The organism is Streptomyces sp. NPDC030296 (assembly GCF_055572815.1).
On sequence record NZ_JBVICQ010000001.1, the window covers coordinates 10,215 to 92,367 of the forward strand.

Here is an 82,153-nt window from a genome sequence, read left to right on the forward strand (position 1 = left end):
GTCTTCGCGTTCGTTTGCGCGGTAGCCCTTCCGCAGGGGGTCGTGTGGCGCGGCCCCCCCCCCCCCCCCCCCCCCCCCCGCCGCCGTGGTCCCTCACCAGCCCAGGAGGGCGTCCTCTTCCCCGGCCCGGTCGTCGGACTCGGCGTCGTCGCCCAGGGCCTCGGCCACCGCGGCGACGACCCGCGGGTCGAGCATGGTGCGGGCGGCGGTGTCCCGGGTGCCGCCGAAGCCGGCGTCGCTGACCGCGACGCTGACGACGTAGCCGTCGTCGACGGAGAAGGTGCGGAACTGCCATTCGACACCGGTGCCCGGTGCGCCGTCGGGAGCCAGGACCCTGGCGGGCCGGCCGTCGCCGCTGAAACCGAAGTCGGTGAAGCGGAACCGCAGCCCCTGCCCGATCGCCTTGCTGTAGGCCTCCTTGAGGGTCCACATGCGGACGAGCGCGGCGCCCCGCCGCTGCGCCGGGAGCCGTTCCAGGACGGTCAGCTCGTGCGGCGTGCAGACGTGGCGGTGCAGCCCGCGCGTGTAGAGCGGGCGGTCGGCCCGCTCCGCGTCCACCCCGATCAGCCCTTTCGTGGTGAGCCCGATGAGCAGCAGGTCCTCGGTGTGGCTGAGGCTGATGTCCACGGCGTCGTAGCCGCGCAGATAGGGCCTGCCGGTGGGGCCGTACCCGAGTTCGACGGCCTGCGGGGGCACCCGCAGCGCCACCGAGGCGGCGAACTTCAGCAGCACCCGGGACGCGGCGAACCGGGTCCGCACGTCCGGGTGCGTCATCTCCAGGTAGCGGTCCCAGTCCCGGCCCAGCAGGGCACGCAGCCGCGGGGCGCCCGCCCGGTCCGGCCGCCAGTCGGCGAGCCGGGCGTGCAACACCGCGACCTCGTGCTCCTCCAGGTCGGCGCGCACCTGGTCCCAGGCTCCGTCACGGCCGGAGATCCGCACCGGCTCCCCGAGCGATGGGCTGGGTGCCGTCCTCCTCCGCGTCATCGAAGCCCTCCAATTCCTGCTTGAGATCCCCGAGTACGTCGGCGGCGGCCGCGCCGTCGACGACCCGGTGGTCGAAGGTGAGTCCGAGCCGCATCACCGGGGCGATGGCGAGCCGCCCGTCCTTGACGACGGGACGCTCGACGACGCGTCCCGCGCACAGGGTGATGGCGGTGCCCCCGCTGGAGTGGAATCCGTCGACGGGGCGGTGGCCCAGCGAGCTGACCGCGACGGTGCCGAGGACGGCCGGCCGTCTGGCCGGGTCGCGGGTCGCGGCGGCGAAGGCCAGCCGGCCGAGCGGCACCGGCAGCCGGCCGAGCATCCGGACCCCGCGGAACTCGGCCATCCGCTCGGTGCCGGGACCCCGGTAGCGGTCGACGCGTCCCTGGATCTCGTCGAGGTCGGCGCTCTCCAGGTCGGGCAGCAGCGCGGACAGCACGGTCCGTTCGCCGTCCACGGTGCGGTCCAGCGCCAGCTTGGCGGTGACCCCGCTGAACCGGACGGTGCGCGGTCCGCGCAGCCCGAACAGGCGGGCCGGGGCGAGGGCCGCGTTGGCCTCCGGGTGGCGGTGCAGCACCCGGCCGGTGGCGTGCAGCAGATAGGTGACGACGGAGTAGCGGCGGCCGGCCGCCCGCGCGGCCCCGCGGTGGGCCTCGATCCGGGTCATGTCGATGTCGGTGTCGAGGTGCACGGGCCGCTGCCGGGCGGCGTGCTCCAGGAAGTACAGGGTGTGCCGCCGCCGGCGCTCGGGGTGCGCCCGGGCGGGGGCCGGCGGGTTCCCGCCGGCCCCGGCAACGGTCATGTCCGGGCCGCCAGCTGGTAGATCTCGCCGAGGCTGCGGGCCTCCAGCAGTCGGCCCACGGGCAGGCTGCGGCCGGTGGCCTGCTCCAGCGCGGTGACCAGTTTCAGCAGGTACAGCGAGTCCCATTCGGGCAGCTGGTCCAGGTCGGCGGAGACCTGGTACTCCTCCAGCGGCATGCCGAGCTCGTCCCTGACGAGGCGGACGAAATCGTCGATGGTGTGCATTCTGTACGGCCCTCCCGGGGCGGCGGGTGTGTGCGGAGGTCAGATCTTCTCGAGCGCGAAACCGGACTTGATCCACTTGCTGGACTCGACGGCGACCGCCAGCGCGCGCTGCCCCTGGCCGATCTTGCCCAGCAGCCCCTCCAGTTGGAGGAAGGGCAGGGCGTTGCCGTTGTTGCCGGTGTCCGCGACGCAGGACACCTCGACGGCGTCGGGCAGCCCGAGTCCGTCGGTGATCCGCCGGGTCATCCGGCCGGACAGCTGCGGCGGCAGCAGGAAGTCCACGTCCTCGGGGGTCCAGTCGAGTTCCTCCAGGAGTTCCCAGAGGATCTCCACGGCCATGGTGGGGACGGACTCCTCGATGGCCTTGTAGTCCTCCCGGACGGCCTGCCGGTCCTCGTGGCGGTCGGCGAGCCCGAACCAGTCGATGACCTGGCCGGGTTCCCGGCCGAGGCCGGTGAACCGGTTGAGGACGGTCCGCAGGGCGAGGCGCTCCCCGCGCGGGGTCGAGGTGACCACGGCGGCCCCCGCCCCGTCGCCGAAGAGGACGTAGTTGACGAGGTCGCTGGGGGCGGCCGAGGACAGGTCCCGGTCGAGGTCGAGGTGCTTGCTGCAGACGTCGCCGCCGATGACCAGTCCCGCCTTGTGGCCGCCGCCGGTGACGAGGGTGTGGCCCAGTTGCAGGGCCTGGACGGCGCCGGCGCAGCCGGACTGGAGCTGGTAGGTGGGGATCTGGTCGAGGCCCAGCTGGTCGACGACGTGGTTGACGGTGGCGGGCATGAGGTGGTCCGGGGTCGCGGTGCCCATGACCACGAAGTCGATCTCGTGCGGGGCGAGTCCGGAGGCGGTGAGTGCCTGCTCGGCGGCGCGGGCGCACAGGTCGGCGAGCGACCAGCGGACCTCACCGGTCTCCAGGTCGCGGGCGAAGTGCCGGGTCCGGGTGCCGATGAACACGTCGATCCACTCTTCGTTGACGCCGAGTGTCCTCGCCAGCGCCGCGTTGTCGACCGGGTCGCCCGGCAGCGCGGTGCCGACCGAGGCGAGGTAGGAGACGGGGCCTGGCGGGGCGGAGCCGTGCTGGGGTGAGTGTTCCGACTGCATGCGAGCGGTCCTTCCTTGAAGTCCGTGACGGGAGCGGGGAGCGCCCGGCCGCGCGGGCGCCCTAGGCGACGGCCGAGCCGGCGCGGTCCTGGAGGTAGTCGACGAGGTCTCCGACCGAGGACAGCCGCGGGAGCAGGTCCTGCACGCTGATCGTCTCCAGCCCGTCGAGGCGTTCCTGGAGCCGGTCCTTCAACTCCATGATCATCACCGAGTCGAAGCCGAGGTCCTCGTAGAGCAGGGACAGCCGCGAGACCTCGTCGGTGGCGTAGCCGCCGACCTCCGCGACGGCCTCGATGACGGCGCGGGTCACCGGGTCCACCGCCGTGTCCTCCGCGGCGGAGGGCAGTACGGCGGTGAGGACGGCGCCGTGCCCGTGCGCGGCCGTCTCGTCCCGCGGGTGCGGCTGGGCGGTGTCCGCGTGGTCGGGGACGACGCTGAGGTCCGCCGGGGCGGCCCGTACGGTGGTGCGGGTCCAGAACCGGTGGGCGTCGGAGAAGGCGTACGGGGCGAGCCTCTGCGGCTGCCGCTCCTCCTGCGGGTAGACGGCGTCCCACCGGGGGTCGAGGCCGCTGCGGAAGAGTTCGGCCAGCGCCTCGGCGAAGGTGCTGCCGTCGGACTCCTCCCCGGACACGGGGGCCACGGTGTGCACGCCGGCTCCGGCGGCGGAGCGCAGGGCGCGCGCCATGCCGCCGAGGACCGGGCGGGGGCCGACCTCCACCAGGTGGGTGGGGCCCGCTTCCAGCAGCCGGTTCATCGCGTCGCCGAACAGGACGGGGGCGCTGATGTGCTCGGTCCAGTACTTGGCGTCCATCGGCTCGGCCTCCAGGAGCCGCCCGCGCACGGTGGAGTACACCGGGAGCTTGGGAACGCCGCCGCCCGTCTCGTCCGCGATCGCGGCGAACGCGTCGAGCATGGGTTCCATCAGCGGGGAGTGGAAGGCGTGCGAGACCTCCAGGCGGCGGGTCCTGACGCCCCGTCGTCCGAGTGTGTCGTCGATGCGTTCCAGTGCCGCCAGGTCCCCGGAGAGGACGGTGGCCCGGGGGCCGTTGACCGCGCCCACGCCGACCAGGGGCTCCGCGTCGACGAGTTCGGTCAGCTCCGAGAGCGGCGCCCGCACGGAGAGCATGCCGCCGCCCTCGGGCAGCCGCTCCATCAGGGCGCCGCGGGCGGCGATCAGCCGTGCGGCCTGCTCCAGTGGGAAGACCTCGGCGAGGACGGCGGCGGCGTACTCGCCGACGCTGTGGCCGAGCAGCAGCGCCGGCGGCACCCCGAGTTCGGTCAGGCTCGCCGCCAGGGCGTACTCGACGGCGAACAGGGCGGGCTGGGTCCAGCCGGTGCGGTGCACGGCCTCGTCGCCGGAGAGCAGCAGGTCGCGCACCGAGCCGCCGAGGTGCGGGGCGAGCGCCTCGTCGGCCTCGTTGAGGAACCGCCGGTACAACGGCGACTGGAGATACAGCCGTGCCGTCATGCCCGGGTACTGGGAGCCCTGCCCGGTGAACAGCAGTCCCACCTGGGGCTTGCCGGTGGCGTTGCCGACGAGCCGGGCCAGCAGGTCGTCGTCGCCGGCGGCCTCGCGCAGGGTCGCGGCGAGTTCGCCGGTGTCCTTGGCGGGCAGCGCGAAGCGGTAGCGGTGCCCGGTCTTGGTCCGGTTGCTGCTCCAGCACAGCGGGCCGGCCGGGACCCGGCGCCGTTCCAGGGCGTCGGCCTGGACGAGCAGGTTGCGCCGGAGCGCGGCCGTGGAGGGGGCGGTCAGGGTGAAGACGCCGGCGCCGAGGCCCGAGGCGCCGGTGGTCCGGCCGGTGCGCCCGGACTCCGGGTCCCGCTCCTCGGGGCGGGCGGCGTACGGCGGCGCGGACTCCAGGACGGCGTGGGCGTTGGTGCCGCCCATGCCGAAGCTGCTGAGGCCGCCGATCGCCGGCCCGGAGCGCAGCCGCAGCGGCGCCTTGAGGAGCCGTATGCCCTGCTTGGCGAGTTTCAGGGCGGGGTTCTCCTTGGCGGCGAACCGGCTGGCGGGGACCGTCTTGTGGTGCAGCGACAGGGCGACCTTGATGAGGCCGGCGATGCCCGCGGCCCCTTCGGTGTGCCCGATGTTGCCCTTGACGGAGCCGAGTGCCAGCGGGCGCCCGGAGCGGCCGGAGTGCAGATGGCCGAGCGCCTTGATCTCGATCATGTCGCCGAGGACGGTGCCGGTGCCGTGGGCCTCGGTGAAGGTGACGTCGGAGGGATCGACGCCGGCGCGGCGGTAGGCGGCGGCCAGCACCTCCTGCTGCGACCAGCGGTTGGGGGCGGTGATGCCGTTGCTGCGGCCGTCCTGGTTGACGGCGGTGCCGCGGATCACCGCGTACACCGGCTGGCCGTCGGCGATCGCGTCCTCCAGCCGGCGCAGCACCACCGCGCCGACGCCCTCGCCCCGGCCGATGCCGTCGGCGTCGGCGCTGAAGGGCTTGCACCGGCCGTCGGGCGCGGACAGTCCGGCCTGGGTGTAGAAGATGCCGAGCGCCGGAGTGAGCGCCACGTTGACCCCGGCGGCGATGGCGGTGTCGCACTCCCCCGCCAGGAGGGCGTTGCACGCCAGGTGGACGGCGACGAGGGAGGAGGAGCAGGCGGTGTCGACCGCGAGGCTGGGGCCCTTGAGGTCGAGGTGGTACGAGATCCGGTTGGCGGTCATGCAGTAGCCGTTGCCGGAGCCGAGCTGGGCGGTGACCTTGGCGTAGTCGGTCATGTGCAGGTGCGCCCACTCGTTGCCCATGATGCCGACGAAGACACCGGTGTCGGTGCCGGCCAGCTTGTGCGGGGCGACCCCGGCGTCCTCGACGGCACGCCAGGCGCACTGGAGCAGCAGCCGCTGCTGCGGGTCCATGGCGGCCGCCTCGCGCGGCGAGACGGTGAAGAACTCGTTGTCGAAGGCGTCCGGGTCGGAGATGAAGCCGCCCTCGGTGGTGTTGGAGTGTCCTTCGGCACCGGAGCGGGAGTGGAAGTCACGGGCGTCCCAGCGCTGCCGGGGCACCTTGTCCACCCCGTCCCCGGAGCGCATCAGCATGTCCCAGTAGGCGGCCGTGTCGGGCGCCCCCGGGAATCGGCAGTCGATGCCGACTATGGCGACGGGCCTCATCGATTCTCTCCCCCCATCTCCCCGAGCTCCTCCACCAGGTGCCCGGCCAGCGCCTCGACGGTCGGGTAGTCCCAGGCCACGGTGGGTTCGAGGACGAGGTCGAAGTCCTCCTCGATGTCACCGCACAGGCTCAGCGCGGCCACCGAGTCCAGCCCGTACTCGGCCAGCGGCACGGTCGGGGAGATCTCGGACGGCGTCCGCTTGAGGTACAGGGCGATCCGGTCGGCGAGCCAGCTGCTCAGCGACTCGACGGTGTGTGCGGTGTGCTCGTTGTTCGCGGTGCGGTCGGTCGCGGGAACAGACATGGTGTAACTCCTCGTGAAGGCGCGTCAGGTCCGGTCGGCCGGCGGTCAGCCGGCCAGCGGGGTGTCGTAGAGGTCGTAGCTGCGGCGTTCGTGGAAGCGCCGGAGCACTTCTTCGTGCACCCGGGCCTCGCAGCCGGGCGGCAGGTCGGCCGGGCGCTGCCCGAGCCGTCGTGCCAGCCGGTGCAGTGCGGCGGCCACCCAGGCCGGGTCGGCCAGGAAGGGGTCGTCGCCGCCCTGTGCCCCGCGCCAGACGCCCAGGACGGACGCCGCCGCCAGGAACACCGCGTAGCGGTCGGCGAGCGCGAAGCTGGCGGGGCTGGCGAGGGCGGTGCGGTCCTGCGGGGACAGGTTCAGGCTGTCCTCCTGGATCTGGCGCAGCTGGTCGATGAGCCGCATGACGAGGGCCTGGACGGCGAGTTCCTCGGGGGAGCCGCTGGGCAGGTCGTCGGCGGCGGCGACGAGGGAGGCGCTGAGGCTGTCCCGGCCGCTGGCGAGGGCGAGCCGGTCGAAGGGGATGCCGGGCAGTGACTCGCGGGGGCGGAACAGGCTCTGCGGGGCCTCGTCCCCGGAGAACCAGGCGCGCCGGGCCAGCCGGGACAGCTGCGGGATGATCGTGGCCTGGCAGGCCGCCGAGCCTGCGTGGCCGAGGCTGAGCACCGGAAGGTCGCGGACATGCTTCTGGAAGAGGCCGAACTCGCCCTCCCGGACGTAGAACCGCGCCCCGAGCACGATCGACAGGTCGTACATGGTGTCGGTGAGCATCTTGGGCACCAGGTACTTCACCGCGGCCGCGTACACGCTGGTCTCGTCGGGCAGCAGATGCACCGCCCGGGTGCCGACCGTGGCCATGCTGTCGCAGATCAGCAGGTCGAGGAAGGCGCCGGTGAGGGTGGCGGAGGCGTGCGGTATCTCCATCACCGAACGCCGGTACAGCTGGCGTCCGAGGGCGAACCGCACGACCGTGCGCAGACTGGTGTCGAGGGCGCCGACGGCCATGCTGGGGACGGCGCTGCGGGTGATCTGGAAGGAGCGCAGCGCCAGTTCCACGCCCTGGCCGCGGGCGCCGACGAGGGTGCTGTCGGGCACCGGGCAGTCGGTGAAGTCCAGCCCGGACAGGCGGCAGCCGCGCACACCGACCGCGTGGTAGCGGGGCAGGACGGAGAAGCGCTCCGCGTCGAGCTGGTCCCGTTCGACGAGCAGCACCGAGTGGCTGCGGCTGCCGGGGCTGTCGTCGGTGCGGCTGAACAGGGCGTAGGCGTCGGCCCGGTCGGCGTTGTTGATGACCTCCTTGCGGCCGTTGAGGCGGAACCCGCCGGGCACGGGGTCGGCGCGGAACTCGTTGCGCACGAAGTCGTTGCCGTGCGGCAGCTCGTGGTAGGCGACCGAGACCTTGGAGCCGCCGAGCAGCAGCTCCGCCGTCCGGCGGCGCTGTTCCTCGTTGCCGGCGGTCCACACGTTGACGGCGGCCATGAACGACGTGATGCCGTAGCCGAGGCCGAGCGCCACGTCGCGGCGGAAGACCTGACGCATCACACGGACGAGCGTGTCGAGGCGGTCGAGGCGCCCACCGAGGTCGGTGGGCACGAACTCGGCGTTGAGGACCAGGTCGTCGAGGAGCCGCTCACCGGCGGCGGGCAGTTCCCCGGCCTCGTCGGCGGCCAGCAGTCCGGCGGCGCCCAGCGGGTTGGCGGGGTCCTGGGGGTCCCCGAAGCGGCTCTCCAGGTCGGCGATCCGGGCCCGGACCTCGTTCTCCCGTTCCTGGTGCGCGGCCGGGTCGGTAAGGGCGGTGCCGTTCGGGGCTGCCGTGCCGTGCAGCCCCTGGACCGCGGGATCACTCAGCATGACGTCCCCTCGGATGTCCGGGTGCCGCCGACGGCGACCCGGGTGTCGGTGTGTGCGTGCGCCGCGGCGGCCGGCGGGCCGCCGGGTGCGCCGGATGCGTGGGTGAGCGGGGCGGCGTCGCCGGGTGCCCCGGCAGGCCGGTCGGCGGGCCCGTGCAGCGCGAACGGGAACAGGGAGAACAGCTCGCCCGCCTCCCGTACGGCGCGCAGCCGCTCCAGCAGCGGGGGGTAGGCGTCGGGGTCGCCCGCGTCGGGCTCGCCCAGCCGTGCCAGCAGCCGGTCGAGGACGGGCCACAGCCACACCCCGTCCCGCCACAGCGGCCCGGTGCTGCCGGACTGCGCCGCCCGGTGGTTGTGCGTCCACAGGCCGAGGCAGGCGGCGCCGGCCAGGCACAGGCTGTACTGGCGGGCCACGTCGAAGGCGGCGGGCGGCACGTCGGAGACCACGGCGCGATGGGCGTCCATCTCCTCGTGGACCCGGCCGGTCACCGCGAGCAGCCGCTCCGCGGCGCCGAGCGCGCCCTTGAGTTCGGGCCGGCAGCCGGCCTCGGCGCGCAGCGCCGCCACCGACGCGGGCAGGGTGGCCATGATGCCGCTGCCGCGCCGGGCCACCAGGGACAGCCGCTCCGGGGCGAGCGGGGGCAGCGGCTCCGCCAGGTCGAAGGCGCGGGCGGCGCCGGCCGTGTCACCGGTGCCGCGCACCCAGCCGCGGGACAGCGAACGGAACTGGTTGACCAGGGAGTTGAGGTTGACCAGGGTGTTGCCGTCGAAGAGGCCGACGATGCGGTGGTCGCGGTCGACCTTCTGGAACATGCCGAGGGCGTGGACGTCCTTGAGGAAGGCCCGCGCCCCGAGCAGCCGGGTCAGCTCGGCGATGACGCCCTCGGTGCCGGTGGGCACCAGGTACTTGGTGACGGCGGCGGCCACGCTCAGCTCGTCGGGCACGGTGTGCACGGAGCGGGCGGCGACCGTGGCCAGCGCCTCCCCGGCGAGGACGTCCGCGGCGGCCGAGGCGAGCACGTGCCGTGCCTGCGGCAGGTCGACGAGGCGCCGCCCGAACAGTTCGCGCCGCTCGGCGAAGTCCAGGGCGATGTTCAGCGCGTGGTCGGCCGAGCCCAGTGACAGGGAGGCGCACATGGTGCGGGTGAGCTGGAGCGCCTTGAGCACGGTCTCGACGCCGCCGCCCTCCCCGCCGACCGCCGCGTCCGCCGGCACCGGGGCGCCGTCGAAGGCGATGCCGCTGATGTCGGCGCCCCGGATGCCATGGGTGTGGATCTTGTCGACGCAACGGTAGTGCTCTCCCTGCGTCATCGGCCGCTTGTCGACGAGCAGCACGGTGAAGCCGCGCGGCCCGCCGTCCTCGGAGGTGCGGGTGAGCACTGAGAGCAGGCTGCCGCGGGTGGCGTTGTTGATCAGCCATTTCTCGCCGCTGATCCGCCAGCCGCCCGCTTCGTCGGGCTCGCCCCGCACGTCCCCGGCGAGCAGGTCGCTGCCGTGGGCGCGCTCGGTGAGGGCCAGCGAGACGGGGACGCCCGCCCGGATGTCCTCGGCGAGCGCGCGAGCCTGCTCGGGGGTGCCGGAGATCCAGACGCAGACCCCGCCCAGGTACGTCTTGCCGTGGCCGACGGCGACGGTCAGATCGCGGCGGGCCACGACCCGCATGACCTGCATGACGGTCTCGTAGTCGGTGAGCCTGCCGCCGTGCTCGGCCGGGATGTAGAACTCCTGGAGACCCCAGCCCTCCAGGACCCGGCAGATGTCGGAAGGGAACTCCTCGTTCTCGTCCAGTTCCAGGCAGCGGGCGTGGGAGAAGGGCGTGGCGGGGTCGTCGGGGTCGCCGAGCAGCGACTCCAGTTCCTGTGCGACGCGGTAGGGAGGATGGTCCATGGTTCAGCCCACCGGTGCCATGGCCGGGTCGGCGGCCGGGGTGCCCGCCGCGCCCGCGGCGGCCTCGACGAGGGTGCGCACCGAGGGGTCGAGCACGGAGTGCAGCGCGGTGACGGCTCCCTGGAGGAACAGCTTGCGCATCAGGGTCCGCTGGATCTTGCCGCTGGTGGTCCTGCGGACGGTGCCGGGGCGGACCAGCAGCACGTTGCCGGCCGGTACGGCGAACTCCATGCCGATGTGCCGCTGGATGTCGGTGGCGATGCTCTTGAGGTCGTCGCCCGCGGCGGCGGCCCGGATCTCGTGGATCACCACGAGGTGCTCCTGGCCGCCGGTGTCGACGGCGAAGACGGCCCCGGCACCGATCGCCGGGTTGAGGCCGCGGACCGCGCTCTCCACGTCGTACGGGTAGATGTTGCGGCCGTTGATGAGGACCATCTCCTTCAGCCGGCCCGTCACGAACAGCTCACCGCCGCCGCCCATGACGCCCATGTCGCCGGTGCGCAGCCAGGTGCCCAGCTCCTCCTGGCCGGCGATCCGGGCGCCGAAGATCTCCGCGTTGACCTCCGGCCGCTCCCAGTAGCCGGAGGCCACGCTGGCGCCGCGCACCCAGATCTCCCCGACCCGGCCCTCGGGCTGCTCGACGAGCGTCTCGGGGTCGACGATCCGCACCTCGAAGTCCTCGGCCAGCGCGACCCCGCTGCTGACCAGGGTGCGGCGCGGAGCGCCCAGGAACGGTCCGGCGAGGGTGCCCTGCTCCAGGCCGGCCGCGTCGACCTCGCGCAGCAGCGCGCCCCGTGTCTTGGGAGTGCCGGTCACCAGCAGGGTCGTCTCGGCCATGCCGTAGCAGGGGAACATGGTCTCCGCGCGGAAGCCGTACGGCCCGAAGCGCTCGGTGAACGCCTGGAGGGTCTCGGCGCGGACGGGTTCGGCGCCGTTGCAGGCGGTGCGCCACGTCGACAGGTCCAGGCCCTCCAGCTGCGCGTCGGTGACCCGGCGGACGCACAGGTCGTACGCGAAGTTGGGGCCGCCGCTCGCGTTGACGCCGTACTCGCTGACCAGTTCGAGCCAGCGGGCGGGCTTGCGCAGGAACGACACCGGGGGGATGAGCACGCTGGTGGTGCCCAGCCACAGCGGCTGGAGGATGTGCCCGATCAGGCCCATGTCGTGGTAGAAGGGCAGCCAGCCGCCGATCATCGTGTCGGGGGTGTTGCCCGTGGAGCGGGCGATGGCAGCCTCGTTGGCGAGCAGGTTGCCGTGCGAGACCATCACGCCCTTGGGGGCGCTGGTGGAGCCCGAGGTGTACTGCAGGAAGGCCAGGTGCTCGGGGCTCAGCCGCGGGTCGCGCCAGGCGTCCGCGTCACCGACCGTGCCCTGGTCGGTGGGCAGGCACACCACGTCGGAGAAGCCCTCGGCCGCCAGCCACGCCTCCACCTCCGGGGCGTGCTCGGCGAGGGTCAGCACGGCGCCGACGCGGGCGTCGCGGACGATCCCCGAGACCCGGCGGAAGTGCTGGCCCTGCTCGGAGGGCAGGGGCGCCGGCACCGCGACGGCGCCGGCGTAGAGGCAGCCCACGAACGCCTTCACGAAGTCCAGGCCCGAGGGGTACAGCAGCAGGACCTGTCGTCCCGCAAGGCCCCGTTCCTGCAGCCAGGACGCGATGTCCTTGGCCGCGCGGTCCAGGTTCCGGTACGGCAGTCGCTCGGGCTCCTTGCCCCGTACGCCGTCCGCGAGGAAGAGGAACGCGTCCTTGTCTCCCTGTTCGTCCGACCGCGTCAGCACGAGCTCCGCGAATGAACCGAATTCCGCCACCGTCTTTCCCCTCGCCTCGAAGCGACTCGTATCGCGTTGAAACCGGCTGAACCGGCCGGGCCGGCCGCACCGGGTGGACCGGGCGGCCGGCCGGACCCCCTGGTCCGCCCGACCTGTCGTGCCGATCGTCGGGTCCGTCTCTAAAGCCCCTCTTGCGGCCGACGTCACTCCCGTCGGCCGGGGCCGTCCTCCACCCGGCCGTGCCCCTCCAGCTGCGCCCACAACTCCCGTTCACGCGGGGAGAGCGGCACGTCGGCGACCAGGCGCTCGGGATGGGCGGGCGGCGGCTCGTCGAGCGGCGGCGCACCGCCCCGCGCCCCGGGGTCCGGGTCGCCGAGCCACCACTGCTTGGCCTGCTCGACGGAGGCCGGCGGCACCATGCCGAAGATGACGGCGAGCGCGCCGAAACCGTCCACGAAGAACGTGACGACGCCCCGCCAGACGCGGCGCGGAGACCACCACATGCCGGGCGGGGCAGCCATGTCACCCCGCCTCAGGACGATCGCCGGGCGATGTCCGCGCTGAGGCGGACGTGCGCCGGCGGCGTCGGCAGGTTCTCCTCGGACAGGTCGTGCCGGAACGACACGGTGCCGTCGGCGTCCTCACCCGTCTCGGCGAAGCCCATCGACGGGTACAGGTCGCGCACCCGGTGGTTCTTGGCCGTCGGACGGTAGCGGGCGTGCACGGCGCCCGCGCCTCGGGCGCGGGCCTCGTGCAGCAGGGCGGCCAGGCAGGCCTGCTCGATGCCGCGGGCGAACACCCGGCAGCTCAGCAGCATGTTGTCGATGTGCCACTCGCCCGCCGGTTCGGCGCCGCTCACCAGGACCGCGCCGACGAGGCCGTTGTCCCCGAACCGGTCCGCGGAGCGGATGGCCAGCACCAGCCCGTCGGCGGACTCGTGCCGGGCCCGTACGTCGGCCTGCTGGAGCCGCTCGGTGGTGAGGTTGAACTGGTTGGTGCGCAGCGTCACCTGGGAGACCCGGGCGATCTCGTGGTCCCGTACGGGCGAGAAGGAGACCTCGACCCCCAGTTCGGCGAGGTACTCCTCCATGGAGTCGGCGCTCTCCAGGAGGTCCTGGCGGGCCACCTCGGTGCGGTACTGGTTCGCCCGGGCGCGGTCCTCGGCGGTCAGCTCCCGCACGTCGAACCAGCCGTCGGCGAGCAGCCGTTCTATGTGCAGGGCGGGCTCCTCGTCGAGCCGGACCACGGCGACACCGGGCAGGCTGCGGGCCACCAGCCCGCACTCGAAGGGGGAGTCGTCGGCGAAGACGAAGCTGTCCACGCCGAGGTTGAGCCGCTGGGCGATCTCCAGCAGGTTCCGGTCCTTGGGCTCCCAGTTGGCGGTGACCTGGACGAAGTCGCTCTCCCGCAGGGCCATGTCGGGGTGGTCGCGCAGCACACCGCGGACGGGCTCGATGTCGTTCTTGCTGCACACCGCGAGCAGTACGCCCTGGGCGCCGATCTGTCCGACGGCCTTCTGGAACCGGCCGAACGCCTCGCCCCGGTAGGTGGTGGCGGCGGCGATGCCGTCCGGGCCGTCGTCGCCGAGGATGCCGTCCCACAGGGTGTTGTCCAGGTCGACGACCAGCACCTTCTTGGTGCGGCCGCGCAGCACCCGGGCCAGGTGGCCGACCTCGCGGGCGTAGCCGGCGAGGAGTTCCTCGCCGAACTGCACCTTGGCGTAGGCGGCGAGCCGGGGCTCGTTGACGGGGCCGCCGGCGGCGATCAGCGGGTCGAGGTCCACGACGTGGACGCGGTCGTGCACGGCGGCGAGCCGGAGCAGCCCCGCGTTGAACTCCCGCCAGACCACGCCGAGCCGGGCCCTGGAGCGGGCGTCGACCAGGCGCCGCAGCTGGGTGCGGAGCAGGGGCACGGTGTTGAGCACCAGGGTGCCGGCGCCGCGTGTGACGTAGCGTTCCGCGAGCGAGCCGATCAGGGAGAGCTTCCCGGACAGGACGCGCTGGACGTCCTCCACCGACCAGGGGTGCGGCAGTTCCGCGAAGACGATCTCGGCGTCCAGGACGCACAGGGCGAGGTCGGCGGCGTACACGTCGCTGGAGGTGTCGTGGAGGTCGCGCCGCCACGCGCCGTAGTCGCCCTCGGTCAGCCTGCCCAGCAGGCCGTGCCGGGCGAGTTCGGCGGTCAGCGGGGCGGTGAGCCCGCTCAGCGTGGAGCCGCCGGTGACGGCGACGGTGATCGTCTCGGTGCCGGGGTGCTCGCGCAGCACCTCCTCCCGGTCCAGCCGGGAGAGCAACTGCCCGGCCCGCGCCAGGTCCGGGGCGGGCGGTCCGGCGGGGTCCCCCGTCGCGGCCAGCTCGGACAGCAGACCGGGCACCTCGTCGTACGCGTCGGCGAGGCGTCCTTCGGCGTGGAGGGCGCGCAGCCGGTCCAGCGGTCCGGTCCGCTCGCCCACGGCGGTGCTCACAACCGTGGCCATGGTGTCTCCATTCACTGAATCGCCCGTCGCACGGCGCTCGCGGTGGTACGAGATCGCCGCTACGGACCCGCGCCCCGTCCCGGAACCGGGCCCACCACCACTGCCGGTGGCCGGACCGAGCCTGCCGAGCGGTTCTTAAGCGGGCCTTGAGCGCGGGGCCTCGGGGGCCCGGCCCGGCGGCGCGGGAGAGGGTGACGCGGGGTGACGGGGCCGCTCCATGTGCGCGGCATTCGAGTGAGGCGCAGACTGGCCGCAGGGGTCGACGATCTGGAGGCGCCATGCGGCTGAGCAAGGAGATCGACTGCACGGTCAGACTGGGGCTGCACGACATCAGTGATCAGGACGTGGCGACCCTCGTCAGCGGTGTCCGGAGCAGGGAGCACGAGGTCGCCATGCTCTGGGAGCCGGGCGCCGACTGCGCGCTGACCGTGGACTTCGGCGACGACCTGGAGGGCGCGCGGGCCCTCGTCGAGGCGGCGCAGGAGCTGGAGAAGAGTTCCGGCGACCAGGGCTGAGCCCCCGTGATCGCCTTCGCCCCGGCCCGTGACCCGCGGAAACACCTTCGCGAGCGGGGGCCTCCGCTCGTGTCCGGGGCGGCCCGGGTGACTCGCGTCCGGGGGCGGCCCGGGTGAGCCGTCAGCCCTGCGCCGCGGCCTTCTTGATCGCCTCGCGGATCCTGCAGTACGTGCCGCAGCGGCAGACGTTCTCGATGCGGTCGATGTCCTCGTCCGTCGGGTGGGACGTCTTCTTCAGCAGCGCCACCGCGGCCATGATCTGACCCGGCTGGCAGAAGCCGCACTGCGCGACGTCGCGGTCGAGCCATGCCTGCTGCACCGGGTGCAGCTCCTCACCGTCGGCCAGCCCCTCGATCGTGGTGACCTCACGGCCCGCGCAGTCCGCGACCGGGACGACACAGGGCTGGATGTCCGCGCCGTCCAGGTGGCTCGTGCAGGCGCGGCAGACGCCGACGCCACAGCCGTACTTGGGGCCGGTGACGTCCAGCATGTCCCGCAGGACCCACAGCAGCGGCATGTCGGCCGGGGCCTCGACGGTGACCGGTTTCCCGTTGAGGACGAAGGAGTAGGAGGGCATCGGCACCTTCTCGGAGTCGGGTCAGAAGTTGAGGGGGAAACGACGGGGCCGGGTGCCGGTCGCCCGCGCGTAGGCGTTGGCGACAGCGCCGGCCGCGGCGGGAACGCCGAGTTCGCCCGCCCCGCCCGGTTCCCGCCGCGAGGGCATGATGTGGGCCTCGAACCGCAGCGGGGCGTGCCGCTGGCGGGCGTACGCGAAGTCGGCGTAGCTGCTCTCGCGGACGGCGCCCCGGTCGATGTGCAGGCCGGCCCGCAGGACGGTGGAGACGCCGTCGATCGCCGCGCCCATGAGCTGCGCCTCGAGTCCGCGCGGGTTGACGGCCGTTCCGACGTCGGCCGCCATCACCACCTTGGTGACCCGGGGCTTCTTCGGGTCGGCGGCGTCGATCTCGACGAGGCACGCCACGCGGGAGCCGTACTCCTCGTGGACGGCGACGCCCTGCGCGTGGCCGTCCGGCAGGGTCCGGCCCCAGTCACCGGCGTCCGCGACCTTGTCGAGCACGGCTTTGACGGCCTTGTTCCTGAGGGTGGTGCGCCGGAAGGCTACCGGGTCCTTGCCCAGGCTCCTCGCGACCTCGTCGACGACGATCTCCTCCGCGGTGCGCATCGTCCCGGAGTCCACCGACCGCCAGGCACCGAGGGGCATCGCCAGTTCGACCGAGCCCGAATCCCCGGAGACGCGGCCGAAGTTGTACAGCCCGCTGTCGCTGGGCAGCGGGCCGGCGGCGCGGGCGGCGGCCGGGATCACCCGGCCCTGTGCGGACGGCCCCTGCGCCTCGAACGCCTCGGTCACCGAGGCCATCGCGTGGGTGAACGCCACCACGCGGCCCCGTGCGTGGCTGGCACGGATCCGGTGGTGGCTGGCCGGGCGCATCCTGCCGTGCTGGAGGTCGTCGGCGCGGCTCCACATCAGCTTGACCGGTCGGCGGGCCGCCTTCGAGATGAGGGCCGCCTCGATCGCGGCGTCGTGGTTCAGTCTCCGGCCGAAGGAGCCGCCACCGCGTACGACATGGACCTTGACCTTCGACTCGGGCAGCCCGACCGCCGAGGCGATGCTGTCCCGCGCGTACATCGGCGTCTGGGAGGAGAACCAGATCTCGGCACGGGTGGCGCGGACGTCCGCCACCGCGGTCAGCACCTCCATCGGGGCGTGGCTGACGAAGGCGAACTCGAACTCGGCCTCCGTCTGGATGGAGCCGCGCGGCGGGGTGCCGAGCCGGGGGACGGCGGCCCGCAGCCGTGAGCGGATCTCGGTGTCGGAGAGCGGCGCGAGCGGGCCCGGGGCCCAGGTGATCCGCAAGGCGTCCCGCGCCTTGAAGGCGTGGTGGAAGGAGTCCGCGACCACGGCGACCCCTCCGGCGATCTCGACGACCGCGTGGACGCCGGGCATCGCCCGCGCGGCCCGGGAGTCGACCGAGACGGCCTTCCCGCCGAGGGTCGGCGGCCGGGCCACGACGGTCGGCTTCGCCCCGGCCACCGTCAGGTCACCGGTGTACACGGCCTTGCCGGTGACGATGTCGCGGGCGTCGATCCGGGTCGTCGCCTTCCCGATCACCCGGTGCCGGGAGGCCGGCTTGGGTCTGCTCGACACGGCCGGCCGGGTGATCCGGGCGGCGCTCGCGGTCAGCGACCCGAAGGTGGCCGAGCGGCCGTCCGGCGCGATCACCTTCGTGTTGCGGGTCTTCAAGCTCCGCGCGGGAACCCTCCAGCGTCTGGCCGCCGCGGTCACCAGCTTGGCGCGCGCCAGGGCGGCCAGCTCGCGGGCCGGGCCGTAGAGCGAACTCACCGAGCTGGAACCGCCGGTGAACTGGTTGCCCTTGGTGCGGGCGTCGGCGAGGGGGATGTCGACATCGGCGAGCCGGGCGTCGAGTTCCTCGGCGATCATCATGGCGACGGCGGTCGTGACGCCCTGGCCGACCTCGACGCGCGGCAGCCGGACCACGACCTTGTTGGCCTTGGTGACCTCCAGGACGAGCATCTCCTCGTCGGTACCGGTCGCCAGGACGTCGGACGGCCGACGGGGGGCGGAATCGGCGGCCTCGGCGGCCTCGGCGCCTTCCGCCGTCTTCGCGTCGCAGCCGAGCGGGGCGGCGACGGTCAGCGTGGACGCCGCGAGCGAGTACACGACGAACCTGCGGCGCGACAACTGACGAGCCATCGGACGCTCCTCTGCGAATATCCCGGCGCTTCGACAGGTAGGAGGGCGCGACGCCCTCCGGGGTTGCCTGACGATCACCGGGAGGGAATGACATGCGAGGGGAAGGTGAAGTCAGGGGGCAACTGTGGTGACTGACACGGCAGTTGGCGGTGGCGGGGCTCCGCGCGAGGGCGAAGACGATGCCGGGGAGGACCGAGACGCCGCCGCCCTGGAGCAGCCCCAGCACACCGCCGACAAGGCTCACCGCCTCGACGACGACCGTGACCCGGAGCGCGTTCGTGTCATGCACGCAAGGAAACGGTACGGCTGTCAGGGACACGTCGGTAGGAGTACGTATTCCACGTACGTACCTGCCGTCGCCGTTGTCTCGCCCTCGCCGCCGCCGTCACCGTCGCTCCGGGTCCTCACCCCGCTCGGGGTCAGCGGGCGTGGCCGAGTTGGGTGAGGGCCACGTCGAGCATGTCGGCGAAGAAGTCGGCCGCGGTGGTGTCGAGGCACAGCGGTGGCTTGATCTTGAGGATGTTGAGGTGGTCCCCGGTGGGCTGGACGATCACGCCGAGGTCGAGCATGCGGTCGCAGAGTTCGGCGGTCTCCTCCGTGGCGGGTTCCAGACGCTCACGGTCCCGGACCAGTTCGAGGCCGAGGTAGAGGCCCGAGCCGTGGACGGCGCCGATGATGTCGTGGCGGTCGGCCAGCGCCTCCAGCCGGTTCTTCAGATGCCCGCCGACCCGGACGGCGTTGCCCTGGAGGTCCTCGTCGCGCAGGGTGTCGAGGACGGTGAGGCCCACGACGCTGGAGACGGGGCTGCCGCCGGTGGAGGAGAAGAAGTAGCCCTGGTCGCGGTACCGGTCCGCGACCGCCTTGGACGTGATCACGGCGCCGAGGGGGTGCCCGTTGCCCATGGCCTTGGCGACGCAGACGATGTCGGGGACGACCCGCTGCTGCTCGAAGCCCCAGAACCAGTGCCCCAGGCGGCCGTATCCGACCTGGACCTCGTCGGCGACGGCGAGACCGCCGTGGCGCCGTACCGCCGCGTACACCTGGGCGAGATAGCCGTCGGGAAGGGCGACTCCCCCGGCGTTGCCGTAGAAGGTCTCGCCGATGAACGCACCCGCCGGGCGGCCCGCGGCGGCCAGTTCGTCGAGCAGCGCCACGGCCTCGGGTGCGTAGCGCACGGCGTCCGGCCCGCGGTGGCGGCCGCGGTAGGAGTTCGGCGAGTCCACGGTGTGCACCCAACTCGGCCGGCTCGCCAGGGCGTTCGGGTTGTCCTGGAGGGAGGTGGACACCGCGTCGGAGGCGTACGTCCAGCCGTGGTACGCCTCGCGCAACGCGACGACGTCGTGCCGTCCGGAGGCCCCGATCGCCAGCCGAAGGCCCAGATCCACGGCTTCCGAGCCGGAGTTGACCAGGAACACCGTGTCCAGCGGGTCGGGCAGGAGCGCGGCGAGGCGCTCGGTGAACTCCACCACGGAGGCGTAGTGGAAGCGCGAGTTGGTGTTGAGCCGCCGCGCCTGCCGGGACACCGCCCGCTCGACGCGGGGGTGGGCGTGGCCCAGCGGGGTGACGTTGTTGACGATGTCGAGGTACGAGCGGCCGTCGGTGGACAGCAGATGGTGGCGCCAGCCCCGTTCGATACGGGGAGGGTTGGCGTAGTAGTGCTCCTGCACGGTGGCGAACACGGCGTCACGCCGGTCGAGCAGGTCCCCCTCGTCCGTTCGGCCGGGGCCGGCCGGGAGGCCGAGGAGAGGGGCCGGGTCGGCGGTGAGCGCGAGCCAGCCGGCGGCGTACTCGGGGCGGACCAGGCGCGGGGCGGCGGGGCCGTCGGCGTCGCGCAGCGCGATGTGCACCGGGGTGCCGGGGCCGAGGTGGGCGATGTCCTCGCCCGCCCGCACGGTCGCACCGGCGGTGACGACGGGCCGGTCCGCGTGGGGGAAGGACAGCGACAGCACCTGTGTGCCGTAGGTGAGTTCGACGTGACCCGGCGCAGCGGTGCGGACCGTCCCCGCGGCGGGCGCCTGTACGACGGTGTCCCGGCCGAGCCGGAGGTCCATCCCGGTGGGCACCGTCGCCGGGGACTGCGCCGACAGCGCCGGTGTCCGGGTGAGGCGCGGACGGGCGTACGGGATGGCGACGGCGGCCGCTCCGTCCGCGAGGGCGGCGGTCGTCAGCCGGTCCTCGGTGCCGGCGTCCGTCCAGGCCCCGTGGTCCATGGAATCGGCGTCGGTGGACAGGTCGAGGAGGGTGATGTCGTCGGCGGCCAGGTCCCGCAGGAGAGGGCGTACGGGTGTGTCGGCGCGCGCGGTCCGGGCGGGTGTGTCGGCGAGTCCGGCCGCGTCCCTGACGAGGCGGCTCATCACCGGCAGGGGCAGGCTGGTGGCCTGTTCGAAGATGCGCCATTCATGGTCGAGCGCGTCCTTGGCGTAGGCGTTGTTCTCGTCGACGACGGCCTGGTGCCGTCCGCTGACCACCAGGACGGCGGCGCGCAGCACCACGATCGGCCACACCGCGTCGGCCTCCTCGGCGGAGAGCGGCCGGACGGCGTGGAAGGCCCGGACGGCCGGCAGCACATGGTGGGGCTCGATGCCGTCGTGGTGGAGCATCGAGGACAGGGACACGGCGAGTTCGCCGACCGCCCAGCTCGTGGTCACGTCACCGAAGTCGATGACCCCGTCGGGCAGGGGCGGGCGGCTGTCGGGACGGCGGATCAGATTGTCGTCGGTGAGGTCCATGTGCACGGCCTGTGACGGCAGCGCGTCGGCGAGCTTCTGGACGTGGGCCCAGGCCTCCTCGGTCGCGGCCCGGACGGCGGTGCGCCGGTCGGGTTCCGCGATGTGCCCGGCGAGCCTGGCGACGACGCGATCGGCGTGCCGCGGGTCCCACTGCAGCACGCGGTCGAGGCCCGGGTGCCGGAAGTCGCGCAGGGCGGTGCTGACCTTCCCGGCGAGCGCGCCCATGCCGGCGACGGTGGCGGGAGACAGGTGCCGGGGCCCTGAGAGCGTGCCGCCGGGCAGGTGGCGCAGCAGGCGCGCGACGGCCGGACCGCTGTCGGTGTGCACCGTCGTGCGGCGCGGGGAGCCGTCGGGGCGGCGCAGGACCGTGGCGATCCGCAGGTCCGGGCAGGCCGAGGCGATCAGGTCGGCGGCCGCGTCGGCGGCGTCGACCTCCACCGCGCCGAACGCGGGATTGGCGATCTTCAGGATCGCCAGGGGCGTCCCGTCGCCGGTGTGCATCAGGAAGTTGGCGTCCTGCTGGCTCCCCAGCGCCCGCGCGCGGGCGGTGAGGCCGAGGCGCGCGGCGGCGATGTGCTCGGCCTCGGCCGGCGCCAGGCGGGGCACGGGGAGGGCGTCCTCGGCGAAGAAGTCGATCGTGCGGTGCTCGTCGGGCAGCATGCGGGGTCCTCGGTTGGTGCGGGCGGGACGGGGCTCGGACGCTCGGGTGCCTCGGTCGGCGGAGCCTTCACTCGACGTGCCACAGGAAGCGGTGGGTGTGGATCGCGAAGTAGGGGAAGCTGTCCACGGCCGCGACACCCTCGACGGGCCGTACGACGTCGTTGATGAAGTCCAGGAGGTCACGGGGCCCGGGGCACACCACCTCGGCGAACAGGTCGAAGCCGCCGGACGTGAGGACCGTGTACACGACCTCGTCGTGCCGGGACAGTTCGTCGGCGACCGCGCGGGGATCGCCGTCGACGCGCAGGCCCAGCAGTGCCATCGCCTGCTGGCCCATGGTCATCGGGTCGGTCACCCCGACGACCTGGACCGCCTTGGCGTCGATGAGCCGTTGGAGCCGGAGCCTCGCGGCCGAGGGCGACAGCCCCACCTTGGGGCCCAGATCGGCGTACGGGATCCGGCCGTCGACCTGCAACTCCCGCAGGATGGCCCGGTCGATGTCGTCCATGCGGACCTCTCCCCTGTACGAATCCGGCAAGCACAATGCTCGTTTCAAGCACCATGCCGGATTCACATGCGTGATTCAAGCGTGTGGACGACAGAATCGAGCGAGTAAAGAGGTCCGGCCCGCCGACGGGGAGGGGTCGGCGGGCCGGGAGCGGGACCGCGTCCGGTCGGTTCAGACGGTCGGTTCAGACGGTCGGTTCAGACGGTCGGTTCAGACCGCGGCCGGCTCGTCGTCGAGGCGGAACCTCGGGTCGCCCGGGACGGACGCGAGGAGCCGGGCGGTGTACGGGTGGTCCGGCTCGGCGAAGGTGGCCGCGGTGGGGCCGAACTCCACGAGGTCCCCGTGCAACAGGACCGCGACCGTGTCGCTCACATGCCGGACGACGGCCAGGTCGTGCGAGATGAACAGCATCGTCAGCGAGAGTCTGCGGCGCAGATCCGCCAGCAGGTTGAGGATCTCGGCCTGGGTCGTCAGGTCGAGGGCCGAGGTGATCTCGTCGGCGATGACGAATCGGGGACCCGGCGCGAGGGCCCGCGCGATGGCCAGCCGCTGCCGCTGGCCGCCCGAGAACTCGTGCGGGTAGCGGTCCATGCTGTCCGGGTCGAGGCTCACCTGGCCGAGCAGTTCGGCGATCCGGGGCCGGACCGGTCCGACCCTGGCGCGGATCGGATCGAGCGCCTCGGCGAGCGACTGCGCGACGGTGCGCCGCGGGTCGAACGACGAGTACGGGTCCTGCGGGATCATCTGGACCGTCGCGGCTCCCTCCCGTCCGCGGGCGGCGCGCAGCGGGGCGCCGTCCACGAGGATCCGGCCCCCCGACGGCCTGTGGACACCGACGAGTGTCCGCGCGAGGGTCGTCTTGCCCGACCCGGACTCCCCCACGAGTGCGAGGGTGCTGCCCCGGGGGATGTCGAACGAGACCCCCTTGAGCACCCTGCGGGCCGCGGCGCCGTGGCCGAGCTCGACGGTGAGGTCCTCGACGCGCAGCAGCGGGTCGGCCGTCCCCGCGTCCGGTGCGGTGGCTGTGGCGGACATCAGCGGCTCCCTTCCGCGGCCGGCGGGCGGTCCGCGGCTGTGTCGGAAAGGTCGTCCGGCGGCGTCCCGTGCGCCGGTATCCCGTCCAGCGGCGCCCTGTCCGGCTGCTTCCCGTCCAGCGGCGCCCTGTCCGGCTGCATCCCGTCCAGCGGCTTATCGTCGGACGGCGTCCCGTCCAGCGGCGTACCGTCGGACGGCGTCCCGTCCGGCTGGGCCTGGGCCGTGTCGGCCGTCCACCGGACCGCGCTGAGGGTCGCGCCGGCCTCGACCGCGGCGGGCGTCGCGGCGAGCAGCGCGCGGGTGTACGGGTGGGTGACCGTCCCCCGGCGCAGGTCGCGGCCCGTCGTACGGTCGACGACCCGGCCGCCGTGGAGCACCAGGACGGTGTCGCAGAGCACGCCGACCACGCCGATGTCGTGCGAGATGAACAGCATCGCCGTGCCGTGCTCACGGTTGATGCGGCGGAACTGCCGCAGCACCTCCGCCTGGACGGTGACGTCGAGTGCCGTCGTCGGTTCGTCGGCGATGAGGAGCCGCGGGTTCGTCGTCATCGCGGAGGCGATCGAGGCACGCTGGAGCATGCCGCCGCTCAGCTCGTGCGGGTGCTGGCGCAGCCGCCGCTCGGGCTCGGTGACGTGGATGTCGGCGAGGGCGCGGGCCATGTCCCGCCGGGCCTGACGCCGGGACGTCCCCAGATGCGTCCGGGCCACCTCGGTGAGCTGGGCGCCGAGCCGCAGCGCGGGGTTGAACGTGCCGATCGGGTCCTGGTAGACGATGCCGATCTCGGTGGCGAGGCGCCGGCCCGGCGGTGTTCCCAGCAGGTCGAGGTCGCCGAGGGCGAGGCGCGACGCGTTCGCCCGGACACCCTCGGGGAGCAGGCCCGCGACCGCCATGGCGATGGTGGACTTGCCCGAGCCGGACTCCCCGACGAGGCCGACGATCCGGCCGGCCCCGATGGTGAACGACACGTCGTCGACGAGTGTCCGGTCACCGGCCCGCACGGTCAGCCCGTCGACGGTCAGCAGACCGTCCGGCTCCGTGCCGGCCGTGGCCCCCGCACCGCCCGGCGCCTGGGGCGCGCGAGACTCCTTCGCCGGGGTGGCCGGTCCCGCCGCGTCCGCCGCCCGGGGCGCCGCGGGCGCCGTGCCGCGGGTGCGCGGGTCGACGAGCGAGGCCACGCCGTCCCCGAGGAGCATGGCGCCCACACCGGTGACGATGAGCATGATCGACGGGGCGAGGACGACCGACGGCTGGGCGAAGATCGACGGCAGCGCCTCGTTGAGCAGCCGGCCCCAGTCGTACTGCGGGCTCTGCACGCCGAGGCCGACGAAGGACAGGCTGCTGATGTCGAGCAGGGACAGGGTGAAGCTGGAGCTGAGGAGCACCAGCAGCGGCCCGCTGATGTTCGGCAGGACGTGCCGGGTCAGGATGCGCGGGCCGGGAACGCCGAGCAGCCGCGCGGTGAGCACATAGTCCTTGTCCGCGACGGTCGCGGCGAGGTTCGCCGTCAGCCGGGCGAACCCGGGGACGCCGGCGACGGCGATCGCGACGATCGCGGACCCCGTGCCCGGTCCGAGCACCGCCGCGATGACGAGGGCGAGCACGAGCGACGGGAAGGCCACCGCCGAGTCGATGAGCCGCAGACAGGTCTCGCGCAGCCACCTGGGGGCCAGGTGGACGAGCGCGCCGATCGCGACGCCGACGACGAACGAGGCGGCGGTGGCGGCGGCGGCCATGAGCAGGGTGAGGCGGGTCGCGACGAGGGCCCGGGCGAGGACGTCACGGCCGAAGGCGTCGGTGCCGAGGAGGTGTTCGGCTCCGGGTCCCAGCCGGGCGTCGTCGGTGAGGGTCTCCGCGGAACCGCTCAGCAGCGGCGGGGCCACGAGGGCCACGACGACGAGCAGTCCGAGGATCACGGCGCCGGCCGACAGCGACGGGTTGCGGCGCCGGCGGCGCACGGTCGTGTCAGTGGCCACGCCGACCTCCGTCGAGAGTGCGGGGGTCGACGATCCCGAGGACCACGTCGACGAGGAGGTTGACGAGCAGGGCGAGCATGCCGACGACGAGGATGATGCCCTGGATCACCGGATAGTCCTTGTAGATGATCGCCTGGACGACCTCGGTGCCGAGCCCCGGATAGGTGAAGACGTTCTCCAGGATGATCGTGCCGCCGAGCAGCGACGTGAGGACGAGCCCGCTCAGGGTGAGGACGCTCGTCACCAGGTTGGGCAGCGCGTGGCGCAGATGGAGGCGCACCGATCCGAGGCGGTGGCCGCGGGCGGTCCTCATGTAGTCCTGGGCGAGGACGGAGGCCGTCTCCTGCCGGACGACCCGGGCGATGGCGAAGGCCGGGCCGACGCACAGCGCGGTGATCGGCAGGACGAGCGCGCTCGGTGTGGTGGCGCCACCGGACGGCAGCAGGCCGAGGCTGATCGAGAACAGCACGATGAGGAGGGTCGCGACGACGTAGACCGGCGCCGAGGCGAGGAGTCCGGCGACGGTGCCGAAGACGACGCCGAGCCGGCGGCGGCGTCCGTCGCGGGTGAGGACGCCGACGGCCATGCCCAGCGGGACGGCGATGAGCAGGGAGAGCAGCACGGCCGGGATGACGAGCTGGACGGTGTACGGCAGCCGGGTCGAGACGATGTCCGTGACGGGGGTGTCGAACCGGAACGAGGTGCCGAGGCGCCCGGACGCGATGTCGCCGAGGTAGTGGAGGAACCGCGTCGTCATCGGCTCGTCGAGGCCCAGTCGTTCGCGTATCGCCGCGAGCGTGGCCGGGGACGAGTTGGTGCCGGCGATGGCGCGGGCCGGGTCTCCCGGCAGCAGGGGCACGATGAGGAACGTCACGACGACGAGCAGGAGCATCGACATCAGCAGCCCGCCGGCCCGGCGGACGGCGAACCCGGCCCATCCGCCGCCCAGTCGCAGCCCGGAAGCGCGTCGGACGGCCGCGGCGGGCAGCGGCGCGGCCGGGACCGCGGGCCCGGCACTCACAACGCCCCCGCGAGCGCCGCGTCGTCCGGGCGCCGCTCGTGCCAGCGGAACCGCGGTTCGAGCTGGGCGGACAGCCGCAGCAGCGTCGCCTCGTCGAAGGGCGCGCCGATGAGCTGGGCACCGACGGGGAGGCCGTCGGCGGTCGTGTGGACGGGCAGCGAGATGGCGGGCAGCCCGGCGATGTTGACGAACGCGGTGAACGAGACCATCCGGGTCTCGGTGGCCCGCGGACCGTCCGGGTCGGAGTTCGCCTCGTCGTACACGGGGCCGACCGGCGGCGCCACGACCGCCGTGGTCGGGGTGAGGAGGACGTCGAAGTCCCGGCCCCACTGGGCGACCACGTCGCGTGACTCGGCCTGCAGGCGTGCCGCCGTCCGGGCGTAGTCGCCGGCGGTGACCTCCAGGGCGGTCTCCCGGCGGCGCCGGATGTAGGGGTCCACCGCGTCGGGGTCGTCGACGTCGATGGCGTAGGTGGAGGCGCTGATGATCGTCCAGGTGAAGCCCATGATCGCCTCGTAGGAGAACATCTTCGGGCGGGCCTCGACGACGTCGTGCCCGAGGTCGCGCAGGGCCTGCGCGGCCGTCAGCGCCGCCGTGCGGCACTCCTCGTCGACGGGCAGCCCGGTCGGCGCGTCGAGGAGCAGGCCGATCCTCAGCCGCCCGGGGTCGGCGCCGACCTCGTCGAGGTAGGGGCGCACCGGTTCGGGCGCGCTGTACCAGGAGAGCCGGTCGGAGCGGCCCATGACGTCGAGCAGGAGGGCCGTGTCGCCCACGGTGCGGGTGATGGCGCCCTCGGTCGTCGAGTGTTCCCAGGCCCGGACGAGCGCGGGCACGCGGCCCCGGCTGGGCTTGAGGCCGATGAGGCCGGTGACGGACGCCGGGACCCGGATCGATCCGCCGCCGTCACCGGCGTGCGCCACCGGGGCGAGCCCGGCCGCGACGGCCGCCGACGCGCCGCCGCTCGAACCGCCGGAGGTGTGCGCCGGGTTCCACGGGTTGCGGGTCTTGCCGTGCCGGGCGTTCTCGGAGACGGTCAGGGCGCCGAACTCCGGCGAGTTGGTCCGGCCGAGGGGGATCGCGCCCGCGTCGAGGAGGAGTTGGACGTCGGGGTCCGTGACCGTCTGCGGGGTGTCCCGGATCGCCAGCGAGGACATGGTGTTGGGCTGTCCGGCGACGGAGCTGAGGTCCTTGATGGGGACGGGGACGCCGTGCAGCGGGCCGAGCGGCTCGCCGCGCAGCACCGCCCGCTCGGCCCGGACGGCCGCCGCGCGGACGGCGTCGGCGTCGAGCCAGACGACGGCGTTGACGGCGGGGTTGATCCGCTCGATGCGGTCGAGATAGGTCTCGGCCACCTCCACCGGACTGACCTCCTTGGTGCGGATGAGGTCGGCGATCTGCTGGGCGGTGCTGTAAGGGTCGATCACCAGGGGGCTCCTGTGTCGGGAACGGTGCGAGGGGAGTGCGGAGGGCCGGTCGGTCAGCCGGTGATGCGCGGGAGAACGGAGGGCCGGTCGGTCAGCCGGTGATGCGCGGGAGAACGGAGGGCCGGTCGGTCAGCCGGTGATGCGCAGGATCGGGTCGTCGAGCGAGCCGCCGAGCATCCGTGCGCTGAAGCCCTCGCGCAGTGCGTAGATGAACGGGTCGTTGACCAGCGGCACCGCGTCCACGTTCGAGATCAGGGCCTTGGCGGCCTTCTGGTAGGCGGCGCAGCGGGCCCCTTCATTGGTCGCTTCGGCGCCCTGGGCGAAGGCCTTGTTCAGGGCGGGGTTCTTCACCGCGCCGAGGTTGCCGCCGCCCTCGGGCACGGTCGGGCCGACGAAGTGGCCGAGCGGGTTGGCGAGGGTGCCGAGGAAGTTGAGGTCGGCGAAGACCGTGAGGTCCCAGGCGTCGGGCTTGCCGAACACGGTGCCGACCCAGGCGCCGACGTCGACGTTGGCGAGGGTGACGTCCGCGCCCGCGGCCCGCAGCGCCTCCTGGACGTACTGGTTCCCGGCGCCGGCGGGCCCGACGACCTGGGGGCCGACGAGGCGGATCTTCTTGCCCTTGAGCACGGCCGCCGCCGCGGCCTTGTCCTTCGGCACGAGGGACGAGGAGTCGGGGTCGTTGCAGGGGATGGCCTTCTGCACGAACATCGTCGACGGCTCACCCGTGTCCTTGGAGACGACCTTGGTGAAGGCGACGCGGTCGACGGCCTGGGCGACGGCCCGGCGGGTGGCGACATCCGCGAAGACGGTGCCGGGGCGCTCGTTGAACAGCAGGTAGAAGTCGGAGAACCGGCTGATGCTGACGCTGTGGCCGTTCACGCCGTCGAAGCGCGGGATGCCCGAGGCGTCGATCTTGCCGATGTCGAGCTGTCCGCTGGTCACGAGGTTGCCGGTCGCGGTCGGGTCGGGCGAGACCAGGTACTCCATGGTCGTGGCGACCTTGCCGGGGATCTTCGTGCGCCAGGCCGGCCACGCCTTGTACTCGGGGCGCAGCGTGTAGGTGTACGAGACGCCGGACTGGGACTTCTGAAGGAGGTACGGGCCGGACTGCGAGCCCTTGGCCTTTCCGGCGGCGAGGGCCTTGAGGTCCTTGAGTCCCGCCGGGCAGACGATGCCCGTGCTCGCGACCGACAGGCCAGTGACCATGTCGCCCCACGGCCTGGCGAGCGCGATCTCCACCTTGTTCGCCGCGTCGTTCGCGGTCACCTTCACCTTGTTGCCGGGGCCGAAGACCGTGGGAAGGTCGGGCGCCGCCGTCCTGGGGTCGGCGAAGCGGTCGAGGGAGGCCTTGACGATCTTGGGCGTGATGGGCGTCCCGTCGGCGCAGGTGGCGTCGGTGCGCAGGGTGAACGTCGCCGAGGTCGGCGTGGCCTTCCAGTCGGTGGCCAGACCGCCGACGAGCCCGCCGTCGTCCTTGCGCACCAGGGTGTCGTAACTGTTCCGGGCCAGCACGTAGTCGGGCAGGGACAGCGCCTTGACCGGGTCGAAGCTGGCCGGCACGTCGATCGTCGTCCGGATCTTCGTCGCGCCGGCGGCGTCGCCGCCGGCCGGGTCTCCGGACGTCGCGCCTGTGGTGGTGCAGCCGGCGAGGACGGCCGTCATGGCTACGGCCGCGGTCACGGGGACCGCGCGGGTACGGGTGTGGCGCATGGGTGCTCCTGGGGAGGGGTGTCGCGCTCTGCGCGGGTCGCACGGGATCGGCGGGACGAGCGCGAGCAAGTTCGGGGCGGAGGCGGTGCGCGTGGCGCTCGGCGGACGCTGCGTGGGAGCAGTCCGTGGAGCTCTCGGTGGGGAGAGGATGCCGCGTAGTTAACGGCGTAGTCAATAGCGTTAACTATCTTTGGCCACGGAGTGGCGGACCCCTGCCGGTCGGTTTGCGGTGAAGTCCTGCGGGTGGCGCGTGTCAGTCGCGCGGGAGCGTCGCCGCCTCCGCCTCGAGGGCGGTGAGGAGGATGTCCATCTGCCGGTGGAAGACGTCCGTCATGTCGAGGCTGCGCAGGTGTTCCTTGGCCGCCTCGGCGTAGGGGTACGCGGCGGGGTCGGCCGGCTGGTACTCCTGCACCCAGTTGACCTCGGCGCCGAACCGCTGGTTGACGAGCCGCCAGGCGTTGTTGCTCGCCATGGAGAGGGCGAAGTTCGAGAACGCCTGGTAGTGCAGGACGGCCGCCCGGCCACGCCAGCCGCCGCGGTGGAACGCCTCCAGGACGGCGTCGACGGCACGCAGCTCGTGAAGGCCGCGGGTGACCCGCCCCATGCAGAGCGCGGCGGCCGCCGGGTGCTCCATGGCGGTGTTCCAGGCACGGATCGCCAGGTCCCGCAGCGACTCGGTCCATGACTCGTGGGGCTCGTACCCCTCCAGACAGAGCCTGTCGATCTCCTCCGCCACGGCGACCATGATGTGGTCGCGACTCGCGAAGTGCCGGTAGACCGCGGTCGCGGAGGAGGACAGTTCCTTGCCGAGCCGCTGGAAGGTCAGCGCGTCCGGCCCGTCCTCGTCGAGGATCCGCAGCGCGGTCGCCACGATGAGCCCCTGGGAGAGAGTCCCCCGCTGGAGTCGCTTCGTCGACCGGCCCCCAACCGCTGCCACTCGAACGCCTCCCTAGGACGGACGGCGGACTCACGCCACCGCGGCCTGCGCCTCTTCACCGGCGAAACCGGCCCCAGCCTATGCGACCCCTTTCGAGCGGGTCACCCTGGACCGCGCGCCCTGATCGGGCAGCGCGTCGACGGCCGACGGGACGGTGCCGCCTTCGGCGACATACACCGATCGCTTACTTCGCGAGGATGACACCGTACGGGCCTCCTCCCCTCGCGGTACCGGAAACGGCCCCGGCGGCCGACGTGCCCGGACCCGCTCCCCGCCTAGCGTCCAAGGGACCGGAATCGGCGACCCAGGGGAAGACGACCATGAACACGTCACTGACCGCACCGCCCGCGGTGACCCGCGACGACGGGACCGGAACGCCGGGCGGCCTGCCGTCGGCACCCCGCAACCGCATGCTGCGCCGCGGCCTCGCCGCCCTCGCCGGGCTCCTCGTCATGGGCACGAGCGTGCCCGCCTCCGCCACGCACACGGCCACATCCATGTCCACGGCCGCCACGGCCGCGCCCCCCGCATCCCCCGCCGTATCCAGCGACGCGCCGCGGCTGCCCCGACCCACCGGCCCGCACCCGATCGGCAGAGCCGCCCTGCATCTGAAGGACGCCTCCCGCCCCGACCCGTGGGTCCCCTCCGTGGACGCGAGGGAACTCATGGTCTCGGTCTGGTACCCGGCGCGCCCCTCGGGCGCGGGCGGGCGACGGGCCCCGTACATGACGCCGAAGGAGTCGGAACTGCTCCTCGCGGACGGCGGCATCACCACGGTGCCGCCCGACGTGTTGAGCACGACCCGCACCCACGCGATCGACGACGCCGAACCGGCCGGACGCCGGCACGGTCTGCCCCTGATCGTGCTCTCGCCCGGCTTCACCACACCCCGCGCCACGCTCACCTCGCTGGCCGAGGACCTGGCGAGCCGCGGCTACGTGGTGGCCGGAATCGACCACACCTACGAGAACGTCGCCACCACCTTCCCCGACGGGCGGGTCGCCACCTGCGCCGCCTGCGAGGTCGACCACGACCGGACGTTCTGGGAGAAGTTGGAGACGGGCCGGGCAGCCGACGTCTCCTTCGTGCTCGACGAACTGACCAGACCCCGGCCTGCGTGGAAGGGCGCCCGGCTGATCGACCCGCACCGGATCGCGATGGCCGGCCACTCCGTCGGAGGCGCGAGCACCAGCGTCGCCATGCGCGCCGACCCCCGGATCCGCGCCGGGATCGACATCGACGGCACCACCGACGTTCCGATCCCCGACAGCGGTCTGGCGCGGCCGTTCCTGTTCCTGGGCAGGCAGTCCATGTACACCCCGGGAGGTGGAGGGGAGGCCGGCACGTGGGAGCGCGACTGGAGGAACCTGACCGGGTGGAAGCGGTGGCTCGTGGTCGCCGGAGCCCAGCACGCCTCCTTCACCGACGTCGGCCTCCTCGCGGAACAACTCGGCCTCGACTTCGGCGCCACCCTGCCCGCCGCCCGCACCTCACAGATCACCCGCCGCTACACGGGCGCGTTCTTCGACCTGCACCTCCACCACAGGCCCCAGCCCCTGCTCGACCGGCCCTCACCCCAGTACCGCGAAGTGGGATTCTGCTCCCCGGCCACGCCGAGCCGTTGTACGCGCGCTATGTGAGGCTCCTGTCGTCTGTCCGTACGGAAGCTGTCCCTGTGCCGTGAGTCCAGCCATGTGACTTGTTTTGTCACTGACGCAGACCACGTTGAACGTTGAAACTATTGGAGCCGCCACCGCACTTCGGTGTTGCCGCTCTGCACCTCCGCACGATGCTCGACGTTTCCACATGATCGAGGCACGTCAGCGTTCAGTAGCCCGAGGCATCTTCTCCCCACACAGCCAGGAGGTCTGTGAGGCATGCCCCTGAGCCATCTGTCCCCCCGAGACAGGGCCCTGTTCCGGCAGTTCGGCCAAGGCCCTGAAGTCCTCGTCCCCGACCCCCTCGTCCACCAGGCCGTCGAACGGCGGGCCACCGCCGCGCCGCACGCGGTCGCCGCCGAGCACCAGGGCACGACGATCACGTACGGCGAGCTGAACCGCCGTGCCGACCGGCTCGCGGCCGAACTCGTACGGGAGGGCGTACGGCCCGGCGACCACGTCGGCCTCTTCGTACGCCGCTCCCTCCCGATGCTCGTCGGACTGCTCGGCATACTGAAGGCCGGCGCCGCGTACGTCCCGCAGGACATCGGACTCACCCCCGCCGCCCAGCTGCGGCACGTCATCCGCACCGCCGGGATCCGGGTCGTCCTCACTCAGTCGGAGCACACGCTGCGGGTGCCTCCGGCTGAGGCGGGACAGCGCCTGATCACCCTCGACGACGACGATCTCACCGATCTCTCCACGGAAGGCCCGGTCCGCCTCGAACGGCCCGTACGCCCGGACGACGGGTGCTACGTCCTGTTCACCTCCGGCACGACCGGCAAGCCCAACGGCGTGAAGGTCACCCACCGCAACGTCGCGAACATCCTCCTCACCGCCCCCGGCGACCTGGGCATCCGCCCCGGTGACCGGGTCGCTCAACTCCTCAACATCGCCTTCGACATGGCCGCCTGGGAGATCCTCGGCTGTCTCGCCCACGGCGGCACGCTCGTCGTCCGCGGCAAGGACGTCGCCGCCGCGGCCCGTACGGCGGACGTGCTGATCGCGACGCCGACGGTGCTGTCCGGCATCGACCCGGCGGACTGCCCCCGTGTGCGGACGGTGGCCGTCGCGGGCGAGCCGTGCCCTCGGCCGCTCGCGGACGCCTGGGCCCGGCGGTCCGCCTTCCACAACTCCTGCGGGCCCACGGAGACGACGATCGTCAACACGATGCGCCGCCACCGTGTGGACGACGCCCTGCTCACGATCGGCCGCCCCACCCCCAACAACACGGTGTACGTCCTCGACGAGCACCGGCGTGCGCTGCCCATCGGGGAGGTCGGCGAGATGTGGGCCGGAGGCGACTGCGTCTCGGCGGGCTACCTGAACAACGAGGCGCTGAACGCCCAGCGGTACGCCCCCGACCCCTTCCTCGGCGGCGGACGCCGCATGTTCCGCACCCGCGACCTCGGCCGCTGGACACCGGACGGCGAACTGGAACATCTGGGCCGCACCGACGACCAGGTCAAGGTCCGCGGGTTCCGCGTGGAACTCGACTCCGTCTCCTCGGTGCTGGAGTCGGTGGCTGGCTGCGCCCGCGCCGTCACCCTCAAGCGGGACGCCCGCAGCCTGATCTCCTTCGTCTGCCCGGCCGACGTCGACCCGGACACGGCCCGGCGCGCGGTGGCCGACGCACTGCCGTACTACTGCGTGCCGGCCACGGTCCTCCCGGTGGCCGCGCTGCCGCAGACGGACCGGGGCAAGGTCGACCGGGGCGCACTGCTGCGGCTGGCGGCGGAACGGGAGGAGGCCGCGCGGGCGGTGACGGTTCCCGGCGAGGGAGCACCCCTGCTGCCGGTGGCGCCGGCACGAGAGGGGGCGGCCCGATGACGTCGTCCATCGAGACCACGTCCGCCGAGACGGGAGGCACGCGGCAGGCATCGCCTCCCGCACCTCCCTCACCCCCCGCCGCTCTCGCCGAACTCCCCCCGCTCACATCCGCGCCCCGCCGCCTCCTCAAGCACCCCCTCCTGATGCACTACAACCGCCTGGCAGCCCTGGTGATACTGGCCAACGTCGGAGTGGCGACGGCGAGTTGGGCACCGGACGCCGAGACCATGGGCTACGCGGCCCTCGGCAACCTCGCGCTCGCCGTGCTCGTACGGCAGCAGTACGTCATCAACCTCTTCTTCCGGCTGGCGACCTGCGCTCCGACGAGCTGGCCGCTGAAGGCGCGGTGGACACTCGGAAAGGTGTACCACTTCGGTGGACTGCACGTGGGCGGGGCACTGGCCGGGGCGGTGTGGTTCCTCACCGGGACGGTCGCGTCGACCGCCGACGGCACCGACCGGCCGCTCGTCACGGTGGGTTGGGCACTGGTCGCCCTGCTCGCCGTCATCGTCGCCACCGCCGTGCCGCCCTTCCGCTCCCGCTTCCACGACCACTTCGAGAAGATCCACCGCTTCGGCGGCTGGAGCGCCCTCGCACTGTTCTGGACGCATACGCTGCTGGGCGGGCAGGGGCCGGTCGCCCTCGGGGTGCTGGCCGTGGTCACCTTCAGCGTCGCCCTGCCCTGGCTGCGGCTGCGCAAGGTGGACGTACGGATCGAAAGGCCCTCCGCGCACGTCGCGCTGGCCCGATTCGACCATGGCGTGACCCCCTTCGCGGGGTCCTCCACCGCCATCAGCCGCAGTCCGCTCACCGAGTGGCACTCCTTCGCCAACGTGCCCTCACCCGGTGAACCCGGCTTCCGGCTGACCATCTCCCGTGCGGGCGACTGGACGGGCTCGTTCATCGACGACGCGCCCTCGAAGGTCTGGGTCAAGGGCATCACCACGGCCGGGGTCGCCAATATCGAGACGCTGTTCAGCAAGGTGGTCTACGTGGCCACCGGGAGCGGTATCGGCCCCTGCCTGCCGCATCTGCTGGCCGCCGAGGTGCCCTCACGGCTCGTGTGGGCGACCCGCGATCCCCGCAGGACCTACGGGGACGACCTGGTCGACGAGATCCTCGCCGTCCAGCCGAACGCGCTGGTCTGGGACACCTCGCGGCACGGCAAACCGGACATGGTGCGGCTCGCGTACACCGCGTACCGCGACTTCGGCGCCGAAGCCGTCATCTGCATCTCCAACAAGAAGCTGACCTGGCAGGTCGTCCACGGCCTGGAGCGGCGCGGGATACCGGCGTACGGCGCGATCTGGGACTCGTGACGAAATGACGGGCCGTCAGGATCAAGGGAAACGGAGAGGGGAAGTCGATGAACACCCTCAAGATCGAACGTCATGACCGCGTCGTCACCGTACGGCTCCACCGGCCGCACGCCCTGAACGCCCTCAGCAGTGCACTGCTGGCCGAACTCCTCGACGTGCTCCGCCCGTTGGACCGCGACCCGGAAGTCGGCTGCCTCGTGGTCACCGGTTCGGAGAAGGTCTTCGCGGCGGGAGCGGACATCAAGGAGATGGCCGGGAAGTCGGCCGTGGACATGGCCGCGGAGGACTACTTCGCGGGCTGGGAGGAGTTCGCCGGGTTACGCACGCCGAAGATCGCGGCGGTCAACGGCTACGCGCTGGGCGGCGGCTGCGAACTCGCGATGATGTGCGACCTGATCATCGCGGGCGAGTCGGCGGTCTTCGGCCAGCCGGAGATCAAGCTCGGCGTGATCCCCGGCATCGGCGGCACCCAGCGGCTCACCCGCCTGGTGGGCCGCGCCAAGGCCATGGACCTGATCCTCACGGGCCGCACGATGAACGCCCGCGAGGCGGAGGCGGCGGGACTGGTGTCACGGGTGGTCCCGGACGACCGCGTCCTCACCGAGGCCACGGAAGCCGCCACGACCATCGCCTCCTACGGCCGCCCGGCCGTCACGGCGGCCCGCGAGTCGGTCGACCGCGCCCTGGAGACCGGCCTGCGCGACGGACTCCTCTTCGAACGCCGCGTGTTCCACGCGCTGTTCGCGACAGAGGACCAGAAGGAGGGCATGAGCGCGTTCAAGGAGAAGAGGGCGCCCGTCTTCAAGGGCCGCTGACGGGCTGACCCGACCCGGTGAGCGGGGCGGCGGGCCGGCATCCCGGCCCGCCGCCTACGCCGGTTCGGTGAACTGGTCGAACACCGTCACGGCGGCGCGGGTGGCGAGGGACCAGCGCTCCTCTCCCTCCGGGTCCTCCAGGTTCGGGTGTCCGGCGATCCATCGCATGTGGAAGCCGTCGAGCAGGGCGGCGATGGTGGTGGCGAGGTGTTCGACCGTGTAGGGCGCGCGCATGCGCAGCCCATAGGCGTCCAGCAGCGCCTGGTACGCCTCGCAGGCGACCTCGGTGAACGACTCCCCGTAGTGCCCCAGCGCTTCGCGGACGCGCGGGTTGGCGGCACTGGCGTAGAAGCCGAGCAGTACACGGTAGATCGGGTCCACACGGTGGTTCTCGTGGTTGTCCGTCAGGACGTCGTTGAGAGCCTCCTGCCAGGTCGTGCCGCTGTCGATCGCCTCCTTGAAACGGCGGACGCTCTCCGGCAGCCCCGGGACCAGTTCGGCCTGCCGGCTGGTGAGGTGGAAGAGGAGATCCGCCTGGAAGTCGGCCTGGGCGGGCCAGATCTGGTAGATGGAGCCGGTAGTGATCGCCGGCGCCGTGTCGTCGCCCAGCCGCTCCCGCATGATGCGGGTGGCTTCCTCGGTGACCCGCTTGACGCGGATGTGAGCAAGGGCCGCGGAGACAGCCTCCTCGCTCGTGTCGGAGGCGCCGGCGCACACGAGCTTGGTGGCCGCTTCCAGCATGAGGGCCCGGGTCTCTTCGGGTGAGCGCCGAGGGAGTCTGCGTCTCGCGACAGGCTCCGTCATGTCCTTCGCCTCCCTTTGCGTGATCGTTAATTCGGTGTGAACCAGGGCGTTGACAGGGCGCCAGCGTACACCTAGATTCCCGATCCGTAAGAAAGTTACGGAACTCGGAAGCGCCGGTCACCTGGCCTTTCGAAGGTCCTCGGGCTGGTCCGAGGCACCGGTCACCCCGGTGCGCCCTCCTGCCTTGCTCCGCTCCGCCTTCCGCGCTCTCCCCGCTCTCCCTGCTCTTCCTGCCTTCCGTGCTCTCCCCGCCTGCCCTGCTCTCCCCGTCTTCCGTGCTCTCCCGCATGCCGTGCCGGGCACCGCCCTGCCGTTTTCCGATCCTGGAGGATCCGCATGCCCTCGAACTCACGCCCCCTGAGACTCGGTCTCCTCTCCGCCGCCATGGCGCCCCTGCTGGGGGTCGCCGCATGCAGCGGATCGGGCACCACCACGTCGTCGTCCGGCGCCCCCGGCGGCGGTTCCTCCGCGACCGCGGACTCCCGCCCGGCGAGCGACGTCGTGACCGACTACCTCGGCTACGTCGGCGGAAAGGCGGGCAAGGCCGACGCCGGCCTCGCCCCGGTCACCCTGGGCTGGGTGAACGTCGAAGGCGGCCCCGGCGGCAACCCCGAAGCCACCCTGGGTGCCCGGGCCGCAGTGAAGTACGTCAACGACGAACTGGGCGGCATCGGCGGGCACCCACTGAAGCTGAACGTCTGCACGGTGGTGTCCGCCGAGGAGGAGGGACAGAAGTGCGGCCAGCAACTGCTCGGCGCCAAAGAGGTCTCCGCCATCGGTGTGGGCAACCTCTACCTCGGAGACGCCTCCTTCAACTCCGTGATCGCGGGGAAGAAGCCCGTGCTGGTCGGAGTGGCGACGGGCCCGACCATGCCCACCGCGAAGAACACCTTCAGCACGTTCGGCGACCTGCCGCACATCTTCGGCACGTGGGGCTCATACGCCCGTGACGTGCTGAAGGCGAAGACCGCGGCGGTGATCCACACGAACACACCCGGCGACAAGATCGCCTCCGGGGCGGCGGTGAAGGGCCTGAAAGCCGCCGGGCTGAAGGTGAAGTCCGTCGGATTCGACGCGCAGTCCACCGACCTGATCGGCCCGGTCACCGCGGCCGGGGCGAACACCGCGGACGTCGTGGTGCCCATCTCCGTCGGTGGCGGATGCGTCGGGATCGGCAAGGCGCTGAAGCAGCTCAATGTCACCAAGCCCGTGGTCTCCACACCGCTGTGCATGTCCCCCGATGTCGCCCAGGGCCTCGGAGGGGACCTGCCCACCTGGACGTACGGCGTCGCCCAGACGCTGCCGATGGACTCCTCGGCCGCCGACTCCAAGGCGTTCCTGAAGGCGTCGGCGCAGGTGGGACTGGGCAAGGAGGACCAGTCCAAGGTCTTCGCGCCGCTGGGCTGGAGCACGATCCTGACGTACGCGAAGGTGCTCGACGCCATCGGCCCGGACAAGATCACCCCCGCGTCCGTGACCGAACAGCTCAAGAAGTTCCCCGGCCCAGTCATCATGGGCGCCGCCGAGGTCGAGTGCGGCAAGTACCCGGACGCCCCCGCCGTCTGCAACGACCAGGCCAGGTTCTACCAGTACGAGGGCAAGGGCCGCTTCAAGCCCCTGACCGACTGGATCCGCCCGCCCCAGTGAGCCCCGCCCGCCCCGCCGCCGCTGAGGTCGCAGCCCTCGCGCCCTCGCAGGACGCGGCCTCGGCAGCGCGGATCCGCGACGCGCGGACTCATGACAGGAGTCATGCATTGGAACAGATCCTGCTCTTCGCCGTGCTCGGCCTCGGCCAGGGCGCACTGATCGCCGGCATCGCGCTCGGCGTGGTGGTCACCTACCGGGGCTCGGGCATCATCAACCTGTCCACCGGCGCGGTCGCCATGGCCTCGGCCTATGCCTTCTGGGCCCTGACCACCGGATTCTTCGGGCTCACGCTGCCCGTCGGGCCCGCTCTCGCCGGTGCCCTCGCCGTCGCGCTCGCCGTGGGAGTGCTGACGGAGGTGGCGGTCTTCAAGCCGCTGCGCACCGTCTCGCCCCTGGCCAAGCTCGCGGCCTCCCTCGGCGTCCTGCTCACCCTTCAGGCCACCGTCCTCCTGGTCTTCGGGGTCCAGCCGCAGCAGGCACCGAGCATCCTCCCGGCCGGCACCGTCACCATGCTGGGCGTCACCACACCCTCCGACCGCTTCGTCCTGGCCGGCCTGGTCGTCGTGATCGCGCTGACCCTCGGGGCCCTGTACCGGTGGAGCCGCTTCGGCCTGGCCACCCGCGCGGCCTCGGAGAACGAACAGGCCGCCCTTCTGGCGGGCCTGTCCCCCAACAGCGTCTCGATGGCCAACACACTCCTGGCCGCCCTGGTCGCCGGGCTCCTCGGTGTCCTGGCCGCGCCCATCGTCCAGGTCGACTCCATGACGCTGCCCCTTCAGGTGGTCCCGGCCCTGGCCGCCGCCCTCTTCGCCGGGTTCACCTCGCTGTGGATCGCCTGCACCGCCGGCATCCTCATCGGAGTGCTCCAGTCGGTCGTGTACTACCTGTCCACGCAGAGCTGGTTCCCGACCGACAACGGCAACGCCATGCCCGGCCTCCAGCAGCTCCTCGTCTTCGCCCTGATGGTCGTCGCCCTGTACGTGCGGGGCGCCGGTCTGCCGCGCCGCGGTGAACTCGTCGAACAGCGACTGCCCGCGGTGCCCCTGCCCGAACGGCTGCTACGTCCCGCCCTGATGGCCACCGCGGTCGGCGCCGCCGCACTGATCGTTCTCCCGTTCGACTTCCGCCAGGCACTCACGAACTCGTTGATCGGCATGATCATCGTCCTGTCCTATGTCGTCATCACGGGCTATGTGGGACAGATCTCCGTGATGCAGCTCGCGCTCTCCGGAACCGCGGGCTTCGTCCTCTCCCACCTCTCGGTCCGGCTGGGGATCCCGTTCCCGTTCTCCGCGCTCGGCGCGATGGTGCTGGCCACCCTGCTGGGAGTGGCCGCTGGCGTCTCCGCCCTGCGGGTGCGGGGAGTGAGCCTGGCCGTCGTCACCCTGGCCGCGGCCCTGGCCATGGAACAGGCGCTGTTCAACAACACCTCGTTCGGCGGAACGGCCGGGGTGTCCGTACCCCCGCCGCGCCTGTTCGGGATCGACCTCGGACCGAAAGCGGACTTCCGCGGCCTGGACGGCAACGAACCCAGCCCCATGTTCGGCTTCCTCGTCCTGGCCGTCACCGTCGCCCTCGGACTGTACGTCGCCCACCTGCGGCGCACCGGACTCGGCCGGCGGATGCTCGCCGTCCGCTCCAACGAGCGCGCCGCCGCGGCGGCCGGTGTCGACGTGCGGGCCGTGAAGATCGCCGCGTTCACGATCAGCTCCTTCATCGCGAGCGCCGCCGGCACCCTCTACGGCTACAACTTCGGCTCGGTCAGCGCCGCCCGGTTCACCGCCCTGGCCGCCCTCGGCCTGATCGGTTTCGCCTACATCGGCGGCATCACCATGGTGTCCGGAGCCGTGATCGCGGGGCTGATGTCCACCGAGGCGCTGCTGCCGCACGCGTTGGACAAGTGGTTCGGGATCAAGGGAACTTGGGCCCTGCTCTTCGGCGGCGTCTCCCTGATCGTGACGCTGATCGCCAACCCCGACGGCATCGCGGGCGCCGCCCACCGCCGGAGGACGGCGAAGAGGGCGAGTCGCGCGGCGGCCACGACGGGACCACCGACGGTCGGCACGTCCCCCACCGGTTCCCCGGGGATCCACCTCGGCCGTACCACCGCCGACGCCAAGGAGGTCGCACCGTGAACGTGCTCTCGGTCCAGCAGTTGGGCGTCAGCTACGGCGGTGTCCACGCGCTCAGCGATGTCTCCCTGGAGGTCGGCGAGGGCCAACTCGTCGGGCTCATCGGCCCCAACGGGGCCGGCAAGACCACCTTCGTGGACGCGGTCACCGGCCTCGTCGCCGCCCGGGGACGGGTGGAGCTCGACGGCAAGGACCTGACCGGACGGCCGCCCCATGTACGGGCCCGCCGAGGACTCGCCCGCACCTTCCAGAGCAGCGAACTCTTCGATGACCTCACGGTCGCGGAGAACCTCCAGGTCACGGCGGACCCTTCGACGTGGTGGACCGCGCTGGGCGAGACCTTCGGACGCCGCCCGGCCTCGAACCCCGCTGTCCCCGAGGCCCTCGCGGCCCTGGGGCTCGAGGACCTGGCCGACGCCTCGGCACACGAACTGTCCCAGGGCAGACGCAAACTCGTCGGTGTGGCACGGGCCCTGGCAGCCCGGCCCCGCGTCATCTGTCTCGACGAACCCGCGGCCGGCCTGGACACGACGGAGAGCGCCGAACTGGGACGCAGACTGCGCGGCGTCGCCGAAGCCGGCACCGCGCTGCTCCTCATCGACCACGACATGAGCCTCGTGATGGGCATCTGCGACCACGTCGTCGTCCTGGAGTTCGGCAAGGTGATCGCCTCCGGGACACCCGCACAGGTCCGCACCGACCCCGCCGTCGTCACCGCCTACCTCGGGGCATCCGCCGCCCAGCCCGCCACCGCGTCCGGCGCGTCGGCCGGTGGCTCCGCCAAGGCCCTGACCAGTACACCGGAGACACCATGAGCACCCCAGTCCTGAAGCTGGCCGGACTCACCGCCGGATACGACGGAGCCGCCGTCATCCGCGGGATCGACCTCGAGGTGGGCGCGGGAGAGGTCGTCGCCCTCCTCGGGGCCAACGGCGCGGGCAAGACCACCACGCTCAAGACAGTCTCCGCACTGCTGCGCCCCCTGTCCGGCACGATCACCTTCAACGGAACGGACCTCGCCAGGGTCCCGGCAGCGACCCGCGCCCGCCTCGGCATCGCCCACGTTCCGGAAGGACGAGGCATCTTCTCCGGCCTCACGGTGGCGGAACACCTCAACCTGGGTCACCGGGGCGAGCGCCTCGACCGGGCCGCCGCCCACCGGTACTTCCCCGCCCTGTCCCGCCTCCAGGACCGCAAGGCAGGACTGCTCTCCGGCGGCGAGCAGCAGATGCTCGCCCTGGGGCGAGCCCTGGCCCGGGGCCCCAAGCTGCTCCTGCTCGACGAGCTGAGCCTCGGTCTGGCGCCCGTCATCGTCGAGGAGTTGCTGCCCATCGTCAGGCGTTACGCCGACGACACCGGCTGCGGGGTGCTGCTCGTCGAACAGCACGTCGGCCTCGCCCTCGACATCGCCGACCGCGGCTACGTCCTCTCCCACGGCGAGATCACCGCGCACGCCACGGCCCGGGAACTCAGGGCCGACCAGTCGCGGATCGTCGCCGGCTACCTCGGCGAGCAGCTGGCCTGACCCGGCCGTACCCAAGAGGTCGTACCCAAGAGAAGGAGTCCGATGTTCACCTTCGACAGCGAAGACGGCGTCCAGATCCACGTCCACGAATGGAAGCCGGACACACCCCCGCGAGCCGTCGTGCAGATCGCCCACGGCATGGGCGAGCACGCCGGCCGCTACGCCCCCCTCGCGGCAGCGCTGACCGCCCAGGGCTACGCCGTCTACGCCAACGATCACCGCGGACACGGGCTGAGCAGGCACGCCGAGCCCGGTCATCTCGGGGACGACGGTTGGAACCGGCTCGTGGGCGACATGGTCACCCTGTCAGGGGCCGTCCGCGCGCGGCACCCCGGCCTGCCGCTGGTGCTGCTCGGACACAGCCTGGGTTCCTTCGCCTCGCAGCAGTACGTCCTCGACCACGCCCACCTGATCGACGCGCTCGCCCTGGCCGGCACCACCGCGGTCGACGCCATGCTCGCGGCCCAGGCGCGGACGGCCGCGGCGGGAGGAGACCCGCTGATCGCGCTCAACGAGGCGTTCGAGCCCAGCCGTACGCCGTTCGACTGGCTCAGCCGGGACGAGGCGGCCGTCGACGCCTACCTCGCCGACCCGATGTGCGGCTTCAGCCTCGACGCCCAGGGCATGGCCGACATCACCCTCGCCTCGGCGTTCCTCGCCCGGCCCCGGGGCATCCCGGCGGATCTGCCGGTCTGCGTCCTGGTCGGGGATGACGACCCGCTGAACGCCGACCTCTCCCTCAGCAACCTGCTGGTCGAACGCTACGACGAGGCCGGCCTCACCGAGGTGACCTATCTCGTCTATCCCGCGGCCCGCCACGAGCTGTTCCACGAGACCAACCGGCACGAGATCGTCAGCGACCTCCTGGCCTGGCTGCAGCGCGCCCTCGCCGCTTCGGCCTCGCGCACCGCGGCAGGGCTGGGCGAGCACAGCTGCTGAGTGTCAGCTCCAGGGCTCCACGAGGACGAAGGAGCGGCTGGCCCGGTACGCGGCCGTGTCCTTGGAAGGGTCGAGCCACAGCTGGAGGTCGTCCCGGTGGCGGAGGTAGCGGCCGGGGTAGTTGTAGGACTCCAGGGAGACCGAACCGGCCGTGGAACCCGCACGGGGGCAGAAGGTCGCGTCCTTCCGGAAGATGGCGGATCCGTCGTCGGTGTCCAGCCTGATGCGGAAGGCGTAGTGCCGCAGATACCTGCCCGTGGCGTCCCTGAGTGAGGAGCAGCGGGGGTCGGCCAGGCCGGGCACGAAGGTGAACGTGGCCGCCTGCCGGGTGGCCGCGGAGCTGGTGGCGCCGACCGGGCCCAGGATGCCGAGTCGGCCGGACTGGCTCACGTAGGCACCGGGGTTGTCGACCGACCGCAGGGCATGCGGTCCCGCGAACCGCGTCTCAACCGTCGTCGCGGGGGCCGATGTCGGTGTCGATGACGGTGGCGGTGTCGACGGGGATGTCGATGTCGGTGTCCGTGAGGCGGACGTTCTCGGGGACGGCGGCGCGGACGAGGCGGCGGGCGAAACCGGGGCCGCGACGGCGGGCCGCGGGGCCGGCTCGTGCGGTCCCGCGGCCGTGTACCAGGCCACTCCGGCGGCCGCGAGCGTGACGGCACCCGCGGCTGCCGCCGCCACGGGCTTGGCGGCGAGTCGGCCGATCGTCCGCGCCGTACGGCTCGCACCGCTCACCGTATGCGTGCCCGCGCCGACGGTCGCCTCGGCCGAACCCGCCCCCACCACCCTGGCCAGCACCAGACCGGCCAGTCCGACCGGCACCGGGACCAGCGCGAGGCCGGCCAGCAGCCCCTCCGCCGGTATCAGGTCGGACGAGTTCGACAGGCACCGCGGACAGTCGCGGACATGGCGTGCCAGCCGCTTGCGCCACAGCCCGGACGGCCGCCCGTCCCACGAGGCGAGCACGGCGGCCAGATCCGGACAGCGCGGCGAGGCCGTCACGGCTCGTACGACGGTGCGCGCCGTCTCCAGCCGTTCCTTGACCCGCTGGACGCGGACCGCGGCATGCTGCGGTGTGAGACCGCAGGCCTCCGACAGCTCACCGCGGGTCAGTTCGCCGACGCTCTCCATCCACCACAGCGCGAGTACCTCGCGTTCCTCCTCCTCCAGCCAGCGGGTCGCCTCCACCGCCTCACGCCGCTGGCCGGACAGCGCGAGCCGAAGAATCGCCAGGTCGGAGAAGTCGGCCCCCGGGTCCGACTCGTGGGCGTTCTCCTCCAGCGGTTCCGCGGTGAGCGGGGTACGCCCTCTGCGCCACCGGTCACGGATCTGCCGTACGGTGATGGCGACGAGCCAGGACCTGAACCGGTCCGGTTGCTTCAGTCCGGGCAATCCGTCCAGGACCCGCATCATCGTCTCCTGGACCACGTCGTCGACGTCGCTGTGCCCGTCCAGCGCCCGCCCGACGATGTTGTAGACCAACGGCAGACAGTCCCGTACCAGCTGTTCCGTGGCCTGCCCGTCGCCCGCCCGCGCCGCCGTGACGACGGCGACGTCCGGCCGCTCCTGCCTGTCCTGTGAGCGCACCGCGCCCCCACCTGTCCCGTCGCCCCACCGATGTGCCGAGGCGCCAGTGTGCCAGCAGTGAATCCGGAGGGTTTCGCGTGGGTCGCTTCTCCGATCGACAAGATCATCCCGACCGCCACGTCGATCAGCACTGACCACGGCTGACCGCCCCTGTCTTTCCGTTATGCGCGACGCGCCGGTGCGTCTCCTGTGTGTACGACTCCCGCGTACCACCGTTCCTGGCTTGTCTCTTGACACTCACTCTTACCCGCCTCTAACTTTTCGCCGAATTCACGAACAATGTCCGGCATTTCGAACCATAGGTGTACGCGCCGGATATCTTTCGCCTGTCCCGGCACCCGCAGAAAAGACGGGAAACGCACATGCGCACGCTTCTCTCGCGGCTGGCGGCGATACTGGTCGCCGCCTGCCTGCTCTTCACCTCTCAATCCCTGGCCGCACCCGAGCGTGCGGCCGCCGCCGACCCGGGCTACCTGATGACGCACTTCATCGGGGAGGGCTCGAACGGCCAGCAGATCTACTTCTCCTACAGCACGGACGGCCTGAACTGGACCGACCTCAACGGCGGCGGAATAGCCCTGCGTTCCACGATCGGCACGAAGGGGGTGCGCGACCCCGCACTGGTGCGGTCCCCCGACGGCAGCAAGTACTGGATCATCGCGACCGACCTGTGCATCAGCTGCGGGCAGAACTGGGAGGCCGCCGTGTTCAACGGCAGCCGCAACCTCGTGGTGTGGGAGTCGACGGACCTGATCAACTGGTCGGAGCCGTGGCTGCTCAACGTCGCCGGCGCGATCCCCGACGGACGCAACGCCTGGGCCCCCGAGGCGATCTGGGACCCCGAGACCAACGACTACATCCTGTACTGGGCGACGAACGTGCCCCTCAACGGCAAGGCGAAGCACCGCATCTACTACTCCCGCACCAGCGACTTCCGCACCATCACCGCCCCGCAGGTCTACATCGAGCGCCCCGGCACCGAGGAGATCATCGACAGCCAGATCGTCGAGTTGCCGGCCGGCGTCGGCAGTCACCGCTACGTGCGGGCGTCCCGCGACAGCCAGATCACCCTCGAAGGAAGCAACTCGATCCTGGGCACCTGGACCAGCCTCGGCAACCTCTCCGGCACCGGCCTCACCGGTGTCGAGGGTCCGATGTGGATGAAGTTCCGTGACCGCAACGAGTGGGCGCTCTACCTCGACCAGTACGCGACCGGACGCGGCTACATGCCGGTCACCACGACCGACCCCTCCGCCTCCGGCACGTACCGGCTCCCGGCGGCGGGAAGCTACAACATGGGCGTCACCAAGAAGCGCCACGGCTCGATCCTGAACCTCACGGCCGCCGAGGAGACCCGCGTCCTCGCCCGCTGGACCGACACCCCGGCCAAGCGGCTCCAGTCGTTCAACTTCCCGGACCGGTACGTGCGGCACGCCAACTTCGACGTGCGCATCGACCAGAACATCACCGGTCCGGACGCCCAGTTCCGGCTGCGGCCCGGCCTGGCCGGCACCGGAACCGTCTCCTTCGAGTCGGTGAACTACCGCGGCTACTTCCTGCGGCACGCCAACAACGACTTCCAGCTGGTCCGCAACGACGGCACCGCCCAGTTCGCCGCCGACGCCACCTTCCGTCAGGTAGCGGGCCTCGCCGACTCCACCTGGTCCTCCTTCCAGTCCTACAACCACCCGGACCGGTACATCCGTCACTACGCCTACTACCTGAAGCTCGACCCGATCACCACGGCGACGGGCCGCGCCGACGCCACCTTCCGCGTGACGAACTGACCCGACACCGACAGGGACGCCGGCGCCTCCAGGAGAGCGCCGGCGTCCCCTTCCTCCGCCTGGAAGGGAAGTACCGTGATCCTTCGCCGCCTCAGGTCGTGGTTGGCCGGCGCCGTGGCCCTGCTCACCGCGCTGGTCTGCGCACAGGGCCCCTCGTCAGCGGCTGACGGCCGCCCCTACACGAACCCGCTCAAGTCGGTGAAGGGCGCCGACCCCTGGCTGGAGTACTACGACGGCAACTACTACCTCGTCACGACGACGTTCACCGGTGTCCTGGGTATGCGCAAGTCGCCCACCCTCGCCGGCCTCGCGACCGCCCCCAGCGTGCAGATCTGGTCGGACACGACTCCCAGCCGCAACTCCAACATATGGGCCCCGGAGATCCACTTCTCCGACGGCCACTGGTACCTGTACTACTCCGCCGGGCAGAGCGGCACCCCGTGCTGCGGGGCGAACGGCACACAGCGCACGCATGTCCTGGAGAGCGCCGGTACGGACCCGATGGGCCCCTACACCTACAAGTCGATGATCACGGGTGCCAACCTCTACCCGACCAACTGGCTGATCGACGCAAGCGTCCTGCGGGTGAACGGTCAGAACTACCTGGTCGGCAGCGGCAGAACGAACAGCGGCACCCCGCCCAGCCTAGTCATCGCCCCGATGACGAACCCGTACACCGTCAGCGGCAACTGGACGGTCATCTCCACGCCGACCCTCAGCTGGGAGACCCGCAAGGCAGCCATCAACGAAGGCCCAGAGGCGCTGCAACGTGACGGCCGCACCTTCCTCATCTACGCGGCGAGCGCCTGCGACACCCCCGACTACCAGCTCGGCCAGCTGGAACTGACCGGCAGCGACCCGCTCGACCCCGCCGCGTGGACGAAGAAGCCCACACCGGTCTTCAGCCGCGATGACGCGGCGGGCGTCTACGGCCCCGGCCACAACGGCTTCTTCACCTCGCCCGACGGCACCGAGAACTGGATCGTCTACCACGCCAACGACTCCACCACCGACCGCTGCGGCAACGAACGCACCACCAGGGCCCAGAAGTTCACCTGGAACGCCGACGGCACACCGAACTTCGGCACCCCCGTCGCCCTCGGCACCACCCTGCCGGGCCCTTCCGGGGAGACGGCGGACACCCCCACCGCGTACACCCTCGTCAACCGCAACAGCGGCAAGTGCCTGGACGTCGCGGGCGCCCACACCGCCGACGGCACCAACATCCTCCAGTGGAACTGCAACGGAGGCGCCAACCAGAAGTGGCGGATCGAGGACCTGGGCAACGACACCAACCGGCTGGTCAACGTCGCCACCGGCAAGGCCATGGACACCGCGAGCTGCGGGACGGCCGACGGCACCGACATCCGACAGTGGTCCTGGCTGAACAACAACTGCCAGAAGTACCGCCTGGTGTACACGGCCACCGGCGACTTCGTCCGCATCGTCAACGAGAACAGCGGCAAGGTCGCCGACGTCGCCAACTGCGGCACCGCCAACGGCACCGACGTCCGCCAGTGGACCTGGCTGAACAACAACTGCCAGCAGTGGCGGCTGCTACCGACCACTTGACCGCCGTCGGCCGACCACTACCGGGGTCGACTCGGCGAAGTCCGGCTCTCCCTCTGTTGCCTGCGGGCGCGCGGGCGACAGGGACGCCCGCGGCAGCATCCGTGTTCCCGCGTGGGGTCACCCGGTGAGGCGCGCACCGGACGACCATACGTGGCGGGATACTTCCCCCATGAGCCCTTCCCCTGCCTCGCCGATGCCGGGACGCGGGGGCGCGCACTTTCGCGTGCTCGTCGTCTGCACGGGAAACCTGCACCGCTCCCCACTGGCTGAGCGCCTGCTGACGGCCCGGCTCGCCGCCTCTCCAGGAACATCGGAGCGTTTCCGGGTGAGCAGCGCCGGCACCGCAGCCGTGGCGGGAACCCCCATGGACCCGGCGGCCGCAACCCTCCTCGTCGAGTTGGGCGGGGATCCCCGCGGCGCGCTCGCCCGCCGGCTGACCGCACTACTGGTGGAGGACGCCGACCTGGTGCTGGGTGCTGCCACGGAGCACCGCGAGGCGGCCGTGCGGCTGTCTCCGCCGTGGGCCTTGCGGCGGGCTTTCACCTTGCGTGAGTTCGGCCGGTTGCTGAGGCCGGAGGACGCCGCCGGTGCGACGGACCCTGTCGAGCGAGCCTCAGCGCTGGTCAGGGGCGCCGCGGCCCGGCGTGGAACTGACGGCAACGGCGCGGACGACGATGACGTGGCTGACCCCTACGGTGCCCCCATGCGCGTGGCCCGGGAGACCGCGGCACGCATCGCCGAGCCGGTGGAGCGGATCGCCGCAGCTGTACTGGGCCTTCCCCATGGCAGTGAGCACCTCACGCTCGAATCCCGATCCTGAGGGATCCCCCGGGGCGGCAAGGCGACTGGGGGCCGCGAGCGAGGAACAAGCCGAGCGGTCAGTCACCACACGCCGGGTAGGGCCGCACCGTGGCCCGCAAGGGCCGCACCATCGGCTGACGCAGTAGCGACGGGGGACGGCTTGAGGGCCTCTCCAGCAGGCGCAACTCCAGGGAGCGGGTGGAACCTGCGGGCAGCTCCACGTCAAGGGTGTAGACGGGGTGACCGTGCTCGGCAGCTTGGTTCACCATGACCGGTCGGCCGTCCAGAGCCGCCTTGGCCAGCCTCGTCCCCTTACTCGCGTAGTACGAAACCAGCAGACGGTTGTCGCCGGGCCGTGTCCGGTAGGAAGGGGCGTCCACTCGCTGGGTGACATACAGGGGAAGTCCCGAGGCCGGTGCTCTGTTGGTGAGGTCCACGGTCACGGTGACCTCACGACCGGCCGCGACACACCGGCCAGGAGCCCACTCCAGACGCCGGTCCAGGTAGTAGTCCAGCTTGGTGCCGGCCGCGTTGTTGACGACCAGTCCGGCGAACGGGTCGGCGGTGTCGGGCAGGGTACCGCCGAACGGGCGTCGCCGGATTTCACGCTGCTCAGAAGGGTGGGCACTCCACATCTTGACCCGTCCCGACCTCAGCTGCCCGTTGAGGGCGGCGAACAACGCGGGCTGTCGCGGCGGATCGTTCGCGACCCCCAGCAGCCTCTCCGCGACGGCGCGAGCCACGTTGAGGAAGAAAGCCTTGCGCTCCCGGGTGTCCGGGTAGGCCGCGTAGCTGCTGCGCTCGGTGAGATCCACGACATTGGCAGCGGTGACCGCGGTGCCGTCGGGCAGACGGGCGGGGCCGGATGCGGTGAGCAGCCCTGCCAGGGCACTGGGATCGAGGGCGAAGGCTCCGTCCGCCTTCTGACCTGTGTGATCCTCCCATGCGGCCGTCCAGATGCGGGCGGCGTACGGGAAGTGCGGGCTGAGGTTGGAGTTGACCCAGGTACTAGTGGGGGCGTTGTGCCCGTGCGACGCGGCGTACTCGTCGCCCAGGTCGACCGCCGCGACGGCGTCCGCCATCTCGGTGTCGTTGCCGAAGTATTCGAACGCCAGACGGCCCCGGTCCGCGCGGAGGACCGCGAACGCTCCGGGCAGCCCGCCGGTGCCACGCGCCTCGGCCGTGTTCTCGAACACCACCACATACCGCCGTGGGCTCCGCTCTCCCAGCATGGACGGCAGCACACGCGTCGCCGCGGCGGCGTCGCCCGTGGCAGGGACGATCCGGTCGAGCTTCCGGGCAAGCTGGGCTCGGGCGCGGTCGACGGCGGGCAGCCAGGTATCGCTGGGCAACTCGTCGACCTCGCGACGCACGTCGGAGGCACTGCGCGAGGCCTGGTCGAGAGCCGGAGCGGCGCGGCGGAGCGCGGGGAGGCTCAGGTGACCACCGTCTTCTGCCGTGTCGGCGGTGAGTCCGGTGGCGATGTCCGCCAGCGGGGAGATCACATCGCGGGTCAACCGCTCAGCAGCCTCCGCGGCCCCGCGCACGGTGCGAACGGGACCCCCGAGTACAGGCACGTGCGCGGCCGAGTACCAGGCCGGCCCGGTGGTGAGACCGTGTGCTCGCGCAGCATGTGCGGCTGCCGCGCGTACGGCGGCGTCGGTCTTCTGCTTCACCGGTACGGCACTTCCCGTGGACCCGTCCGCGAGGGGACCTGCTGCGATCTGTTGCCGCAGCGAGTTCAAGGCCCGTTGGGAGGCCAGCAGCTCGTCATGAGCGAGCAGGCCGGTGACGGCGATCCACCCGGCGCCGGCCAGAGGCAGGGCCGTGACGACGGCCACGAGCAGCCTGGCACGACGGTGACGGACCCATCGGACCAGGCCGTCGGCATTGCACGGTTCGGTGGACTTCCTGAGGTGCGGCATTCGCATGCTGCAGGCCGGCTCAGCCCTGTTCGGTGCGAGTGTGACGGCGCCGTACGACCGTGACCGCCTTGACGGCGATGGCGGCCAGCCCGGCAGCCCCACCCACCAGCGCCCAGGTCGTACCCGACCCGGTATCCGCCGGCACCGTGCCGCCACTCACGTGACTGGTCGCGTCGTAGCCGACCAGAGCCTGCTGGCTCGTCGTCCCGACGGAGCCGGGCTGCTCCCCGGCGGCACCCGCTCTCAGGGCGAGGGTCTTTCCGTTGCCGGCGACCTTGACGGTGCCGGGCCGACCTTCGGAGTCGCCTTCCAGGGGGAGGCTCACCCTGTCCGCGCTGCCCGCCCGAGGGCCGGGCCGGTTCCCGGGCCCGTTCCCGGCCCCGTTCTTCGCCGTCACCGTCACGGGCGCGGAGACGCTTCCCGACTCCTCGCCGGTGAGCGTGAACAGGTAGGGTCCGGGAGGAGTCTTCTTGGGCACCTGGAAGCACCCGAACACCGTGCCCCTCGTGTTGGCCCGGTAGGTCGCGTCCCGCTTCTTGCACTTGTCCCCGCCGCCTTCACCGTCCCCGCTGCGGGTCGATCCGCTGAGCGTGGTCGAGAACTGCGGGACGAGCGCTGCGGTGACCAGCTCGCCGGGCTCGAACCCCTCTGCGACGAAGTAGATCACTCCACCCGCGGGCACCGTGGCAGTGCTCAGTTCGGGCGGGTAGGGCTGGTAGACACTCGTGGGCGCGTCGGCATACGCGGCCTGCGCGGTCGCCAGCGGTACGACGGCAACGAAAGTGGCGGCTGTGGCAGCCAGAGCGGCCCGCCACTGCGAGGACTTGATCATCATGCACCAATCTCCCAGCTGATCTGATGTCCGGATGGCGGCGCCGCCAACAAATACAAACATCCTTCTCTATGCCTACATACACACCTGAATTAGCACGCGACGCCTCAAGTTCCCCCCAATGGCGCACTCCCAAGATCCACGCGGCCCCACCGGCCGCGGGGGCGGCTCGGCGCCGACGGCGTCAGTACGCACCGTCGCCGCGCAGTACGACAGGCAGCGTCCTCGCAAGGATGACCAGGTCCTTCCGGATCGACCAGGTGTCGACGTATTCCAGGTCCAGGCGCAGGGCGTCCTCCCATGCGAGGTCGGACCGGCCGCTGATCTGCCACAAGCCGGTGAGCCCCGGCCGGACCAGCAGGCGGCGCCGGGCCTCCCCGGTGAACACCGAGTCCTCGACCGGCAACGGCCGAGGACCGACCAACGACATGTGCCCCATCAGCACGTTGAGCAGTTGCGGCAGCTCGTCCAGGGAGTAACGACGCAGCCAACGCCCCACAGGGGTGACACGGGGATCCTCGCGAATCTTGAACAGCCGCCCGTCGGCTTCGTTTCGGTCGGCCAGCGCCACCCGCAATCCCTCGGAGCCGACCTGCATGGTGCGCAGCTTGAGGAGCTTGAACTCCTTGCCGCACCAACCCGTGCGCCGCTGACGGAACAGTGCGGGCCCCGGAGTGTCTGCCCTCACGGCGACGACGGCCGCGAGGAGCACCGGCGCCGCCAGCACGAGCAGCGCTACGGCCCCCACCATGTCGATGGTCCGTTTGGCCGCCCGCCCCGCTCGCCGCCGCAGGCGGCACGCGTTTGACCAGCGGCGAGCCGTCTCCGCAGCGGGTGCCGACATTCCGCGCCCCTTCTCCTAGTGCGACAGACGAGTGAAAGGTGCTCCACCGTGAGGTGTTTCCACGCACTTGTCGCCACATTTAGCTCGCGCCTGGCCAATAAATAGAAACACGGCATATGCCTGATTTTCGACAACGACACTGCGGGTTGCCCCGTCCACCAGCTCGGGCAGGGCCTACCGAGAGGACCTCCATGCGAGCGGTAGTGACGGGTGGCGCCGGGTTCGTCGGCTCCCACCTGTGTGAGCGACTGCTCCACGCGGGCCACGACGTGGTCTGCGTGGACAACTTCATGACATCCAGCGCCGACAACATCGAACACCTCATGGGCGAGCGACACTTCCGGTTCTGCCGCTGGGACGTCACTCAGGGGCTGGACGTACCGGGGCCGGTGGACGCTGTCCTCCACCTGGCCTCACCCGCCTCACCCGCGGACTACCTGAGACTCCCCCTGGAGACACTCCGTGTGGGCTCGGCCGGAACCTGGCACGCCCTGGACCTTGCCGCCGCGAAGCATGCTCGATTCCTGCTGACCTCCACCTCCGAGTCGTACGGCGACCCCCTGATCCACCCTCAGCCAGAGGACTACTGGGGCCATGTCAACCCGGTCGGTCCGCGGTCGGTGTACGACGAGGCCAAGCGCTTCGGCGAGGCACTGACCATGGCGTACCGCAGGAGCCGCGGCGTCGACGCCAAGATCGTGCGCCTCTTCAACACCTTCGGCCCGCGGATGCGCCTGGACGACGGTCGGGCCGTCCCCACCTTCATTCGCCAGGCGCTGCGCGGTGAGCCGATCACCGTCACCGGCGACGGGAGTCAGACCCGATCCCTGTGTTATGTCGACGATGTGGTCGACGGGTTGATGCGGATGCTCGCCAGCAGCCACGGAGGGCCGGTCAACCTGGGCAATCCACACGAGGTCTCCATGCTCGAACTGGCCCAGTGGATCAGCAAACTCACCCGTTCCGGCTCCGAGGTCACGCTGGTCCCCCGCCCCGAGGACGATCCGGAAAAGCGGCGCCCGGACATCACCTTGGCCCGCGACCTCCTGGGATGGGAGCCCACGACCCCGGTGGAGCGCGGCCTGTGCGACACCATCACCGACTTCCGACGCCGTCTGCCCTTCTCCGAGTTCGCCGAGCGCGACAGCCGACCCGCCACACTCCCGCTGAACACCGAAGCCGCTTCCGCATGACCGCCCCACCACACTCACGAACGACAGGACCGACGCCGCCCGCTCCCGTGGTCGAGTGCTTGGGGGTGCCCATCACCGCGCACACCCGCGAGAGCGCGGCCCGCCACGTCGTGCGCCTCGCCCACCGGATCCACGCGGCACGCCAAGCGGACACCGGCGGACCGGACGCCCTCGGTGACCCTCTTGGCAGTGATGTCCATCTGTCCAACGCGTACACGCTCGCCCTCGCGGACCGGGACCCCGAGCTGCACGGCATCCTGCGCTCGGCCTCTCTCAACCTCCCCGACGGACAGCCGGTCGTATGGGCCAACCAACTGCTCCACCGTGGTGCCACCCTGCCGAGCACTCGCGTCTACGGCCCCGACCTCCTGCTGGACGTCTTCGCCCTCACCCAGCACACCGAACTGAACCACTACCTGCTGGGCTCCACGCCCCAGGTGCTGGACGCGCTGCACCGGGAACTGCGACAGCGTTGTCCGGGGACGCGGATCGTCGGCACCAGTTCCCCGCCCTTCCGGCCGTTGTCCCCCGGGGAACTGCGCCAACAGGTGGAGGACATTCGTGCCGTCGAAGCGGACATCGTCTGGGTGGGACTCGGCACCCCCAAGCAGGACCGCTGGGCCGCCGACCTGTGTGCCGCACTTCCCGTGGTGGCCGTGGCCGTGGGCGCCGCCTTCGACTTCATCGCCGGCGCCAAGCGGCAGGCACCGCCCTGGATGCAGCGCAACGGAATGGAATGGCTCTTCCGCCTGGGATGCGAGCCACGCCGGCTGTGGCGGCGGTACCTGTTCGGCAACGCGCGTTTCGTACGCGGCGTGGTACGCCAAGCGAGCCGCCCCCTGCGCACCGCCGACGGTGCGGTGCGCCCCGCGGCCGATGGCCTGAATTCGGGCCAACTCGTCGGCGAAGTCCAAGAGACTCCCCGTGAGATTCCTAGGGTACGGCCATGACGATCACTCCGGCGAAACCGTCGATGCGGGAGCGTGAGCACCGAATCGGGCTGCCGAGATGAGCGAACCGAGCGTCCGCTCTCTCCAGAGCCGATTCCGGCGCAATCCGAATGTCACCGTGCCGTGCGACAAGCACGGCACCTCGCTCCGCCGAGCCGGGCGCGTCGTCGCCGTCGCGCACGTTTCCGCCCTGCGCCACACCCCGGACCGCCTGGGCGCGTACCTCCACGGGCGGGGTTACGGCCGTGCCGCCCGCCTGCGCCGGCGACACCGCGGCTACGACGAGGCCGACGCGGTCGAGTACCACGTCGTCCGCGACGGCGCGGACGAGGAGACCCTGCGCGACCTGCTCGACCAGCCCTTCCGAGACGTGGAAGTCAAGCATCACCGGTCTCTCCGACCGGGACTGCTGCAGGCCGCCGGAGAACGGTTCTTCCCGACGTGGACCTTCGCACTCGCCGCCGGGAACCGCCGGTGACACGTTCATCACGCTTGTTCAACGACACGGATACCGAGGAGGGCCGAGTGGACGAGGCAGCTCACCTCCGGGCCGCGGGTCCGCCCGTGCGTCCCGCAACGTACCGAGTGGCGCTGGTCCACAGCTTCTACTCCTCGCTCCAGCCCAGCGGCGAGAACACCGTCGTGCTCGACCAGGCGGAGGCGCTGCGCGTCGCCGGGCACGAGGTGACCGTCGTCGCCGCGCACACCGACGCGTTGCAGGCTGAGCCGGGGTACACCCTGCGGGCTGCGATCCGAGTCACCACCGGCCATGGTCGGTCGCCCCTGGCGGAACTGGAGCGACTGGCCCCTGATGTCGTTCACGTTCACAACCTCTTCCCCAACTTCGGCACCAGCTGGCTGGAGCGCTGGCCCGGCGCCCTCGTCGCCACGGTGCACAACTACCGTCCGGCCTGCGCGGCCGGGACGCTCTTCCGTGACGGGAGGATGTGCACCGCATGTCCCGACGGAGAGCGGTGGGCGGGACTGCGGCACGGTTGCTACCGGAGCGCGCGCAGAGCGACGTTGCCCCTTGCGTGGGCCGGTAGAAGAGGTCCGGCAGCCCATCCCGTACTGCGTCGGGCCAACCGGCTGGTCGTGCTCTCCGAGTACAGCCGCGCCTTCTACCTTCGCTTCGGGCTGCCGGCGGAGAAATTCGCTCTGGTACCGAATTTCGTCGACGCCGCACGAGCCGTGCGCTCCGGGGACGCCTTGGATGAACCGGGAACGGGCAGCCGCTGGGTTTTCGCGGGCCGGTTGAGCGAGGAGAAGGGCATCATCCCGCTACTGGAACACTGGCCGGCGAGCGAACGGCTGGACGTGATCGGATCCGGACCGTTGGAATGGGCTTGCAGGGAAGCCCTGCCCAAAGGTGGTCGACTCCTTGGCGCGCTCCCGCGTGAGCAGCTCCTGGGCCGGCTGCCCCACTACACCGGACTGATCTTCCCAAGTGTCTGCCCCGAAATGGCACCTGTCATCTATCAGGAGGCCATGGCAGCGGGGTTGCCGGTGCTTGCCCTGAGCGGGTCAGCCGCGGCAGACAGTGTGCTTCGTGACGGTACGGGCGCGGTCTACCGGGGCGCCGACGATCTACCGCACGCGCTCACAGCGGCTCGCGACCTCTTCCCCGCACTGCGTGAGCACTGCCGGGAAGTACACGCCGAGCGGTACGCCGCAGCGTCGTGGACAGGCGCCATGGCCGCCGTCTACGAGAGCGCGGTGCAGCAGGCCGCGCATCGCCGGGCCCGAGGTGCCGGCACACCCTCGTCGCACTGACGCGGCGACCTGGGCCCCACTCCGGCTCCCTTGAGCGGCACTCGCCATCCGAGCCTGTCACAGCGTGTCAATATGCCGACGACAGGCTCGTCACGAATAGGGTGGGCGCGGGCTCATCTCCGGTTATCGAGCCGCTTTCCAAGCGGGCAAGGACAGGGAGAATCCCTTGACGATCGGACGACCCACGATCGACATTCTCACGCCGAGTATGAACTATCGCCAATACATCGAGGACGCGGTGGTCTCGGTCGCACGTCAGTGCCACCCCGGTCTCAGACACATCGTGCAGGACGGGGCATCCACTGACGGATCGGCGCAACTCCTGGAGGATCTTTCGCGACGGTACCCCCAATTGGATCACAGGAGCATTCCCGATCGCGGGCAATCCGACGCCATGAACCGGGCTGCGGCCCGTGCCACGTCGGACTGGCTCGGCTGGCTCAACGCCGACGAATTCTACCTCCCGGACGCCGTCGTGGCGGTAGCCGACGTGATCGCCGCCGAACCGGAAACCGACGTGGTCTTCGGGGACTGCGTATTCGTGGATGCGCATGGCCGGTACCTCAGGCTCCTTCCCGCGCACCGCTTCTCGCACTTCACCTTGAGCAAGTACGGTTGCTTCATTCCGTCCTGCGCCACTTTCGTGCGCCGTCGCCGCTTGACGCAGACGTCTTGGGACCCACGGCTGCGCAGGGTCATGGACTGGAACCTGTGGCTCTCGCTGGCGGCCGACGGAGCACGTTTTCGTTACCTCCCCCGCCCCTTGGCGGCATATCGGGTGCATGACGCTCAAGTCACGAAACAACCCGCCGAGAGGTATCAGGCCGAGTTCGATCTCATGTCGTCGGTACACGGCCTTCCCAGAACAGCGCTAGCGCGACGTACCTACCGTCTCGTGGGCATGTCGGTGCACGCCGCCCAGAAGGTGGCGAGCCATGGATACACCAGGCAGTTGCGGGCCAATCGGTTGGCCCGGAGCAAAGATCTTCGCTGGTGGTTGAACGAAAATGCCCTACGTTGCGCCAAACAGCTGGTGGACATTCGGGTCTCCTCTTGAGAGAAAACCGAGATTCCCCCCTGCGACCGAAAAGAAGAGGGTCCTGCATGACGCGTTCAGGCTGGAGCGGCTATGAGGCGAAGTTCACCGACGAGGAACGGGTGGAACGTTACAATCGCCAGTACGACGAGGGTAGCTACGACGACCATGTGTGGCGTCTTGAAAAGCCTGTCCTCCTGGACGTGCTTCGGAGTGAGCGGGCACGTCGCGGATGCCTCAGGGTTCTCGACTTCGCCTGTGGCACCGGCCGCATCCTGCGAGGACTGGAAGGTGTGGCGGACGAGCTGACGGGCGTGGACATCTCGGCGGAGATGGCCAAGCGCGCGGCCGAGGCCAGCCCCGAAGCACTCATCAGGACCGGCTGCGTACTCACCGAGAACCTGCTGGCAGGCCCGTACGATGCCGTCACTGTCTTTCGATTTCTCCTGAATGCGCCTGAAGAGGTCAGGGTGCCTGTTCTCCGCAAGATCAGGCAGCACATGGAGCCAGGTGCTCTCCTCGTCCTGAACAACCATGGGCACTGTCCCAGTTTGCGGTCCATCGCCGTACGCGTGCCCAAGAGCAGGCCGGAGCGCCCGAACGAGCTGCGGCACAGGGACATCATCGAACTTCTGCACGCATCCGGGTTCCGGGTCGAATCCCGCCGCGGCTTCTCGGCCTTCCCTCCCGTCCTGCACCGGAATCTGCCTGCTGGGGCTCTGAGAAGGGCCGATGTGGTCGCATGCAGGCCGCCTCTGCAGAGGATCACCGGAGGACTGATGGTCGAGCAGCTCTACGTGGCGAGGGCTGTGAGATGACGAAGGCGGACGTTTCGCAGTTCACCTGGCAGCGTGGGCTGTTGCGCGCCGGCCCACTGGGCCGGCGTATCGAGTTGCGGAGCACGGGCGGACGACACGGCACAGCAGCCGCGCGCACCATCGACCGGCCCTTGCGACCTGTCGGCCGTGCGGCCGCCCTCTTCGACCAGCTCATGATGCGCATGCGGATCGGGCCCGAGGTCGACAATCCGCTGGCCTTCGCGGACACCCTCCTCCGTGCGTTGCCCAAGGACGTCGACGGCATGGCCTTCATGCACTCGTCCACGCCGGGAAGATGCGTTGCCGCCCTCTCTGCTTCCGGCCGCCCTCGCTATGTGCTCAAGGTTGGCAACGGCGATGACCGGCGTCTTCAGAACGAAGGGGAAGTCCTGACAGAACTCCCGTCGATGGGGCTTCCGTTCAGGGTCCCCGAACTCCTCTTCGCGGATTTCGTAGGGGACCATTTCGTAGTGATGAGTCGGGCCTGGTCGAACTCCCGCCAGGCGGGACTGCTCTCCCGCGACGAGCTGCTGGACATCACCGCGGCACTCGGCAGGCCGGGCAGAGGCACGTGCTCGTTGAGGCACGGCGACTTGGCGCCCTGGAACATCCTCAGAACTCCCCAAGGGCTGGGCATCGTCGACTGGGAGTGCGCGTCACTGGCCCAGCGTCCCTTGCGGGACGTCATTCACTACCTCGTCCAGGCGGGTGGACACCTCCGATGGATCAAGGTGGGGGCTGTGGTTCGTGAACTGACCGAGCCGCAGGGGACCTTGGCGCAGCTTGCCACGCGTATCGGCTGCCCTCAGCCAGAGGTCGACCAAGCACTCCGGTCCTATTTCGCTTCGGCCCCCGCGGCGAGCATCCGACGGGTAGGCGGCTTCCGCGACCACGTCGCCTCGAAGCTGGGCCTCAAGGTCACCTGACTCCTCGTGCCTGCGGAACACCCGTGCGGACGCCCGAGGAAACCGTCAACGGCGCCGCCGAAGCATCGGGACGGCGTTCCGGTGCCAGCACTACGCTGCCCTGCCACGACCACTGAAGACCCTGCGATGACAGGGGACGGTCACACACAGAAAGTGGGCACCGGCGGAGGCGAGCACAGGTCCTGCAGGTCCCATGAAGTAGGCCAGCGGAATCGACACCGCCAGGTTGACGACGGCCATGAGGGATGCACGCACAGCCTGGAAGCGGAGACCTGCCGGATCCGAGAACCACATCGCCACGGGGTAGTTCACCGCGTGGGTGAGGAGCAAAGCGGAAAAGGCAGCCATCAGCCCCGGCCCGACGGCAGCCCGGTCGTGCAGCATCCAACTCGCCACAGTCGGGCCGGCGGTCACCAGCAGGACACTGATCGCTAGGCCGCCCGCGGTGAAACACGTCGTGAGCTGGAGGAGTTGGCGACGCGGTGCCTGCGGGGAGGTACGACGATGCCTACTGAACATTCGCCACAGCGGCAGCGCCGCCGCTGCAACGAGCGCGGAGGCAGGAGCGTAGAGCTGGGCTCCCGCCGAATAGACGGCCACGGCGACGGGGTGCGCGACACTGCTGAGAACGATGCGATCCGCACCATAGGCGACGGCGGAGGTCACCTTGATCACAGCCATAGGTCCTGCCAGTTGCATGATTCGGGTGCCTGGGGAGCGGCGAAGCGGAAAGAGCACGACACGGAGCAGGCGCAGGTTCAGCATGCGGCCGGCCAGCAACAGGCTGGCCGCTCCGGCGGCACACTGTCCGACGAGCACAGACGCGACGAAGACCGCCGGGGGCGCGTCATACGCGGCTCCGAGCAGTACGACGGTCAATGCGAGCAGCGTGCCGGCTCCTTGCAGCAGCACGGCGAAGTGATAGCGACCCAAGCCCGCCAGCACCGATCCGCCGAGGCTGAGAGGCAAGCTGCAGCCGAACAGCACGGCAACGACGGCGATGCAGGAGGCGACATCCGCTCCGGACGCGCTGTCGAGCAGCGAGTCGGTCGCTCCCGAGGCGGCCGTCAGGACTCCGCACACGGCAATGGCTGAGCCCGCGCACAGAAGTGTCCGGGCGCCCGCGGTGATGGTGCGGAGCATGTGTTCACGGTCACGGCTGGAGAAGGCGTCGATCACGGCGGCTCCGACACCGAGGTCGCAGACCGCGAGCAGCGTCGGCAACGTACTGACCAGGGCGACGAGCGCATAGCCGGCAATACCGAGAGTCTCGACCACACTGCGCGCCGACAGCAGTGTGGCGGCTCCCCCCAGAACCAGCACAACGGCCTTTGCGGCTAACGATCTCAGGACGACCTGTAGGGAGGCCCTGGATCCGACCGCGGACACGTCGGGGGCCTCGGTCTCCGAGCTTTCACGGGGCGATGCGCTCATCGATGTCACTTCCTGTGGCCGGTCACCGCTGATGAACAGCCCATGCAGTCGGCTCCGGGGGGAGGGAAGGAGCCGACTCGGCCATCGCTGCCAGGGATCCGGCGCGCTCCGGAGGGGCTTCGATGAGGCGCCGACCTCGGTATGGGACTGACGGTGCCACGTGAGGCGTTCTCGCCAAGGAGCGTCGCCGCCGATGGCGGCGAGCCAGGAGTACTCCCCCGGCCCAGAAGAAGGGCACTGCGCCGAACGGAGACTCCAACACAACGCCCAGCATCGCGATGACGAACAAGGACATCACCACGAGCACACACAGGAAGGTGAGTTCGTCCGGATGATGCCGTGCCGACAGCTCTCTGATCGCGGCGGCGAGGACTGTGGCAAGAAGCGCGGCGATCACCGTCAGTCCGAGGAGACCGAGCCGCGCAAAAGCGGTCAGGAGGTAGTTGTGCGGGGAACGTACTCCCTGGTAGGTCTGCGAACCCAGCGCCACATCGGCATCCGCGTCCTTCAGGAAGTCAGGTCCGAAGCCGACACCCATCATTACTCGGGCCGGTTCGGCGAGCGTGAATCTGATGACCCTTTCCCACGCCACCTTCCTTGCGTTCGAGGTCCCTTCGGCACTGACGGTGAGCGTCTGAGAGGCTGCTGTCCGGTCCACAGTCGCGATCAGGCGCTGAGCGGCCGGGCTGCTCGGAAGCAGCACGATCAGCAGGATCACCGCCGACACACCGAGAGCCACCGTGCGAACCGAAGCCCTGGCGTCCCTGTTCGTACCGCCGGCCATAGCGGCCACAACACAGATGCCGCAGGCAAGCAGACCTGCTCTGGAGTGCATGGTGAGAGCCAGAGCCACTGAGGCCCCGGCCAGCGATGCACTCATCCAGGTCCCCTCCTTGCGGCGGAACCGAAGGATCGACGCTCCCGCCAGGATGCCGAGCAACGCTGTGTCGAGATCCGATCTCACTTCCGGGATCGGACCGCTCCAGGACTCGCTGAGCGCCGACGGGAGGTCGGGCACCAGAACCACGCACGCCACCCAGCACAAGTGGATCACCAGTGCACCGTGGACAAGCCTGGCCGTCCGTCGCCGGTCGGGATCACTCGCAAGGAGATATCCCCTTGCCGAGAGGTAGGCGACGGCCACATAGACGAAAGGCGCCGCGTCGCGTGCGATCAGTAGCGCCTCCCCCTCGGACGGGATGACGCGAACGAGCGTGGCGAGAACCACCAGTCCGACCAGGACACCGGGCCCCTGGTTGCCACCCGAGTGGTGCTTGACCAGGAGGCGGGAACACACCGTGTGCAGAACGGCGGCAGCCAGCAGTACGTCGGTGATGTAGACGGGACCAATCGCGATGTGGGATACCCAGCGTCCCCCGGCCAAGAGCAAAATGACCGCCATGGTGCCTGCGATCGCGTGACATGTGCGGCGGGAAGCCGATGAGAATGGCCGACTCGCACGAAGGGTGTGGGCCGCTGAGGCATTCGCCTCCTCGGCGTCGACGGCAGCCGCCCTGACAGTCACGCTCGCTCCCTACCGGTTGCGGCTCTGTCGGGTGCTCTGCTCAGCCATGCGAGCCGGCACCGCAAGCCGGCATGACCGGTACACCTGGTGCCGTCGGCGGCCCGGTGTGCGGCGACTGCGCTCACCGGCTGCCCGCACGGCACAGTGGCACACCGTCTTCCGTGCTCCGTACCGCATCCAGCGCTGCCATCCTGTCGGCGAGGGTGGGAGCCGCCAGCAGTACGCAGCCGCGACGTGCGCCGGTTTCCTCGCCCGATGGACAGTTCGGCCAGAAGACCTTGTACTCCCCGACCGCATGGCCCAGGTACTCGACCGACAGCTGGGTCTCCGCGTATGTGTCGAACCCATAGCCGGGGTCATCGGGAACCTTGAAGTCGTCGATCAGGATCAGCGAGTCCGTCCAACTGTCGGTGATGAGCGCCACCTCTTCACGGAGGGGCAGATCATCCTCCCAGTGGGCGTCGAGATAGAAGAGAACCCGGGACTTCGGGAACGAGGAGTTCTCGCGAAGTCCCTTGAGCGCCTTCCTGGAGTCCGACTTGATCACTCTGATGTCCGAGACGTTCCGGAAGCGTCGTGCTGCCAGACGAGCGAAGGCAGGCTCTTTCTCCACCGTGTACACGGGACGGCCGGAAACGTGCCACAGGAATTGCGTGGTGGCACCGCGGTAGGTTCCGGATTCGAAGACGGCCTGTGGCTGGAGCTCCTGAAGCAGGGAGCGGAACATTTCCTGACGGAAGCGCTGCCCGTTCAGGGCCGGCCATGCCGGGTAGAGCCATGGGCGCATCCTGCGAATTCCCGCAATCGGCTCGCGGATGAATCCCAGCAGAGGGACGGTGGTCGTTCGGGTCGTCTGCTTGCTCTGGTGGATTGCCATGGGATGCACTACTCCCTCGCTCATTGTCTGCGTCAGGGGCTGCGGACCGATTGGTTTGGGGTGTGGGACTCGCCCGGGTTCGGAGAAGGGCTGACGTCGTCACTTCCTCGCGACCAGCGATTTGGGCAGCCCTGCGAAGCGTTCGATCCAGATGTGGGAGTCGGAGAAGTAGGACCGCATCTCGGTCACCGACAGGAGTTCGACTTCCTGAACGTCGCGGATGGCCTCGGCGCGCCCGGAGCTGGAGATGTGCCCGTGCGGCCAGTGCTGGGAGACTGCGACGCGAACCCGTAACGGGAGCCACTGGAGTCCTGGGAACAGCCAGTGGGGTTCCACAGGGAAGTACCGGTAGGGCGTCTGTACCCAGTGGTGGGTTCCGTGGGCGTGCACGGTGTCCGCGAACTGCTGCCGCCGGTAGTGGCCGCCGACGTGCTCAAGGACGGAGTTCGAGTAAACGAGGTCGAATCGCTCGGCCGACAAGGGGGTCGGCAGGAGAGGATCGCACGCGTCTCCCACGACCGGGATGACGCCGGGCTCTGCCTGCCGGGCGGTGTGCGGGTCGAGATTCACCGTCACGACACGCGCGGGCCGGACGGGTGCGCTGCGCCATGAAGCTGGGGTCCCGCCGAGATCGAGAACGCGCATCTCGCCCAGGTCGGGAAAGCAGCGCAGCAGTTCCTGCCAGCGTTTGTCGCGAGCCGAGTGGGCGAGGGATCCGGGTCTCGAGGGGTCGGCGATCCCCGTCCTGAGCATGCTGCTTCCTCGCTGGCCGCGTCCCCATGTGGCGGTGCCCCTCACACTGGGTTCCTCTCTCCGGCGGTACCGGGGACGGGCGCATCGTGGCAGAGCCGTTCCATCCGCAGCATCGGAGCGGGCGCGGGCAGGCCGTCCAGCGCGGAAGGCGCAGGTTCGTGCGCCGCGATTTCGGCATCGACCATGAGACGGGCCAGCTCAGGGGCGCGGACTGTCGGGCGCCATCCGAGGACCCGCTCGGCTTTCGTGGCATCACCGACCAGGTCGTCGACCTCGGTGGGCCTCAGATAACGCTCGTCGAACCGCACGTGGTCGCGCCAGTCGAGACCGACATGGGCGAAGCAGTGTTCGACGAAGTCGCGCACGCTGTGGCTGGCGCCGGTGGCGACCACATAGTCGTCCGGTTCCGCCTGTTGCAGCATCAGCCACATCGCCTCGACGTACTCGGCCGCGTACCCCCAGTCCCGTCGGGCGTCGAGGTTGCCGAGGTAGACGACGTCCTGCAGGCCCGCCTTGATGCGTGCGGCGGCCATGGCCACCTTGCGTGTGACGAAGGTGGGGCCGCGGCGCGGGGACTCGTGGTTGAACAGGATGCCGTTGACCGCGTACATGCCGTACGCCTCACGGTAGTTACGGGTCGCCCAGTAGGCGTAGACCTTGGAGACACCGTAGGGAGAGCGAGGGTGGAAGGGCGTGTCCTCGTGCTGAGGCGGCGGGGAGGCGCCGAACATCTCCGAGCTGGAGGCCTGGTAGAAGCGGCAGGGAAGGCCCGTCGTCCTGATGGCCTCCAGCAACCGCGTCGTTCCGAGCGCAGTGCAGTCACCCGTGTACTCGGGTTCGTCGAAGGACACCCGTACGTGCGACTGGGCGGCCAGATGGTAGACCTCGTCCGGCTGTAGCCGTTCCAGCAGCCCCGCCATCCTGGTTCCGTCCGTCAAATCGCCGTAGTGCAGGAAGAGGCGCGCCTCGGGATCGTGCGGGTCCCGGTAGAGGTGGTCGATGCGTTGCGTGTTGAAGGTCGAGGCGCGACGGACGATTCCGTGCACCTCATAGCCCTTCTGCAGCAGCAGCTCCGCGAGGTAGGAGCCGTCCTGGCCGGTGATGCCGGTGATGAGCGCCTTCTTGACAGTCACTTGCACTCCTTGCCGAGGGGTGACGCAGATGAGCGGATCACGCTTCGCGCACCAGCCGAACCCGCTAATTCGCCCGGATAGTGATCATTACTATCTTTGCCTGTATCAGGGCATATACCTCTCATTTGTCGATTGGTGTCGTACGGTGAGGCGGCACTCACTTGATCCGATCAGGGACGGACGTCTTGGACCTGCGCGACTACCTACGAGTCCTCTCTCGCCGCTGGCGTGCCATCACCGTGCTGGCCTTGCTCGGAACGGCGGTCGGCGCGCTCCTCACCTACACGGCGAACCCCGAGTACCGGGCCACCGCGAAGCTCTTCGTGTCCGTGCGGGAGGGGTCCGACACCCTCCAGCTCGCACAAGGAAATGTCTTCACCCAGGCTCGGGTCCGGTCGTACGCGGAGGTGGCGGCGAGTCCTCTGGTGTCCCGGCACGTCGTGGAGGCCCTGGGTCTCGACATGACGCCGGATCAACTGAGCCGTCGCATCAGCGCGACCACGCAGCCCGACACTGTGCTGCTCCGGCTCACCGTCACGGACACCCGTCCGGAGCGGGCTGCGCGCATCAGCAACGCTGTGGCCAAGCGCTTCGCCGAGGTGGTCCGCGGCCTTGAGCGCCCTGAGGACGCGAGGACGTCCCCGGTGCGGCTGAGCATCACCCAACCGGCCTCCGTGCCCTCCGCTCCCTTTTCCCCGCGCCCGGCGGTGAACCTCGCCATCGGGCTGATGGCCGGGCTGGCCCTCGGGGCCGGTTTCGCCGTGGCCAGGGAGTCGATGGATCGCTCGGTACGCAGTCTTCAGAGTCTCACCGAGCTCCTGGCCGGGTTCGGTGGCCCTCCCGTGCTCGGGAGCGTCGCGCACGACCCGCGGGCCACCCGCCATCCCGTTGCCTTGCTCGACGACTTGCACGGACTGCGCGCCGAGGGCTTCCGGCGGCTGCGCACCAGTCTGCGGTTCGTGGACGTGGACCAGCCGCCGAAGGTGATCGCGGTAACCAGCCCGCTGCCTCGTGAGGGGAAGACCAGTGTCGCGATCAACCTGGCCGCGACGCTGGCCGAGACCGGTGCCTCGGTGTGCCTGGTCGACGCCGACCTGCGCCGGCCTTCCACTGCCCGTGTCCTGGGGCTGGTGCGGGACGCCGGGTTGACCACCGTGCTGATCGGCCAGGCCGAGGTGCACCAGGTGCTGCAGTCCGTGGGCTCCTTCTCGGTGCTGACCAGTGGCTCGGTGCCGCCCAATCCCACCGAGCTGCTGGGCAGCGACCAGTTGAGGGCCGTACTGCGCGGCCTCGCCGAGAAGTTCGACCATGTCGTGGTGGACACCGCGCCGGTGCTGCCGGTGGCGGACGCGTCCGTGATCGCCACCGTCGTGGACGGCTACCTGCTGGTGGTGCGGGCCTCACGCACCAGCCGCGACCAGGTCGGCGCAGCCCTTCGCGCACTGCAGCAGGTCGGTGCTTCCCTGCTCGGCACGGTCCTGAACATGACGTCATCGAAGGAGGAGGGCGGTACGTACGGCTATACGTACGAATATCGGCCGCAGCACCGGACGGCCGGCCGATTCTCCAGACGACGCGGCGGCAGGCAGATGACGCCCGTCGGTGGTGCTCCGGCCGTGCCGACTCCAGGCGGAGAGCAGGATGCCCAGGCCACCGGCACGCAGGGGGAACTCGACGGCGAGCCTCACTCCATGGCCGCGGACGGGAGCGCTCAGCGGTGAGCTCCCCCGCCTCAGCACCGTGCGGTTGCGCTCACCGCCCCCTCGATCGCTCCGCGCGCGTATTCGTGGCCGGAAGCCGTGGACTCGTCGGTTCCGCGGTGTGCCGGCTTCTGGAGCGGGAGGGCTTCACCGACGTGGTCGGACCCGGCTCCGCCCAACTGGACCTGCGCGAGCGCCGTGCCGTTCTCGACTGGTTCGCGGCCACCCGACCGGATGTGGTGGTGCTGGCCGCCGCACGGGTGGGTGGGATCAAAGCGAATGCCACCCGTCCCACGGAGTTCCTCTCCGACAACCTGCGTATCCAGGTCAACGTGCTGGACGCGGCCCTGGAACAGGGGGTGGAGCGGCTGCTGTTCCTGGGCTCCAGCTGCGTCTATCCGAAATTCGCCGACCAGCCCATTCGAGAGGAGGCGCTGCTGACCGGTGCACTGGAGCCGACCAACGACGCCTACGCCATCGCCAAGATCGCCGGGCTCCTGCACGTGCAGGCGGTGCGGCGGCAGCACGGTCTCCCCTGGATTTCCGCCATGCCGACCAACATCTACGGACCCGGCGACAACTTTCATCCCGAGGATTCCCACGTCCTGGCATCGCTGATCCGGCGCTTCCACGAGGCCCGAACGACAGGGGCACGGCGAGTGGTGAACTGGGGTACCGGAACACCTCGCCGGGAGTTCCTGCACGTGGATGATCTGGCTCGGGCATGCCTGTACCTGCTGGAGCACTACGACGCGGACGGATCGGTGAATGTCGGCACCGGCACGGACCTGACGATCCGGGAGGCCGCCGAACTGGTGGCAGAGGTCGTCGGCTACCAGGGGGCCATCGAGTGGGACGCGGCCCAGCCGGACGGCACCCCACGCAAGGTCCTTGACGTCTCCCGGATCACCACTCTGGGATGGGCCCCGCGCATCGGCCTGCGGGAGGGAATCGCCGAAGCGTACGCCTGGTACGTGGAACACCGAGCGTCCGCTGCCCTGTGACACCCAGCGCTGCTCCGCGCGGGCTCATCTTGGCTTTTCCCAGGTCAGACGAGGTTTGACAGTGCGGTCCTTCTCGGCTCTCGTCGGTCTTTTCCGATCCCTGTGTCCGACCTTCGTCCCGAACGCGCCCCGGATGGACACGTCCGACTGCCGCAACAGCCGTCGCCCCAGCCGAGATACAGGCTCCAGAACCGAGAGCAGCGGATTCCCCTTCCACCGCGTCGCGGTCACGCCCGCGGTGGCGCTGTGCTTCCCCGGATGACGAGTTGGGTGGGAACGAGAACGTCGTGGTCAGTGTCTTCGCCGCCGAGAATGCTCAGGAGCATGCGTCCGGCGAGCTCGCCTTGCTCCCGGACGGGCTGGCGGACGGTCGTGAGATCGGTCAGTTCCGCGACGGGATGATCGTCAATGCCGATGACGGACATGTCCTCGGGGATGCGCAGGCCAGCGCGGCGCAGGGTGCGGACCGCGCCGAGGGCGACTTCGTCGGAGTGGGCGTACACGGCGGTGGGCGGCTCGGGCTGGCTGAGCAGCTTGGCCATGGCGTCGGCGCCCTGGGCGCCGCCCCAGTCGACGGTGACGACGAGGCGTTCGTCGATCGGTACGCCCGCGTCGCGCAGAGCGGCGTAGTACGCGTTCGAGCGGCCCGACGGCTGCACCTCGTCCGGCTGGTCCGGGTCGACCGCGGCGATCATGGCGATACGGCGGTGACCCAGGAAGAGCAGGTGGTCCATGGCCTGGCGGCCGGCGGTCTCGTCGTCGATGGACACGTTCGGATAGGGCGCGTGCTGACCGCCCGCAGCGATGACCGTCACGCCCATCAGCTCCAGGCGCCGCTGCTCCTCCTCCCCGACCGGAAAGGCCAACACGACTACCGCGTCGACCTTTCGCCTCGCCGGCAGCCGGTGGAAGAAGTCGTGCCGGTCTTCGATGCCGTCGACGTGGTACAGGAGAACGTCCAGGTCGGCGGCCCGCAGGACTGACTCCAGGCCCTCCAGCAGTGCCGCGAAGAACCAGCGGGAGATGTGCGGTACGACCACCGCGACGCGGCCGGTGTCGCCGCCGGCCAGGCGGGACGCCTCAGGGGAGACGACGTAGGAGAGCTCCTCGGCGACCGCGAGCACGCGGCGGCGGGTGGCCTCGGATACGCCGTAGTCGTTGTTGAGCGCGCGTGAGGCGGTGGCCATCGAGACGCCGGCGGCACGGGCCACGTCCGCCATGTTGATCTTCTGGGAGCTCTGCGTCATGCGGGAAGGCTAACCCACTTCCAAAGGTTTCGGAAACGCTTCCAATATTCTTGAAAGGGCTTCCGATGTCGCGGGTGGCGTTGAAGGTCCTCTCGCACCGACATCTGATTATTGCCGCACGTCACACGCATGTTGCGCTTTCGTTACTTGACAGGTCGGGTTGATCCGCTCAATCTTTCGGCAACGGAAACGCTTCCGAAACCTGCTCAACGCATCCAGCGGTCCAGTCAGGGGAAGCGCGCCGACCCTCCGTCTGCCGACCATTGATGTGGAGCGGCAGCCGCATGGATGCGAGGAGGCATCATGCCCAAGCAGCAGCACCCCACCTCCCCCGTCAGAACCTCCCGCCGCCTTCTGCGCACCCCGCTGGCAGCCGTGGCCGCCGCGTCCGCGCTGGTCACCCTGGCCGCGTGCGGCGCCCCCGGCTCGGACTCGGACTCCGGCTCGGCGGACGCGACCCCGACCGCCGTGAACACGGCCGTCGCCGACAAGTCCGCGACCCTGACGCTGTTCTCCGCGGCCGGTCTGGAGAAGTACGAGCAGGGCCTGGCGGACGCCTTCACGGCCAAGTACCCGAAGATCAAGGTCAAGCTGCGGGTCGAGGCGGACAACAACTACAACACCGTGCTGCCGCGGCTTCTCGCCTCCGACTCCACGCCGGACATCGTCCAGCCCTACGACCTCCTCGGAGGCGTGAAGGACAACCTGCTCACCAACCTCAGCGCCTACGACGAGGCGTACGGCTGGAGCGGGAAGGTCCCGGCGTCGGCCCTCGCCCCGGGCCGGGTGTCCGGCGGCGTGATCGGCTCCGGGCCGCTGTACCAGGCGGGCGGCTCCGCCGGCCCCCTCGTCGGCGTCTTCTACAACAAGGAGCTGGCGAACAAGGTCGGCATGAAGACCGTGCCCTCCTCGATCTCCGAGCTCGAAGACGTGATGGCCAAGGCGAAGAAGTCCGGCGTCACCCCGATCGTCGCCTCCAACCAGGACGGTCTGATCGGCCACCTCTACAACCTGCTGCTCGGCGACTACATGGGCGCCCAGTCGCTCAGCGACCTCGTCTACCACAAGCCGGGCGCGAGCCTGGACACCCCGGAGGCTGTCAAGGCCACCAGGACGCTCCAGAAGTGGATCAAGGCGGGGTACTTCGCGTCCGACGTCAACGCCCTCAACCAGGAGGCGTCGTACGGCAAGTTCACCGGCGGCAAGGGCCTGTTCTTCTTCCAGGGCAGCTGGATCACCCAGACCCTCGACCAGAACTTCAAGGGCAAGTACGGCGTCTTCCCGATGCCGCCCGCCGAGAAGGGCGGCAAGTACGCGGGCATGACCAGCAACACGCTCGCCTTCTCCATCGCCGCCCGCTCGAAGAACAAGGACGCCGCCGCGCTGTTCCTCGACTTCCTCACCACCCCCGAGGCCGCGGAAGTCGCCGTCGACAACGGATACGCCGCCCTGACCTCCGGCGCGTCGGACGCGGCCGAGCCCTCCCTCTCCGGCACGCTGAGCGAGCAGATCCAGACCGGTTACGCGGCCATCGCCGCCGACAACGGCTTCGACAGCTGGCTGCAGAACTCCGCCCCGGCCGTCGGCACCAAGCTGACCCAGCAGCTCCAGCTCCTGGTCTCCGGCAAGGTCGAGCCCGCCGCGATGGTCAAGACGCTCCAGACCACCTACGCCGACGCCCTCAAGAGCAGCTGAGCATCATGTCCTCGACCCGACCGACCAAGGTGGGCGCCGTCGCCGTCCGGGGCCGCCGCAGGCTCCGGGCGAGGCGGTGGGCCGGCTGGCTCTTCGCCCTCCCCGCCCTCGCCTTCTACGGCGTCTTCAACTTCTACCCCGTCCTGCTGTCGATCCAGTACTCGTTCTACGACTGGGACGGTGTCGGTGCCTCCACCTGGGTGGGCCTGGAGAACTACACGGCGGTCTTCACCGACTCCGAGCAGTTCACCACCCTGCTCCACGCCTTCTACCTGATCCTCTTCTTCACCGTCCTGCCGGTGACCATCGCCCTGATCACCGCCTCCGTCCTGAGGCAGCTGGAGGGCCGCTTCACCGGAGCCCTGGCCCGCACGCTCCTCTTCCTCCCGCAGATCATCCCGGGAGCAGCGGCGGGCGTCGCCTGGACCTGGATGTACTCCGACAACGGCGTGATCAACCAGCTCCTGCGTGCCGTCGGCCTCGACGACATCGCCCGCCCCTGGCTGGCGGACTTCACCTGGGCCCTGACCGCCGTGGGCTTCATCGGCACCTGGCTGTCCACCGGACTGTGCACGATGCTGCTGCTTGCCGGCATCGGCAAGATCGACGGCAGCCTGTACGAGGCGGCCCGCATCGACGGCGCCGGACCGATCCGCCAGTTCCGGGCCGTCACCCTCCCCGGACTGCGCGACGAGATCGGCGTTTGCGTCACCATCACGATCATCGCCGCCCTCGCCAGCTTCGACGTCGTCTACCTCTCCACCCAGGGCGGCCCCGGCACCCAGACCATGGTCCCCGGCGTCGCCGTCTACAACCTGGCCTTCAACGACGCCCGCCTCGGCGCGGCCTCCGCCCTCGCAGTCGTCCTCGCCCTGGTCGTGATCGCCGTCGTCGTACCGCTCCAGCGCCTGTTCCGGGAGAAGTGACCATGCCCGAACGCACGCAGACCGCACGGGCTCTGCGCCGACGTGCCCCCGGAGTCATCCTCATCACGGCCGCCGCGCTCTACTCGGTCGTCCCCCTGCTGAGCATGGTCAGTGCGGCCCTCGCACCCCAGGGCACCTTTCCCTCGGGCCTGAGCTGGCCCTCCGATCCGCACTGGCACAACTTCGTCGACGCCTGGAACGTCGCCAACATCACGACGCTGCTGAAGTCCAGCACCCTCATCGTGCTCGGCGTCGTACCCGTGGCGGTCCTGATCTCCACGATGGCCGCGTACGCGATCGCGGTCCTGGAGATCCCCCTCGGCCGCGTCTTCTACATCATCCTGGTGATGACGCTGACGCTGCCGTACGAGATCGTCATCGTCCCGCTCTACGAACAGACCAGGGCCATGGGCCTGTTGGGCACCCAGTGGGCACTGATCCTTCCGCTCATCGGGATGAACATGCCGTTCGCGGTGTTCTGGATGCGGGCGCACTTCGCCGGCGTACCGAAGGAGCTGTCCGAGGCGGCGAGCATGGACGGCGCCGGACCGTGGCGGGCGCTGCTCCACATCCACCTCCCCCTCGCCCGCCCCGCGGTCGCCTCCCTCTCGCTGCTGATGTTCCTCTCCACCTGGAACCAGTTCCTGCTGGCCCTGGTGCTGATCGACGACCCCGACAAGCGGACGATGGCCGGCGCGCTACAGGCGTTCACCACCAAGTACGCCACCGACCAGGTGCTGCTGAACGCCGGCGCCCTTCTGATCATGGCCCCCACGATCCTCGTGTTCCTCTTCCTGCAACGCCACTTCGTCAAGGCGCTGCTCCAGGGCTCGGTCAAGGGCTGACCTCACCCCCACCTCTTTTCCTTCAGACAGTCAGGACCGGCACCATGACCAACCCTGCCCCCACCTCGCCGCACCCCGACGCCGACTGGTGGCGTACGGCCGCGATCTACCAGGTCTACATACGCAGCTTCGCCGACGGTGACGGCGACGGAACCGGCGACATCGCCGGCCTCCGCTCACGCCTGCGGTACCTGGCCTACCTCGGTGTCGACGCGATCTGGATCAACCCCTGGTACCCGTCGCCGCTGGCCGACGGCGGCTACGACGTCTCCGACTACCGGGACATCCACCCGGTCTACGGCACCCTCGACGAGGCGAAGCAGCTGATCACAGAGGCGCACGAGGTGGGCCTGCGGGTCATCCTGGACATCGTCCCCAACCACACCTCCGATCAGCATGCCTGGTTCCAGGAGGCGTTGGCGGCCGGACCCGGCTCACCGGAGCGCGACCGGTTCATCTTCCGCGACGGCAAGGGCGAGGACGGCTCCCAGCCCCCCAACGACTGGCACGCCGCCTTCGGCGGGCCCACCTGGACCCGCACCCCAGACGGCCAGTGGTACCTCCACCTCTTCGCCCCCGAACAGCCCGACCTCAACTGGGACAACCCGGAGGTCCGGGCCGAGTTCGAGTCGATCCTGCGGTTCTGGTTCGACCTGGGCGTCGACGGCTTCCGCATCGACGTCGCCCACGGGATGATCAAGGACCCGGCGCTCCCCGACCTCGGCCTGACCGAGTTCTCCGTCCTGACGGGGGAGGACCAGCAGGACCACCCGCACTGGGACCGCGACGGCCTCCACGAGATCTTCCGCAGCTGGCGCGCCATCGCCGACAGCTACCCCGACCCCCGCGTCTTCGTCGCCGAGGCCCACGTCCTCCCCAGCCGCATGCCGGAGTACCTCCGCCCGGACCAACTCCACACGGCCTTCAACTTCGACTTCCTCAAGTGCCCTCTGGACGCCGGCAAGCTGCGCGAGGTCATCGACCGCAGCATCACCAGCCTCGCCGCCGTCGGCGCCCCCGCCACCTGGGTGTTGTCCAACCACGACGAGACCCGCCACGTCACCCGCTACGGCCGCGCCGACACCGGCGTCCAGGCCCTGTTCCGCGACAAGCCCATCCCCACCGACCGCGCCCTCGGCACCCGCCGCGCCCGCGCCACCGCCCTCCTGATGTTCGTCCTGCCCGGCAGCGCGTACGTCTACCAGGGCGAGGAACTCGGCCTCTACGAGGTCGAGGACATCCCGGAGGAACTCCTCCAGGACCCCATCTGGGAACGCACCGGCCACACCGTCCGAGGCCGCGACGGCTGCCGCGTCCCCCTCCCCTGGACCGGCGACACCCCACCCTTCGGCTTCAGCACCTCGGGAGCACCCCCGTGGCTCCCCCAGCCCGAGGACTGGAAGGAGTACACCGCCGAAGCCAACCAGGCCGACCCCACCTCCATGCTCCAGCTCTACCGCACCGCCCTACGCCTGCGCCGCACCCACCCCGGTCTGACCGGCCAGGAGTTCCGCTGGCTCGACAGCCCGGAGGGCACACTGCTCTTCGAACGGGGCGAGGGCCTGCTGTGCGCGGTCAACCTCTCCGACCGGCCGGTCCCACTCCCCGCCGGCCACAGCCCCCTCCTCATCTCAGGCCCCCTGGACGAGGACGGGCTACTGCCCCCGGACACCGCCGCCCTGCTCTACCGCGACTGACGGACCCTGACCAGGTCCCCCCGGCGACACCAGCCCACAACCCTCCCGCCCCCTGATCCACCAGGGCCTGTCCGGTGCCCTCCCCGCCGACCGGACAGGCCCTGGTCCATTTGTAGGACCGGATGGAGTTGCCGGAGACGGGCCCGAGCCTCCAGCAGACCCGGAGCGGTTCAAGGCAGCGCACGAGAGGTCGAGTGCCCTTCGGGGGGCCGCTGTACGTTCGGGGACGTTTTCTGCTGGGGCCGTTTTCACGTCCCAGCTCGGACCGCACCCCATTCGTGCGGCCTCCGTACCCAGCCGCCCGGCAGAGCCGCCTACTCGAAGGTCCCCGGGCAGCACTTCTGAATCCTCGTGTCCAGCCGGCGTCCAGCCGAGACCTGCATCGGTGGGGCGGGTGGGACTCGAACCCACGGCCGACGGATCATGAGTCCTTCGAGGATCTTGGCGACCCTTGTCGATCATGCTCATCTTGGCCGTATTCCCAGGTCAGACGCAGTTGGGCGCCACAGTCCTTCTCTGCCTTTGTCAGTCTTTTCCGATCCTTGTGTCCAACCTGCGTCCAGAACGCGTTCTGGATAGGCTTTCCAACGCGCAGCGGCTAAAAGGCAGATGAGGCGTCACGGCACAGGCGTGCCCCAGCCGCTCCAGCTCCTCGCCGCGGTGCTGACCGGGGCAGACAACCCCTACCGCGTCCTGCAGTGGCTGCGTCGAAGCCATACCGCCCGCCCCCTGAGGGGCCTGTGCGACATCCGGGAGTTCTCCTGAGCTCGGATAGGTACCCGAGACGCGCTGGCTCCGCTCAGGGCTGATCTCCGTCACCGGCCCGGGATCGCAACGGCCTCTTGGCGCACGCGCGCCCGGTAGCGCTGCGGCGACTCCCCGATAACGCGCTTGAACGCCGTGCTGAACGCGCTCTCCGAACCGTAGCCCAGCTCGGCGGCGAGCGCCGCGACGCGGGCGTCGCCGTTCCGCAGCGCGCGCTGGGCCAGCAGCATGCGCCACCGGCCCAGGTAGGTGAGCGGCGGTACACCGGCGGCCTCGCGAAACCGCTCCGCGAACGTGGTCCGCGACATCGCGGCGGCGCGCGCCAACTCCTCCAGGCCCCACGCGTGTTCGGGACGGCCGTGGAGCAGGTCGACGGCGGGGCGCAGGCGCTCGTCGACGAGCAGGCGCAACCAGCCGGAGGGCAGGAGGGTCTGGTCGACGTAGCAGCGCAGCACCTCCAGCAGGAGCAGTTGGCTGTACTGCCGGATCGCGAATGCCGAGCCGAGCCGGTCGTCGGTGGCCTCGTCGAAGAGCCGCAGCACGGCGGCGAGCAGCCGGTCCCCGTCTCCGGCGGCGGAGGACCGGATGTGGGCCACCGGCGGAAGCGACTCCAGCAGGAGCGTCCGCCCGGCCTCGTTCACGCTGACGGCCCCGCCGATCACGACGTCGTCGACAGCCGGGTCCGAGCCCGCGAAGCGGGCGGTGGAGAAGTCCGACTCCGGCTGGACCTCGTGGCGCGGCGCCGCGCCGGCCTCGAAGGCCACCCACGAGCGCCCGGTGAGGATTGCCACGTCTCCCGCCACGAGGTCGACCGGTTCGGCGACGCCATGGGTGGTGAGCCGGGCGCGCCCGCTCACCATCGCGAAGAACTTGACCGGATCGGCCAGCGGGCCGCGGGCCCACCAACCGCCGCGGGCCGCGACGCCGCCGGTCAGCACGCTGCGCACCTCGACCAGGTCGAGTGCCTCGGAGAGTCGGTCGGGATCCATGTCCGTACTCTCGCGCAAGAAATCCGGATTAACAAGTATTCATAGTCCGGCCAATGACAGACAGGCTGGTGTCAGCGACACAGCAGTGAGACCTGTAAGACCTGAAGGAGACACCATGCGCTACCGCAGCCTCGGCCGGACCGGGATCAAGGTCAGCCCCTACGCCCTCGGCGCGATGATGTTCGGCGCCCTCGGCAACCCCGACCACGACGACTGCGTCCGCATCATCCACCGAGCGCTCGACGCCGGCATCAATCTCGTCGACACCGCCGACATGTACGCGAACGGCGAGTCGGAGGAGATCGTCGGCCGGGCGCTGAAGGGACGGCGGGACGATGTCGTGCTCGCGACCAAGGCCTGGTTTCCGATGAGCGACGAGCCGAACCACCGGGGCTCGTCCCGGCGCTGGCTGGTGCGCGCGCTGGAGGACTCGCTGCGCCGCCTCGACACCGACCACGTGGACATCTACCAGGTCCACCGCCCGGACCCCGACACGGACATCGAGGAGACCCTCGCGGTCCTCACCGATCTGCAGCGGGCCGGCAAGATCCGCACTTTCGGCACGTCGGCCATGCCGGCCTCCGACATCGTCCGGGCGCACTGGGTCGCCGAGCGGCGCGGGCTGGCCCGGCCGCGCACCGAGCAGCCGGTCTACTCGATCCTGAACCGGGGCATCGAGCGCGAGGTGCTCCCGGTGGCGCAGGAGTTCGGCATGGGCACCCTGGTCTGGTCGCCGCTCGGAGGCGGCCTGCTGACGGGGCGGTACCGCAAGGGTCAGGAGGCCGAGACGCACCGGTCGAAGTTCGGCTTCCGGCAGCACACGGACGACCGTCGGCTCGACGTGGTCGAGCAGCTCATCCCGCTGGCCGAGGAGGCCGGCCTGCCGCTCACGCATCTCGCGATGGGCTTCGTGCTCGCCCACCCGGGCGTGACGTCCGCCCTCCTCGGACCGCGGACCATGGAACACCTGGACGACCTGCTCGCGGGCGCCCACGTCACCCTCACCGACGATGTGCTGGACCGGATCGACGCGATCGCGCCGCCCGGCACCGACACCGGCACCCTCGACCACGCCTACCAGCCGCCGGCCGTCGAGCGCCCCGAACTGCGCCGCCGACCGGCCGGCGAGCGCACGGCGGCATGACGTCGGCTCCGGCCGGAGCCCTGCCTGGCGGTTGGATGTGTGGTGGCGTGCGTGGGGCCCGACCGTCGGGGGTGTGGTGGCTGAGCCTGTCCATGCGCACAGGTTGACCGACCAGGAGGGGCAGAAGCCGCAGCAGATCGTGCGCCGGGGCAGCACCGGTTCGGTGTGGTTCCGGCGGGCGATGACGCTGCTGCCGACGAGGACACCGTCCGAGACGTGATACGCCGGTTCAACGAGATCGGCCTGGTCTGTCTGGCCCGTCGGTGGGCGGGAGGCCGTCCCCGCCTTCTCAGCCCTGACGACGAGGACTTCGTCGTCCAAACGGCCGCCACCCGCCCAACCAAGCTCGGCCAGCCGTCCACTGCGCCTGGACCCCAGCCGGAAGCGACTCGGCACAGGCGGGGCGCGGTCGTTCAGCGTCCCGCGTTATGTGCGAGGTATTGACCACGCAGGGATTCCAAATGAGTACTACTTATTTGGCGGTCACCAGTTGACAGGATGAGTGGAAGGAGTGGGTCGGCGGACGATCGTTCCGGCTTGATGCCATCCCACCTCGGATGATGACTCCGTCAGAGGTGGCCCGAGTGACGCCATCCCGGTTGATCCATGCGTCATCGGTGTTACGTCACCAAAAAATAGGTGTGTCTATCGTCTTGACCGGAGCCCTGCTTGCCTCGATAAATGCAACTCATGGCAAGTAGCGGGGGTTCCAGGAAGGACATCACAGATGAGACCTCCACGCATCGGCGCGGGGACCGTCACGGCGCTCGCAGCGGCGGCTGTCGTCTTCGCGACCGTACTGCCCGCTCAACCCGCCTACGCGGCCACGACGAACTTCTACGTCGACCCCGTCAACGGCAGTGACAGCAACTCGGGAACCAGCACCGCCTCAGCGTTCAAGACCATTCAGGCTGCCAAGGCCGCGGTCCGGGCCGTGAACGCGAACATGTCCGACGACATCGTGGTGAACCTGCGCGGAGGCACCTACTCCCTCACCGCCCCGATCAGCTTCGGCACCAGTGACTCGGGCACGAACGGCCACACAGTGGTCTACCAGGCGTACAACGGTGAGACGCCCGTGATCAGCGGCGGCAAGGCGATCACGGGCTGGACCCCGGCCGCCAACGGCGAGTACAAGGCGTCCGTGGGCAGCCTCAACTTTCGGCAGCTGTACGTCAACGGCGTCCGCGCCACCCGGGCCCGCTTCCCCGACCTCGGCACGGACTTCCAACTCCAGGGCAGCGACAAGACCAACAAGCTGCTGAAGGTGCTCAGCTCCCAGGTCTCCAACTGGAACCAGCTCAGCAAGGTCGAGATGATGCTGGAAACGGCGTGGGGCGAGAGCTACCTGCGGCTGAAGTCGATCAGCTCCAGCAACGGCACCGCCAACGTGTCGATCCAGGACCACGAGGCGGGCATCCTCTTCCAGCGCCCCAACCCGCTCCTCGCCAACGGCTCTCCCCTGCACTTCGAGAACGCCCACGAGTTCCTCAACGAACCCGGCGAGTTCTACGTCGACACGGCCGCGCAGACCGTCTACTACAAGCCCCGCCCCGGCGAGGACATGTCCACGGCCACCGTGCAGGCCCCGACACAGCAGACGCTCTTCGACATCAAGGGCACGAGCCTCGACAACCCCGCCCACGACCTGCGTTTCTCCGGACTCACCTTCACCCGGACCACCTGGATGGAAGCGACGGACAACGGCTACCTCAACGCCCAGGGCGGCAACTACAACATCTCGGCCAACACCTCCAACCGGCAGTACGTCGGCCGTCCACCGGCCGGGGTCCAGGCCACATACGCCGACCGCGTCTCCTTCACCGGCAACACCTTCACACAGATGGGCGCCAGCGCCCTCGACCTGCACCACGGCGTGCACGACAGTGCGGTGACCGGAAACCTCATCTCCGACATCGCCGGCAACGGGATCATGGTCGGCAAATTCTCCGACCCGACCGTGGAATACCACACCGTCTACAACCCGCCCACCTCGCCGGCCGGCGAGGACGCCCGGGAGGTCGTCAAGAACGTCACCGTCAAGAACAACCTGATCACCCGGATCGGCGAGGACTACCTGGGTACCGCGGGCATCAACGCGGGCTTCGTCAACAGCACGACCATCGACCACAACGACATCAGCGACGCTCCGTGGGCCGGCATCTCACTCGGCTGGGGCTGGCAGGCCGCGGCCAACGCCGCAGGCAACAACAGCGTCAGCTACAACCGGATCGGCAACGTGATGAACCGGCTGTGCGACTCCGCCGGTATCTACCACCTCTCCAACGACCCGGGCACGGTCATCAACGGAAACTACATCCACGACGTGCTGAGGTCCCCGGCCGCCTGCACTTCCGCGGTGGCGGGTATCTACACGGACGAGGGGTCGAACAACATGACCCTCTCGAACAACGTGCTGTCGAACACCGACGGATTCATCAGCCAGAACCGCAACGGAACCAACGTCACGCTCACCAACAACACGACGTCCGGTGACTCGGTGATCAAGGCCTCCGGTCTGGAGTCCGCCTACCGGGGGCTGGCAGCCAAGCTCAACCTCGCCTCCAACAAGCCGGCATCCTCCTCCTCGGTGTACAGCTCAGCCTGGGGGGCGGCCAAAGCCAACGACAACAACAGCTCGACCGGCTGGTCGCCGACCGGGACGGACACGTCGGCCTGGTGGCAGGTCGACCTCGGCCAGGCCTACCAGCTCGGCCAGTACTCCCTGACGACGCGCCAGGACCTCGACCAGCCCGAGACGCGCAGCAACTTCGAGATCCGTGGCTCCAACGACCCATCCTTCGCCACCTACACCGTGCTGGGACGCCAGGACGCCACCACCCTGCCGCTCGCCTCGACACTCACGGGCACCATCGACGTCCGCCAGAAGTTCCGCTACCTGCGCATCGCAAAGACCGACGGCGCCTACTTCTTCATCGCCGACTTCAGTGTTCAGCAGGCCGACGGGGCGCTGGAGGACGCGACCAGTACGCCGAGCACCAACCCGTCGACGAACTACACGATCAAGAACGCCAACAGCGGACAGCTGATGGACGTGAACCAGAACTCCACCGCCAACGGCGCCAGCGTCAACCAGTACCCGAGCAACGGCGGTACCAACCAGCAGTGGAACATCGTCCCGGTCAGCGGGCAGCTCTACAAGATCGTGAACAGGAACAGCGGCAAGGTCCTCGACATCAACGGCTCCAGTCACCGGAGGGGGACCGCGCTGCAGCAGTACACCTACAACGGCGGCAACAACCAGCTGTGGTACTTCGAGCCGACCAGCGGCGGATACCTCATCCGCAACTTCGAGAGCCGGCAGGTCCTGGAGGTGGGCGCCGGATCGACGGCGGACGGAGCCGCCATCAGCCAGTGGATGCCCCTGAACCACGTGTACCAGGCATGGACTATCCAGTGACCGGGTGACCCAGCGCAGGACGGTGGCGGTGCGGCCGGAAGGCGAAGGCTTTCCGGCCGCACCGTACCCGCCTTCGGCATGGCTCTCAGACGGGGATTCCGCTGACGTCGACGACGTCGGGGTGGGTGAAAGGGGCAGGCGATGGCCGCGGGCCAGGTTGTGCCTAGCGCGGAGAGATCCTGGTCGTGTGGCACTAAGACCGTGTCCTACGTGGTGAGGCGGACGAGCCGCTTGTAGCAGCACAGGGCTGTGGCAAGTCCGAGAAAGGCCAGGTAGTTGCGGGGATCGCGTTCGTAGCGGGGGCTGAGTCGGCGGTAGCCGGCCAGCCAGGACATGGTGCGCTCGATCACCCACCTGCGGCGACCCAATCGCTCGCTGGACTCGACGCCCTTGCGCGCGATTCGCGCCCCGATGCGCATGCCGCGTGACCATTTCCGCAGATCAGCCCGGTCGTATGCCTTGTCGGCGTGTAGGCGCTGGGGCTTGAAGTACCGGCCGCGACCGGGGTCGTGTCTCGATTGGTGACCCTCCACCATGGGCTTCAGTCCTTCGCTGTCGTGCGTGTTGCCAGCTGAGACGCCGACGAGGAGGGGCAGTCCGTTCGCGTCCGACAGGACGTGCATCTTGGAACCCGGTTTGCCAAAGCCTGCCCAGAGACGACCCCACTGGCCTCATTCATCCGCGTGTTCGCACAGCTCCTCACGCCGGCCGCAGGCAACGCCAAGAAGCTCACCGCTTGGATGGTTGGCGTCCGCACGGCCAGCTGCCCTACCTCCCCGCCTTTGCGAACGGTCTCGAACTCGACCGTGCAGCCGTCAACTCCGACCTCACCCTCCCGCACCACAACGGGCGAACCGAAGGCGTAAACACCCGCACCAAACGGATCATGAGGCAAATGCAAGTCCGCGCGGGTTTCGACCTGCTCCGCCACCGCATCCTCCCGCACTGAGCGACACCCTGCGCTACCACCGATTACGGGACAGAGCCGTTCATTTGGCAGACCCGAGACGCCTCAAGAAGGCCCACGCGAGACGGGTCACGAGCTCTTGCTGACGGCGGTCTTTGCCTGCGGCTCGGTAGCCGGCTCGTGGCCACCGCGGGCCTGGTAAAAGCTTCCTTTGTCTCCGGCCCACGTACGCGAGCAGGGCGGTCGTGTGACTGGTTCATCTTGTTCGGCATACCGGGTCCACTGACTGATCCGGCAGGTATGCCGTCCGTTCCTGTGGAGTGAGGTCGCGGTTGACGGCGCGGCAGATTTTCTTGATCGCTTCGGAGGGCTCGGGGAGGGTTACGTCCCACAGCCGCGCGGTGTAGTCGACACTTCCGCTGGCGAGGGTGTGGCCTTTAGGGCTGAAGGCCACCGCCGACACCGTGTCGTTGTGACCGGACAGGGTGGCGACAGCCTTGCCGGCGGCTACGTCCCACAGCCGTACGGTCGGGGCGTTGCTGGCGGTGGCGAGGGTGCGGCCGTCAGGGCTGAAAGCCACCGACCACACCCCGCCAGCGTGCCCGGTCAGGATGGTGCGGGTCTTGCCGGTGGAGACGTCCCACAGCCGTACGGTCGCGTCGTTGCTGGCGGTGGCGAGGGTGCGGCCGTCAGGGCTGAAAGCCACCGACCTCACCCAGCCGGTGTGCCCTCTCAGGGTGGTACGACTCTTCCCGGTGGCGACGTTCCACCGCCGTACGGTGTCGTCGATACTGGCGGTGGCGAGAGTGCGACCGTCGGGACTGAAGGCCACCGACAACACCGTGCCGGTGTGGCCGGTCAGGGTGGTGCGGGTCTTGCCGGTGGTGACGTTCCACAGCCGTACAGTCGCGTCGTTGCTGGCGGTGGCGAGGGTGCGGCCGTCAGGGGTGAAGGCCACCGACAACACCTGGCCGGTGTGGCCGGTCAGGATGGTGCGGGTCTTGCCGGTGGCGACATCCCACAGCCGTACGGGCGCGTCGTCGTTGCTGGCGGTGGCGAGGGTGCGGCCGTCGGGACTGAACACCACCGAATTCACGTCGCTGGTGTGCCCTCTTAGGGTGGTGCGCGTCTTGCCGGTGGCGACGTCCCACAACCGCACGGTGTCGTCGGCACTGGCGGTGGCGAGAGCGCGGCCGTCAGGACTGAACGCCACCCCACTCACCTGGTGGGTGTGCCCGGACAGGGAGGTGCGGGTCGCACTGGTGGTGACGTCCCACAGCCGGGCGGTGGCGTCGACACCGCTGGTGGCGAGGGTGCGACCGTCAGGGCTGAAGGTCACCGAATACACATCACTGGTGTGCCCGGTCAGGGTGGTGCGGGTTATGCCGGTGGTGACGTCCCACAACCGTATGGTCGCGTCGACGCTGGCGGTGGCGAGGGTACGGCCGTCAGGACTAAACGCCACCGAATTCACCCAGCCATCGTGCCCGGTCAGGGTGGTGCGGGTCTTGCCGGTGGCGACATCCCACAGTCGTACGGGCGCGTCGTCGCTGCTGGCGGTGGCGAGGGTGCGGCCGTCGGGACTGAACGCCACCGAATACACATCATTGGTGTGCCCTCTCAGGGTGGTGCG

Annotated in this window: 63 protein-coding genes and 3 pseudogenes; 31 read left to right on the plus strand and 35 right to left on the minus strand. The window is 70.4% G+C overall.

What is annotated here, in order from left to right; all coding sequences use genetic code 11:
• Positions 1 to 93 precede the first annotated feature (93 nt).
• The 11 genes from ACZ4Z3_RS00045 to ACZ4Z3_RS00095 all read right to left on the minus strand — a co-directional run bounded on the left by ACZ4Z3_RS00045 (position 94) and on the right by ACZ4Z3_RS00095 (position 14,496).
• Positions 94 to 939 carry a 4'-phosphopantetheinyl transferase family protein gene (locus ACZ4Z3_RS00045; protein ID WP_468498885.1) on the minus strand — a complete coding sequence of 282 codons (846 nt, stop codon included), beginning with the start codon at positions 937 to 939 and terminating at the stop codon, positions 94 to 96.
• Positions 920 to 1,783: a 2-oxo acid dehydrogenase subunit E2 gene (locus tag ACZ4Z3_RS00050; protein ID WP_468498886.1), complete on the minus strand. Its 864-nt coding sequence runs from the start codon at positions 1,781 to 1,783 to the stop codon at positions 920 to 922. The genes ACZ4Z3_RS00045 and ACZ4Z3_RS00050 overlap by 20 nt, the downstream gene beginning before the upstream one ends.
• Positions 1,780 to 2,007 carry an acyl carrier protein gene (locus ACZ4Z3_RS00055; protein ID WP_055711069.1) on the minus strand — a complete coding sequence of 76 codons (228 nt, stop codon included), beginning with the start codon at positions 2,005 to 2,007 and terminating at the stop codon, positions 1,780 to 1,782. Before ACZ4Z3_RS00055 ends, ACZ4Z3_RS00050 begins: the two co-directional genes overlap by 4 nt.
• A 39-nt stretch (positions 2,008 to 2,046) precedes the next feature.
• Positions 2,047 to 3,105 (minus strand): 3-oxoacyl-ACP synthase III family protein, encoded by a 1,059-nt coding sequence (locus ACZ4Z3_RS00060; protein ID WP_468498887.1) that lies wholly within the window; start codon positions 3,103 to 3,105, stop codon positions 2,047 to 2,049.
• A gap of 61 nt (positions 3,106 to 3,166) precedes the next feature.
• Entirely contained in the window at positions 3,167 to 6,217 is a 3,051-nt protein-coding gene (locus tag ACZ4Z3_RS00065; RefSeq protein ID WP_468498888.1) for a type I polyketide synthase, read from the minus strand.
• Positions 6,214 to 6,522, minus strand: a complete 309-nt coding sequence (locus ACZ4Z3_RS00070; protein WP_055511768.1) for an acyl carrier protein — start codon at positions 6,520 to 6,522, stop codon at positions 6,214 to 6,216. The genes ACZ4Z3_RS00065 and ACZ4Z3_RS00070 overlap by 4 nt, the downstream gene beginning before the upstream one ends.
• Before the next feature lie 45 nt (positions 6,523 to 6,567).
• On the minus strand, positions 6,568 to 8,364 hold the full coding sequence (locus ACZ4Z3_RS00075; RefSeq protein WP_468498889.1) for an acyl-CoA dehydrogenase family protein: 1,797 nt from the start codon (positions 8,362 to 8,364) through the stop codon (positions 6,568 to 6,570).
• Positions 8,358 to 10,250 (minus strand): acyl-CoA dehydrogenase family protein, encoded by a 1,893-nt coding sequence (locus ACZ4Z3_RS00080; RefSeq protein WP_468498890.1) that lies wholly within the window; start codon positions 10,248 to 10,250, stop codon positions 8,358 to 8,360. Before ACZ4Z3_RS00080 ends, ACZ4Z3_RS00075 begins: the two co-directional genes overlap by 7 nt.
• Positions 10,251 to 10,253: 3 nt before the next feature.
• Entirely contained in the window at positions 10,254 to 12,059 is a 1,806-nt protein-coding gene (locus ACZ4Z3_RS00085; RefSeq protein ID WP_468498891.1) for a fatty acyl-AMP ligase, read from the minus strand.
• Positions 12,060 to 12,223: 164 nt separating this feature from the next.
• Entirely contained in the window at positions 12,224 to 12,541 is a 318-nt protein-coding gene (locus ACZ4Z3_RS00090) for a DUF6059 family protein (RefSeq protein ID WP_468498892.1), read from the minus strand.
• Positions 12,542 to 12,552: 11 nt separating this feature from the next.
• Positions 12,553 to 14,496 (minus strand): HAD-IIIC family phosphatase, encoded by a 1,944-nt coding sequence (locus ACZ4Z3_RS00095; protein WP_468498893.1) that lies wholly within the window; start codon positions 14,494 to 14,496, stop codon positions 12,553 to 12,555.
• 278 nt (positions 14,497 to 14,774) lie between these two features.
• Here ACZ4Z3_RS00095 and ACZ4Z3_RS00100 point away from each other — a divergent pair, with 278 nt between their 5' ends.
• Positions 14,775 to 15,011, plus strand: a complete 237-nt coding sequence (locus ACZ4Z3_RS00100) for a hypothetical protein (protein ID WP_355404581.1) — start codon at positions 14,775 to 14,777, stop codon at positions 15,009 to 15,011.
• A 121-nt stretch (positions 15,012 to 15,132) separates the two neighbouring features.
• On the opposite strand, the gene ACZ4Z3_RS00105 is transcribed toward ACZ4Z3_RS00100, so the two are convergent.
• The 10 genes from ACZ4Z3_RS00105 to ACZ4Z3_RS00150 form a co-directional block, all read right to left on the minus strand.
• On the minus strand, positions 15,133 to 15,588 hold the full coding sequence (locus ACZ4Z3_RS00105) for a (2Fe-2S)-binding protein (protein WP_468498894.1): 456 nt from the start codon (positions 15,586 to 15,588) through the stop codon (positions 15,133 to 15,135).
• 21 nt (positions 15,589 to 15,609) lie between these two features.
• Complete coding sequence (locus ACZ4Z3_RS00110; RefSeq protein WP_468498895.1) at positions 15,610 to 17,745, minus strand: xanthine dehydrogenase family protein molybdopterin-binding subunit; 2,136 nt, start codon at positions 17,743 to 17,745, stop codon at positions 15,610 to 15,612.
• Between the two features lie 419 nt (positions 17,746 to 18,164).
• Positions 18,165 to 21,134 (minus strand): aminotransferase, encoded by a 2,970-nt coding sequence (locus ACZ4Z3_RS00115; RefSeq protein ID WP_468498896.1) that lies wholly within the window; start codon positions 21,132 to 21,134, stop codon positions 18,165 to 18,167.
• A 67-nt stretch (positions 21,135 to 21,201) separates the two neighbouring features.
• Positions 21,202 to 21,642, minus strand: coding sequence for an Lrp/AsnC family transcriptional regulator (locus tag ACZ4Z3_RS00120; protein ID WP_468498897.1), 441 nt, complete (start codon positions 21,640 to 21,642; stop codon positions 21,202 to 21,204).
• 210 nt (positions 21,643 to 21,852) lie between these two features.
• Positions 21,853 to 22,677, minus strand: coding sequence for an ABC transporter ATP-binding protein (locus tag ACZ4Z3_RS00125; RefSeq protein ID WP_468498898.1), 825 nt, complete (start codon positions 22,675 to 22,677; stop codon positions 21,853 to 21,855).
• Complete coding sequence (locus ACZ4Z3_RS00130) at positions 22,677 to 24,653, minus strand: dipeptide/oligopeptide/nickel ABC transporter permease/ATP-binding protein (RefSeq protein ID WP_468498899.1); 1,977 nt, start codon at positions 24,651 to 24,653, stop codon at positions 22,677 to 22,679. The genes ACZ4Z3_RS00125 and ACZ4Z3_RS00130 overlap by 1 nt, the downstream gene beginning before the upstream one ends.
• Positions 24,643 to 25,674 carry an ABC transporter permease gene (locus ACZ4Z3_RS00135; RefSeq protein WP_468498900.1) on the minus strand — a complete coding sequence of 344 codons (1,032 nt, stop codon included), beginning with the start codon at positions 25,672 to 25,674 and terminating at the stop codon, positions 24,643 to 24,645. Before ACZ4Z3_RS00135 ends, ACZ4Z3_RS00130 begins: the two co-directional genes overlap by 11 nt.
• Positions 25,671 to 27,098, minus strand: coding sequence for an amidase (locus tag ACZ4Z3_RS00140; protein ID WP_468498901.1), 1,428 nt, complete (start codon positions 27,096 to 27,098; stop codon positions 25,671 to 25,673). Before ACZ4Z3_RS00140 ends, ACZ4Z3_RS00135 begins: the two co-directional genes overlap by 4 nt.
• Positions 27,099 to 27,227: 129 nt before the next feature.
• Entirely contained in the window at positions 27,228 to 28,808 is a 1,581-nt protein-coding gene (locus ACZ4Z3_RS00145) for an ABC transporter substrate-binding protein (protein ID WP_468498902.1), read from the minus strand.
• Positions 28,809 to 29,061: 253 nt separating this feature from the next.
• On the minus strand, positions 29,062 to 29,745 hold the full coding sequence (locus ACZ4Z3_RS00150; RefSeq protein ID WP_468498903.1) for a TetR/AcrR family transcriptional regulator: 684 nt from the start codon (positions 29,743 to 29,745) through the stop codon (positions 29,062 to 29,064).
• A gap of 320 nt (positions 29,746 to 30,065) precedes the next feature.
• Here ACZ4Z3_RS00150 and ACZ4Z3_RS00155 point away from each other — a divergent pair, with 320 nt between their 5' ends.
• The 4 genes from ACZ4Z3_RS00155 to ACZ4Z3_RS00170 all read left to right on the plus strand — a co-directional run bounded on the left by ACZ4Z3_RS00155 (position 30,066) and on the right by ACZ4Z3_RS00170 (position 35,367).
• Positions 30,066 to 31,385, plus strand: coding sequence for an alpha/beta hydrolase family protein (locus tag ACZ4Z3_RS00155; RefSeq protein WP_468498904.1), 1,320 nt, complete (start codon positions 30,066 to 30,068; stop codon positions 31,383 to 31,385).
• Between the two features lie 237 nt (positions 31,386 to 31,622).
• A complete protein-coding gene (locus ACZ4Z3_RS00160) occupies positions 31,623 to 33,233 on the plus strand; it encodes an amino acid adenylation domain-containing protein (protein WP_468498905.1) in 1,611 nt (536 codons plus the stop codon).
• Positions 33,230 to 34,552: a ferredoxin reductase domain-containing protein gene (locus tag ACZ4Z3_RS00165; protein ID WP_468498906.1), complete on the plus strand. Its 1,323-nt coding sequence runs from the start codon at positions 33,230 to 33,232 to the stop codon at positions 34,550 to 34,552. The genes ACZ4Z3_RS00160 and ACZ4Z3_RS00165 overlap by 4 nt, the downstream gene beginning before the upstream one ends.
• A 47-nt stretch (positions 34,553 to 34,599) precedes the next feature.
• Entirely contained in the window at positions 34,600 to 35,367 is a 768-nt protein-coding gene (locus tag ACZ4Z3_RS00170) for an enoyl-CoA hydratase-related protein (RefSeq protein ID WP_468498907.1), read from the plus strand.
• A 54-nt stretch (positions 35,368 to 35,421) separates the two neighbouring features.
• Here the strand turns inward: ACZ4Z3_RS00170 and ACZ4Z3_RS00175 are convergent, their stop codons facing one another.
• Entirely contained in the window at positions 35,422 to 36,171 is a 750-nt protein-coding gene (locus ACZ4Z3_RS00175) for a hypothetical protein (RefSeq protein ID WP_468498908.1), read from the minus strand.
• 336 nt (positions 36,172 to 36,507) lie between these two features.
• Here ACZ4Z3_RS00175 and ACZ4Z3_RS00180 point away from each other — a divergent pair, with 336 nt between their 5' ends.
• The 5 genes from ACZ4Z3_RS00180 (at position 36,508) to ACZ4Z3_RS00200 (ending at position 42,414) form a co-directional block, all read left to right on the plus strand.
• Positions 36,508 to 37,818: an ABC transporter substrate-binding protein gene (locus ACZ4Z3_RS00180; protein ID WP_468498909.1), complete on the plus strand. Its 1,311-nt coding sequence runs from the start codon at positions 36,508 to 36,510 to the stop codon at positions 37,816 to 37,818.
• 107 nt (positions 37,819 to 37,925) lie between these two features.
• A complete protein-coding gene (locus ACZ4Z3_RS00185; RefSeq protein ID WP_468498910.1) occupies positions 37,926 to 39,953 on the plus strand; it encodes a branched-chain amino acid ABC transporter permease in 2,028 nt (675 codons plus the stop codon).
• Positions 39,950 to 40,765 carry an ABC transporter ATP-binding protein gene (locus tag ACZ4Z3_RS00190; protein WP_468498911.1) on the plus strand — a complete coding sequence of 272 codons (816 nt, stop codon included), beginning with the start codon at positions 39,950 to 39,952 and terminating at the stop codon, positions 40,763 to 40,765. The genes ACZ4Z3_RS00185 and ACZ4Z3_RS00190 overlap by 4 nt, the downstream gene beginning before the upstream one ends.
• Complete coding sequence (locus ACZ4Z3_RS00195; RefSeq protein WP_468498912.1) at positions 40,762 to 41,475, plus strand: ABC transporter ATP-binding protein; 714 nt, start codon at positions 40,762 to 40,764, stop codon at positions 41,473 to 41,475. Before ACZ4Z3_RS00190 ends, ACZ4Z3_RS00195 begins: the two co-directional genes overlap by 4 nt.
• Before the next feature lie 42 nt (positions 41,476 to 41,517).
• Positions 41,518 to 42,414: an alpha/beta hydrolase gene (locus ACZ4Z3_RS00200; protein WP_468498913.1), complete on the plus strand. Its 897-nt coding sequence runs from the start codon at positions 41,518 to 41,520 to the stop codon at positions 42,412 to 42,414.
• 3 nt (positions 42,415 to 42,417) lie between these two features.
• Here ACZ4Z3_RS00200 and ACZ4Z3_RS00205 read toward each other — a convergent pair whose 3' ends face one another.
• Positions 42,418 to 44,001: a sigma-70 family RNA polymerase sigma factor gene (locus tag ACZ4Z3_RS00205; RefSeq protein WP_468498914.1), complete on the minus strand. Its 1,584-nt coding sequence runs from the start codon at positions 43,999 to 44,001 to the stop codon at positions 42,418 to 42,420.
• A gap of 362 nt (positions 44,002 to 44,363) precedes the next feature.
• On the opposite strand from ACZ4Z3_RS00205, the gene ACZ4Z3_RS00210 reads away from it, so the two are divergent.
• The 3 genes from ACZ4Z3_RS00210 (at position 44,364) to ACZ4Z3_RS00220 (ending at position 48,180) form a co-directional block, all read left to right on the plus strand.
• The gene (locus ACZ4Z3_RS00210; protein ID WP_468498915.1) at positions 44,364 to 45,788 is read left to right on the plus strand and encodes a glycoside hydrolase family 43 protein; all 1,425 of its coding nucleotides are present in this window, start codon (positions 44,364 to 44,366) and stop codon (positions 45,786 to 45,788) included.
• 78 nt (positions 45,789 to 45,866) lie between these two features.
• Positions 45,867 to 47,360 (plus strand): family 43 glycosylhydrolase, encoded by a 1,494-nt coding sequence (locus ACZ4Z3_RS00215; protein ID WP_468499504.1) that lies wholly within the window; start codon positions 45,867 to 45,869, stop codon positions 47,358 to 47,360.
• A gap of 169 nt (positions 47,361 to 47,529) precedes the next feature.
• Complete coding sequence (locus ACZ4Z3_RS00220) at positions 47,530 to 48,180, plus strand: arsenate reductase/protein-tyrosine-phosphatase family protein (protein ID WP_468498916.1); 651 nt, start codon at positions 47,530 to 47,532, stop codon at positions 48,178 to 48,180.
• Positions 48,181 to 48,238: 58 nt separating this feature from the next.
• Here the strand turns inward: ACZ4Z3_RS00220 and ACZ4Z3_RS00225 are convergent, their stop codons facing one another.
• The 3 genes from ACZ4Z3_RS00225 to ACZ4Z3_RS00235 all read right to left on the minus strand — a co-directional run bounded on the left by ACZ4Z3_RS00225 (position 48,239) and on the right by ACZ4Z3_RS00235 (position 51,762).
• The gene (locus ACZ4Z3_RS00225; RefSeq protein ID WP_468498917.1) at positions 48,239 to 50,002 is read right to left on the minus strand and encodes a DUF4012 domain-containing protein; all 1,764 of its coding nucleotides are present in this window, start codon (positions 50,000 to 50,002) and stop codon (positions 48,239 to 48,241) included.
• Positions 50,003 to 50,105: 103 nt separating this feature from the next.
• Positions 50,106 to 50,921, minus strand: coding sequence for a hypothetical protein (locus ACZ4Z3_RS00230; RefSeq protein WP_468498918.1), 816 nt, complete (start codon positions 50,919 to 50,921; stop codon positions 50,106 to 50,108).
• Positions 50,922 to 51,102: 181 nt separating this feature from the next.
• Positions 51,103 to 51,762 carry a sugar transferase gene (locus tag ACZ4Z3_RS00235; protein WP_468498919.1) on the minus strand — a complete coding sequence of 220 codons (660 nt, stop codon included), beginning with the start codon at positions 51,760 to 51,762 and terminating at the stop codon, positions 51,103 to 51,105.
• A 191-nt stretch (positions 51,763 to 51,953) separates the two neighbouring features.
• Between ACZ4Z3_RS00235 and ACZ4Z3_RS00240 the strand changes: the two genes are divergently transcribed.
• The 7 genes from ACZ4Z3_RS00240 to ACZ4Z3_RS00270 all read left to right on the plus strand — a co-directional run bounded on the left by ACZ4Z3_RS00240 (position 51,954) and on the right by ACZ4Z3_RS00270 (position 58,458).
• Positions 51,954 to 52,955 carry a UDP-glucuronic acid decarboxylase family protein gene (locus ACZ4Z3_RS00240; protein WP_468498920.1) on the plus strand — a complete coding sequence of 334 codons (1,002 nt, stop codon included), beginning with the start codon at positions 51,954 to 51,956 and terminating at the stop codon, positions 52,953 to 52,955.
• A gap of 65 nt (positions 52,956 to 53,020) precedes the next feature.
• Positions 53,021 to 53,905 (plus strand): WecB/TagA/CpsF family glycosyltransferase, encoded by an 885-nt coding sequence (locus ACZ4Z3_RS00245; RefSeq protein WP_468499505.1) that lies wholly within the window; start codon positions 53,021 to 53,023, stop codon positions 53,903 to 53,905.
• Positions 53,906 to 53,963: 58 nt separating this feature from the next.
• Positions 53,964 to 54,383: a hypothetical protein gene (locus tag ACZ4Z3_RS00250; protein WP_468498921.1), complete on the plus strand. Its 420-nt coding sequence runs from the start codon at positions 53,964 to 53,966 to the stop codon at positions 54,381 to 54,383.
• A gap of 107 nt (positions 54,384 to 54,490) precedes the next feature.
• A complete protein-coding gene (locus ACZ4Z3_RS00255; RefSeq protein ID WP_468498922.1) occupies positions 54,491 to 55,678 on the plus strand; it encodes a glycosyltransferase family 4 protein in 1,188 nt (395 codons plus the stop codon).
• A 166-nt stretch (positions 55,679 to 55,844) separates the two neighbouring features.
• Positions 55,845 to 56,735: a glycosyltransferase family 2 protein gene (locus tag ACZ4Z3_RS00260; RefSeq protein ID WP_468498923.1), complete on the plus strand. Its 891-nt coding sequence runs from the start codon at positions 55,845 to 55,847 to the stop codon at positions 56,733 to 56,735.
• A gap of 47 nt (positions 56,736 to 56,782) precedes the next feature.
• Positions 56,783 to 57,532 carry a class I SAM-dependent DNA methyltransferase gene (locus ACZ4Z3_RS00265; RefSeq protein ID WP_468498924.1) on the plus strand — a complete coding sequence of 250 codons (750 nt, stop codon included), beginning with the start codon at positions 56,783 to 56,785 and terminating at the stop codon, positions 57,530 to 57,532.
• A complete protein-coding gene (locus ACZ4Z3_RS00270; protein WP_468498925.1) occupies positions 57,529 to 58,458 on the plus strand; it encodes a phosphotransferase in 930 nt (309 codons plus the stop codon). The genes ACZ4Z3_RS00265 and ACZ4Z3_RS00270 overlap by 4 nt, the downstream gene beginning before the upstream one ends.
• Before the next feature lie 90 nt (positions 58,459 to 58,548).
• Here ACZ4Z3_RS00270 and ACZ4Z3_RS00275 read toward each other — a convergent pair whose 3' ends face one another.
• From ACZ4Z3_RS00275 to gmd, 5 genes are all read right to left on the minus strand, one after another.
• Positions 58,549 to 59,892 (minus strand): lipopolysaccharide biosynthesis protein, encoded by a 1,344-nt coding sequence (locus ACZ4Z3_RS00275; protein ID WP_468498926.1) that lies wholly within the window; start codon positions 59,890 to 59,892, stop codon positions 58,549 to 58,551.
• A gap of 22 nt (positions 59,893 to 59,914) precedes the next feature.
• The gene (locus tag ACZ4Z3_RS00280; RefSeq protein WP_468498927.1) at positions 59,915 to 61,417 is read right to left on the minus strand and encodes an O-antigen ligase family protein; all 1,503 of its coding nucleotides are present in this window, start codon (positions 61,415 to 61,417) and stop codon (positions 59,915 to 59,917) included.
• A 121-nt stretch (positions 61,418 to 61,538) separates the two neighbouring features.
• Positions 61,539 to 62,294, minus strand: a complete 756-nt coding sequence (locus ACZ4Z3_RS00285; protein ID WP_468498928.1) for an O-methyltransferase — start codon at positions 62,292 to 62,294, stop codon at positions 61,539 to 61,541.
• A gap of 99 nt (positions 62,295 to 62,393) precedes the next feature.
• On the minus strand, positions 62,394 to 63,047 hold the full coding sequence (locus tag ACZ4Z3_RS00290; protein WP_468498929.1) for a class I SAM-dependent methyltransferase: 654 nt from the start codon (positions 63,045 to 63,047) through the stop codon (positions 62,394 to 62,396).
• Positions 63,048 to 63,088: 41 nt separating this feature from the next.
• Positions 63,089 to 64,180, minus strand: coding sequence for a GDP-mannose 4,6-dehydratase (gene gmd / locus ACZ4Z3_RS00295; protein ID WP_468498930.1), 1,092 nt, complete (start codon positions 64,178 to 64,180; stop codon positions 63,089 to 63,091).
• 185 nt (positions 64,181 to 64,365) lie between these two features.
• On the opposite strand from gmd, the gene ACZ4Z3_RS00300 reads away from it, so the two are divergent.
• Together ACZ4Z3_RS00300 and ACZ4Z3_RS00305 are read left to right on the plus strand one after the other, a co-directional pair.
• Complete coding sequence (locus tag ACZ4Z3_RS00300; protein WP_468498931.1) at positions 64,366 to 65,901, plus strand: tyrosine-protein kinase domain-containing protein; 1,536 nt, start codon at positions 64,366 to 64,368, stop codon at positions 65,899 to 65,901.
• Positions 65,898 to 66,884, plus strand: coding sequence for a GDP-L-fucose synthase family protein (locus tag ACZ4Z3_RS00305; RefSeq protein ID WP_468498932.1), 987 nt, complete (start codon positions 65,898 to 65,900; stop codon positions 66,882 to 66,884). The genes ACZ4Z3_RS00300 and ACZ4Z3_RS00305 overlap by 4 nt, the downstream gene beginning before the upstream one ends.
• A gap of 227 nt (positions 66,885 to 67,111) precedes the next feature.
• Here ACZ4Z3_RS00305 and ACZ4Z3_RS00310 read toward each other — a convergent pair whose 3' ends face one another.
• Positions 67,112 to 68,131: a LacI family DNA-binding transcriptional regulator gene (locus ACZ4Z3_RS00310; RefSeq protein ID WP_468498933.1), complete on the minus strand. Its 1,020-nt coding sequence runs from the start codon at positions 68,129 to 68,131 to the stop codon at positions 67,112 to 67,114.
• Positions 68,132 to 68,434: 303 nt separating this feature from the next.
• Between ACZ4Z3_RS00310 and ACZ4Z3_RS00315 the strand changes: the two genes are divergently transcribed.
• From ACZ4Z3_RS00315 to ACZ4Z3_RS00335, 5 genes are all read left to right on the plus strand, one after another.
• On the plus strand, positions 68,435 to 69,826 hold the full coding sequence (locus tag ACZ4Z3_RS00315; protein ID WP_468498934.1) for an ABC transporter substrate-binding protein: 1,392 nt from the start codon (positions 68,435 to 68,437) through the stop codon (positions 69,824 to 69,826).
• Positions 69,827 to 69,831: 5 nt separating this feature from the next.
• Complete coding sequence (locus tag ACZ4Z3_RS00320) at positions 69,832 to 70,752, plus strand: carbohydrate ABC transporter permease (protein WP_468498935.1); 921 nt, start codon at positions 69,832 to 69,834, stop codon at positions 70,750 to 70,752.
• Positions 70,753 to 70,754: 2 nt separating this feature from the next.
• Positions 70,755 to 71,597 carry a carbohydrate ABC transporter permease gene (locus ACZ4Z3_RS00325; RefSeq protein WP_468498936.1) on the plus strand — a complete coding sequence of 281 codons (843 nt, stop codon included), beginning with the start codon at positions 70,755 to 70,757 and terminating at the stop codon, positions 71,595 to 71,597.
• 44 nt (positions 71,598 to 71,641) lie between these two features.
• A complete protein-coding gene (locus ACZ4Z3_RS00330; protein ID WP_468498937.1) occupies positions 71,642 to 73,294 on the plus strand; it encodes a glycoside hydrolase family 13 protein in 1,653 nt (550 codons plus the stop codon).
• A gap of 630 nt (positions 73,295 to 73,924) precedes the next feature.
• Positions 73,925 to 74,059, plus strand: a complete 135-nt coding sequence (locus ACZ4Z3_RS00335; protein WP_468498938.1) for a hypothetical protein — start codon at positions 73,925 to 73,927, stop codon at positions 74,057 to 74,059.
• Positions 74,060 to 74,109: 50 nt separating this feature from the next.
• On the opposite strand, the gene ACZ4Z3_RS00340 is transcribed toward ACZ4Z3_RS00335, so the two are convergent.
• On the minus strand, positions 74,110 to 75,048 hold the full coding sequence (locus ACZ4Z3_RS00340; protein ID WP_468498939.1) for an AraC family transcriptional regulator: 939 nt from the start codon (positions 75,046 to 75,048) through the stop codon (positions 74,110 to 74,112).
• 115 nt (positions 75,049 to 75,163) lie between these two features.
• Between ACZ4Z3_RS00340 and ACZ4Z3_RS00345 the strand changes: the two genes are divergently transcribed.
• The 3 genes and pseudogenes from ACZ4Z3_RS00345 to ACZ4Z3_RS00355 all read left to right on the plus strand — a co-directional run bounded on the left by ACZ4Z3_RS00345 (position 75,164) and on the right by ACZ4Z3_RS00355 (position 79,613).
• Positions 75,164 to 76,192 (plus strand): aldo/keto reductase, encoded by a 1,029-nt coding sequence (locus ACZ4Z3_RS00345; RefSeq protein ID WP_468498940.1) that lies wholly within the window; start codon positions 75,164 to 75,166, stop codon positions 76,190 to 76,192.
• 76 nt (positions 76,193 to 76,268) lie between these two features.
• A pseudogene (locus ACZ4Z3_RS00350) lies at positions 76,269 to 76,555 on the plus strand (helix-turn-helix domain-containing protein); the annotation flags it as partial.
• 364 nt (positions 76,556 to 76,919) lie between these two features.
• Positions 76,920 to 79,613: an RICIN domain-containing protein gene (locus ACZ4Z3_RS00355; RefSeq protein ID WP_468498941.1), complete on the plus strand. Its 2,694-nt coding sequence runs from the start codon at positions 76,920 to 76,922 to the stop codon at positions 79,611 to 79,613.
• A gap of 206 nt (positions 79,614 to 79,819) precedes the next feature.
• Here ACZ4Z3_RS00355 and ACZ4Z3_RS00360 read toward each other — a convergent pair.
• Positions 79,820 to 80,254, minus strand: a pseudogene (locus ACZ4Z3_RS00360) (IS5 family transposase); the annotation flags it as partial.
• Between ACZ4Z3_RS00360 and ACZ4Z3_RS00365 the strand changes: the two are divergent.
• Positions 80,255 to 80,562, plus strand: a pseudogene (locus ACZ4Z3_RS00365) (ISL3 family transposase); the annotation flags it as partial. It lies immediately after the preceding pseudogene.
• A gap of 214 nt (positions 80,563 to 80,776) precedes the next feature.
• Here the strand turns inward: ACZ4Z3_RS00365 and ACZ4Z3_RS00370 are convergent.
• Positions 80,777 to 82,153 (minus strand): WD40 repeat domain-containing protein (locus ACZ4Z3_RS00370; RefSeq protein ID WP_468498942.1); only part of this gene is annotated, 1,377 nt, incomplete at its 5' end.

Bases quoted from the DNA above. Each gene is read 5' to 3' on its own strand.
- ACZ4Z3_RS00050 (WP_468498886.1), bottom strand. From the start codon at position 1,783: ATGACCGTTGCCGGGGCCGGCGGGAACCCGCCGGCCCCCGCCCGGGCG.
- ACZ4Z3_RS00055 (WP_055711069.1), bottom strand. From the start codon at position 2,007: ATGCACACCATCGACGATTTCGTCCGCCTCGTCAGGGACGAGCTCGGC.
- ACZ4Z3_RS00060 (WP_468498887.1), bottom strand. From the start codon at position 3,105: ATGCAGTCGGAACACTCACCCCAGCACGGCTCCGCCCCGCCAGGCCCC.
- ACZ4Z3_RS00065 (WP_468498888.1), bottom strand. From the start codon at position 6,217: ATGAGGCCCGTCGCCATAGTCGGCATCGACTGCCGATTCCCGGGGGCG.
- ACZ4Z3_RS00070 (WP_055511768.1), bottom strand. From the start codon at position 6,522: ATGTCTGTTCCCGCGACCGACCGCACCGCGAACAACGAGCACACCGCA.
- ACZ4Z3_RS00075 (WP_468498889.1), bottom strand. From the start codon at position 8,364: ATGCTGAGTGATCCCGCGGTCCAGGGGCTGCACGGCACGGCAGCCCCG.
- ACZ4Z3_RS00080 (WP_468498890.1), bottom strand. From the start codon at position 10,250: ATGGACCATCCTCCCTACCGCGTCGCACAGGAACTGGAGTCGCTGCTC.
- ACZ4Z3_RS00090 (WP_468498892.1), bottom strand. From the start codon at position 12,541: ATGGCTGCCCCGCCCGGCATGTGGTGGTCTCCGCGCCGCGTCTGGCGG.
- ACZ4Z3_RS00095 (WP_468498893.1), bottom strand. From the start codon at position 14,496: ATGGCCACGGTTGTGAGCACCGCCGTGGGCGAGCGGACCGGACCGCTG.
- ACZ4Z3_RS00100 (WP_355404581.1), top strand. From the start codon at position 14,775: ATGCGGCTGAGCAAGGAGATCGACTGCACGGTCAGACTGGGGCTGCAC.
- ACZ4Z3_RS00105 (WP_468498894.1), bottom strand. From the start codon at position 15,588: ATGCCCTCCTACTCCTTCGTCCTCAACGGGAAACCGGTCACCGTCGAG.
- ACZ4Z3_RS00110 (WP_468498895.1), bottom strand. From the start codon at position 17,745: ATGGCTCGTCAGTTGTCGCGCCGCAGGTTCGTCGTGTACTCGCTCGCG.
- ACZ4Z3_RS00115 (WP_468498896.1), bottom strand. From the start codon at position 21,134: ATGCTGCCCGACGAGCACCGCACGATCGACTTCTTCGCCGAGGACGCC.
- ACZ4Z3_RS00120 (WP_468498897.1), bottom strand. From the start codon at position 21,642: ATGGACGACATCGACCGGGCCATCCTGCGGGAGTTGCAGGTCGACGGC.
- ACZ4Z3_RS00125 (WP_468498898.1), bottom strand. From the start codon at position 22,677: ATGTCCGCCACAGCCACCGCACCGGACGCGGGGACGGCCGACCCGCTG.
- ACZ4Z3_RS00145 (WP_468498902.1), bottom strand. From the start codon at position 28,808: ATGCGCCACACCCGTACCCGCGCGGTCCCCGTGACCGCGGCCGTAGCC.
- ACZ4Z3_RS00155 (WP_468498904.1), top strand. From the start codon at position 30,066: ATGAACACGTCACTGACCGCACCGCCCGCGGTGACCCGCGACGACGGG.
- ACZ4Z3_RS00160 (WP_468498905.1), top strand. From the start codon at position 31,623: ATGCCCCTGAGCCATCTGTCCCCCCGAGACAGGGCCCTGTTCCGGCAG.
- ACZ4Z3_RS00165 (WP_468498906.1), top strand. From the start codon at position 33,230: ATGACGTCGTCCATCGAGACCACGTCCGCCGAGACGGGAGGCACGCGG.
- ACZ4Z3_RS00170 (WP_468498907.1), top strand. From the start codon at position 34,600: ATGAACACCCTCAAGATCGAACGTCATGACCGCGTCGTCACCGTACGG.
- ACZ4Z3_RS00175 (WP_468498908.1), bottom strand. From the start codon at position 36,171: ATGACGGAGCCTGTCGCGAGACGCAGACTCCCTCGGCGCTCACCCGAA.
- ACZ4Z3_RS00180 (WP_468498909.1), top strand. From the start codon at position 36,508: ATGCCCTCGAACTCACGCCCCCTGAGACTCGGTCTCCTCTCCGCCGCC.
- ACZ4Z3_RS00195 (WP_468498912.1), top strand. From the start codon at position 40,762: ATGAGCACCCCAGTCCTGAAGCTGGCCGGACTCACCGCCGGATACGAC.
- ACZ4Z3_RS00200 (WP_468498913.1), top strand. From the start codon at position 41,518: ATGTTCACCTTCGACAGCGAAGACGGCGTCCAGATCCACGTCCACGAA.
- ACZ4Z3_RS00210 (WP_468498915.1), top strand. From the start codon at position 44,364: ATGCGCACGCTTCTCTCGCGGCTGGCGGCGATACTGGTCGCCGCCTGC.
- ACZ4Z3_RS00220 (WP_468498916.1), top strand. From the start codon at position 47,530: ATGAGCCCTTCCCCTGCCTCGCCGATGCCGGGACGCGGGGGCGCGCAC.
- ACZ4Z3_RS00230 (WP_468498918.1), bottom strand. From the start codon at position 50,921: ATGATGATCAAGTCCTCGCAGTGGCGGGCCGCTCTGGCTGCCACAGCC.
- ACZ4Z3_RS00235 (WP_468498919.1), bottom strand. From the start codon at position 51,762: ATGTCGGCACCCGCTGCGGAGACGGCTCGCCGCTGGTCAAACGCGTGC.
- ACZ4Z3_RS00240 (WP_468498920.1), top strand. From the start codon at position 51,954: ATGCGAGCGGTAGTGACGGGTGGCGCCGGGTTCGTCGGCTCCCACCTG.
- ACZ4Z3_RS00250 (WP_468498921.1), top strand. From the start codon at position 53,964: ATGAGCGAACCGAGCGTCCGCTCTCTCCAGAGCCGATTCCGGCGCAAT.
- ACZ4Z3_RS00265 (WP_468498924.1), top strand. From the start codon at position 56,783: ATGACGCGTTCAGGCTGGAGCGGCTATGAGGCGAAGTTCACCGACGAG.
- ACZ4Z3_RS00270 (WP_468498925.1), top strand. From the start codon at position 57,529: ATGACGAAGGCGGACGTTTCGCAGTTCACCTGGCAGCGTGGGCTGTTG.
- ACZ4Z3_RS00275 (WP_468498926.1), bottom strand. From the start codon at position 59,892: ATGAGCGCATCGCCCCGTGAAAGCTCGGAGACCGAGGCCCCCGACGTG.
- ACZ4Z3_RS00285 (WP_468498928.1), bottom strand. From the start codon at position 62,294: ATGGCAATCCACCAGAGCAAGCAGACGACCCGAACGACCACCGTCCCT.
- ACZ4Z3_RS00290 (WP_468498929.1), bottom strand. From the start codon at position 63,047: ATGCTCAGGACGGGGATCGCCGACCCCTCGAGACCCGGATCCCTCGCC.
- ACZ4Z3_RS00310 (WP_468498933.1), bottom strand. From the start codon at position 68,131: ATGACGCAGAGCTCCCAGAAGATCAACATGGCGGACGTGGCCCGTGCC.
- ACZ4Z3_RS00315 (WP_468498934.1), top strand. From the start codon at position 68,435: ATGCCCAAGCAGCAGCACCCCACCTCCCCCGTCAGAACCTCCCGCCGC.
- ACZ4Z3_RS00320 (WP_468498935.1), top strand. From the start codon at position 69,832: ATGTCCTCGACCCGACCGACCAAGGTGGGCGCCGTCGCCGTCCGGGGC.
- ACZ4Z3_RS00325 (WP_468498936.1), top strand. From the start codon at position 70,755: ATGCCCGAACGCACGCAGACCGCACGGGCTCTGCGCCGACGTGCCCCC.
- ACZ4Z3_RS00330 (WP_468498937.1), top strand. From the start codon at position 71,642: ATGACCAACCCTGCCCCCACCTCGCCGCACCCCGACGCCGACTGGTGG.
- ACZ4Z3_RS00340 (WP_468498939.1), bottom strand. From the start codon at position 75,048: ATGGATCCCGACCGACTCTCCGAGGCACTCGACCTGGTCGAGGTGCGC.
- ACZ4Z3_RS00345 (WP_468498940.1), top strand. From the start codon at position 75,164: ATGCGCTACCGCAGCCTCGGCCGGACCGGGATCAAGGTCAGCCCCTAC.
- ACZ4Z3_RS00355 (WP_468498941.1), top strand. From the start codon at position 76,920: ATGAGACCTCCACGCATCGGCGCGGGGACCGTCACGGCGCTCGCAGCG.